This is a genomic window from Ensifer sp. Root127 (assembly GCF_001425225.1).
Classification (GTDB): domain Bacteria; phylum Pseudomonadota; class Alphaproteobacteria; order Rhizobiales; family Rhizobiaceae; genus Ensifer; species Ensifer canadensis.
In genome coordinates this window covers 1,297,956-1,405,000 of record NZ_LMDX01000001.1, presented here as the reverse complement: position 1 = coordinate 1,405,000, position 107,045 = coordinate 1,297,956, and the positions used below count along the sequence as shown (strand labels likewise).

Annotated in this window: 101 protein-coding genes, 2 tRNA genes and 2 rRNA genes (2 of these 105 cut by a window edge); 55 read left to right on the top strand and 50 right to left on the bottom strand. The window is 62.0% G+C overall.

All coding sequences use genetic code 11. The annotated features are described in order from the left end of the window. From ASD03_RS06710 to deoA, 10 genes are all read left to right on the top strand, one after another. A 23S ribosomal RNA gene (locus ASD03_RS06710) occupies positions 1-854 on the top strand (it extends 1,942 nt beyond the left edge of the window). 122 nt (positions 855-976) lie between these two features. Next, positions 977-1,091: ribosomal RNA gene (gene rrf / locus ASD03_RS06705) — 5S ribosomal RNA — on the top strand. 300 nt (positions 1,092-1,391) lie between these two features. Continuing rightward, a tRNA-Met gene (locus ASD03_RS06700) sits at positions 1,392-1,468 on the top strand. A 358-nt stretch (positions 1,469-1,826) separates the two neighbouring features. Continuing rightward, positions 1,827-4,139, top strand: a complete 2,313-nt coding sequence (locus tag ASD03_RS06695) for a heavy metal translocating P-type ATPase (RefSeq protein WP_025425375.1) — start codon at positions 1,827-1,829, stop codon at positions 4,137-4,139. Between the two features lie 249 nt (positions 4,140-4,388). Next, the gene (locus ASD03_RS06690) at positions 4,389-5,924 is read left to right on the top strand and encodes an ABC transporter ATP-binding protein (protein ID WP_025425376.1); all 1,536 of its coding nucleotides are present in this window, start codon (positions 4,389-4,391) and stop codon (positions 5,922-5,924) included. After that, complete coding sequence (locus ASD03_RS06685; protein WP_025425377.1) at positions 5,921-7,054, top strand: ABC transporter permease; 1,134 nt, start codon at positions 5,921-5,923, stop codon at positions 7,052-7,054. The genes ASD03_RS06690 and ASD03_RS06685 overlap by 4 nt, the downstream gene beginning before the upstream one ends. Positions 7,055-7,058: 4 nt before the next feature. Then, on the top strand, positions 7,059-8,030 hold the full coding sequence (locus tag ASD03_RS06680; protein ID WP_057204426.1) for an ABC transporter permease: 972 nt from the start codon (positions 7,059-7,061) through the stop codon (positions 8,028-8,030). 4 nt (positions 8,031-8,034) lie between these two features. After that, positions 8,035-8,427, top strand: a complete 393-nt coding sequence (locus ASD03_RS06675) for a cytidine deaminase (RefSeq protein WP_025425379.1) — start codon at positions 8,035-8,037, stop codon at positions 8,425-8,427. Next, positions 8,424-9,230 carry a purine-nucleoside phosphorylase gene (locus ASD03_RS06670; protein ID WP_025425380.1) on the top strand — a complete coding sequence of 269 codons (807 nt, stop codon included), beginning with the start codon at positions 8,424-8,426 and terminating at the stop codon, positions 9,228-9,230. The genes ASD03_RS06675 and ASD03_RS06670 overlap by 4 nt, the downstream gene beginning before the upstream one ends. After that, a complete protein-coding gene (gene deoA, locus ASD03_RS06665; protein ID WP_025425381.1) occupies positions 9,227-10,543 on the top strand; it encodes a thymidine phosphorylase in 1,317 nt (438 codons plus the stop codon). Before ASD03_RS06670 ends, deoA begins: the two co-directional genes overlap by 4 nt. Here deoA and ASD03_RS06660 read toward each other — a convergent pair. The 7 genes from ASD03_RS06660 to ASD03_RS06630 form a co-directional block, all read right to left on the bottom strand. Continuing rightward, positions 10,536-11,066 carry a TIGR02281 family clan AA aspartic protease gene (locus tag ASD03_RS06660; RefSeq protein ID WP_025425382.1) on the bottom strand — a complete coding sequence of 177 codons (531 nt, stop codon included), beginning with the start codon at positions 11,064-11,066 and terminating at the stop codon, positions 10,536-10,538. The genes deoA and ASD03_RS06660 overlap by 8 nt on opposite strands. Positions 11,067-11,209: 143 nt before the next feature. Further along, the gene (gene upp / locus ASD03_RS06655; protein ID WP_025425383.1) at positions 11,210-11,839 is read right to left on the bottom strand and encodes a uracil phosphoribosyltransferase; all 630 of its coding nucleotides are present in this window, start codon (positions 11,837-11,839) and stop codon (positions 11,210-11,212) included. 234 nt (positions 11,840-12,073) lie between these two features. Then, entirely contained in the window at positions 12,074-13,042 is a 969-nt protein-coding gene (locus ASD03_RS06650) for an adenosine deaminase (RefSeq protein WP_025425384.1), read from the bottom strand. Beyond that, positions 13,039-14,259 (bottom strand): phosphopentomutase, encoded by a 1,221-nt coding sequence (locus ASD03_RS06645; RefSeq protein WP_025425385.1) that lies wholly within the window; start codon positions 14,257-14,259, stop codon positions 13,039-13,041. The genes ASD03_RS06650 and ASD03_RS06645 overlap by 4 nt, the downstream gene beginning before the upstream one ends. Positions 14,260-14,501: 242 nt before the next feature. Beyond that, positions 14,502-15,077 (bottom strand): TadE/TadG family type IV pilus assembly protein, encoded by a 576-nt coding sequence (locus tag ASD03_RS06640; RefSeq protein WP_025425386.1) that lies wholly within the window; start codon positions 15,075-15,077, stop codon positions 14,502-14,504. 23 nt (positions 15,078-15,100) lie between these two features. Continuing rightward, the gene (locus tag ASD03_RS06635) at positions 15,101-15,736 is read right to left on the bottom strand and encodes a TadE/TadG family type IV pilus assembly protein (protein WP_025425387.1); all 636 of its coding nucleotides are present in this window, start codon (positions 15,734-15,736) and stop codon (positions 15,101-15,103) included. Between the two features lie 117 nt (positions 15,737-15,853). Then, positions 15,854-16,276, bottom strand: a complete 423-nt coding sequence (locus tag ASD03_RS06630) for a pilus assembly protein N-terminal domain-containing protein (RefSeq protein WP_025425388.1) — start codon at positions 16,274-16,276, stop codon at positions 15,854-15,856. A 252-nt stretch (positions 16,277-16,528) separates the two neighbouring features. Between ASD03_RS06630 and ASD03_RS06625 the strand changes: the two genes are divergently transcribed. The 9 genes from ASD03_RS06625 to ASD03_RS06585 all read left to right on the top strand — a co-directional run bounded on the left by ASD03_RS06625 (position 16,529) and on the right by ASD03_RS06585 (position 25,639). Then, on the top strand, positions 16,529-16,708 hold the full coding sequence (locus ASD03_RS06625; RefSeq protein ID WP_025425389.1) for a Flp family type IVb pilin: 180 nt from the start codon (positions 16,529-16,531) through the stop codon (positions 16,706-16,708). Positions 16,709-16,914: 206 nt separating this feature from the next. Next, positions 16,915-17,427, top strand: a complete 513-nt coding sequence (locus ASD03_RS06620; RefSeq protein WP_025425390.1) for a prepilin peptidase — start codon at positions 16,915-16,917, stop codon at positions 17,425-17,427. 173 nt (positions 17,428-17,600) lie between these two features. Beyond that, the gene (gene cpaB / locus ASD03_RS06615) at positions 17,601-18,413 is read left to right on the top strand and encodes a Flp pilus assembly protein CpaB (RefSeq protein WP_025425391.1); all 813 of its coding nucleotides are present in this window, start codon (positions 17,601-17,603) and stop codon (positions 18,411-18,413) included. Next, positions 18,410-19,969: a type II and III secretion system protein family protein gene (locus ASD03_RS06610; protein ID WP_051509142.1), complete on the top strand. Its 1,560-nt coding sequence runs from the start codon at positions 18,410-18,412 to the stop codon at positions 19,967-19,969. Before cpaB ends, ASD03_RS06610 begins: the two co-directional genes overlap by 4 nt. A gap of 57 nt (positions 19,970-20,026) precedes the next feature. Then, a complete protein-coding gene (locus ASD03_RS06605) occupies positions 20,027-20,722 on the top strand; it encodes a CpaD family pilus assembly protein (RefSeq protein WP_025425393.1) in 696 nt (231 codons plus the stop codon). A gap of 18 nt (positions 20,723-20,740) precedes the next feature. Then, positions 20,741-22,030 carry a CpaE family protein gene (locus ASD03_RS06600; RefSeq protein ID WP_025425394.1) on the top strand — a complete coding sequence of 430 codons (1,290 nt, stop codon included), beginning with the start codon at positions 20,741-20,743 and terminating at the stop codon, positions 22,028-22,030. A 133-nt stretch (positions 22,031-22,163) separates the two neighbouring features. After that, positions 22,164-23,624 carry a CpaF family protein gene (locus ASD03_RS06595; protein ID WP_025425395.1) on the top strand — a complete coding sequence of 487 codons (1,461 nt, stop codon included), beginning with the start codon at positions 22,164-22,166 and terminating at the stop codon, positions 23,622-23,624. Positions 23,625-23,632: 8 nt separating this feature from the next. After that, complete coding sequence (locus tag ASD03_RS06590) at positions 23,633-24,643, top strand: type II secretion system F family protein (RefSeq protein ID WP_025425396.1); 1,011 nt, start codon at positions 23,633-23,635, stop codon at positions 24,641-24,643. A 9-nt stretch (positions 24,644-24,652) separates the two neighbouring features. After that, positions 24,653-25,639 (top strand): type II secretion system F family protein, encoded by a 987-nt coding sequence (locus tag ASD03_RS06585; protein ID WP_025425397.1) that lies wholly within the window; start codon positions 24,653-24,655, stop codon positions 25,637-25,639. Positions 25,640-25,954: 315 nt separating this feature from the next. On the opposite strand, the gene ASD03_RS06580 is transcribed toward ASD03_RS06585, so the two are convergent. Further along, positions 25,955-26,776 carry a tetratricopeptide repeat protein gene (locus ASD03_RS06580; protein WP_025425398.1) on the bottom strand — a complete coding sequence of 274 codons (822 nt, stop codon included), beginning with the start codon at positions 26,774-26,776 and terminating at the stop codon, positions 25,955-25,957. Between the two features lie 134 nt (positions 26,777-26,910). Here ASD03_RS06580 and ASD03_RS06575 point away from each other — a divergent pair, with 134 nt between their 5' ends. The 3 genes from ASD03_RS06575 to ASD03_RS06565 all read left to right on the top strand — a co-directional run bounded on the left by ASD03_RS06575 (position 26,911) and on the right by ASD03_RS06565 (position 29,722). After that, positions 26,911-28,302, top strand: a complete 1,392-nt coding sequence (locus ASD03_RS06575) for a M17 family metallopeptidase (protein WP_025425399.1) — start codon at positions 26,911-26,913, stop codon at positions 28,300-28,302. A 208-nt stretch (positions 28,303-28,510) separates the two neighbouring features. Further along, positions 28,511-28,861, top strand: a complete 351-nt coding sequence (locus ASD03_RS06570) for a MarR family winged helix-turn-helix transcriptional regulator (RefSeq protein ID WP_025425400.1) — start codon at positions 28,511-28,513, stop codon at positions 28,859-28,861. A 6-nt stretch (positions 28,862-28,867) separates the two neighbouring features. After that, complete coding sequence (locus tag ASD03_RS06565) at positions 28,868-29,722, top strand: NlpC/P60 family protein (protein ID WP_025425401.1); 855 nt, start codon at positions 28,868-28,870, stop codon at positions 29,720-29,722. A 105-nt stretch (positions 29,723-29,827) separates the two neighbouring features. Here the strand turns inward: ASD03_RS06565 and ASD03_RS06560 are convergent, their stop codons facing one another. The 5 genes from ASD03_RS06560 to ASD03_RS06540 all read right to left on the bottom strand — a co-directional run bounded on the left by ASD03_RS06560 (position 29,828) and on the right by ASD03_RS06540 (position 36,702). Next, positions 29,828-30,787 carry a glyoxylate/hydroxypyruvate reductase A gene (locus ASD03_RS06560; RefSeq protein ID WP_025425402.1) on the bottom strand — a complete coding sequence of 320 codons (960 nt, stop codon included), beginning with the start codon at positions 30,785-30,787 and terminating at the stop codon, positions 29,828-29,830. 10 nt (positions 30,788-30,797) lie between these two features. Further along, positions 30,798-32,426: an ABC transporter ATP-binding protein gene (locus ASD03_RS06555; protein ID WP_025425403.1), complete on the bottom strand. Its 1,629-nt coding sequence runs from the start codon at positions 32,424-32,426 to the stop codon at positions 30,798-30,800. Positions 32,427-32,434: 8 nt separating this feature from the next. Then, positions 32,435-33,577: an ABC transporter permease gene (locus ASD03_RS06550; RefSeq protein WP_025425404.1), complete on the bottom strand. Its 1,143-nt coding sequence runs from the start codon at positions 33,575-33,577 to the stop codon at positions 32,435-32,437. Further along, complete coding sequence (locus ASD03_RS06545) at positions 33,577-34,659, bottom strand: microcin C ABC transporter permease YejB (RefSeq protein WP_025425405.1); 1,083 nt, start codon at positions 34,657-34,659, stop codon at positions 33,577-33,579. Before ASD03_RS06545 ends, ASD03_RS06550 begins: the two co-directional genes overlap by 1 nt. 183 nt (positions 34,660-34,842) lie before the next feature. Further along, complete coding sequence (locus tag ASD03_RS06540) at positions 34,843-36,702, bottom strand: extracellular solute-binding protein (protein WP_025425406.1); 1,860 nt, start codon at positions 36,700-36,702, stop codon at positions 34,843-34,845. A 211-nt stretch (positions 36,703-36,913) separates the two neighbouring features. On the opposite strand from ASD03_RS06540, the gene mepA reads away from it, so the two are divergent. From mepA to ASD03_RS06510, 6 genes are all read left to right on the top strand, one after another. Beyond that, the gene (mepA, locus tag ASD03_RS06535; protein WP_057212546.1) at positions 36,914-37,969 is read left to right on the top strand and encodes a penicillin-insensitive murein endopeptidase; all 1,056 of its coding nucleotides are present in this window, start codon (positions 36,914-36,916) and stop codon (positions 37,967-37,969) included. An 85-nt stretch (positions 37,970-38,054) separates the two neighbouring features. Then, positions 38,055-38,435, top strand: coding sequence for a methylglyoxal synthase (locus tag ASD03_RS06530; RefSeq protein ID WP_025425408.1), 381 nt, complete (start codon positions 38,055-38,057; stop codon positions 38,433-38,435). Between the two features lie 144 nt (positions 38,436-38,579). Next, positions 38,580-39,599: a glucokinase gene (locus ASD03_RS06525; protein ID WP_025425409.1), complete on the top strand. Its 1,020-nt coding sequence runs from the start codon at positions 38,580-38,582 to the stop codon at positions 39,597-39,599. A gap of 111 nt (positions 39,600-39,710) precedes the next feature. Beyond that, on the top strand, positions 39,711-41,513 hold the full coding sequence (locus ASD03_RS06520; RefSeq protein ID WP_057204388.1) for an ABC transporter ATP-binding protein: 1,803 nt from the start codon (positions 39,711-39,713) through the stop codon (positions 41,511-41,513). Positions 41,514-41,538: 25 nt separating this feature from the next. Then, positions 41,539-42,357 (top strand): 4-hydroxy-tetrahydrodipicolinate reductase, encoded by an 819-nt coding sequence (gene dapB / locus ASD03_RS06515; protein WP_025425411.1) that lies wholly within the window; start codon positions 41,539-41,541, stop codon positions 42,355-42,357. A 31-nt stretch (positions 42,358-42,388) separates the two neighbouring features. After that, positions 42,389-43,024, top strand: a complete 636-nt coding sequence (locus ASD03_RS06510) for a 2,3-bisphosphoglycerate-dependent phosphoglycerate mutase (protein ID WP_025425412.1) — start codon at positions 42,389-42,391, stop codon at positions 43,022-43,024. A 51-nt stretch (positions 43,025-43,075) separates the two neighbouring features. Here the strand turns inward: ASD03_RS06510 and ASD03_RS06505 are convergent, their stop codons facing one another. Next, positions 43,076-43,948 (bottom strand): bifunctional helix-turn-helix domain-containing protein/methylated-DNA--[protein]-cysteine S-methyltransferase, encoded by an 873-nt coding sequence (locus ASD03_RS06505; RefSeq protein WP_025425413.1) that lies wholly within the window; start codon positions 43,946-43,948, stop codon positions 43,076-43,078. 75 nt (positions 43,949-44,023) lie between these two features. Continuing rightward, the gene (locus ASD03_RS06500) at positions 44,024-44,521 is read right to left on the bottom strand and encodes a DUF2244 domain-containing protein (RefSeq protein WP_025425414.1); all 498 of its coding nucleotides are present in this window, start codon (positions 44,519-44,521) and stop codon (positions 44,024-44,026) included. A 22-nt stretch (positions 44,522-44,543) separates the two neighbouring features. Here ASD03_RS06500 and nth point away from each other — a divergent pair, with 22 nt between their 5' ends. Then, a complete protein-coding gene (gene nth, locus ASD03_RS06495; protein WP_025425415.1) occupies positions 44,544-45,317 on the top strand; it encodes an endonuclease III in 774 nt (257 codons plus the stop codon). Positions 45,318-45,359: 42 nt separating this feature from the next. On the opposite strand, the gene ASD03_RS06490 is transcribed toward nth, so the two are convergent. Further along, complete coding sequence (locus ASD03_RS06490; protein ID WP_025425416.1) at positions 45,360-45,953, bottom strand: TetR/AcrR family transcriptional regulator; 594 nt, start codon at positions 45,951-45,953, stop codon at positions 45,360-45,362. Positions 45,954-46,025: 72 nt separating this feature from the next. Between ASD03_RS06490 and ASD03_RS06485 the strand changes: the two genes are divergently transcribed. Both ASD03_RS06485 and ASD03_RS06480 read left to right on the top strand, forming a co-directional pair. Then, entirely contained in the window at positions 46,026-46,454 is a 429-nt protein-coding gene (locus ASD03_RS06485; RefSeq protein WP_025425417.1) for a VOC family protein, read from the top strand. Positions 46,455-46,539: 85 nt separating this feature from the next. Then, positions 46,540-47,532, top strand: a complete 993-nt coding sequence (locus tag ASD03_RS06480) for an adenosine kinase (RefSeq protein WP_025425418.1) — start codon at positions 46,540-46,542, stop codon at positions 47,530-47,532. 55 nt (positions 47,533-47,587) lie between these two features. Here ASD03_RS06480 and ASD03_RS06475 read toward each other — a convergent pair whose 3' ends face one another. Next, positions 47,588-48,127 (bottom strand): SH3 domain-containing protein, encoded by a 540-nt coding sequence (locus ASD03_RS06475; RefSeq protein ID WP_025425419.1) that lies wholly within the window; start codon positions 48,125-48,127, stop codon positions 47,588-47,590. A 189-nt stretch (positions 48,128-48,316) separates the two neighbouring features. Here ASD03_RS06475 and ASD03_RS06470 point away from each other — a divergent pair, with 189 nt between their 5' ends. Beyond that, positions 48,317-49,321 (top strand): D-glycerate dehydrogenase, encoded by a 1,005-nt coding sequence (locus tag ASD03_RS06470; protein WP_025425420.1) that lies wholly within the window; start codon positions 48,317-48,319, stop codon positions 49,319-49,321. Between the two features lie 11 nt (positions 49,322-49,332). On the opposite strand, the gene ASD03_RS06465 is transcribed toward ASD03_RS06470, so the two are convergent. The 3 genes from ASD03_RS06465 to recF are packed head-to-tail and all read right to left on the bottom strand — an operon-like array spanning position 49,333 to position 51,726. Then, complete coding sequence (locus ASD03_RS06465) at positions 49,333-49,800, bottom strand: GNAT family N-acetyltransferase (protein ID WP_025425421.1); 468 nt, start codon at positions 49,798-49,800, stop codon at positions 49,333-49,335. Beyond that, positions 49,800-50,573: a molybdopterin-synthase adenylyltransferase MoeB gene (locus ASD03_RS06460; RefSeq protein ID WP_025425422.1), complete on the bottom strand. Its 774-nt coding sequence runs from the start codon at positions 50,571-50,573 to the stop codon at positions 49,800-49,802. The genes ASD03_RS06465 and ASD03_RS06460 overlap by 1 nt, the downstream gene beginning before the upstream one ends. Before the next feature lie 28 nt (positions 50,574-50,601). Beyond that, positions 50,602-51,726: a DNA replication/repair protein RecF gene (gene recF, locus ASD03_RS06455; RefSeq protein ID WP_025425423.1), complete on the bottom strand. Its 1,125-nt coding sequence runs from the start codon at positions 51,724-51,726 to the stop codon at positions 50,602-50,604. Between the two features lie 295 nt (positions 51,727-52,021). On the opposite strand from recF, the gene ASD03_RS06450 reads away from it, so the two are divergent. Together ASD03_RS06450 and ASD03_RS06445 are read left to right on the top strand one after the other, a co-directional pair. Beyond that, positions 52,022-52,666: a DUF47 family protein gene (locus ASD03_RS06450; protein ID WP_025425424.1), complete on the top strand. Its 645-nt coding sequence runs from the start codon at positions 52,022-52,024 to the stop codon at positions 52,664-52,666. Further along, positions 52,666-53,670 carry an inorganic phosphate transporter gene (locus ASD03_RS06445; protein ID WP_025425425.1) on the top strand — a complete coding sequence of 335 codons (1,005 nt, stop codon included), beginning with the start codon at positions 52,666-52,668 and terminating at the stop codon, positions 53,668-53,670. Before ASD03_RS06450 ends, ASD03_RS06445 begins: the two co-directional genes overlap by 1 nt. Positions 53,671-53,912: 242 nt before the next feature. Here ASD03_RS06445 and ASD03_RS06440 read toward each other — a convergent pair whose 3' ends face one another. After that, positions 53,913-54,812, bottom strand: a complete 900-nt coding sequence (locus tag ASD03_RS06440) for a LysR family transcriptional regulator (protein WP_025425426.1) — start codon at positions 54,810-54,812, stop codon at positions 53,913-53,915. A gap of 159 nt (positions 54,813-54,971) precedes the next feature. Between ASD03_RS06440 and ASD03_RS06435 the strand changes: the two genes are divergently transcribed. The 3 genes from ASD03_RS06435 (at position 54,972) to ASD03_RS06425 (ending at position 57,427) form a co-directional block, all read left to right on the top strand. After that, positions 54,972-55,721: an SDR family oxidoreductase gene (locus tag ASD03_RS06435; protein WP_025425427.1), complete on the top strand. Its 750-nt coding sequence runs from the start codon at positions 54,972-54,974 to the stop codon at positions 55,719-55,721. 192 nt (positions 55,722-55,913) lie between these two features. After that, a complete protein-coding gene (locus ASD03_RS06430; protein ID WP_025425428.1) occupies positions 55,914-56,549 on the top strand; it encodes a DUF1326 domain-containing protein in 636 nt (211 codons plus the stop codon). 5 nt (positions 56,550-56,554) lie between these two features. Beyond that, positions 56,555-57,427: a DUF2182 domain-containing protein gene (locus ASD03_RS06425; RefSeq protein WP_107026809.1), complete on the top strand. Its 873-nt coding sequence runs from the start codon at positions 56,555-56,557 to the stop codon at positions 57,425-57,427. A gap of 125 nt (positions 57,428-57,552) precedes the next feature. Here ASD03_RS06425 and dnaJ read toward each other — a convergent pair whose 3' ends face one another. The 5 genes from dnaJ to ASD03_RS06400 all read right to left on the bottom strand — a co-directional run bounded on the left by dnaJ (position 57,553) and on the right by ASD03_RS06400 (position 64,484). Next, positions 57,553-58,689: a molecular chaperone DnaJ gene (dnaJ, locus tag ASD03_RS06420; protein ID WP_025425430.1), complete on the bottom strand. Its 1,137-nt coding sequence runs from the start codon at positions 58,687-58,689 to the stop codon at positions 57,553-57,555. A 349-nt stretch (positions 58,690-59,038) separates the two neighbouring features. After that, a complete protein-coding gene (gene dnaK / locus ASD03_RS06415; RefSeq protein ID WP_025425431.1) occupies positions 59,039-60,961 on the bottom strand; it encodes a molecular chaperone DnaK in 1,923 nt (640 codons plus the stop codon). Between the two features lie 261 nt (positions 60,962-61,222). Next, positions 61,223-63,454, bottom strand: a complete 2,232-nt coding sequence (locus tag ASD03_RS06410) for a transglycosylase domain-containing protein (RefSeq protein WP_057212544.1) — start codon at positions 63,452-63,454, stop codon at positions 61,223-61,225. A 349-nt stretch (positions 63,455-63,803) separates the two neighbouring features. Then, positions 63,804-64,034: a hypothetical protein gene (locus ASD03_RS06405; RefSeq protein WP_239637561.1), complete on the bottom strand. Its 231-nt coding sequence runs from the start codon at positions 64,032-64,034 to the stop codon at positions 63,804-63,806. Positions 64,035-64,133: 99 nt separating this feature from the next. Further along, positions 64,134-64,484 carry a hypothetical protein gene (locus ASD03_RS06400; RefSeq protein WP_144239129.1) on the bottom strand — a complete coding sequence of 117 codons (351 nt, stop codon included), beginning with the start codon at positions 64,482-64,484 and terminating at the stop codon, positions 64,134-64,136. A gap of 446 nt (positions 64,485-64,930) precedes the next feature. Between ASD03_RS06400 and ASD03_RS06395 the strand changes: the two genes are divergently transcribed. Then, entirely contained in the window at positions 64,931-65,818 is an 888-nt protein-coding gene (locus tag ASD03_RS06395) for a DMT family transporter (RefSeq protein WP_025425435.1), read from the top strand. A 91-nt stretch (positions 65,819-65,909) separates the two neighbouring features. After that, positions 65,910-66,401, top strand: a complete 492-nt coding sequence (locus ASD03_RS06390; RefSeq protein ID WP_025425436.1) for a hypothetical protein — start codon at positions 65,910-65,912, stop codon at positions 66,399-66,401. A 9-nt stretch (positions 66,402-66,410) separates the two neighbouring features. Here ASD03_RS06390 and ASD03_RS06385 read toward each other — a convergent pair whose 3' ends face one another. Then, positions 66,411-67,358, bottom strand: coding sequence for a YbhN family protein (locus ASD03_RS06385; protein WP_025425437.1), 948 nt, complete (start codon positions 67,356-67,358; stop codon positions 66,411-66,413). 299 nt (positions 67,359-67,657) lie between these two features. Between ASD03_RS06385 and ASD03_RS06380 the strand changes: the two genes are divergently transcribed. After that, on the top strand, positions 67,658-68,005 hold the full coding sequence (locus ASD03_RS06380; protein WP_057212542.1) for a hypothetical protein: 348 nt from the start codon (positions 67,658-67,660) through the stop codon (positions 68,003-68,005). A gap of 22 nt (positions 68,006-68,027) precedes the next feature. On the opposite strand, the gene ASD03_RS06375 is transcribed toward ASD03_RS06380, so the two are convergent. From ASD03_RS06375 to ASD03_RS06365, 3 genes are all read right to left on the bottom strand, one after another. Next, positions 68,028-69,419: a M20/M25/M40 family metallo-hydrolase gene (locus ASD03_RS06375; protein WP_025425439.1), complete on the bottom strand. Its 1,392-nt coding sequence runs from the start codon at positions 69,417-69,419 to the stop codon at positions 68,028-68,030. Positions 69,420-69,624: 205 nt separating this feature from the next. Continuing rightward, a complete protein-coding gene (locus tag ASD03_RS06370) occupies positions 69,625-70,068 on the bottom strand; it encodes a MarR family transcriptional regulator (RefSeq protein WP_025425440.1) in 444 nt (147 codons plus the stop codon). A 352-nt stretch (positions 70,069-70,420) separates the two neighbouring features. Continuing rightward, positions 70,421-70,804 (bottom strand): hypothetical protein, encoded by a 384-nt coding sequence (locus tag ASD03_RS06365; protein ID WP_025425441.1) that lies wholly within the window; start codon positions 70,802-70,804, stop codon positions 70,421-70,423. An 89-nt stretch (positions 70,805-70,893) separates the two neighbouring features. On the opposite strand from ASD03_RS06365, the gene polA reads away from it, so the two are divergent. Further along, the gene (gene polA / locus ASD03_RS06360) at positions 70,894-73,875 is read left to right on the top strand and encodes a DNA polymerase I (protein WP_025425442.1); all 2,982 of its coding nucleotides are present in this window, start codon (positions 70,894-70,896) and stop codon (positions 73,873-73,875) included. Between the two features lie 219 nt (positions 73,876-74,094). After that, positions 74,095-74,949, top strand: a complete 855-nt coding sequence (purU, locus tag ASD03_RS06355) for a formyltetrahydrofolate deformylase (protein ID WP_057212540.1) — start codon at positions 74,095-74,097, stop codon at positions 74,947-74,949. On the opposite strand, the gene ASD03_RS06350 is transcribed toward purU, so the two are convergent. The 9 genes from ASD03_RS06350 to ASD03_RS06310 form a co-directional block, all read right to left on the bottom strand. After that, entirely contained in the window at positions 74,942-75,586 is a 645-nt protein-coding gene (locus ASD03_RS06350; protein WP_025425444.1) for a TetR family transcriptional regulator, read from the bottom strand. The genes purU and ASD03_RS06350 overlap by 8 nt on opposite strands. A gap of 53 nt (positions 75,587-75,639) precedes the next feature. Next, complete coding sequence (locus ASD03_RS06345; protein WP_025425445.1) at positions 75,640-78,780, bottom strand: efflux RND transporter permease subunit; 3,141 nt, start codon at positions 78,778-78,780, stop codon at positions 75,640-75,642. 10 nt (positions 78,781-78,790) lie between these two features. Then, entirely contained in the window at positions 78,791-80,008 is a 1,218-nt protein-coding gene (locus ASD03_RS06340) for an efflux RND transporter periplasmic adaptor subunit (protein ID WP_025425446.1), read from the bottom strand. Positions 80,009-80,267: 259 nt separating this feature from the next. After that, positions 80,268-81,269 (bottom strand): ATP-binding cassette domain-containing protein, encoded by a 1,002-nt coding sequence (locus ASD03_RS06335; protein WP_025425447.1) that lies wholly within the window; start codon positions 81,267-81,269, stop codon positions 80,268-80,270. A gap of 13 nt (positions 81,270-81,282) precedes the next feature. After that, a complete protein-coding gene (locus ASD03_RS06330) occupies positions 81,283-82,347 on the bottom strand; it encodes a Gfo/Idh/MocA family oxidoreductase (protein ID WP_025425448.1) in 1,065 nt (354 codons plus the stop codon). Continuing rightward, positions 82,344-83,183 (bottom strand): carbohydrate ABC transporter permease, encoded by an 840-nt coding sequence (locus tag ASD03_RS06325; RefSeq protein ID WP_025425449.1) that lies wholly within the window; start codon positions 83,181-83,183, stop codon positions 82,344-82,346. Before ASD03_RS06325 ends, ASD03_RS06330 begins: the two co-directional genes overlap by 4 nt. A gap of 11 nt (positions 83,184-83,194) precedes the next feature. Beyond that, a complete protein-coding gene (locus tag ASD03_RS06320) occupies positions 83,195-84,145 on the bottom strand; it encodes a sugar ABC transporter permease (protein ID WP_025425450.1) in 951 nt (316 codons plus the stop codon). 372 nt (positions 84,146-84,517) lie between these two features. After that, positions 84,518-85,777: an ABC transporter substrate-binding protein gene (locus ASD03_RS06315; RefSeq protein ID WP_025425451.1), complete on the bottom strand. Its 1,260-nt coding sequence runs from the start codon at positions 85,775-85,777 to the stop codon at positions 84,518-84,520. 56 nt (positions 85,778-85,833) lie between these two features. Next, positions 85,834-86,730, bottom strand: coding sequence for an N-acetylmuramic acid 6-phosphate etherase (locus ASD03_RS06310; RefSeq protein WP_025425452.1), 897 nt, complete (start codon positions 86,728-86,730; stop codon positions 85,834-85,836). 197 nt (positions 86,731-86,927) lie between these two features. On the opposite strand from ASD03_RS06310, the gene ASD03_RS06305 reads away from it, so the two are divergent. Genes ASD03_RS06305 through nagA form a run of 4 tightly spaced genes read left to right on the top strand, consistent with a single transcriptional unit; the run spans position 86,928 to position 90,781 of the window. Continuing rightward, positions 86,928-87,812 (top strand): N-acetylglucosamine kinase, encoded by an 885-nt coding sequence (locus ASD03_RS06305; protein ID WP_025425453.1) that lies wholly within the window; start codon positions 86,928-86,930, stop codon positions 87,810-87,812. Next, positions 87,809-88,573, top strand: a complete 765-nt coding sequence (locus ASD03_RS06300; RefSeq protein ID WP_025425454.1) for a GntR family transcriptional regulator — start codon at positions 87,809-87,811, stop codon at positions 88,571-88,573. Before ASD03_RS06305 ends, ASD03_RS06300 begins: the two co-directional genes overlap by 4 nt. A gap of 28 nt (positions 88,574-88,601) precedes the next feature. Next, the gene (locus ASD03_RS06295) at positions 88,602-89,624 is read left to right on the top strand and encodes an SIS domain-containing protein (RefSeq protein WP_025425455.1); all 1,023 of its coding nucleotides are present in this window, start codon (positions 88,602-88,604) and stop codon (positions 89,622-89,624) included. Then, a complete protein-coding gene (gene nagA, locus ASD03_RS06290; protein WP_025425456.1) occupies positions 89,621-90,781 on the top strand; it encodes an N-acetylglucosamine-6-phosphate deacetylase in 1,161 nt (386 codons plus the stop codon). The genes ASD03_RS06295 and nagA overlap by 4 nt, the downstream gene beginning before the upstream one ends. A 102-nt stretch (positions 90,782-90,883) precedes the next feature. Here the strand turns inward: nagA and ASD03_RS06285 are convergent, their stop codons facing one another. From ASD03_RS06285 to ASD03_RS06275, 3 genes are read right to left on the bottom strand one after another with little or no spacing between them, the layout of a single operon-like run. After that, entirely contained in the window at positions 90,884-91,609 is a 726-nt protein-coding gene (locus ASD03_RS06285; RefSeq protein ID WP_057204376.1) for a copper homeostasis protein CutC, read from the bottom strand. Next, positions 91,606-92,517 (bottom strand): ROK family protein, encoded by a 912-nt coding sequence (locus tag ASD03_RS06280; protein ID WP_025425458.1) that lies wholly within the window; start codon positions 92,515-92,517, stop codon positions 91,606-91,608. Before ASD03_RS06280 ends, ASD03_RS06285 begins: the two co-directional genes overlap by 4 nt. Next, positions 92,514-93,875 carry an amidase gene (locus ASD03_RS06275; RefSeq protein ID WP_025425459.1) on the bottom strand — a complete coding sequence of 454 codons (1,362 nt, stop codon included), beginning with the start codon at positions 93,873-93,875 and terminating at the stop codon, positions 92,514-92,516. The genes ASD03_RS06280 and ASD03_RS06275 overlap by 4 nt, the downstream gene beginning before the upstream one ends. A 326-nt stretch (positions 93,876-94,201) precedes the next feature. Here ASD03_RS06275 and ASD03_RS06270 point away from each other — a divergent pair, with 326 nt between their 5' ends. Both ASD03_RS06270 and ASD03_RS06265 read left to right on the top strand, forming a co-directional pair. Continuing rightward, the gene (locus ASD03_RS06270; protein WP_057204371.1) at positions 94,202-94,939 is read left to right on the top strand and encodes a sulfate transporter family protein; all 738 of its coding nucleotides are present in this window, start codon (positions 94,202-94,204) and stop codon (positions 94,937-94,939) included. A gap of 200 nt (positions 94,940-95,139) precedes the next feature. Beyond that, complete coding sequence (locus ASD03_RS06265) at positions 95,140-95,349, top strand: SlyX family protein (protein ID WP_025425461.1); 210 nt, start codon at positions 95,140-95,142, stop codon at positions 95,347-95,349. Positions 95,350-95,500: 151 nt separating this feature from the next. Here ASD03_RS06265 and ASD03_RS06260 read toward each other — a convergent pair whose 3' ends face one another. From ASD03_RS06260 to ASD03_RS06250, 3 genes are all read right to left on the bottom strand, one after another. Further along, the gene (locus ASD03_RS06260) at positions 95,501-96,493 is read right to left on the bottom strand and encodes a BMP family ABC transporter substrate-binding protein (protein ID WP_025425462.1); all 993 of its coding nucleotides are present in this window, start codon (positions 96,491-96,493) and stop codon (positions 95,501-95,503) included. A 347-nt stretch (positions 96,494-96,840) separates the two neighbouring features. After that, complete coding sequence (msrA, locus tag ASD03_RS06255) at positions 96,841-97,494, bottom strand: peptide-methionine (S)-S-oxide reductase MsrA (protein WP_025425463.1); 654 nt, start codon at positions 97,492-97,494, stop codon at positions 96,841-96,843. Positions 97,495-97,540: 46 nt separating this feature from the next. Then, positions 97,541-97,858, bottom strand: a complete 318-nt coding sequence (locus ASD03_RS06250) for a hypothetical protein (protein ID WP_025425464.1) — start codon at positions 97,856-97,858, stop codon at positions 97,541-97,543. A gap of 370 nt (positions 97,859-98,228) precedes the next feature. Here ASD03_RS06250 and ASD03_RS06245 point away from each other — a divergent pair. The 4 genes from ASD03_RS06245 to ASD03_RS06230 all read left to right on the top strand — a co-directional run bounded on the left by ASD03_RS06245 (position 98,229) and on the right by ASD03_RS06230 (position 99,944). After that, positions 98,229-98,318: transfer RNA gene (locus ASD03_RS06245), tRNA-Ser, on the top strand. A 171-nt stretch (positions 98,319-98,489) separates the two neighbouring features. Further along, the gene (locus tag ASD03_RS06240) at positions 98,490-98,828 is read left to right on the top strand and encodes a metalloregulator ArsR/SmtB family transcription factor (RefSeq protein ID WP_038576608.1); all 339 of its coding nucleotides are present in this window, start codon (positions 98,490-98,492) and stop codon (positions 98,826-98,828) included. Between the two features lies 1 nt (position 98,829). Next, positions 98,830-99,309, top strand: a complete 480-nt coding sequence (locus ASD03_RS06235; RefSeq protein ID WP_025425466.1) for an SRPBCC family protein — start codon at positions 98,830-98,832, stop codon at positions 99,307-99,309. Positions 99,310-99,320: 11 nt separating this feature from the next. Then, on the top strand, positions 99,321-99,944 hold the full coding sequence (locus ASD03_RS06230) for a dihydrofolate reductase family protein (RefSeq protein WP_057212538.1): 624 nt from the start codon (positions 99,321-99,323) through the stop codon (positions 99,942-99,944). A 56-nt stretch (positions 99,945-100,000) separates the two neighbouring features. Here the strand turns inward: ASD03_RS06230 and ASD03_RS06225 are convergent, their stop codons facing one another. From ASD03_RS06225 to ASD03_RS06210, 4 genes are all read right to left on the bottom strand, one after another. Beyond that, positions 100,001-100,930: a hypothetical protein gene (locus ASD03_RS06225; RefSeq protein WP_025425468.1), complete on the bottom strand. Its 930-nt coding sequence runs from the start codon at positions 100,928-100,930 to the stop codon at positions 100,001-100,003. A 99-nt stretch (positions 100,931-101,029) separates the two neighbouring features. Continuing rightward, a complete protein-coding gene (locus ASD03_RS06220; protein ID WP_025425469.1) occupies positions 101,030-101,842 on the bottom strand; it encodes a MerR family transcriptional regulator in 813 nt (270 codons plus the stop codon). Positions 101,843-102,007: 165 nt separating this feature from the next. After that, positions 102,008-103,210, bottom strand: a complete 1,203-nt coding sequence (cml, locus tag ASD03_RS06215; protein WP_057212536.1) for a CmlA/FloR family chloramphenicol efflux MFS transporter — start codon at positions 103,208-103,210, stop codon at positions 102,008-102,010. Between the two features lie 238 nt (positions 103,211-103,448). Next, entirely contained in the window at positions 103,449-103,721 is a 273-nt protein-coding gene (locus tag ASD03_RS06210; protein WP_025425471.1) for a BON domain-containing protein, read from the bottom strand. Between the two features lie 163 nt (positions 103,722-103,884). Here ASD03_RS06210 and ASD03_RS06205 point away from each other — a divergent pair, with 163 nt between their 5' ends. After that, complete coding sequence (locus ASD03_RS06205) at positions 103,885-104,829, top strand: AEC family transporter (protein ID WP_025425472.1); 945 nt, start codon at positions 103,885-103,887, stop codon at positions 104,827-104,829. An 81-nt stretch (positions 104,830-104,910) separates the two neighbouring features. Here the strand turns inward: ASD03_RS06205 and ASD03_RS06200 are convergent, their stop codons facing one another. Further along, positions 104,911-105,573 (bottom strand): cytochrome c family protein, encoded by a 663-nt coding sequence (locus tag ASD03_RS06200; RefSeq protein ID WP_038575793.1) that lies wholly within the window; start codon positions 105,571-105,573, stop codon positions 104,911-104,913. A gap of 156 nt (positions 105,574-105,729) precedes the next feature. Here ASD03_RS06200 and ASD03_RS06195 point away from each other — a divergent pair, with 156 nt between their 5' ends. Further along, positions 105,730-106,485, top strand: a complete 756-nt coding sequence (locus tag ASD03_RS06195) for a 3-deoxy-manno-octulosonate cytidylyltransferase (protein ID WP_025425473.1) — start codon at positions 105,730-105,732, stop codon at positions 106,483-106,485. A 13-nt stretch (positions 106,486-106,498) separates the two neighbouring features. Further along, positions 106,499-107,045: the 5' portion of a prephenate dehydratase gene (locus ASD03_RS06190; protein WP_025425474.1), read on the top strand. Its footprint extends 308 nt past the window's final position; only the first 547 of its 855 coding nucleotides appear in the window; its start codon is at positions 106,499-106,501; the stop codon falls past the right edge of the window.

The window sequence follows — 107,045 nt, the reverse complement described above, 5'->3', positions numbered from 1 at the left end:
TGCGGGGTTCCTGCGGTCAGACGGAAAGACCCCGTGCACCTTTACTATAGCTTTACACTGGCATTCGTGTCGGCATGTGTAGGATAGGTGGTAGGCTTTGAAGCAGGGACGCCAGTTCTTGTGGAGCCATCCTTGAAATACCACCCTTATCGTCATGGATGTCTAACCGCGGTCCGTTATCCGGATCCGGGACAGTGTATGGTGGGTAGTTTGACTGGGGCGGTCGCCTCCGAAAGAGTAACGGAGGCGCGCGATGGTGGGCTCAGACCGGTCGGAAATCGGTCGTCGAGTGCAATGGCATAAGCCCGCCTGACTGCGAGACTGACAAGTCGAGCAGAGACGAAAGTCGGTCATAGTGATCCGGTGGTCCCGCGTGGAAGGGCCATCGCTCAACGGATAAAAGGTACGCCGGGGATAACAGGCTGATGACCCCCAAGAGTCCATATCGACGGGGTTGTTTGGCACCTCGATGTCGGCTCATCGCATCCTGGGGCTGGAGCAGGTCCCAAGGGTTTGGCTGTTCGCCAATTAAAGCGGTACGTGAGCTGGGTTCAGAACGTCGTGAGACAGTTCGGTCCCTATCTGCCGTGGGTGTAGGAATATTGACAGGATCTGTCCCTAGTACGAGAGGACCGGGATGGACATATCTCTGGTGGACCTGTTGTCCTGCCAAGGGCATAGCAGGGTAGCTATATATGGAATGGATAACCGCTGAAGGCATCTAAGCGGGAAACCAACCTGAAAACGAGTATTCCCTTGAGAACCGTGGAAGACTACCACGTTGATAGGCTGGGTGTGGAAGTGCGGCAACGCATGAAGCTTACCAGTACTAATCGTTCGATTGGCTTGATCGTTCCCATTGCTCATGCTCATCATTGATGAGCGACGTGTTCAAAACAAAACGAGGCGGTTTATCCTCCTCACCAGCTTCTCATTCGGTTTGCCCCAGCTAAGGGCAAATCTTGCGCTTTGCCGACCTGGTGGTTCTGGCGGGGTGGCTGCACCCGTTCCCATTCCGAACACGGCCGTGAAACGCCCCAGCGCCGATGGTACTTCGTCTTAAGACGCGGGAGAGTAGGTCGCTGCCAGGTCTGCAAAACGCAAGATAAAAAAACCGCCGCTCCCCTTCGAGGCATAGCCGAGAAGGACAAGGCAGCGGCGAAAACAAACCGAAAATCTTCTCTGAACAAACGCTCGGCCAAGCCGAAACGCAAGGGCCGCCTACAAGCGGCCTTTTTGCTTRGSTAAAATCAGAACGTCCCTTACGCGAGACAAATCCGTCGGATTTGCTCGGCACAGACCGTAAATCCCAAARGGATTTACCTTATCGCGATAAACCGCACAGCGGTTTACGCACCGGATAANAACCGCATAGCGGTTTACCGAGATGGCGCGGGGTGGAGCAGCCCGGTAGCTCGTCAGGCTCATAACCTGAAGGCCGCAGGTTCAAATCCTGCCCCCGCAACCAAATCAAACAAAAAACCCGCGAGACCGAAAGGTCCGCGGGCTTTTTGGCGTTCAGGGGCAAAGAAAACAAAACCGGCTAACCGCCAAGCGCGCCCAGAACAAAGTCCAGGACCTTCGGTCTAAGAAGACGATGGCCCACGATGGCCCACGGCAGCCTGCAATATGCAACGAAGGCCTACAGTCCGCTATCTCTGGTTTGCCCTCATCCGCCAGAGATAGGCCATGCCCTTTTCAAGCATGCGGAAACGACTCCGCAAGGCAGCATTCGGCGAAAAACTTCGCTTGGTCGTGCAATTTGGCCTTGCAGCTCTAGTCACTAGAGGTCGTAGCCTTGCGTCAAGATATGCAAGGAGCAGGTCATGGCAGCAAATATTCGCGAAAACCGATATCGGGTCGAAGGCATGGATTGTGCTTCCTGCGCATCGAAGATCGACACCGCCGTCAGGCGCATGCCTGGTGTTGAAGATGTCTCGGTTTCCGTTGCCGCGGGCACGATGTCGGTCAAGCATGCCGACGACGGCGATCTTGCCGCGAATATCGTCAGCCGGGTCGGAAAGCTCGGTTACCGGCTGCATCCGATTGCCGCCCACCAGAAGCCCGCGGTTGTCGCCATACACACTTGCTCGGGCGATCACGACCATGACCATCCTCACGATCACGATCACGATCACGATCATGGGCACGGCGACAAGCATGAGAAGCACGCGCATACCAACGACCACGAACATCAGCACAGCCACACCGCGGCCGGGGCAGCTTCATCGCAGCAGCCCAGTTCCCATGCCCATGATCACGGGCCAACGAACGGCCCCTGGTGGCGCTCGGCCAAGGGCCGGCTGACCATCGCCTGTGGTCTGGCTCTGGCCGCCGCCTATGGCCTTGGGCATCTTGTTCCGGCCACCGAGCCCTGGATCTTCACGCTTGCCATGCTGGTCGGCCTGCTGCCGATTGCGCGGCGCGCCTTCGCAGCGGCGACCTCGGGCACGCCGTTCTCGATCGAGATGCTGATGACCATTGCGGCGGTGGGTGCCGTCTTTATCGGCGCGACGGAGGAAGCGGCGATGGTCGTGCTGCTCTTCCTCGTCGGCGAACTGCTGGAAGGCGTCGCCGCCGGCAATGCGCGGGCCAGCATTCAATCGCTGACGGCGCTCGTGCCGAAGTCGGCCTATCTCGAGCGCAGCGGTCGGGTCGATGAGGTCCCGGCGGATAGCCTGGCGGTCGGCGCCGTCATTCTCGTCCGACCCGGCGACCGCGTTCCGGCCGATGGCATCATCCTCTCTGGCGAAAGCGCCGTCGACGAGGCACCGGTCACTGGTGAAAGCACGCCGGTGCACAAGGCAGTGGATGATGCGCTTGTCGCCGGAACGGTGAATGGCGACGGGGCCTTGCGCGTACGCGTCACGGCTGCGGCCTCGGACAATACCATTGCCCGAATCGTGCGGCTCGTCGAGGAGGCGCAGGAGAGCAAGGCGCCGACCGAACGCTTTATCGATCGCTTCTCGCGCTACTATACACCGGCCGTCGTTGTTGTCGCCGCCCTGGTCGCGATCCTTCCGCCACTTCTGGGCAGCGGCGTCTGGAGCGAGTGGGTCTACAAGGGGTTGGCGATCCTGCTGATCGGCTGCCCCTGCGCCTTGGTGATCTCGACTCCGGCTGCGATCGCCGCCAGCCTTTCGGCCGGTGCCCGCCGCGGCCTGCTCCTGAAGGGCGGCGCCGTGCTTGAAAATGTCGGCAAGATCACCGCCGCAGCATTCGACAAGACAGGTACGCTCACCGAAGGCAAACCGCGGGTGACTGATATCGTCGGCTTCGCCCGCGCCGAGAACGAGGTGCTGGGCTTGGCCGCAGCTCTTGAGCAGGGATCGAGCCATCCTCTGGCACGGGCAATCCTGCAGCGCGCCGACGAGCTGAAACTGCAGGTCCCGGGCATCACGACGGTCAAGGCTATCGGCGGCAAGGGTCTTGAAGGCGTCGTTGGCGCCGCCACCCTGTTCCTCGGCTCGCCCCACGCTGCCGATGACCGCGTGCCGATGTCGCCTGATCAGAAGGCGCGCATTGCGGCTCTGAACGACGAGGGCAAGACGGTCTCGGTGCTGATCTCCGGCAATGAGATTATCGGCGCCATCGCCATGCGTGATGAGCCGCGCCCGGATGCGGCAGTCGGCGTCAAGGCGTTGACCGACGCCGGCATTCATGTGGTCATGCTGACTGGCGACAACCGCCGCACGGCGGAGGCGATCGGCCGTCAGTTCGGCATGGAGGTGCGCGCCGAACTGCTGCCGCAGGACAAGCAGCGCATCGTTGGAGAATTGAAGAAATCCGGCTTCAATGTTGCCAAGATCGGAGATGGCATCAATGATGCGCCGGCGCTCGCTGCAGCCGACGTCGGCATCGCCATGGGCGGCGGCACGGACGTGGCGTTGGAGACCGCCGACGCGGCGGTGTTGCACGGCAGGGTCAGCGATGTCGCCGCGATGGTCCGGCTTTCCCGCTCTACAATGCGAAACATTGTCCAGAATATCACTATTGCGCTTGGCCTGAAGGCTGTTTTCCTCGTCACCACGATTGCGGGTATCACCGGTCTGTGGCCGGCCATTCTCGCCGATACCGGCGCCACGGTGCTTGTGACCATGAATGCGCTGCGCCTGCTGCGGCCCGTCCAAACCGCTTGAAGCAAAAGCATAAAACTGAACCGGCGGCATCGAATGCCGCCGGTTTTTTGTTGCGATTACGGCCGATCTGCCTGTGTATATTCACGCTGGACTCTCATCAGCGATCCGGTGAGAGTATAAGGAGATCTCGATTGAGGGCTTCCGTGCCGGGAAATCGATGATAAACTTATACCAAATGGTAAAAAAATCGCCGGCACGGTTTCTGGGAAGAAGACCGAAGCGGGCCAGTTTGGGGATCGTAAGGCCAATATGGACAGTATTGCCATCGAACTGCGTGGGATCGACAAGAGCTTCGGTCCGGTTCACGCCAACAAGAATATCAATCTGAAAGTCCGCAAGGGTACGATCCACGGCGTCATCGGTGAAAACGGTGCGGGAAAATCGACCCTGATGTCGATCCTGTACGGCTTTTACCAGGCCGATAGCGGCGAGATTCACGTCGATGGCAAGCAGGTCTCGATCCGGGATCCGAATGCGGCGATCGCTGCCGGCATCGGCATGGTGCACCAGCACTTCATGCTGGTCGAGAACTTCACCGTTCTCGAAAACGTCATGCTCGGCGCGGAAGAGAGCCAGATCCTCAACAAGGGCATTGCCAAGGCGCGCATCGAGCTGAAGCGGCTGGAGCGCGAATACGCGCTCGAGGTCAATCCGGATGCCGTGATCGAGGAATTGCCTGTCGGCTTGCAGCAGCGCGTCGAGATCCTCAAGGCGCTCTATCGCCGGGCCGATATCCTCATTCTCGATGAGCCCACCGGCGTGTTGACGCCGGCCGAGGCCGATCATCTCTTCCGCGTTCTCGAACAGCTGAAGAGCCAGGGAAAGACCATCATTCTCATTACCCATAAGCTCAGGGAAATCATGGCGATCACCGACGAGGTTTCGGTGATGCGCCGCGGCGAGATGGTGGCAACGCGCACGACGGCGGAAACCTCGGTCGAGGAACTCGCCGAGCTGATGGTCGGCCGCCGCGTGCTGCTGCGCGTCGAAAAGGGCGAGGCCAAGCCCGGCGATGTCAAGCTTTCGGTCAACGGTCTGACCGTCAAGGACGGCCGCGGCGTCACCATGGTCGACAATGTGTCGTTCAACCTTAGGGCCGGCGAGATCGTCGGCATTGCCGGCGTCGCCGGCAATGGCCAGTCGGAACTCCTGGAGGCGATCTCCGGTATCCGCCGTGCCGTTTCCGGCGAGGTGCACCTCAATGGCAAGCCGATCGACGTCACCGGCCATGCCGACCCCAAGGAGCTGCGCGATCGTGGCCTCGCTCATGTGCCGGAAGACCGGCACCACGTCGGCCTAGTGCTGAAATTCGAGGAATGCGAAAACGCCATCCTCGGCTATCACCATGACAAGCGCTACCTCAACGGCGTCTTCCTGAATGTCGACGCCATCCGCAAGGATGCCGAGCAGCGGATCGCCGAATACGACATCCGTCCGCCGAACGCCCGGCTGAAGACCGCGAATTTCTCCGGCGGCAATCAGCAGAAGATCGTTCTCGCCCGCGAGATGGAGCGGGGGCCGGACGTGCTGATCATCGGCCAGCCCACCCGCGGCGTCGATGTCGGCGCCATCGAATTCATCCACAAACGGATCATCGAGATGCGCGACCAGGGCAAGGCTGTCCTGCTTGTTTCCGTCGAACTCGATGAGATCCGCGCCCTGTCGGACCGTATCCTGGTCATGTTTGCCGGCCGTGTCGTCGGCGAGCGCGATCCCGATGCGACCGAGGGCGAGCTGGGCCTGCTGATGGCCGGCGTCGAAGGCCGCAAGGAGGCCGCAGAATGAGCAATCCCTATGCAAAGCTTCCAGGTTGGGTCGAATACGGCCTCGTCCCGCTGGTCAATCTCGCCGTCGCGTTTCTGGTTGCCGGCCTCGTGGTTCTGCTCGTCGGCGAAAATCCGTTCGAGGCGGCCTATCACCTGATCAACGGTGCCTTCGGTCGCGGCGAATATATCGGCTTCACGCTCTACTACGCCACCACCTTCATCTTCACCGGCCTTGCGGTCGCGGTCGCATTCCATGCCGGGCTTTTCAACATCGGCGGCGAGGGCCAGGCCTATGTCGGCGGCATCGGGGTCGCGCTCGCGTGCCTCTGGCTCGACCAGACGATGCCGTGGTTTGTGGTCTTCCCGCTGGCGATCATCGGTTCGGCCGCTTTCGGCGCTGCCTGGGCGTTTCTGCCCGGCTGGCTGCAGGCCAAGCGCGGCAGCCACATCGTCATCACCACGATCATGTTCAATTTCATCGCGTCGAGCCTGATGGTCTATCTGCTGACGCGGGTGTTGAAGCCGCTCGGCTCGATGTCGCCGCAGACGCGCACCTTCGCCGAAGGCGGTCAGTTGCCCAAGCTCGATTGGCTTCTGGGGATCTTCGGGCTCGATATCGGCACGGCGCCATTCAACGTTTCGTTCCTGCTGGCCCTTGTCGCGGCCTTCGGCGTCTGGCTCCTGATCTGGCGCACCAAGCTCGGTTACGAGATGCGCACCATGGGCCACAGTCCGTCGGCCGCGCGATATGCCGGCATGAGCGAGAGCCGCATCACCGTCATCACCATGATGATCTCCGGCGCGCTTGCCGGCATGATGGCGCTCAACCCGATCATGGGTGAGCAGGGCCGCATGCAGCTTGATTTTGTCCAGGGTGCAGGCTTCGTCGGCATCGCCGTCGCCCTCATGGGCCGCTCGCATCCGGCAGGCATCATCCCGGCGGCCGTTCTCTTCGGCGTGCTCTACCAGGGTGGGGCGGAGATCTCGTTCGAAATGCCGTCGATCTCGCGCGACATGATCGTCATCATCCAGGGCCTCGTCATTCTGTTTGCTGGCGCCCTTGAAAACATGTTCCGGCCGGCGATCACCCGGTTGTTTTCCACATCCAGCCGGCGCGCCGCGGTCGTTGCCCAGACCAAGGGAGCTTGAAGCCATGGATTTCTTCCACGTCATCGTGGTGCTCCTCGAGTCCACCATCCGCGTCTCCGTTCCGCTGATCTTCGCAGCCCTCGCCGGTCTCTTCACCGAGCGTGCCGGTATCTTCGATATCGGCCTTGAAGGAAAAATGCTGGGCGCCGCCTTTGCCGCCGGCGCGGTCGCAGCGATCACCCAATCCGTCTGGCTGGGACTGCTTGCGGGCATCCTCATCTCGATCGCCCTGTCCCTTGTCCACGGCTATGCGTCGATCACCCAGCGCGGCAACCAGATCGTCTCCGGCGTTGCCATCAACTTCATCGTCGCGGGTTCCACCGTCATCCTCGGTGAGGCCTGGTTCCGTCAGGGCGGGCGCACGCCGGCACTGGCCGAAGGTGCAAGGTTCCAGACGATCACTTTTCCCTTCGCGGACGCCATTCGCGATGTTCCCTTCATCGGGCCGATCTATGCCGATCTGCTCTCCGGGCATTTCATCCTGACCTATGTGGCCTTCGCCATGGTGCCGCTCAGCTGGTGGATCCTCTACCGCACCCGCTTCGGCCTGCGGCTCCGTGCGGTCGGGGAGAACCCGGGTGCCGTCGACACCGCCGGCATTTCGGTGGTCTGGATGCGGTACCGCGCCGTCATCTGCTGCGGCATCCTGTGTGGCTTTGCCGGCGCCTACCTGTCGCTGGCGATGACCGCCGGCTTCGTCAAGGGCATGACCGCCGGCAAGGGCTACATCGCGCTTGCAGCGCTGATTTTTGCCAAATGGCGGCCATTCAACATCATGCTTGCCTGCCTGCTGTTCGGCTTCCTCGATGCGTTTGCGATCCGCCTGCAGGGCAATCCCCTGCCGCTGATCGGCCAGGTGCCGGTGCAGCTGATGCAGGCATTGCCCTATATTCTCACCGTCATCTTGCTTGCCGGCTTCATCGGCAAGGCAATCCCGCCGAAGGCCGGCGGTGTCCCCTATGTGAAGGAGCGGTAAGGCTATGGAAAACGAACTCTTCGAAGCCGCACGCGAAGCGATGGCCAAGGCGCATGCGCCCTATTCCAAGTTTCCGGTGGGCGCCGCGATCCGTGCGGAAGACGGCCATATCTACACCGGCGCCAACATTGAAAACCTCTCCTTCCCGGAAGGCTGGTGTGCCGAGACCACGGCCATCAGCCACATGGTCATGGCCGGCCAGCGCAAGATCATGGAAGTCGCCGTTATCGCCGAGAAGCTGGCGCTCTGCCCGCCTTGCGGCGGGTGCCGGCAACGGCTTGCGGAGTTTTCCGGCGCCAGCACGCGCATCTACCTCTGCGACGAGACGGGCGTGAAGAAGACGCTCGCCCTGTCCGATCTGCTACCGCACAGCTTCGAGACCGAGATCCTCGGATGAGCAGCGCTGCTGAATTCCTGAGGGGCAGGCTCGGCGGCCTGGCTCCCCGCTATGGTATTGTCCTTGGTTCAGGGCTTGGGACGCTCGTCGAAGCGGTCAGTAACCCGACACGCATTTCCTATGCCGACATCCCGGGTTTTCCCGTCAGCAGCGTTTCTGGCCATGCCGGCGAACTCGTCGCAGGTTTGCTCGGCGCCGTCCCGGTCGTCATGCTGTCCGGCCGGGTGCATTACTACGAGAGCGGCGATGCCAACGCGATGCGCGTGCCGCTGCAGACGCTGAAGAAACTCGGCGTCGAAAATCTCGTGCTCACAAACTCCGCTGGCTCGCTGCGTGATGATCTGCCGCCGGGTTCGGTCATGCGGATCTCGGATCACATCAACTTTTCCGGATTCAATCCACTGATTGGCGTCGAAAGCGACGATCGCTTCGTCGGCATGACCAACGCCTATGACACCGAGCTTGCGACGCGCATGCGGCGCGCGGCCGACCGGATGGGCATTCCGCTGCAGGACGGCGTTTACATGTGGTTCTCCGGGCCGAGCTTTGAAACGCCAGCGGAAATTCGCATGGCGCGCGTGCTCGGCGCCGATGCGGTCGGCATGTCGACCGTGCCGGAAGTCATTCTCGCGCGCTTCCTCGGCCTCAAGGTTGCTGCAGCGTCGGTGATCACCAATTTCGGCGCGGGCATGACGGGCGGCGAACTCAGCCATCACGAGACGAAGGACATGGCGCCGGTCGGCGGCAAACGCCTGGCCGCCATTCTCAAGGAGATGATTTCCACGGACGCGGCGGTTCAGTGACCATGCTTCCCCAGGAGATCATCCGCCGCAAGAGAAACGGCGAGCGCCTCGAGGCGGCAGATATCACGGGCTTCGTCCGCGGCCTTTCCGATGGTTCGATCTCGGAGGGTCAGGTCGCTGCCTTCGCTATGGCTATCTGGTTTTCGGGCATGAGCCGGGACGAGACGGTGGCGCTGACGCTCGCCATGCGCGATTCCGGCGAAACCCTCGACTGGAGCAGCATCGGCCGACCCATTGTCGACAAGCATTCCACCGGAGGCGTCGGCGACAACGTCTCGCTGATGCTTGCCCCGATAGTCGCAGCATGCGGTTTGGCCGTGCCGATGATCTCGGGACGGGGATTGGGGCACACGGGCGGCACGCTCGACAAACTCGAATCCATACCCGGCTATGATATTCAGCCGTCTGCTGCGCTATTCCGAAAGACGGTCGACGAGGTCGGCTGCGCCATCATCGGCCAGACCGCCAATCTGGCGCCCGCCGACAAGCGGCTCTACGCCATCCGTGACGTGACGGCGACCGTCGATTCAGTTCCGCTGATTACCGCATCGATCCTTTCCAAGAAGCTTGCCGCCGGGCTGCAGTCGCTGGTGCTCGACGTCAAGCTCGGCAATGGCTCGTTCATGGGCGATGCTGGCGAAGCCGAGGCACTCGCCCGGTCGCTAGTTGATGTCGCCAATGGTGCCGGCGTTCGCACGTCGGCATTGCTGACGGATATGAACGAGCCCTTGGCCGATGCGGCTGGAAACGCGCTTGAAATCCGGAACTGCGTCGCCTTTCTCAAGGGCGAGAAAAGCGGCACCCGCCTTGAAACCGTGGTCATGGCTTTCGCCGCGGAGATGCTCGTCGCGGCCGGTGTGGCAGTCGACCCGGTAGCCGGCGAAGCATTGGCGCGCACGGCGCTTGCAAACGGTGCAGCGCTTGAGCGTTTCGCCAGGATGGTTTACGCGCTCGGTGGTCCCGCCGATTTCGTCGAGCGTCCCGAACAGCACTTGGCGCCTGCCCCAGTTATCCTTCCGGTGGAAGCAGAAAGAGACGGCTATCTACAATCCTGCCGGACCCGTGACCTTGGCATGGCCGTCATCGCTCTGGGTGGCGGTCGGACACATCCGAACGACAGGATCGATCATCGGGTCGGCTTTGCCGAGCTGAAACCGTTGGGAACGCGAGTTGCCGAGGACGAACCGATCGCCTTCGTCCATGCGGCGGACGAGACCGCGGCCGAACATGCGCGGCAAGAGCTGCTGGCGCTCTATACGATCGCCGACGCTCAGCCTGAGGTGCGCTCGCCAATCCTTTCAAGGATCACCTGACCAGATGCAGCGCGCCGTTTTCGACGCGGTAGGACGATAGTCGGCCGAGGAAGCTCATGCCGACGAGCATGCCGGCAAGCGCCTTGTCGGGCAGCACCAGGGCGTCGACGTCGCGCAACGATATGCCGCCGATTTCGACCCTCGTCAGCTTGGCCCGCGCTGCATCGACATCGCCATTGGCCGTTCGAACGCGTGCGTTGAAAGTAAGCGCTCCGGCAGACAGGCCGAGCCTGCGCGCGGTCGAGACATTGATCGCGATGGTGCTGGCGCCGGTATCGACCATGCCCCGTTCGGTGCGGCCGTTGATGCGGAACGCTCCGAAGAAATGGCCCGAGCGGTCGGCTTCGAGCACCACGCCTTTTCCCGAAGCATATTTCGCCGTCGTTGCCGGAAGGGAGTTGTTCACCGCCGGTTTGTCCGTGGCGGCAGTCTCAGCGTTCGAGAGATAGGAACTCGCGAGGTCAGGAATGACCAGGGCCGCAATAGCGATACCGCCGGCGAATGTCAGCAGACGGACGAACATGGCCTGACCTCCCGCGCATCGGGCCGCAGACGCCCGCGCCGATGAAGTCCAGTAGAGCAGGGGATGGCTAATGCGATACAAAAAAGCCGCCGGTTTGCCGGCGGTTTTTCATCAATTTTGCGCTCTGGTTAAGAAACGGAAAATTACTTGGTTCCATACATGCGGTCGCCGGCATCGCCGAGCCCGGGCATGATGTAGCCGAGTTCGTTCAGGTGGCTATCGATCGACGCCGTGAAGATCGGCACATCGGGGTGGGCGGCCTGGAAATTGCGAATGCCTTCGGGCGCTGCGAGCAGGCAGAGGAAGCGCAGGTTCTTCGCGCCACGTTCCTTCAGCTTGTCGATTGCTGCGATCGAGGAGTTGCCGGTCGCAAGCATTGGATCGACGACGATGATCAGGCGCTCGGACAGGCTTTCGGGCGCCTTGAAATAATACTCTACCGGCTTCAGCGTCTCGTGGTCGCGATAGACGCCGATATGGGAAACGCGGGCCGACGGCACGAGTTCGAGCATGCCTTCAAGCAGGCCGTTGCCGGCGCGCAGGATCGAAGCGAAAACGAGCTTCTTGCCTTCGAGCACCGGTGCGTCGATCGCCTGCATCGGCGTCTCGATGCGCTCCATCGTCAGTTCCAGATCGCGCGTCACCTCGTAGCAGAGCAGCGTCGAGATTTCCCGAAGCAGCCGCCGAAAACCGGCGGTCGAGGTTTCCTTCTTGCGCATGATGGTCAGCTTGTGTTGCACAAGCGGATGATCAATCACTGTAACGCCGTCCATGGCCACCTTCCCCGAAGTTTATGTATCCGCCCTTTTTCCATGGAATGCTCCGCGGCCGCAAGGGCGTTGGGCGGCTCGTTGTGTTCATCCCCAACCGCGACCACCCGCGCTACGGCATAATTCCTTAAATCGGAATCGATTTAAGGAGAAAATTATGCAGCAAGCTTAAAGCGCTACCGCGTCCTTAACGCGTCAAATTTGACGCGCGGCGCTGTAGGTGAACGCAAGGCTCGGTCAGATTAGGGCAAGCAGTTTCTGGCGGGTCGACTCGTCGACGAAAGCCGCCTGGATCGCCGTCCTAGTCATGCTATTGATGTCGTCGTCGCCGAACCCCATCACCGAAGAAGCTATGTCATATTCCTGGGCTAGCGAAGTGTGGAAGAAGGGCGGGTCGTCGGAATTGAGCGTCACCCGCACCCCGGCGCCATGCAGCGTCCGCAAGGGGTGCGAGGCGAAGTCCGGGAAGACCTGCAGGGAAATGTTGGATCCGGGGCAGACCTCCAGAACGACGCCGTCGTCGGCAAGCCGCTTGACGAGATCGGCGTCTTCGATCGCCCGCACGCCGTGGCTGATGCGCGACGGCCTGATATGGTCGAGCGCATCGCGCACACTGAAGGCGCCGGAAAGCTCGCCTGCGTGAATGGTCAAACCCAGGCCGGCGTCACGGGCGATATCGAATGCCCGGGCAAAATCGGCGACGCGGTGCATGCGCTCCTCACCCGCCAGATTGAAGCCGGTGACCAGCGCATGGTCTCTCCTGGCGGCAAATTCGGCCGTCTTGGCGACCGATTCCGGCCCGAGATGACGGATGCCGGTTATCAGCATGCGCGATTCGATCCCGGTCTTTGCCTTGGCGGCCTCCATGCCGGCGGCAAGCCCCTCAAGATAAGCGTCGGCCCCGAGGCCGATCGTGTTGCCGTGATCCGGCGAGACGATGATCTCGCTGTAGATCGTTCCGACCTCCGCCAGTTCCGTCAGATAGGCTTCGGCCAGAAGTGCATAGTCTTCCTGCGTGCGAAACAGCGAGGCGACACTGTCGTAGCACTTCACGAAGCTGGTAAAGTCTGTCCAGACATAGGCTCGGTCGGCGATGATCTCGCTGGTGTCGAGCCCGTACTTCTCCGCCTGCAGCAGCGCCAATTCCGGCGGTGTCGCGCCCTCGATGTGGCAGTGCAGTTCCGCCTTCTTCAGATGTGCGGTCAAATGAGGCTTCTCCCATGTAGGCCGGGTGCGATCCCGAGATGTCTGGCGACCGTTTCGCCGATATGCGCAAAGGTATTGGCAACGCCGAGCGAACGGCTGCGCACAGCCGGGCCGAACATCAGCACCGGCACGCGCTCGCGCGTGTGGTCCGTTCCGCGCCAGGTCGGGTCGCAGCCATGGTCTGCCGTGAGAATGACGATATCGCCGGGTTTCAGCCGCCGGTCGAGATCGGGCAATCGTGCGTCGAAGGCTTCAAGCGCCGCGGCATAGCCGGCGACATCGCGGCGGTGGCCGAAGAGCATGTCGAAGTCGACGAAGTTGGTGAAGACGAGGTCGCCATCCTCCGCCTCGTCGATCGCCGCCAGGCTGGCGTCGAAGAGCGCCATGTTGCCGTCCGCCTTGGTCAGCTTCGTCACGCCCTGATGGGCGAAGATGTCGCCGATCTTGCCGATCGCATGCACGGTGCGCCCCGCTTGCGCCAGCCGGTCGAGGACCGTCGGCTCGGGCGGCAGCACCGAGTAGTCGCGCCGGTTGCCGGTGCGGGCAAAGGTCTGCGCGTTGTGGCCGATGAAGGGACGGGCGATAACGCGGCCGATATTGTAGTCGTCGAGCAGGCGCCGGACGACCTGGCAGAATTCTAGCAGGCGCTCCAGGCCGAAGGTGTGCTCGTGGGCGGCGATCTGAAAGACGCTGTCCGAGGAGGTGTAGCAGATCGGCTTTCCCGTTCGCATATGCTCCTCGCCGAGGCGCGCGATGATATCAGTACCGGAGGCATGGCAGTTGCCGAGAATGCCGGGAATGTCGCCCTCGCGGCAGATCGCTTCGACCAGTTCGGCGGGAAACGCGTCGCCCTCGGCCGAGAAATAGCCCCAATCGAACGTGACCGGCGTTCCGGCGATCTCCCAATGACCGGATGGCGTATCCTTGCCGCGCGAGACTTCGCTGGCAGCGCCATAGGCACCGTAGACCCGGCCCGGAACCGGCATGCCAATAGGCACGCGGCCCGTGGCCAATTTCGCCGCATGCACGAGCCCGAGCGCAGACATGTTGGGAAGGTGCAGCGGGCCTTCGCGCACACCGGCGCGATCTGCGGCGCCCGTCGCGCAAAACTCGGCGATGTGACCAAGCGTGTCGGCACCCAGGTCGCCATAGGTTTCGGCATCCGGCGCACCGCCTATACCGAAGGAATCGAGGACAAAGAGAAACGCGCGCGCCATGAAAGTTCCGGTAAGCCGAAGCGCGGGGCAGGGCCTGCGTTCCGGTGCTGCAACGAGCGCGGACGCAGATGCCGCCAGCGCAATCCCGAAGGAATACCGCCGGCGACGCCGCAATGCAATTGGCCTCGACTACAGCGCTGCGCGTCTTATTAGACGCGCAAAGGTCGCTGTAGTACTTTGAATGGCTGCATGTTTTGATCCTTAAATCGGATAGGATTTAAGGAAACATGCAGTGGCCCCGGTCAGCAATCCGGGCACTTTATGGTTTCGGCCTGGCGTGAGCGGAAATACGCGGTTTTGGACAAATCTACGGTGTTCGTGCTGGATGCAAGGCTCGGCGCGAACAGCAACAGTCCATGCTCCACGATCAGCTCCGTACGGATGACGAAGGCCGTGGTCGCCGTAAACTGGCTCGGAACGGTGGTGGTCGAGTTGACGGCATACGGCACCGCGCCGTTTTGGTCGCGCGACCAGACGACGGTTCCCGTGTTCGTTCCGCTGACCTCGATGCCGGTAATCTTGAGCGTGTATTTTGAACCTTCGTACGGGGCAAGGATGCTTTTCACCACATTCGACATGTTTCCCAAATAGGTCTTGTTGACCTCGCTTTGCTGGGAAACCAGATCGGCAACGGCGCTGGCGGCACGCGCAGCCTTGCCGGCTACGGTAAAGCCGAGCGATAATTCGAATGCGCCGACGTAAATCATGATCAGCAGCGGCGTGACGATGGCAAATTCGACACCGCCAAGCCCGCCCCGGTCTTTGAGCAGCGAGCGGAAGCTTGCGAAGGTCAGGCGGATTGCCGTCATCCAGTGCATCGCTAAAGTCTTCACGACGCGCCTCACTCGTTTTCTGTGCGGAAAGTGGTTGTGGAAACCATGAGATAGTCTTTAGGCATGCTGGATCCGGCCGGGCGCAGGTTGGTCACAAATGGCCTGATGAGATCGGTCATCACACTCCAGCGATAATACGCGCGCATGACGTTGAAGGAGCCGGGTCCGCCCGGCGCAAACTTCAGGTCGGCTGTCTTGAGATCCGACGACGACGACGAGGGGTCCATTCGCGGGATGAGCACCGGGAATTTGGTGAGATCGGTGACACTTCTGACGTCGATATAGAGCTTCGAGGCTTGGGCAGCCTCCGTCGCCGAGCACGTCAACATCACCGAGATTTCCTCGCAGAATGCCTGGCGAAACTTTGTCTCGTCCATATCAGTCGCCGTCTTGCCACGGTTGAAGGTGATCTCGCCGGTCCGGATCTTTCGCGCCATCGTTTCCGTGGCGTTTGCCAGCAGCTGGTCGCCGTAGAAGGCGGCGAATGTTTCGATGGAGGCGAAAATCACCATAAAGAAGGGAAGAGCCAGTATCGCGAACTCAATGCTCGCGGTGCCCTTTCTGTCGCGCCGGAAACGCCTCAATAAGCCCCTTGTGGGCTTTGCGGCCTTTTGGGGCTGCAGTGTTTCCTGCTCGATGCTCATCGCGCCGTCCCATCATGTTACGCCTGACGGAGACACAAAGTAGGGAGTAACTATTGATATTTCGTTGGCGATAATCGCGGGTATTTTAGTGAATTTCCAGTGTTTCTCGCAGTTTGCTCAGCTCCCACCACTTGCGGTTTTGCGCTCCACATGCCGCTCGCAACTTGGCGTACAGGAAAGGACTGTGCGCGACGTCTGTCGATAGACGCGCAGAGTGTTTGCTTCGTCGATCGACACGAGAATTTGCTCGTCGACGATGGCGTTTCCGTCCTGATCGAGGATGACAAGATTCGTCGTGCCGAAGCTGCGGCCGGTAATGACGATCGTGCGGGCGTCGGCCACCGTCGCATCTGCAACTTCCGCGTTGCCGATGATGACTTTGGCGACCGGCCGGTCGAGCTTGAGCACCCGTGCATGGTCCATGTAGACGCGCATCATATCGTCCTGCGCGCTTGCGGCCGACGCCGCCATCAGCGAAAGCATGCCGAGGATCGTGAGTGTCAGCGTGGCGGTCCGGTTGGCCGCGAGGGGCAAAATCATGGCAGGTCCCTGAGATGGCATTCGCCCCATCATCGGCACTCTTGGTGAATGAATCGTTAAGTCGGGTCGGCGCATCCTAAGCCGGCACATTTCCTATTCGCTTACCCAAAAATCAGCGGTGGGCCGTTAATCTTTTGGTAGCTGTCTTCCTTAAGCCGATAGCAATTCGCCAGGACTAGGTTGAGCTCATCCGATCAACGGCAACAGTTGGCGGACGTGCTGAACAACAATCGTGAAGTTAGGAGAATCATCATGAAGAAGATTTTTGCCCGTCTGATGAAGGACGAGTCCGGCGCAACCGCCATCGAATACGGCCTGATCGCCGCTCTGATTTCGGTTGCGCTTATCGGTGGAGCGACGGCGTTGGGCGACAAGCTGAACACGCAGTTCACCAACCTCGGCTCGTACATGAAGGTTACCCCGGCTCCTTGATCACTGCCTCTTTCTCTGAGGGCAAGGCGAGGTTCCGCCGGCGATCAGCTTAAAGTGCGGGGCCGCCCTCCAGTGGGGCGGCCTTATCTTTGCTGCAAGCAGCAAAATGGACTTTTGTGTGCTGGCTGGAAGGCCAGGAAACGTATTCCGCAAACGATGGAACGTCGCAGTGGCGAATTTATGAGTTCCACTCGAGGAGACGACCGGTGATCGTGGCTGCTATCTTCGTAGTTTTTCCGTTTTGTCTGGCGTTGTCCGCTTTCTCCGACGCCTTTACGATGACGATTCCAAATCGGGTGCCGATCGTTCTGATTGCGACCTTCACCATCGTTGCGCCCCTTGCTGGGCTCGGCATCCCGGAAATCGCGCTCCACATTGCCACAGCCCTTACCGTATTCGGCTTATGCTTCTGTCTCTTTGCACTCGGAACCATGGGTGGCGGTGACGCCAAACTTCTGACCGCTTGCGCCCTATGGTTTGGGGCCAACAGTTCGCTATTGGAATTCTTGCTTTCAGTCTCACTGTTTGGCGGCGTGTTGACCGTTGCGATCCTGTTCCTCAGGGCGCATGAAGATTTCATCCTGCCCTCGCGAATTCCGATGCCGCGGCTATTGTTTACGGCCACAAAGATTCCATACGGGATAGCGATCGCGGCCGGCGGTTTTGTTGCCTACCCCTCGTCACCATTGGTGCGAATGGCGTTATCCAGTCTCCATTGAACTGGCGATCCGAGTTTTGACATGTGCCGCCGCAAGTGTTCGCCACGTGCAGTAAGCGGCCTATGCCGACGGTAGGCGATTATTAACCATACCCGTAAGCGGCTTATTAACTATAATTACACCAATTCCTGATCAACCTGACGCCAGCATATCTGCGGGGCTCAGAAACGATCATGAAACCGGTTCGCATCATCATACTGGCGGTGGCCGTCGCCTCGGCGGCGATGGCCGGGTTGTTGGCGATGAAGCTGACCCGTGGTCCCTCGCCACAAATGGCGGAGCCACTGATCGAGCGAGCGCCGACCGTCAATGTCCTTGTTGCGAGCAAGAGCTTGCCCGTCGGGTCGCGCTTAGGTGGCGATGCGGTCCATTGGATGGCATGGCCCAAGGACGGTGTCGTCGAGGGGCTCATCACCGAAGAAAATCGTCCCTCTGCCATTGAAGATCTGACCGGCGCAGTCGTTCGCCTGCCGATCTTTAACGGCGAGCCCGTGCGCAGCGAGAAGGTCGCGGACTCCTCCAGCCGAATCATGTCGTCGCTATTGCCTGCTGGCAAGCGCGCCGTTGCCACAGAGATCACCGTGGCGACCGGCGCCGGCGGCTTCATCCTGCCCAATGACCGCGTCGACGTCATCATGGTCCGTAAATCGGACGGCGATCTCTACCTGACGGAAACCGTGCTCAGCAATGTTCGCGTGCTGGCGATCGATCAGCAGGTCGAGGAGAAGGATGACGGCTCAAAATCCGTTGTCGGTACCACGGCGACGCTGGAACTGACGCCGGATCAATCAAAGGTCATGACTGTCGCGCAGCAAATGGCTGAACGCATCTCACTTGCCCTTCGCAGTGTCGCGGATGCTCAAGAATCCGATACGAACGCTGCGGATTACCTTCTGAGTGGCGATGGCCAGCCCAGCATCCAGGTCATCAAGTCGGGCTCGATCGTCAAGAACGACGGTGCCATCAGCCAAGGCCAGCAACAATGAGCGATCGAGCGGAGCGCAGGGTGAAGCGGAGCGGGAACAAATTTCGGACGTCTGTTGCAGCCGGTCTGTCGTTTTGCCTGACATTCTCGGGCATGGCGCTGCCAACGCTCCCGTTCGCCCATGCGGCCGCCTCGTCGGTCGTCAGGATCGTTGAAAGCGGGCCCGGGGTGAAGAAGAAGATCAGCCTGGGGCTGAACAAGGCCGTCGTCGTCGATCTACCGGCCGATGCCCATGATATTCTCGTCGCCGACCCATCGCTCGCCGATGCCGTCACGCGCACGTCCAGGCGTATCTATCTCTTTGGAAAATCCGTTGGGCAGACCAACATTTTTGTCTTCGGGCCGAATGGCGAAGAGATCGTCAGTCTTGACGTCGAGGTTGAGCGCGACATCGCCAATCTGCAGTCAAACCTGCGTCGTTTCATTCCCGATGCCGAAATCAACGTTGAGATCATCTCCGACAACATCGTGCTGACGGGTACCGTGCGCACACCGCTCGATTCGACGCGAGCCGTCGATCTCGCCAAGGCCTTCCTGCAGGGCGGTGAAGCGACGACACGCAACATCACTGCGCAGGGAAACAATGGTGATGCCGATATCTTTGCCGAGGATCGGCAGGTCTCGCAGATTGTCAACCTGTTGACCATCGAAGGTGACGATCAGGTCACGCTGAAGGTGACGGTTGCCGAAGTGAGCCGCCAGGTCTTGAAGCAATTGGGCTTCAACGGGCGTGTAGGAGACGGCGAGAGCGGTATCGGCTTCCGCAATCCTGCAAACCTCGGTGATGCGATCAGTGTCGGCGCAAACGCGCTGATCAAGGGATCCATCGGCGGAACGACGATCTCGAGCTACATCAATGCGATGGAGCAAGCCGGTGTCATGCGCACACTGGCCGAACCCACCTTGACGGCAATTTCGGGACAAGAGGCCAATTTCTATGTCGGCGGGGAATTTCGGCTCGGCGGCACCCAGGAAGTCAAGGTCGACGACAAAACCGGCGACCCAACGGTTACGCGTGAGATCAACGACGTCGAATATGGAATTCGCCTGAACTTCAAGCCGGTCGTCCTGGGACCGGGCCGTATCAGTCTGCAGATCGAAACCAACGTTTCCGAGCCGACCTATGAGGGCTCGATCGTCACCGGCAACGGCTTCACCTCTGTCCCTGGCAACACCTTCCTCGGCATCCGCAGGCGCGAGGCGTCGACCAGTGTCGAGCTTCCCTCGGGCGGCTCTATCGTCATCGCCGGCCTCGTGCAGGACAATATCCGTCAGGCAATGTCCGGCCTGCCGGGTGCATCGAAAATCCCGGTCCTCGGAACGCTCTTCCGCAGCAAGGATTTCGTGCGCAACGAAACCGAACTTGTCATCATTGCGACGCCCTACCTCGTGCGCCCGGTTGCCAGAAGCGCGATCGCCAGGCCCGACGACAATTTCAACCCTGCCAATGATCTCGACAGCTTCTTCCTTGGTCGCGTGAACCGCATCTACGGGCGCCCGGAAGCATCCGCACCGGCGGGTCAGTACCATGGCAATGTTGGCTTCATCTACAAATAGGGCTGGGTCATGCAAACGCGAAGCAGCTTCCACGAGAATTCTGAAAGGCCGAGTGCCATGTCCCTCAACAGATCCGGAGTTCCCGTCCGTCATTTGCGGCGTGCTGCAATCCTCCTCGTGGCTGCCGGGCTGCTTGTCGGCTGCGGCACCAAGGATAATCTTTCGACGGGCTCTATCCCCGATGATTACCGGACACGGCATCCGATCGTGCTTGCCGAGGGCGAGCGTACGATCGATATCCCCATTGCCTCCGGTGACCGTCGGCTGACGCAAGGCACGCGCGACGTCATCAGCGGCTTTGGTGCCGATTATCGCAATTCATCGACCGGTGTCGTCCAGATCATGCTGCCGCGTGGCTCGGCAAACAGCCACGCCGCGCAGGCCATGCGCAAGGAGATCCGCGGCGTTCTCGTCGCCGCCGGCGTTCCCGCGAAGCGACTGATCGAGGCCGGCTACGAGGCCGGTCCCATGGGTGATGCCGCTCCGGTTCGCTTGAGCTATGTGGCGATCACCGCCCAGACCGGTCCCTGTGGCGAGTGGCCGGAGGACGTTGCACTCAACACGATCCAGAACCGCAACTACTATAATTTCGGCTGCGCGTCGCAATCCAATCTGGCGGCCCAGATCTCCAATCCGACCGATCTGCTCGGCCCGCGCCAGATGTCGCCGATCGATGCGGAGCAGCGCGGCCAGGTCATCACGGACTGGCGCGGAACCGAAAAGAGTGACGGACCCGTCATCATCGTCAATTGATATCGTTGGGATCAGCAGATGAGCACCATTGAGTACAGGATCGAAACGGGGGCCGGGGCGGGCGATTCCGTTTTCGATACGGTTCAACCGGGCGACCTCGAGCAGGTCCGTCCGCTGCCGCGCATTTCTATCCATGCCTTTTGCGAAAGCGAGGCGATGCAGCGGCTGATGGAGCGTTGCGGCCAGGACCGCCGCATGGCGAAGGTCAGCCTGCGCATCAACAGTGGCGGCATCGATGCTGCGGCAAACATGTTTGCGACGGTGTCGACGCCCAATCTGATTATCCTGGAAACGTCGACAGAACCGCGGTCGCTGCTGACGGAACTCGCGCCATTGGCTGCGGTCTGCGACCCCAGCACCAAGGTCGTTCTCATCGGCAAACACAACGATATCGCTCTTTATCGCGATCTCATCCGCAACGGCATTTCCGAGTATATGGTCGCGCCGGTGGCGATGCCGGATATTCTGTCGGCGGTTTCATCGATTTTCGTCGATCCCGACGCCGAGCCGCTGGGGCGCAGCCTGGCCTTTATCGGCGCCAAGGGCGGCAGCGGTTCCTCGGCCATCGCGCACAATTGCGCCTGGGGCATTTCTAACCTTTTTTCGACCGAAACCATTCTTGCCGATCTCGACCTGCCCTACGGCACGGCCAATATCGATTTCGATCAGGACCCGCCAACGGGTATCTCGGAAGCGGTTTTCGCACCGGAGAGGCTCGACGAGGTCTTTCTCGATCGTCTTCTGACCAAATGCTCCGAGCATCTTTCGCTGCTGGCGGCGCCGTCGATGCTGGATCGCGCCTATGACTTCGAGGGTGGCGCCTTTCATCCGATCCTCGAGATCTTGCAACGCAGTGCACCCGTTTCGGTGCTCGACATCCCGCATATGTGGACGGAATGGACGCGCGCGGTTCTCGGCGAAGCCGATGAGATCGTGATCACAGCCGTGCCGGATCTCGCAAGTCTTCGCAACACGAAGAACCTGCTCGATGCCTTGAAGAAGCTTCGGCCGAACGACAAGCAACCTCATCTCATCTTGAATCAGGTGGGCATGCCGAAGCGTCCGGAGATTGCGGTGAGCGAATTCTGCGAGTCGCTGGAAATCGAAGCGGCCGCTATCATCCCGTTCGACGCCGTTCTCTTCGGCAACGCGTCGAACAGCGGCCGCATGATTGCGGAGATAGACAAAAAATCCGCCGCCGCCGAAACCTTCTCCCAACTCGCGCACCTGCTGACCGGCCGTGCGTCGATGAAGAAGGCGCGACGCGGCGGCCTCGGGAAGATGCTCGCGGCGCTGGGCAAGAAATAGACCACGCATACCGCATAATTCCTTAAGTCGGATTCGATTTAAGAAGAAAATTATGCAGCAAATCTAAAGTGTTACAGCGTCCTTAGCGCGTCATGTTTGACACGCGGCGCTGTACAACGGACGGATCAGGAACATGTTCGGCAAACGCGGAAACGAAGGCTTCGGCAAGAGCGGCACGACAGGTGCTGCTCTGCCGCCGATCGTCCCTGCCACGCAAGCGGCCGTCATCGCCCACGTGCCGGTGCTTGGCGATGCTCAAGCACCGGCGTCGCGTCCGCAATCGCCAGCTCCGGCACAAAGAAAGCGACCCGCCCGCAACGAGGACTACTACGATACGAAGTCGCAGGTTTTCTCCGCGCTGATCGATACGATCGATCTGTCGCAGCTGGCCAAGCTAGATACGGAAAGCGCACGCGAAGAAATTCGCGATATCGTCAATGACATCATCACGATCAAGAACTTCGCGATGTCGATCTCCGAGCAGGAGGAACTGCTCGACGATATCTGCAATGACGTCCTTGGCTATGGACCGTTGGAGCCGTTGCTCGCGCGCGATGATATTGCCGATATCATGGTCAATGGTGCCGGTCAGACCTTCATCGAAGTGGGCGGCAAGACGATCGAATCCGAAGTCCGATTCCGTGACAATGCCCAGCTCCTGTCGATTTGCCAGCGGATCGTCGGACAGGTGGGGCGGCGCGTCGACGAATCCAGCCCTATCTGCGACGCGCGTCTTCCTGACGGCTCGCGCGTCAACGTCATTGCGCCGCCGCTCGCCATCGACGGCACCGCACTGACGATCCGCAAATTCAAGAAGGACAAGCTGAAGCTCGATCAGCTGGTGAAATTCGGCGCAATCACGCCCGAGGGGGCAGTCCTTCTCCAGATCATCGGCCGCGTCCGCTGCAACATCGTCATCTCCGGCGGTACCGGTTCGGGCAAGACGACGCTTCTGAACTGCCTGACCGGCTTCATCGACCTCGACGAGCGAGTGATTACCTGCGAAGACACCGCCGAACTGCAATTGCAGCAGCCGCACGTGGTTCGCCTCGAAACCCGACCGCCGAATATCGAAGGCGAGGGTGAGATCACCATGCGGGATCTCATCAAGAACTGCCTGCGTATGCGGCCCGAGCGCATCATCGTCGGCGAAGTGCGCGGACCTGAGGTGTTTGACCTGCTGCAGGCGATGAACACCGGCCATGACGGTTCCATGGGGACGATCCACGCCAATACGCCGCGCGAATGCCTGGCGCGTATGGAATCGATGATCGCCATGGGCGGCTACACCCTGCCGGCCAAGACTGTGCGCGAGATCATCTCCGGATCCATCGACGTCATCATCCAGGCCGCGCGTCTGCGCGACGGTTCGCGCCGCATCACCCACATCACCGAAGTGGTCGGTATGGAAGGCGACGTCATCATCACGCAGGATCTGATGCGCTACGAGATCGAAGGGGAAGATGCCAACGGCCGTATTGTCGGCCGCCACGTATCGACCGGCATCGGTCGCCCGCACTTTTGGGATCGCGCCCGGTACTTCAACGAAGACAAACGCCTGGCGGCGACACTCGACGCTATGGACAAGGGCTAGGAGCCGCGATGTTCGGCATAGGCATCCCCGTCCTGGCGCTGGCCTTCCTCGTCGCAATTTCAGCGGCGGCCCTTGCCTATGTTGTCCTGTATTCGCGGATAGAAACCGAGAAGAAGGCGGAAGGTCGAATTCGCAAAGTCGGCGCCGCCGAAACAGATCGGGTCAAGGTCAAGGCAGCTCGCGATCGTGTCAGCGAAATGTCGAAGCGACGCAAGTCCGTTCAGGACTCGTTGAAGGAACTCGAGAAGAAGCAACAGGAAAAATCGAGCAAGACGGCGCCATCGATGAAGGCCCGCCTGGCACAGGCAAACCTGTCCATTTCCCTGACGCAGTTTTATCTTTTCAGTGCGGCTTTCGGCTTCGTCGCCTTCATCATCACGCTCATGGCTGGCGCCGGTCTCGCGATCTCGGCTGGCATCAGCCTGATCGCCGCCGCTGGCCTGCCACGCTGGTTCATCGGCTTCCTGATCAAGCGTCGCTGCAAGAAATTCCTTGAGGAGTTTCCGAACGCGCTCGACATCATGGTTCGCTCGATCAAATCGGGTCTTCCGTTGAATGATGCCCTGCGCCTCATCGCCGGTGACGGCCAGGAGCCGGTCAAAACCGAATTTCGCCGCGTCGTCGATTCTCAGCAGGTCGGCCTCAGCGTCACCGAGGCATGCGCCCGCATGATCAATAGCATTCCACTGGCAGAGGTGAATTTCTTCGCCATTGTTATTGGTATTCAGGCGCAGGCGGGTGGCAACCTGTCCGAAGCGCTCGGCAACCTGTCGAAGGTGTTGCGTGAACGAAAGAAGATGAAGGCCAAGGTCAGCGCTCTGTCGATGGAGGCAAAGGCTTCGGCTTGCATTATTGGCGCCCTGCCATTCATCGTGTCGTTCCTCGTTTACGTTACCTCACCCGACTACATGATGGTCCTGTTCACTGACCCGCGCGGCCATCTCATCATTGGCGCTGGCTTGGTCTGGATGAGTATCGGCATTCTGGTGATGCGCAACATGATCAATTTCGATATCTGAGGGACGATTATGAGCGAAGGATTGATCAAGACACTGACGGATCCCAATGTCGTCTTTGCCGTTCTTGTCTCATTTGCAGTGCTGGCGACCTTCTATTCTCTCGTGGTGCCGCTCTTGGAGCGCGGAGACCTCGGCAAGCGGATGAAATCGGTGGCGACCGAGCGCGAACAGATCCGCGCACGGGAACGCGCGCGCCTGGCGGCCGAAGTCTCGAGCGGCAAGGCCAATTTGCGCGGTCAGAACAATACGTCCGTTCGCCAGGTGGTCGAGCGGCTGAATCTGCGCAAAGCCCTCGTTGACGACAACACGGTCAACCGTCTCAAGACGGCGGGCTATCGGTCCCAGAACGCGCTCAACACCTTCCTCTTCGCGCGCTTCTGCCTTCCGTTCCTGTTCCTGGTCATCGCGATCATCTATATTTTCGTGCTCGGCAATTTTGCCGAAAAGCCGTTCATGATGCGGTTCGCATTTGCCGTCGGTTTTGCCTATGTCGGCTTCTATGCGCCGAACATCTTTGTCGCCAACGCCATCTCGAAGCGACAGCATTCCATTCGTCGCGCCTGGCCGGATGCGCTCGATCTCCTGCTGATCTGCGTTGAATCCGGCGTCTCGATGGAGCTTGGCATGCGGCGCGTTGCCGATGAAATTGCCTCCCAGTCGCCGGCTCTGGCGGAGGAATTGGTGTTGACGACGGCCGAGCTTTCCTTCCTGCCCGAACGCCGGATCGCGCTCGAAAACCTCGGCCACCGGACGGGCCTCGATGATGTGAAATCGGTGGTTCAGGCGCTGATCCAGGCCGACCGCTACGGCACCCCGATTGCCCAGGCGCTGCGCGTTCTGGCGCAGGAAAGCCGCGATCAGCGCATGAATGCCGCTGAAAAGAAGGCGGCGGCGCTGCCGCCCAAGCTCACAGTGCCGATGATCCTGTTCTTCCTGCCGGTTCTCGTCGCCGTCATCCTCGGTCCGGCCGGCATCCAGGTCGCCGATCGTTTCTGATCCCGCTGCTGCACAATTCTTCAGAGCGGATGCAATTTGGGAGATTGTGCCGAAAAGTCGGGCCGCCCATGGCGCTCGTCGCGTATTCCATTGAACGCGCGAGGCTGTGGAGGCTTGCAAATCAGAGGCGGCTTGAGATCAGCCTAGCGCATGTCACTATCGCAAAACCGCTACGCACTTTTGCGCGACATGCGCAAAAACAAAGGCTTAAAGCGCAGTCAGCGATTCCTACAGCGCAGCACGTCTTATTAGACGCGCAAAGGTCGCTGTAGCGGGCTTGGGGCGTGCGACAGACACCGGTTCCGTTCCGTGATCTCAGTTGGTGTTAGTTTCGTCCGCCTTGGCCAGCTGCGTCCACGCACCTTGCTGCGACAGCATCGAGCGCAGATATTTCACGTTGGCTTCTGCCTGCTCCCCGGAAAGCTCCTGGCGGGCGATCGTTTCGGCCTCTTGAAAGCGTCCCTGCAGCCCGACGGCGAGTGCGAGGTTCTGCCGTACGCTGCTGTCGGCGCCGGGTTGGCTCGCGGCGGACTTGAGATAGGTCTCCGCCGTGCGCAGGTCCTTGGTCAGAAGATAGGACATGCCGAGGTTGGAGAGCACCGAAGGCTCGTTCGGCTTGAGCTCGAGCGCTTCGCGATAGCGCAGGCGCGCCTCCTGGGCACGTCCGAGTTGGTCAAGGATCGCGCCCTCGGCCGATTTCAGCTTCCAGTCCGGCCGATCCGGCGTCTGCGCGCGACTGATCGTGTTCAGTGCCTGATCCAGTTGTCCGGCCGCTGCCTGCGCCTTGCCGTAGGCGCCGAGGACCTCGCGGTCCTGCGGATGGTTGATGGCGACCTGCTGCATGACGGCAAGCGCCTGTTCGTTGCGCCCGGTCATGCGCAGAAGATTGGCGTAGTTGAGCCCCGCCTCGCGATCCCGCGGGTTCTTCTCATAGGCCTGGCCGATGCCTTCGGCTGCCTGGGACAGTTCCGATGCGGTCATCGATTGAACCGACTTCGACGTGCCCGAAATGGAACCGGTCGTCAGCTCCTTCTTCGGCTGGTTGGCACAGCCGGCGACAGACAGGGCGACGATCGCGATCGCGGCGCCTTGCAGCAGACGGTTGGCGTTTAGGGATGAGATCGTGCGTTTGGCCATCGGCGGTGTCCCCAGCATGCATTCGCGCACCAGAACTCCAAACAACATCGGCGCAACTTTCACTCCAGCAATAATCTGTTAACCCTAACAGAGCGTTAAATGCGCGAATCCATCTCTGTCAGCCGAGGACTTCCATGGCCCCCTATCAGTTCATCGAGCGGCCGTCGCCGTTCAACACCAGCGCAGGCAAGACTCTGCCGATCTTCGCGGTCACGCCGGCGCATATCGAAACGGGAGCCATCGATCCGATCGCGCTTGATTGGGCCCGAAAGGCCGGCTTCAAGGCCGAATCGGGCGCGGTCCTTCTGATCCCATCCGCCGATGGCCATCTCGGCGGCGCGCTCTTCGGCCTGGGCGGCAACCCATCCGAGGCGCCGTTCCTGACCGGCAAGCTCGCGCGCGCCCTGCCACCCGGCAAGTGGCATATCGAAACGGCGCCGCTCACAGCCAACCGGCTGGCACTCGGCTATGGTCTCGGCTCCTATCGCTTCGAGCGTTACAAGTCGGCAAAGGGCGAGCCGCCGACCTTGCTCATCCCGACCGATGCCGATGCTGCCGATATCAAGCGTCAGCTCGCCGGCGTCTTCCTTGCCCGCGACCTCATCAACACGCCGACCAACGACATGGGCCCTGAGGCGCTGGAAGCAGCATTCCGCGCACTTGCGACGCACTACAAGGCGGATGTCTCGGTGATATCGGGCGAGGCTCTTCTGACGCAGAACTTCCCGCTTGTTCACACGGTCGGCCGTGCGAGCGCAGAAGCGCCGCGTCTTCTTGAACTGCGCTGGGGCAAGAAGGGCCACAAGAAAGTGACGCTGGTCGGCAAGGGCGTCTGCTTCGACACCGGCGGCCTCGACATCAAGCCCGCTTCCTCAATGCTGCTAATGAAGAAGGACATGGGCGGTGCCGCCAACGTCATGGGCCTCGCGCTGATGATCATGGATGCAAAGCTCAAGGTCGATCTGCGCGTCATCATCCCCGTCGTCGAGAACTCGATCTCCGCCAATGCCTTCCGGCCGGGCGACATCTATCGCAGCCGCAAGGGCCTGACGGTGCAGATCGACAACACCGATGCCGAAGGCCGTCTCATTCTTGCCGATGCGCTCGCCTATGCCGACGAGGAAAAGAACGAGCTGCTTGTCGATATGGCAACGCTGACCGGTGCCGCCCGCGTTGCACTCGGTCCCGACCTGCCGCCGTTCTTCACCGACGACGCCGAGCTGGCGCAGGATCTCTCTGAGGCGAGCCTCAGCGTCGACGATCCGATGTGGCGCATGCCTCTGCACATGGGCTACGACAAGGACGTCTCCGCGCGCATTGCCGACCTGACGAACGCGCCTTCGGGCGGCATGGCAGGTTCGATCACCGCAGCGCTCTTCCTCAAGCGCTTCGTCACCAACACCAAAAGCTGGGTGCATTTCGATATCTTCGGGTGGGCCCAGTCCGAGCGGCCGCATTCGCCTGTTGGCGGTGAGGCTCAGGCTATTCGCGCGCTCTATCAGCATATCGGGCGGATCGCCAAGTAAGTCTCTGATGAAGACGACCGGCGCTGACCCTGCGCCGGTCGTCCGAAAAAGCAACGCTTGCGTAACGGTCCGCCGCTATGGTGGCGGACTACCGCAGCGCCGCGCTTCCCTTGGAAGTGTATTGGTCGCTGTCGTTCGTTGACTGTCTGTTTGAATCCTCGAACCGGAGAGCGATCGAGGGATTCATGCGGTTGCGCAGGAGTTGCCATTGCCGGTCGAGCTTACGCCCTCCCAGGCCCTCGGGCTCTGGCACATGGTATCGTTGGAACAGGTGCGGGTGGACGGTCGCGATCTGACGCTGCGCCAGATGGCGATCCTCTTGCAGATCTATCTCGTGCCGCCGCCCCACACCGTTCGTGGCCTTGCCGCAACCCTTGGCGTCACCAAGCCGGTGATCACGCGAGCACTCGATACCATGGGCGCCCTCGGCCTTGTCGACCGCGCCCGCGACGACCGCGATCGGCGCAACGTGGTCATCAAAAGGACAGTCGACGGTGCTCTCTATCTTGAAAAATTCGGCGATCTGATCATTGATCAGGGCCGCAAACAGCCTAAGTGAGTTGACATGTCGACACTTCCCGATCGCCGCCTGAATGCCTATCGAGCCGACCTCGCCGAAAGCCGCCTTCGCGGTGTCGTGGAGGCCGAGCGCTATGTCGAGGGAAGCGTTGCCCGCGTCTCCGTGCCGGTAACGCCGCTCAGGGCAAAGCCCGATCTTGCCTGCGGTACCGATACCGAACTGCTGCTCGGCGAATCGGTTCGGGTGCTCGATACCAACGAGAGCTGGTGCTGGGTGAAGGCGGATCTCGACGGCTATGTCGGCTACCTTCCGGAATATTGCCTTGCGCCGGTGGTCAAGAGCCCGACGCACATCGTCTCGGCCCCGCGCACCTTCGTCTATTCCGGTCATGACTTGCGTTTTCCGACTGTTTATCCGTTGTCGATGGGCAGCCGTCTCAGCGTTGTCGACGAGCGCGAGACCCGTGGCACGCGCTACTTCCTGCTCGACGGCGGCCAGGCGGTGATCGCCAACCATTGCATCGAGGTCGGCAGCGTCGTGCCCGGAGACTATGTCTCGGTTGCCGCCCGCTTCGTCGAAACTCCCTATCTCTGGGGCGGTCGTTCCGGTTTCGGCATTGATTGTTCCGGCCTTGTGCAGCTGTCGATGATGATGGTCGGCAAGCTCGCCCCGCGCGACTCCGACATGCAGGCTGCAGGCTTGGGAACGCCGATCGCCCGTGAGGAGCTTAGGCGCGGCGACCTCGTCTTCTGGAAGGGCCACGTTGCGCTGATGGAAGACGACGAAACGCTGATCCATGCCAACGGCCATACGATGACCGTTGCCCGCGAGGGACTGGAAGCGTCGATCGAACGCATCGGTTGGCTCTACGACCAGCCGACGGGCTATCGCCGCCCTTAAGCATTTCCAGGAAAAGTGCGAAGCGGTTTTCCGTCAGGTAATGCGCAAAAACAAAGAGATAGAGGGTTTGGGCGGCTCTCTCGAGGCCGGAAGCGTTCTAAGCGCTCAGTAGCCGGCTAATTTATCGACGACGTGCTGCAAAGGTTGCCCGCTTTCGAGGCGGGCGATCTGCTGTTCGACGTGGCGGAACAGCGCCTTGACGTCGGACGAAGCTGCGACATGCGGCGTTACATAGACATTCGGCATCTGCCAGAAGCGGCTTTCTGGCGAAAGCGGCTCCTGCTCGAAAACGTCAAGGGACGCTGCGCCGAGAAGGCCCGAATCGAGTGAGCTCAAGATATCGGTTTCGACCTGGCTGCCGCCGCGGCCGCCATTGATGAAGACCGGGGCGCCAAAGGGGCCGTTGCGGCTCAGCTTGGCAAAAAGTCCGGCATTGAAGATGCCGCGGGTCTCCGGCGTCAGCGGCAACAGGCCAACCAGGAAGTCCGTGCGCGCCAGGAAGGCGTCCAGCTCGTCACCGCCATAGGTCTCGATGCCGTCGATCGCCTTCGTGCTGCGCGACCAGCCGACGACCTTGAAGCCCAAGGCCGAAAGCTTACGGGCCGCATCCTGTCCAAGCACGCCCATGCCCATGATGCCGACGGTAATGTCCGCCGCCTCGGGTTGGGAAAGGTCGCGCCACTCCCGCTTTGCCGCCAGCGCCTCATAGGTGCTGTGCTGGCGCAGATGCATGAGGCATTGCATCACCACCCATTCGCTCATGCGTGTCGTCAGGCTGCGATCGACGAAGCGCACAAGCGGCACATCCGGCAATCCCGGCAGCGTCAGGACATGGTCGACGCCGGCGCCGCCGGAGAACACCACCTTGAGATCCGGCGCTCTCTCGAAAAGGTCCGGTGCCGATTTCCACACCACGGCATAGTCGATATCAGAGAGATCGCGATTGTCGTGGATGGCATCGGCTCGGTTGATCACCTCCCGGTCCGGGAAGGCGCCCTTCAGGGCTGCCGCAACCTCCTCGGGAATGAACTTCAGATCGATGATGACGGAGCTTTTCGAGGGCATTGTTAGGACTCTACTGGCGGATGGCGGACAGGTTGACGGCTTCGAGGTTGAAGGCTGCCGCCATCAGGGCCTTGGTATAATCCTCCTGCGGCGCATTGAAGATGCGCTCCGCCGGGCCCTGCTCGACGACCTTGCCCATGCGCATCACGATCATCTCGTTGGCAAGCGCCCGCACAACCTTGAGGTCGTGGCTGATGAAGAGATAGGCGAGGTCGTGCTTGTGCTGCAGGTCGCGCAGCAGGTCGACCACCTGCGCCTGGACGCTCATGTCGAGCGCCGAGGTCGGCTCATCCAGCATCACGAATTTCGGCTTCAGTACCATCGCACGCGCAATCGCGATGCGCTGCCGTTGGCCGCCGGAGAATTCGTGCGGATAGCGCCAGCGGGTGGCGGGGTCGAGCCCCACTTCCTCGAGCGCTGCGGCGACGCGTTGATCGCGCTCGTTGTCCGACAGCGCGCTCTCGTGGATTTTCAGCCCTTCGGCGATGATGTCGGAAATCGACATGCGCGGGCTCAGAGAACCGTAAGGGTCCTGGAAGACGACCTGCATCCGGTTTCGAAGCGGCCGCATTTCGCGGAAGCTGTAGGCGGCGATGTCCTTGCCGACGAAGGCGATCCGTCCCTTGGACGATATCAGCCGCGTCAGCGCCAGACCGAGCGTCGTCTTGCCGGAACCCGATTCGCCGACGACGCCGAGCGTCTGGCCGGCGCGCAGCTTAAGGTCGATGCCGTCGACCGCCTTCACGTGGTCGACGACCTTGCGCAGGAAGCCGGCCTTGATCGGAAACCAAACCTTCACATCAGCCGCTTCCATGACGACTGGCTTCGAGGCGTCCGAAAGCGGCGGGTTACCCCTTGGCTCGGATGCGAGCAGGTGGCGGGTATAGGCATGCTGTGGATTGGCAAAGATCTCGGCGGTCGGCCCGGTCTCGACGATCTTGCCCTTGGTCATCACGCAGACCCTGTCGGCGATTTTTCGCACGATGCCGAGGTCATGGGTGATGAACAGCATCGACATGCCGTGCTCGTCTTTCAGCGTTTTCAAGAGTTCGAGGATCTGGGCCTGCACCGTGACGTCGAGCGCCGTCGTCGGCTCGTCGGCGATCAAAAGCTCCGGCCGGTTGGCGAGCGCCATGGCGATCATCACGCGCTGGCGCTGGCCACCGGAAAGCTCGTGAGGATAGGCGCCAAGCCGCTTCTCCGGCTCGCGGATGCCGACCTGGTTCAAGAGCTCGAGAATTCTCGTGCGCGCCGCGGCTCCTTCCAGTCCCTGATGCAGCTCCAGGATCTCGCCGATCTGCCGTTCGATCGGATGCAGCGGATTGAGCGATGTCATCGGCTCCTGGAAGATCATCGTGATGTCGTTGCCGCGCACATGGCGCAGCTCCGCATCGCTGGCCTTCAGCAGGTCCTTGCCGTTGAAGTGGATTTCGCCGCTCGGATGGCTTGCCGAAGGGTAGGGCAGGAGCTTCAGAATCGAGTTGGCGGACACGGACTTGCCGGAGCCGGACTCACCGACAAGCGCAACCGTTTCGCCGCGCTTGATGTCGAAGGAAATGCTATCGACCGCAAGCGAGGTGTTACCGCCCTGATGGAAAGCGACCGACAGATCGCGGACGGAGAGAATGGGATCGGTCATCGTCGCGCTCACCGGAATGTCTTTCTCGGGTCGAAGGCATCGCGGGTCGCTTCGCCGACGAAGATCAGCAGCGACAGCATCACCGACATGACGCAGAAGGCCGTCAGCCCGAGCCAGGGCGCCTGCAGATTGGATTTGCCCTGCGCGATCATCTCGCCAAGGGAAGGCGAGCCCGGCGGCATGCCGAAGCCGAGGAAGTCGAGCGAGGTCAGCGTGGTGATCGAGCCAGAAAGGATGAACGGCAGGAAGGTCAGGGTCGCCACCATCGCGTTCGGCAGCAGGTGACGGTACATGATCGTGCCGTTGCCGACGCCAAGCGCGCGCGCTGCATTCACATATTCGAAGTTGCGTGCCCGCAGGAACTCGGCGCGCACGACGCCGACAAAGCCGACCCAGGAAAACAAGAGCATGATGCCGAGCAGGATGAAGAAGCCCGGCGGCAGGATCGCGGCGATGATCAAGAGAATGTAGAGCACCGGCATCGACGACCAGATCTCGATGAAGCGCTGCATCAAGAGGTCGGTCCAGCCGCCGAAATAGCCCTGCACTGCGCCGGCCGTCACGCCGATGATCGCGGAGGCGATGGTGAGTACCAGCCCGAAGAGCACCGAGATGCGGAAGCCGTAGATCATGCGCGCCGTCACGTCGCGCGCCTGGTCGTCGGTGCCGAGCCAGTTGAGGTTGCCGGCAATGCAGTTGCGGTCGGCGGTGCCTTCCGGATAGGCCGAGCAGCGTTCCTCCGTGCTCATCAGCCAGAAGGGCTTTGTCGGCGCCGAATGCGGAATGTTCGAGTTGACCGTCTGGTAGGAGTAGCGGATCGGCGGCCAGATCATCCAGCCGTTGCCCTCGATCTCGTCGCGAATGTAGTCGGAGCGATAGTCGGTCTCGGCAAGGAAGCCGCCGAACTTCTCCTCCGGATAGTTGACCACCGCAGGAAACAGGATCTCGCCCTTGTAGGAGGCGATGATCGGCTTGTCGTTGGCGATGAATTCGGCAAACAGGCTGAGCACGAACAGCAGAAGGAACAGCCAGAGCGACCAGTAGCCGCGCCGGTTCGCCTTGAAGTTCTGCCAGCGCCGCTTGTTGACCGGCGACAGCCAGCCACGCGGCGGGGCGGCAACCTGGGTGGGGGCAGTGGTTACGGTGCTCATCACACGTCCCTCCGCTCGAAATCGATGCGCGGATCGACCCAGGTGTAGATGAGGTCGGAGAGCAGGCTGACGAGCAGCCCCATCAGCGAGAAGATGAACAGCGTCGCAAAGACGATCGGATAGTCGCGCTTGACGACGGAATCATAGCCGAGCCGCCCAAGGCCATCGAGCGAGAAGATATATTCGATCAACAGCGAACCGGTGAAGAAGGCCGAGATGAAGGCGCTCGGGAAACCGGCGATGATGATCAGCATAGCGTTGCGGAAGACGTGGCCGTAGAGCACCTGACGGTCATTCAGGCCCTTGGCGCGCGCCGTCGTCACATACTGCTTCTTGATCTCGTCGATGAACGAATTCTTGGTCAAGAGCGTCGTTGTCGCGAAGGCCGAAAGCAAAAGCGTGATCAGCGGCAGCGTCATGTGCCAGAAGTAGTCGAGGATCTTCTGCCACCAGGGCAGTTGCCAGAAATTGTCGGAAACGATGCCGCGCAGCGGAAACCAGTCGAGGAACGAGCCGCCGGCAAAGACGACGATCAGCAGGATGCCGAAAAGGAAGCTCGGAACGGCATAGCCGACGATGATGATGCCCGAGGTCCAGATGTCGAAGGTCGATCCATCAGACACCGCCTTCTTGATGCCGAGCGGGATCGAGATCGCGTAGGAAAACAGCAGGATCCAGAGCCCCAGCGAGATCGAGACCGGCATCTTCTCCTTGATCAGATCGATGACCGACGTGTTGCGGAAGAAGCTCTCGCCGAAGTCGAAGCGGATATAGTCCCACATCATCGTGCCGAAGCGTTCGAGCGGCGGCTTGTCGAAGCCGAACTGTTTTTCGAGCTTGGCGATGAATTCCGGGTCGAGCCCCTGGGCGCCTCGGTACTGGCCGCCTTGATCGCCACCGGTCTGCATCAGGTCGCCGCTGCTGCCGCTCAGCCGGTCGGAGCCGCCGGCGTTCGTCAGGTCCGAAATCACCTGTTCGACCGGTCCGCCGGGCGCAAACTGAATGACTGTGAAAGAAATCGCCATGATCCCGATGATCGTCGGGATCATCAGCAGCAGGCGTCGCAGGATATAGGCACCCATCAGGCCAGCCTTTCGATCGACGTGTTGCCGGTGGCCCGGACCCGCGAAGCGTCGGCGTGCGCCCTATGGTGTCTCAATCCTCACGTCTCCTTGCGGCTTTCAGGCCCAAGCCGGGCCTATATTCGTTTTCAGTGATTCGTTTTTCTGCATTTGGAATCGAGACGGCATCCAAGTGCAAGGGCTTCATTTGGCCGTGGCGTTTTTCGACCACCAGACATCCGGGAAGCCGGTGCCGTAATAGGGCAGCTCCTGCGGATGGGCGAGGTGGTTCCAATAGGCCACGCGGACCGCCTTGGAATAGAAGAGCGGCACGACATAGTTATGGGAGAGGAGAACGCGGTCGAGCGCCCGTGTCGTCGCAACCAGTTCCTCGCGGTTCGGCGCGAAGATGATCCTTCGGATCAGCTCGTCGATCGCTGGATCGGCAATGCCGGCATAGTTTCTCGATCCCGGCTGGTTGACCGAGCTCGAGCCCCAAATGTCGATCTGTTCGTTTCCTGGCACCAGGGACTGCGCCCAGATGCCATAGATCATGTCATAGTCGAAGCTTCTGACGCGATTGGTGTATTGCGAATCGTCGACGGTGCGGATGCGGGCATCGATGCCGATTTTCTTGACGCTGTTAATGAATGGCGTGACCGTGCGCTCGAAGGACGGGTTGGACAGAAGCAGCTCGAAGCCGAAGGGTTCGCCGGTCTTGACGTTGACCAACCGGTTGCCCTTGAGCTCGTAGCCCGCCTCCTTGAACAGGTCGAGCGCCTTGCGCAAGTTGCCGCGCACCTTCTGCGGGTCGCCGTTGATGGGGTTCACATAGGGCGTGGTGAAGACTTCGGCCGGAACCTTGTCCTTCAGCTCCTCCAGGATTGCCTTTTCGCGGCCCTCGGGAAGCTTGGAGGAGGCAAGCTCGGTGCCCCAGAAATAGCTGTCGACACGCTGATAGGCGTTGTAGGCGAGATTGCGGTTGAGATCCTCGAAGTCGAAGGCGTAGTTCAGCGCCTCGCGCACCCGCTGATCCCTAAACTTCTCGCGGCGCATGTTCGGCACCAGCGCCTGCATGACCCCGGTTGCGCGCAGCGGATTCTCGATCTCCTCGCGGATCACACGGCCGTCCTTCATGGCCGGAAAGTCGTAGGCGGTCGCCCAATGGCTCGCGCTGCTGTCTCGGTAGAAATCGACGTTGCCGGCGCGAAAAGCCTCGAATTCCACGTTTCTGTCGCTAAAGAAGGCATAGGTGATCGTGCTGAAATTGTATTGTCCGACATTGACGTTGAGGTTCTTGCCCCAATAGTCGTCCCTGAGCTCGAAGCGGATCGAGCCACCCGCCTGGAAAGAGGCGATCTTGTAGGGGCCGGAGCCCATCACCGGTTCCAGCGTTGTGCGGGAGATATCGCGCTTGTTGCCCTTGGCGTCCTGCCCCTCCCACCAGTGCTTCGGAACGATCGGGAACTGGCCGAGAATGTTCGGCAGTTCGTGGTTGTTCTTCTCGTCAAAGCGGAAGGTGATATCGCGCTCGCCGGTCTTTTCCGCTGAAACCACGTGGCGGTAATAGTTGGACTGGAGTGGATTGTGCTCCTTCGCCATGTTGAGGGAGAAGATGACATCCTCCGGGGTCACCGGCGTTCCGTCGGCCCACTTGGCCTCCGCACGCAGGCGAAAAGTGGCAGACGAGATATCGTCGGGATAGGAGACGCCCTCGGCAAGCAGGCCGTATGCGGTGGTGATTTCATCCTCGGCGGTTTTCAACAGCGTATCGAAGACCAGGGACGAAACGCCGGTCGCCGCTTCGCCCTTGGCGAGGATGGGGTTGAACGTGTCAAACGTGCCGTTTTCCGAGAGCCGCAGCTCGCCGCCTTTCGGTGCGTCCGGATTGACGTAGTCGAAGCGGGCGAAGCCATCCTTATGTTTTGGCTCACCGATCGACGACGTACCATTGCGCCAGACGGGCTGTTCTTCGGCATTCGATGCAGGGGGAAGGAGAAGAAGCGCTGCTGTCAGAAGCGAGGCCGCGAGGCCAGGTTTCACGGTCCTGCAGAAGTTTGGCATCCAGCCGGTACCCCTATATTCCAATGTTCTTTTTTGAAAGCATAGGCGAAATCGGGGCAATTGACAGGCACCGCCGCAAATCAGGCGAAATTTTTGCGTCACATCCCGGTGATTCACAAGGCTGAGGCAAAGACCGCGCCTTAGGATGGGGGTTCATCGGACACGGCGCGTCGGCGTCGGGGTCTGCGGGACATGAACGGGACGAAATGACATGGTTGCTCCACTTCAACGTTGCGGCTCGGCGCTTCTGGCGCTGTTGCTCGGAACGAGTTTCTTGATCGCCGATGCTGCCAGGGCCGACGACACGCCGGCAAAGACGCTTTTCGGCGCCAAGACGCTGCCGGCTCAGATGGCGCCTTCGTCCTATGGCTTCTATGCGAAGGGCTGCCTTGCCGGCGGCGTCGCGATCCCGACGGATGGTCCCACCTGGCAGGCGATGCGGCTGTCGCGCAACCGGCGCTGGGGCCATCCCCAGATGATCGCACTGATCGAACAATTCTCCCATGATGCCGCCGAAAAGGTCGGCTGGCCGGGTCTGCTTCTCGGCGATATCTCGCAGCCGCGTGGCGGACCGATGATCTCCGGCCACGCCTCGCACCAGATCGGTCTCGATGCCGATATCTGGCTGACGCCGATGCCGCAGAGGACGCTGACGGGCCGGGAGCGGGAAGACATCTCCGCAACGTCGATGCTGCAGAAGAACAAGTTTCTGACCGTCGACCCATCGATCTGGACGCCGGCGCATGCCCGGCTGATCATGCTGGCCGCCAGTTACCCGCAGGTCGAACGGGTCTTCGTCAATCCGGCGATCAAGAAGAAGCTCTGCGACACCTGGAACGGTGACCGTTCTGCGCTCGGCAAGGTCCGGCCGATCTATGGCCACGACTACCATTTCCACATCCGCATCAAATGCCCGGCAGGCTCGAAGACCTGCAAGGACCAGGCGGCCGTCCCGGCCGGCGATGGCTGCGACAAATCGCTGGCCTGGTGGTTTACAGATGAACCATGGGCAAAGCCGAAGAAGAAGCCGGGCGAAAAGCCGGTGAAGCCCCGGTTGACGACCATGGCCGATCTGCCGAAGGCCTGCACCCTGGTGCTGAACGGACCGGCCCCGGCCACCAAGCAGGATGCGACCTTCGGCATGGCCTATCGCGCTGCGTCGCCAGTGCCTGCCGAACAGGGCATCGAGCAGGTGATCGGCAATGCCGCAGCCGATTTGCCGCCAGCCGACATTCCCGTTCCCCTGGCGCGCCCGACGCTGCAGTAGCCGTCTCGGCTTGCGCCTTTTCAATCTTGCCGGGCTCATGTATACGGCCATCAAATCGATTTAAATTTGCTGGCGGGGATACGGCATGGCGGATCGGAAATGCGTTGCCCTGATCGCTCACGATCAGAAGAAGGATGATCTCGCCGCGTTTACCAAGGCAAACGAAGCGGTCTTCGCGCAATGGAAGATCGTTGCCACGGGCACGACTGGCGGCCGCGTTCTCGATGTTTGTCCCAGCCTCGATATCACGCGCCTGAAAAGCGGTCCGCTCGGCGGCGACCAGCAGATCGGCGCGATGATCGCCACCGGCGATATCCAGCTTCTGATCTTCTTCGTCGATCCGCTGACGGCGATGCCGCACGATGTTGACGTCAAGGCGTTGATGCGGCTTGCGATCGTCTACGATATTCCGATGGCGCTCAATCGCGCAACGGCGGAGCAGTTGATCGACTTCAACCACAACTGATACTGCATGAATCCTTAAATCGGATTCGATCTAAGGATTCATGCAGCAAGTTTAAGTGCTACAGCGTCCTTTGCGCGTCATATTTGACGCGCGGCGCTGTAGAGAATTCGAAACCTCACGGCGACGATCAGGATGGACAGTGTGATGCCCGGTGCGAGTGACAACAGTTTTTCCTTTCCGATCCTGATCGGCGACATCGGCGGCACCAATGCCCGCTTCGCTTTGCTGCTCGATGCCTTTGCCGAGCCGAAGCAGCTGCCGCCGATCAAGACCGGCGATTTCGAGACGATCGAGGAAGCGTTGCAGAAGAGCATCCTCGACAAGACCTCGGTCCAGCCGCGGTCGGCGATCCTCGCCGTCGCCGGCCCGATCAAGGGCGACGAGATTCCGCTGACCAATGCCGGCTGGGTGTTACGCCCCAAGGACATGCTGTCGGGCCTCGGCCTTGAGGACGTCCTGATCATCAACGATTTCGAGGCGCAGGCGCTGGCCGTCGCCGCCCCGGCTGCCGAAGATCTGGTGAAGATCGGTGGCGGCAGCGTTCGCCCGCTGACCTCCCGCGTCGTTCTCGGTCCGGGTACCGGACTCGGTGTCGGCGGCCTGGTCTTCGCGCAGCACACCTGGTTTCCGGTGCCCGGCGAAGGCGGTCATGTCGATATCGGCCCGCGAACCGAGCGCGACTTCCAGATCTGGCCTTTCCTGGAGCCGATCGAGGGGCGCATGGCCGGCGAGCAGATCCTCTGCGGTCGCGGCATCATGAATCTTTATCGGGCCGTTTGCGCCGCCAATGGCGAAGAACCGGTCCTGAACGATCCGGCCGAGGTCACCACAGCAGCACTTGCCGACAACAACCCCGCCGCGGTCGAGAGTATATCGCTGTTTTCGACCTATCTCGGTCGCGTGGCCGGCGACATGGCGCTGATTTTCATGGCGCGCGGCGGTGTGTTTCTGGCCGGTGGCATTTCGCAAAAGATCCTGCCGGCGCTGCAAAAACCGGAATTCCGGGCCGCCTTCGAAGACAAGGCGCCGCATTCCGCGCTGATGAAGACCATCCCGACCTTCGCGGTCATTCATCCGATGGCGGCACTGTCGGGTTTGGCAGCTTTCGCGCGCACGCCGAGAGACTTCGGTGTTGCAACGGAGGGACGCCGCTGGCGAAGCTGATGGCGGCGGCGTGCGCAAAGACTCGCCAAAGCGACATCAAAGCACTATAGAGCCCGAGAAAGGTAGTGTCGGCGTCCGACTTACCGCGCAGGCTCAGGGAAGACAGGCTTTTTGAGCGCCAGAGATAGAAAACAGCACGCTGTCGATTCTGACACGATCAGCGGAATCTTGAAGCGGGTCATCGCAGAAAACGGTCGCGATCATATCCGCGGCTACGTCTTTGCCATTGCGTGCCTGGCTGTCGTCGCCGTGACGACCGGCTTTACCGCCTCGATCATGGAGACCGTGATCAACGAGGCTTTTGCCAACAGAAATGCGGGTATCGTGCTGCTGGTGTGCGGTTCGATCTTTGGCGCGTTCGTGTTGCGCGGCTTTGCCACCTACGGCCAGGCGGTCGCCTTGTCGAAGATCGGCAACAATATCGTCGCGCGCTACCAGCGCCGGCTCTATGCGCATCTGATGGCACTGAGCGTCGGTTACTTCAACGAGACACGCTCGGCGCAGCTCGCTGCCCAGATCAGCCAGAATGTCAGCGGCATTCGGGACGTGCTCAATCTGACCGTCACTTCGATCGCCCGTGATCTCCTGACCCTGATCGGGCTCGTCGGCGTGATGTTCGCCAAGGATTGGCTGCTGTCGATCATCGTCTTCGTGGCAGCGCCGCCGTTGCTGCTGGGCCTGCGCTACGTTTCCAGGCGCTTGCGCTCGGCGACGCGTGAATCCATCGAGGTCAACAGCCGTGTCCTCGGTGCCATGCAGGAGACGATCCAGGGCATTTCCATCGTCAAGGCATTCACGATGGAGCGCGAACTGCGCGGCAAGGTCGAAGCGATCATCGAGCGGGCCGAAAACCGGGCCAACCGGATTGCGCGCTTGAGCGAACGCACCGCGCCGATGACCGAAACCTTTGCGGGTCTCGCGATTTCCTGCGTGCTTGCCTATTCCGCGTTCCGCGCGATTTATGCCGGCGTACCGCCGGGAGCCTTCTTCGCCTTCGTCGTCGCTCTGTTGATGGCCTATGACCCGGCCCGACGCCTGGCGCGCCTGCAGGTTTCGCTGGAACGTGCCGCGGTCAACGCCCGCATGGTCTACGAAATCCTCGACACGGTGCCGCATCAGCGTGACAAGCCGGATGCAAAGCAGCTCGAGTTCCACGGTGCAAACGTCGAGCTGCGCGATGTGCGCTTCCGCTACGCCAATGGCGACGAGATTCTGAAGGGCGTCAGCTTTGTCGCCGAAGGCGGCAAGACCACTGCGCTTGTCGGCCCGTCCGGGGCCGGAAAGTCGACGGTCATCAGCCTTGTTCCGCGGTTCTACGATCCGGCCTCCGGCCAGATTCTGATCGACGGGCAGGACATCGCCGACGTCACCAAGCAGTCGCTGCGCAATGGCATCGCCTATGTCTCGCAGCAGCCCTATCTTTTCGAAGGCTCTATCCGCGACAACATCCGCTATGGCCGCCCGGACGCGACCGATGCGGAAATCGAGGAAGCCGCGCGTCTGGCCTATGCGCATGACTTCATCCTCACCCAGCCGCAGGGTTACGACACCCCGGTTGGCGAAAACGGGGTCACGATGTCCGGTGGCCAGAGGCAGCGTCTGTCGATCGCCCGCGCGTTGGTGCGCAATGCACCGATCCTGCTGCTCGACGAGGCAACCTCGGCGCTCGACACCGAGTCGGAGGCCGCGGTGCAGAAGGCGCTCGACGAGGCGATGCACGGACGCACGGTCATCGTCATCGCCCACCGTCTGTCCACGGTCGTCAATGCCGACAAGATCATCGTCATGAAGGACGGTCTCGTCGTCGAGGAAGGCACGCACGAGGATCTTGCGCGCCGCCAGGACGGTCTCTACGCTCGCCTGCACAATCTCCAGGGCAAGGCCCCAGAGGCGTCGGCCGACGCCGAAATCTAAACATGAGCTGGAAGGAATATCGCCGATGAGCACGACGGACATGAAGCTTGTGGTCGTCGGCGCGGCCGGTCGCATGGGCCAGACGCTGATCCGTATGGTTCACGGCATGGACGGCGTCCGCCTGCATGCGGCCGTCGAACGTCCAGGCTCACCCTTCGTCGGCCGTGACGCGGGCGAACTCGCCGGGCTCGGACCGATCGGCATCGCGATCACCGACAAGCCGCTCGAAGCTTTTGTCGAAGCCGAAGGCGTGCTCGATTTCACGTCGCCGGCCGGCACCGTCGAATTTGCCGGCCTCGCCGCACAGGCACGCATCGTGCATGTGATCGGCACCACCGGCTGCGGGGCGGATGACGACGCGAAGATCCGCGCTGCCGCGCGTCATGCCCGCATCGTCAAGTCGGGCAATATGAGTCTCGGCGTCAATCTTCTCGGCGTGCTGACGGAGAAGGCGGCGCGTGCTCTCGGGCCTGCTGCCTGGGACATCGAAATCCTCGAAATGCACCATAAGCACAAGGTGGATGCCCCCTCCGGCACGGCACTGCTCCTTGGCGAAGCGGCGGCGAGGGGGCGCAGCATTGCGCTGTCTGAAAATTCCGTGCGCGTCCGTGACGGCCACACCGGCGCCCGCCCGCAAGGCACGATCGGTTTTGCGACGCTGCGCGGCGGCTCGGTGATCGGCGAACACTCGGTCATTCTCGCCGGAGAAGGCGAACAGGTGACGCTGTCCCACAGCGCCACCGACCGTTCCATCTTCGCGCGGGGCGCCATTACCGCAGCACTCTGGGCACGCGACCAGAAACCCGGCTTCTACTCCATGCTCGATGTTCTCGGGCTCAACTGACACCATCTCTATCGTCTCAAGGGGAAATCATATGAGCGGCACCCTCGTCCTTGTCCGGCATGGCCAGAGCGACTGGAACCTGAAGAACCTGTTCACCGGCTGGCGCGATCCTGACCTGACCGAGCTTGGCGTCGAAGAAGCCAAGGCTGGCGGCAAGGCGCTCGCCGACTACGGCATCAAGTTCGACATCGCCTTCACCTCGTCGCTGATCCGCGCCCAGCGCACCTGCCAGTTCGTGCTCGACGCCGTCGGCCAGCCGTCACTCGAAACCATCCGCGATCAGGCGCTGAATGAGCGCGACTATGGTGACCTCTCCGGCCTCAACAAGGATGATGCCCGCGAGAAGTGGGGCGAAGAGCAGGTGCATATCTGGCGCCGTTCCTACGACATTTCGCCGCCGGGCGGCGAAAGCCTGCGCGACACCGGCGCCCGCGTATGGCCCTACTACCTGACGGATATCCTGCCGCGCGTGCTGGCCGGCGAGAAGGTTCTCGTTGCCGCGCATGGCAACTCGCTGCGCTCGCTCGTCATGGTTCTCGACCGGTTGACGAAGGAAGAGATCCTGAAGCTCAATCTCGCGACCGGTGTGCCGATGGTCTACAAGCTCAACGCCAATTCGACGGTCGCTTCCAAGGAAGTGCTCGGCGATATGTCGGCTGCCCATTAAGGCAAACTGCAGAGCAAACAAAAGGGGCGCCGGTCGCCCCTTTTTTCGTTCTCAGGCCTTGCCGGCTTCCCATCCGAGGATTGCGCGCTTGCGCGTCAGCCCCCAGTGATAGCCCGTGAGATCGCCGCTCTTGCCGAGCGCCCGGTGACAGGGAACGACGAACGAGATCGGGTTACGGCCGACGGCTGCCCCGACGGCGCGTGAGGCGGTCGGCTGGCCGATCTCGCCGGCGATGGTCGAATAGGTCGTGGCGCGGCCGAGCGGGATCTTCAAGAGCGCCTGCCAGACCCGGATCTGAAAATCGGAGCCGATCAGGAAGATGCGCAAGGGCTCTCCGGCGCACCAGCGTTCAGGATCGAAAATGCGCGCCGCATAACGCGCCGTGGCCGCGCTGTCCTCGACATAGGTGGCGTTCGGCCAGCGATGCGCCATATCCTCGAAACTCTCGTGCTCGCCGCCGCCATCGGCGAAGGCAAGGCCGGCAAGACCTCGATCGGTGATCATCACCAGCGCCGTGCCGAAGGGGGAGGGGTGGTAGCCGTAGCGGATGGTGAGGCCCGCGCCGCGCGCCTTCCATTCGCCCGGCGACATCGCCTCATGGGTGACGAAGAGGTCGTGCAGCCGGCTCGGGCCGGAAAGCCCGATCTCGATGCTGGTCTCCAAGAGTGGCATGTCTTCCTGGCGCAGCAAGCGCTTGGCATGGTCGAGCGTGACCGCCTGCAGGAACGCCTTCGGCGACAGCCCGGCCCAGCGGGTAAAGACCTTCTGCAGTTGCGTCGGCGACTGCTTCAGACGCTTCGCGATCGCTTCAAGCGAAGGCTGCTCGCGATACTCTTCGGTGAGCATCTCGATCACATTTCTCACCGTGTCGTAATCGGTGCCATCAGGCGTGATGTCGGTGGGGAGGGTTGTCGCAATGTTCATCGGTCATCTCCTGTCGTGACACAGGTAACCATGCCGCCAGCGTCGTTGCCACCCGAAACTTGATTGGCCCTAGCGTCAGCGGCGGCGCACGGTGGCAAGCGCCCCGGAAAACGCCGTGGCGAAGGTTTCGCGGTCGTCGCGGTTGAGGAAGGAACCGACATCGGTCCTGTGGCCGCCGCCGCTGATGCTCATCGAGACGATGCCGATCTCCTGATGCCGTGCGATGTTGAAGCGCGCCCAGAACGGATTGAAGCGGTGTTCGATCATCCGGCCCGACGGCGTGAACTTGCGCACCGACACGTCGGTTCGCGAGACGCTGACTTCTTCACGGCTACGCGCCGAGCGGTAGTTCAGCCAGAAAGCACCGAACAGCAGCGCGAAATCCAGCCCGAAGAAGAACACGATCGGCCAGGCGCCGATCACCATGAACACGACCGCATGTACCAGGCTGAGCAGCCCGGCGATCAGGAAAAACACCTTGAACCCCTTAAAGCCCAGGGAGCGATAGGGGGTCAGTTCGGCGCTGAACACCGGCTCTTCGCCGTCAAGCGTCTGATCGTTGCCATCAGTCATGACCATTGACTATAGATGCATCATGAAAAACGTGAAGCCGAAATTGCCGGGCGAGCCCGCGAAAACGAAGCCAGCGACGGGCCGCCGCGCCCCGCGTACCTCAGGCGTCTACAGTCGCGAGGAAATCTCCGAGATCTTCCGACGCTTCTCGATCCAGCGGCCGGAGCCGAAGGGGGAACTGGAGCACGTCAATCCCTTTACCCTGGTGGTTGCCGTCGCCCTGTCGGCGCAGGCGACTGATGCCGGCGTCAACCGGGCAACCCGGGCACTTTTCGCCGTTGCCGACACGCCGAAAAAAATGCTGGCCCTCGGCGAGGAGAAGGTCCGCGACTACATCAAGACCATCGGCCTTTTCCGCAACAAGGCCAGGAACGTCATCGCGCTCAGCGAAAAGCTGATCACCGATTTCGGCGGCGAAGTCCCGCGCACGCGGGAGGAGCTGGTAACGCTGCCGGGCGTCGGGCGAAAGACCGCCAACGTCGTGCTGTCGATGGCCTTCGGCCAAGCGACGATCGCCGTCGACACCCATATCCTTCGCATCGCCAACCGCCTCTGTCTGGCACCGGGCAAGACCCCTGATGAGGTCGAGGCGAAGCTCTCGCGCATCATTCCCAACGAATATCTCTACCATGCGCATCACTGGCTGATCCTGCATGGCCGCTATTGCTGCAAGGCGCGCAAGCCGGAATGCGAGCGCTGCGTCATTGCCGATATCTGCAAGGCACCGGAAAAGACCTGCGATATCCCGGCGCCGCTGGTCGAGTTGCCGCAACAAGTTCTTCCGGTCGCCGGCTGACGCGCGTCTTATATCTGTCTGCGCTGTCGGCCCGAGACTGACTCATGCGGAGATCAGTCGGTCGATCAGATGGCCGATGGCGTCGACGTAGACCTCTGTCGGCGCGCCTTCGGCAATCTCCAGCACGGCGCGGTCGAAGGCGGCTGACAGCAGCGTCGCCATTGCCGTCAAGGCGGCCTGATCGTGGACCTGCGGCGCCATCGCCTCCGCCAGGCCCTCTTCCAGCGTTCTCTGGGCGTTGGCCGCGTCGATCGTCGCCATTTCCCGTGTGCCGAGCACGGCCGGGCCGTCGAGCAGTAGAATGCGGATTCTGCCCGGCTCCGCCATGGCGTCGAAGAAGGCGCGCGCGCCTGTTATCAGCGCCTCGCGCGGCGTCAGGCGGTCGAATGTCGCTTCCTCGATCCTCGCCGCCACGGCACTGGATTCCCGCTCGGCGACGGCGCGAAACAGTGCCCTCTTGTCTTCGAAGTGGTGGTAGAGCGCACCGCGCGTCATGCCGGCGGCAGCCACGATGTCCGGCGTCGACGTTTCTGCATATCCCCTCGCGACGAAGAGACCGTGGGCAGCATCGAGGATCGCGGCGCGCGTCGTGTCGGAGCGCTCGCGATTGGAGCGGCGCGAGGATTTTATTTGCATACATTCAGCCTGTATGTTAATTCAAAAATACATGCAGACTGTATGATGATGCGAGCGCGAGGGAAAGCCCCCATGAAATCGACGAGCTACTATCCTGTGATCATGACATCAGACGTTGCAGCAACCGCGGCATTCTACATCGACAACTTTCGCTTCCAGGCGCTGTTCACCAGCGACTGGTACATGCATCTGCAGTCGACGGAATCCGAGACGGTGACGCTCGCCGTCCTCGACTATCGCCATGAAACCATCCCGGAGCGTGCCCGCGCGCCGGTCAGTGGCCTGCTCCTCAACTTCGAAGTCGAGGATCCCGACGCAGTCTATGCCGATTGCCAGGCAGCAGGTCTGCCGATCCTGAAGGCGATCTGCGACGAAGATTTCGGCCAGCGCCACTTCATCACCGCCGATCCCAATGGCGTTCTGATCGACGTCATCAAGCCGATCCCGCCGAGCGCCGAGTTCGCCGCCGCCTATGAGGCAAGCGCATTACCAGCGGAATGATCGCAGCCACGCGTGTTTTGTCTTCCAAATGGCTGGAAAACCGCTATTAACGAACACCGGCCATTAGGGAAACTGGACGGAGTTCATGACAAAATACGACGTGCTGACGATCGGCAATGCGATCGTGGATATCATTGCGCGCTGCGATGACGGCTTTCTGAGTGAAAACGGCATCATCAAGGGCGCAATGAACCTCATCGATGCCGACCGCGCGGAGCTGTTGTACTCGCGCATGGGCCCCGCCGTCGAAGCTTCCGGCGGCAGCGCCGGCAACACGGCGGCCGGCGTTGCCAGCCTTGGCGGACGTGCCGCCTATTTTGGCAAGACGACCAACGACCAGCTTGGCGAGATCTTTGCGCACGACATTCGCGCCCAGGGCGTCTATTTCCAGACCAAGCCGCTCGAAACGGTGCCGCCGACCGCCCGCTCGATGATCTTCGTGACCGAGGACGGCGAGCGCTCGATGAACACCTATCTCGGCGCCTGCGTCGAGCTCGGTCCGGAGGACGTGGAGGCCGATGTCGTCGCTGAGGCCAAGGTCACCTATTTCGAGGGCTACCTGTGGGATCCGCCGCGTGCCAAGGATGCAATCCGCGAGGCCGCCAAGATCGCCCATGAAAACGGCCGCGAAACCGCAATGACCCTGTCGGACAGTTTCTGCGTCCACCGCTATCGCGACGAGTTTCTGGAGCTGATGCGCTCCGGCACCGTCGACATCGTCTTTGCCAACAAACAGGAAGCGCTCGCACTCTACGAGACCGAGGACTTCGATCTGGCGCTGGAAAAGCTCTCGAAGGACTGCAAGCTTGCGGCCGTCACGCTGAGTGAAGAAGGCTCCGTCGTCGTGCGCGGCACCGAACGTGTCCGCGTCGGCGCGACGCCGCTCGCGCAGGTGGTCGATACGACAGGCGCCGGTGATCTCTATGCTGCGGGCTTTCTCCACGGATATACGACCGGTCGGTCGCTCGAGGATTGCAGCAAGCTCGGCAATCTCGCAGCCGGTATCGTCATCGGCCAGATCGGCCCGAGGCCGATGGTATCGCTTGCCGCTGCCGCCAAGCAGGCCGAGCTCGCCTGAGGCGAGCTGCAGCGCCGCGCACCAAATATGACCTATGTCAGAGCGGGCGTAGCCTTTATTTGAAGGCTTCGCCCGGATAGGCGCCCCAGATCTCGCTCTGGACGATCCAGCCTTCGACGCCCTGGGTTTCGATGTGGCACCAGTCGCCATTGCATTCACCCACACGGATGACCACGCCGGGCTCCATGCGCGCAACGATCCCTGCCGTGCTCTGCGGCTCGCGGCGCAGGTTGACGAAGACGCCTTCGCCCTTGCCGCGCATCCATGGCGCGGTGACGGCCGTGCGGTCGCCCGACAGAAGGGCCTGGTTCACCCAGCCTTCCGTGCCGTCGGCGTCGCGGATACGGCGCCAGTTATCGTATTCCTGGATGATTTCCACCGGTACGCCGGGCCTGAGGTAGCGGAACGCCACCGCGTAGTCGACGCTCGGGCCGATGCGCAGGTTGACGCTCTTGGCCTTCAGGCTGACGAAACGCGGCAGCGGCAATCCGCTGGCCCCCTTTGCGGCCTGGGCATGGGCACCCGACGTCGTGATGACCGCGCCGATGCAGGCGGCGATCAACGCTAACGAGAGTTTGGAAATGACGTGACGCATGACGAAGCTCATTTTCCGTGGCAACTTGCAGGCGCAGTTCACCCAGGGCTCTTGGCCGGGGCGTAAATCGCGGGGACGACGCAGCGAGTTTTGTTTGTCTTCCCGACCGGGTCTGGTAGAAATTGCGGCTACAGGGAGAAAGTATCGCCCAACTTGGTTAAGGACCCGTCAACAAGGCCCATCGCAGCAATGACAAGCAAGAAGAAGCCCAAGGTCTACATCACCCGGAAACTGCCGGACATCGTCGAAACCAGAATGCGTGAGCTCTTCGACGCCGAACTGAACATCGATGATACGCCGCGCAGCCAACCAGAGCTTGTGGCGGCGGTGAAGCGCGCCGACGTGCTCGTGCCGACGGTGACCGACCGCATCGATGCGGCGTTGATCGAGCAGGCCGGCCCGCAACTGAAACTGATCGCCAGTTTCTCCAACGGCGTCGACAACATCGATGTCGACGCGGCCGCACGCAAGGGCATTACCGTCACCAACACCCCGAACGTTTTGACCGAGGACACCGCCGACATGGCGATGGCGCTCATTCTCGCCGTGCCGCGCCGGCTCGCCGAGGGTGCGCAGATCCTGACCGATCGCAAGGGCGAATGGGCCGGCTGGTCTCCGACCTGGATGCTCGGCCGGCGCATTGCCGGCAAGCGCATCGGCATCGTCGGCATGGGCCGCATCGGCACCGCGGTCGCGCGCCGTGCCAAGGCCTTTGGCCTGTCGATCCACTATCACAACCGTCACAGGGTCAAGGCCGAGACCGAGGAGATGCTGGAGGCGACCTATTGGGACAGCCTCGACCAGATGCTTGCCCGCGTCGATATCGTCTCGGTCAATTGCCCCTCGACGCCGGCGACCTATCACCTGCTTTCGGCCCGTCGGCTCGCGCTGATGCGCCCGGAAAGCTATATCGTCAACACCGCCCGCGGCGGCATCATCGACGAGACGGCGCTGATCAAGTGCCTGCGCGAAGGCAAGATCGCCGGTGCGGGGCTCGACGTTTTCGAGAATGAACCCGTGGTCAACCCCAAGCTCATCAAGCTCGCCGGCGAGGGCAAGGTCGTGCTGTTGCCGCATATGAGTTCGGCGACGCTCGAGGGTCGCATCGACATGGGCGACAAGGTGGTGATCAATATCCGCACCTTCTTCGACGGTCACCGGCCGCCGGATCGGGTGCTGCCGGGTCGCGATTGATTCGCGACTGATCAAAGCGTCTTGCGCATCTCGATCGAGGTAGGCCGGGTAAAGCCCGGGTGAGCGGTTCTGTCGGTTTCGACGAAGCCCCAGGCCGAAAACGTCCTGTGGTTTTCGGTGAGTTCGATCCGTGTCAGCAGCCTCAGAGCGGCCAAGTGGCGGTCGCGTGCCGCTGCTTCGGCGCTTGCAAGCAACAGTCGGCCGACGCCTTTTCCCCGGCAGGTCGCGGAAACCGCAAGCTTGCCGATATAGAGGCAGTCGGTCTCCGGCTTGCAGAAGATGCAGCCGGCAAGCACTGAGCCGTCGACGGCGACGAAGCCAATTTCTGCCGAAGCCTTCTCGCTCAGCCCCTCAATCGTTAGCGCATGGGCCGAGGATGGCGGATCAATCCGCCCGTCCATATAGGCAAAGGCGTCAAGGATCAGGGCCAGCAATTCCTTGTAGCGATCGAAGGCAGCGTCGATCCTGATGATCTGCATCAGTCTGCGCTCCTGTCCTTGCGCCGGCGATAGCGGATGGTGCTGAATTGCGCCGAGAGAGCGTCATACATCAACAGCCGACCGACGAGTGGCTCGCCGATCCCGGCGATCACCTTGATGGCTTCCATAGCCTGCAATGTTCCGATGACGCCGGTGAGCGCGCCGATGATGCCGGCCTCGGCACAGGAGGGCACGACGCCCGGCGGCGGCGCTTCGGGAAAGAGATCGCGGTAGGACGGGTTCGGTTCGCCATCCGCGCCCGAGCGATAAGGCATCAGCACTGTAAGCGAACCGTCGAAGCGGCCGACTGCACCGGTGACGAGCGGTATGCCGACGGTTGCTGCCGTATCGGCGGCGAGATAGCGCGTGTCGAAATTGTCCGAGCCGTCGATCACCAGATCATATTGGCGCAACAGCGCCTCGGCGTTGTCGGCTGCCAGACGAAGGGGATGCCTCTCGACCACCACATGCGGATTGAGCGCGCCGATCGCTGCCGAGGCGCTCTCGACCTTTGTCTGGCCAATATCGGCCGTGCGGTGGATCACCTGCCGCTGCAGGTTCGACAGCGACACCACGTCATCGTCGACGATGCCCAGCGTGCCGATGCCGGCGGCGGCGAGATATTGAAGAACAGGAGCGCCGAGGCCGCCGGCGCCAATGACGAGAACGCGCGCCGCCTTGAGTTTCTGTTGCCCCCCACCGCCGAGTTCGGGCAGCATGATGTGGCGCGCGTAGCGGGCAATTTCCGATGATTCGAGGCTTGTACTAGTCATGAGCGGACACTTTCCATGATCGGCTCCATCATCCCGATACGCTTCCGTGCTCCACCGTCAGGAACCGGCCGCGATCGCCGAGCGCGTCGAACATCGCACGGTCCGTCCCGGTCATGAAGGCCTGGCCGCCAAGTCCGTCGACGAGATCGAATAGGGCGGCGCGGCGGCCCATGTCGAGATGCGCGGCGATCTCGTCGAGCAGCAGGATAGGAGCGTGACCGGTCATGTCGCCGACGAGGCGCGCATGGGCAAGAACCAGGCCGACGAGCAGCGCCTTTTGCTCGCCGGTCGAGCAGCGCTCGGCTTCCATGTCCTTTTCGCGGTGGCGAATCAGGAGGTCGGTGCGGTGCGGTCCGTCCAGTGTCCGGCCGGCGGCCGCGTCGCGCGCCCGGCCCTCGCGCAGCATGGTGAGATATTGTTCTTCGAGGTCGAAGGCTGGCTTGTGGCTCTCGTCGTCGAGGAAGCCCGCCAGCGCCAGGCGCGCAGATGGAAAGACGCTGTCGCCGGTGTTTCTCTCGACGAGCGCCGTCAGCAGACCCAGCATCTCCTGCCGTGCGAGCGCCATCGACACGCCGAGCCCCGCCATTTCCCGCTCGATGGCAGTCAACCAGGCCGGGTCGGGACGAAAGTCGCTGAGGAGCCGATTGCGGCTACGCATGGCACGGTCGAATTCGCTGGCGCGCTTCCCATGCTCCGGATCGAGCGAAAGCACCAGCCGATCGAGGAAACGGCGGCGATCGGCCGACGGGCCGGTGAAGAGCCCGTCCATGGCCGGCGTCAGCCACAGCACGCGCAGATGGTCGGTCAGCTCATCGACCGTACTCGCTGTCGTGCCGTTCAGCCGCAGGCGTCGTGATTGCCCCTCACTGGTGCCGGCCGTGCCGGTACCGATCTCGACCGGGCCTTCCATGCCCACGACTTCGGCAAAGACCGAGAAGCCGTCGCTTGCGCCGACGCGAGCGACATCGGCATAGGCCGCACGCCTGAGGCCACGGCCTGGCGACAGAAACGACACCGCTTCCATCAGATTGGTCTTGCCGGCGCCGTTCTCGCCGGTCAGCACGACGTGCCTCTGGTCGAGCGCCAGCGACAGCGCCGCATAATTGCGGAACTCGCTCAGCTTCAGGCGATTGAGAAAGACCTTTTGTGGCATTTCGGGTCCGGATTCGACGTCGGCGCCAGTCGCAGCGCCACGCGTCGAACAGGACGTGCAAAGGACGCTGCAACACTTGCTGCATAGCTCCATAAATCGATGCCGATTTAAGGAGCTATGCAGTAGGACGAAAGCGGGCTTTAAGGCAAGACGAAAGGTGACCTGAGTCATTTCCAGGCAAAATTGCGCGATAACGGCGGGGAAAGCCTTATAATCCCAGTCGTTCAGCGCTTTTCTTGATCGCTTGCGTACAATATGACAGCCGCATGACAATCCACGAACGGATATATTTGTGATGCTGGCTTGGTTCCGCAAACTCCTTCCCCGCGAAGACAGCTTTTTCGATCTCTTCGCGCAACATTCGCGTACCGTCGTCGGTGCCGCCGAAGCGCTCGACAAGCTCCTCGCCGGCGGCGACGATCTCGAAAAGCACTGCGACCGGATCGTCGCGCTTGAAGACGAGGCAGACGGTGTCACCCGCGAAGTGCTTCTGGCCGTTCGTCGCTCCTTCATCACGCCGTTCGATCGTGGCGACATCAAGGATCTCATCCAGTCGATGGACGATGCCATCGACATGATGCACAAGACGGTCAAGACCATCCGGCTCTACGAGCAGAAGACCTTCGATCCGGGCATGAAGGAAATGGGCGTCATCGTCGTCCAGGCGGCGCACCTGATCGCCGAGGCCATTCCGCTGCTCAATCGCATCGGCGTCAACCACGGCCGGCTCATCGCCATCGCCGAAGAGGTCACGCGCATCGAAGGCCGGTCCGACGAGCTGCACGACCAGGGCCTGAAGGATCTTTTCCGCCGCTACGGTGCCAACAATGCCATGGCCTACATTATCGGTAGCGAGATCTACGGCGAGCTCGAGAAGGTCGTCGACCGCTTCGAGGACGTCGCCAACGAGATCAGCGGCATCGTGATCGAGAACGTCTGATGGACGCGACGCTCGCCCTGCCGTTGCTCGTCGCCCTCATTGCAATCGCCCTGTTCTTCGACTTTCTCAACGGGCTGCATGACGCCGCCAACTCGATCGCAACCATCGTTTCGACCCGGGTGCTCCGGCCGCAATATGCGGTCATGTGGGCGGCGTTCTTCAATTTCATCGCCTTCCTGTTTTTCGGCCTGCATGTGGCCGAGACGCTCGGACGCGGCATCATCGATCCCGGCATCGTTACGCCGCTGGTGATCTTCTCGGCCCTGATGGGGGCGATCGTCTGGAACATCGCGACCTGGATCTTCGGCATTCCGTCGAGTTCGTCGCATGCGCTGATCGGCGGCCTCGTCGGTGCCGGCCTAGCCCGCACTGGCGGCGATGCCATCGTCTGGACCGGTCTCTTGAAGACGGTCGGCGCCATCGTGATGTCGCCGATGATCGGCTTCTTCCTGGCGCTGCTCCTGATCCTCATCGTTTCCTGGCTGTTCGTGCGCCGGACGCCTTTTGCTGTCGACCGTACCTTTCGGGTGATGCAGTTCGTCTCGGCGTCGCTCTATTCGCTCGGCCACGGCGGCAACGATGCGCAAAAGACCATGGGCATCATCGCCGTGCTCTTGTTCTCGCAGGGCTATCTCGGCTCCGAGTTCTATGTGCCGTTCTGGGTGGTGATCACCTGCCAGGCGGCGATCGCGCTCGGCACGCTGTTGGGCGGCTGGCGCATCGTGCACACCATGGGCTCGAAGATCACCAAGCTCAATCCGATGCAGGGCTTCTGCGCGGAAACCGGCGGCGCCATCACGCTGTTTGCCGCCACCTGGCTCGGCATTCCGGTGTCGACCACCCACACGATCACCGGCGCGATCATCGGCGTGGGTGCCGCCAAGCGTGTCTCGGCGGTGCGCTGGGGCCTTGCCGGCAACATTGTCATCGCCTGGTTCGTGACGATGCCGGCCGCTGCTGCGATTTCGGCGCTCACCTACTTCGCAGTCGATCTGTTCCTGTGACCCTGTCCGCCTCCGGCTGCAATGCCGGGGGCGGGGCTCGCGGTTGGGGAGAGAGCCTCCGCATTGGCGGTGGGACTGAGCGTCATGAGACGATCCAGTTCAGGGAACAGGCGTCCGACTTTCGGTTGCAAGGCTCGTCCGGGATATCCGGCCCGGTCGTGATCGCGACTTGGGCGGCGCCCATCAAGATGTAGCGAATGGGGGTTGCGCATGAACGGTCGCGCCCACAGCCGCGCAGCGGTTCACGGGTCCCAGTGCGGAGGATCGCCAAAGGTCTTCTTCAGATGATCGGTAATTGCCCGGAGCTTGGCCGACGGCCGTCGGCCCTCCGGATGGGCCATGTAGATGAATTCCGGCTCTGGGCGAAAACCGACATCGATCTCGCGAAGCCGACCGTCGCGCACCGCAGGACCGCAGATGAATGTCGGCAGCAGCGCGATGCCGAGCCCGGCGACGGCAGCATCGTGGATCATGTCGCCGTTGTTGATGCGCAGCGCCATGCGGGCGCGGATAACGGTCGAACCGGTCGGCCCCTCGAACCGCCAGTCGGAAGCGCCGCGATTGGTGTAGAAGATACCGCGGTGATCGTTGAGTTCCGCAAGCGAGGCCGGCGTGCCGTTGCGATCGAGATAGTCGGGCGAGGCGACCAGCAGGCGCCTGCTTTTGGCAAGCTTCCACACGACCAGCCGTGAATCGGCGATGATCCCGTGGCGCACGATGGCGTCATAACCCTCCGAGGCGACATCGACCCGGCGATCGTCGAGATCGAGCGTCAATTCGACCTCGGGATGTGCCGCCAGAAAGGGGTAAAGGGCAGGCCCGAGATGCAGATGCCCGAAACTGACCGGGGCGGCGATCCGCAATGGTCCGGTCAGCGTCCCGCGGCGCTCCGCCAGATCGCTGGCGGCGGCCTGCACCTCGCTGACGATCCGCACCGCGCGCTCGCGAAAGGCGATGCCATCTTCGGTGAGAGTCAGCTTGCGCGTCGTGCGATGCAACAGCGTTGCGTTCAGGTGGCGTTCCAGGTCCGAGACCCGTTCGCTGATCACGGATTTCGACAGCCGCAGCCGGCGCGCCGCCTCGCTGATCGAGCCGGCTTCCGCAACTGCGACAAAGGCAGCAATTCCTTCGATCTTCAGCATCGTTCGGCATTTCCGAATTCGAGTTCCATCATTGGCAGACTAATCCGAACGGCAATCTTCGGCCATATCTATTGGCAACGAAGGACGGCGGTCGATGGAAAGAAGACCGGTCCCAAGCCAACCCAACAGCCAGGCCAACCCAAAAGAAGGAATTCCATCATGCCACGTTTGCACAACAAGACCGCGCTCATCACCGGCGGCACCAGCGGCATCGGCCTCGAAACGGCGCGCCAGTTCATCGCCGAGGGTGCCCGGGTCGCCGTTACCGGCACCAATCCGAAGAACATTGCCGAAGCACGCAAGATACTCGGCGAAGGCGCCGTCATCATCCAGGCCGATGCCGGCAACGCCGCCGGACAGGCGGCGGTTGCCGAGCAAGTCAAGGCCGCCTTCGGCCATCTTGACATCCTCTTCGTCAACGCCGGCATCGCCAAGCTTCAGCCGATCGAAAAATGGGACGAAGCCAGCTTCGACCAGTCGCTCGCGATCAACGTCAAGGGCCCGTTCTTCCTGATCCAGGCGCTGCTGCCGATCTTCTCCAACCCCGCCTCGATCGTGCTCAACACCTCGATCAACGCCCATATCGGCATGCCGACCTCCAGCGTCTACGCGCTCAGCAAGGCGGCGCTCCTGTCGCTTGCCAAGACGCTTTCGGGCGAACTGATCGGCCGCGGCATTCGCGTCAATGCGGTCAGCCCCGGCCCGATCAAGACGCCACTGCATGACGGACACGGTGCCACGCCTGCCGAAAACAAGGAGATCGTCGCATCGATCGCCGCGCAGATCCCGCTCGGCCGCTTCGGCGATGCAAGCGAGATTGCCAAGGCAATTGTCTTCCTCGCCTCAGACGAGGCCGCCTTCACGGTGGGCGCCGAACTGATCATCGATGGTGGCATGGCCACGCTCTGATACTCACCTGTCTGTTGCCGCCGCGCGCGTTCGATCGCGCGTGGCGGCAAAGTCCTGTTCGTCATCGACGGCACGCCGCGGGCGGCGTTGGCAGGGCGCCCGGAGGAGAGTATATTCTTGAAACCTAATAAGTCGTCGAACAGTCGAGCGGAATGAAGCAGATCCCACACCGATCAGATCCGGGAGGAGACGATGACGAGTGTCAATTGGACGATCAAGGGTCGAGAATTCATTCATTGCAATTGCGCCTATGGCTGCCCCTGCCAGTTCAATGCGCTGCCGACCCACGGCAATTGCTGCGCCGTCGGTGGATTTGAGATCGAGACGGGCCATCACGGCGACACGCGCCTCGACGGCTTGAGATGCGGGATCATTGCGGCTTGGCCCGGTGCAATTCATGAGGGCAGGGGTGAGGTCGTGCCGATCGTCGACATCCGTGCCACGCCGGCCCAGCGCGAGTCGCTGCTGCGCATCATGAGCGGCCAGGATACCGAGCCGGGAGCAACCTTCTTCCAGGTGTTCGCCACCACCTTCGAAACCTTTCACGACCCGGTCTTTGCCGAGATCGACTTCGACGTCGATGTCGGCGCGCGGACAGCACGGCTGAATGTGCCCGGGTGGATCGTGGCGCGTGGCGAGCCGATCTTGAACCCCGTGACCGGAAACCCGCATCAGGCACGCATCAACCTGCCGCAGGGCTTCGAATACGACGTCTGCGAGGTTGGACGCGGGTGGGCCGACACGAAGGGGCCGCTGACGCTGTCCATTCCGGATTCGCACGCCCATTTCGCCAGCATGCATCTGTCTGAAAGCGGCGTGGTTCACTGACGCCCATGGCCGACACTGCGCTCGAAACGCTTTTAAGGCGCGACCGGCTCATCGTCGTGGTCTCGCTGTTGGCCCTGACCGGAATTACCTGGCTCTATATTCTCTGGCTGGCAGTCGGCATGGAGGCCATGGCGCACGTGCCGGCCTCTGGCGATGGCATGAGCGGCGACATGGCGATGGGCACAGACGAGGGCATGGCCATGGACATGTCGCCGGGTGCCATGGCGTCGATGGCCGACGTCGCCTTCCGTCCCTGGAGTGTGTCGACCTTCGCCTATGCCTTTGTCATGTGGGCGGTGATGATGGTCGGCATGATGACGCCTTCGGCAACGCCGATGATCCTGCTCTTTGCCCGTGTCGGGCGGCAGGCGGCGCTCGACGACAGGCCGTTTGCCGCGACCGGCTTTTTTGCCGGCGGCTATCTCACCGCCTGGGTCCTGTTTGCGGCTCTGGCGACGCTCGGGCAATGGCTGCTGGAGTCTGCTCTGCTGCTGACGCCGATGCTGGCGAGCGGCAGCCGTATTCTCAGCGGCATCATCCTGATTTCGGTCGGACTGTTTCAATGGACGGCGTTGAAGGACGCCTGCCTAAGGCAGTGCCAGGCGCCGCTCATGTTCATCCAGAGCCATGGCGGCTTTCGCCGCGATGCCGGCGGCGCCTACCAGTTCGGTCTTCTTCACGGCCTTTATTGTGTCGGCTGCTGCTGGGCGCTGATGGCGCTCCTGTTCATCGGCGGCGTGATGAACGTCCTGTGGATCGCGGTGATCGCGATTTTCGTGCTCGCCGAAAAGGTGGTGCCCGGCGGCCGGATGCTGTCCCGCGTCGCGGGAGCCGCGGTCGTCATGGCCGGGCTGTGGCAGCTTGCGGCCATGACGTGATCCTACAGCGCCGCGCGTCTTATTGGACGCGCAAAGGTCGCTGTAGCACTTTGAATTGCTGCATGTTTTTATCCTTAGATCGGATAGGATCTAAGGAAACATGCAGTAGGGGCAACCGCTGAGCGTCAGTCGCTCAGCGTGTCGAAGAAATCCTTCATCCGGGCGAAGAAGCCGGCGGATTCCGGATTGTTGTCCTTCGACGAGATCTGCTCGAATTCCTGTAGCAGCTCGCGCTGACGCTTGGTCAGCTTCTGCGGCGTCTCGATCTGCATCTGGATGTAGAGATCGCCGGTCTGGCTGGAACGTAGCACCGGCATGCCCTTGCCCTTCAGGCGGAACTGCTTGCCGGCCTGGGTGCCTTCCGGCACGGTCACGCGCGACTTGGTGCCGTCGAGCGTGGTGACGTCGAACTTGCCGCCAAGCGCCGCCGTCGTCATCGAGATCGGCACGCTGCAATAGAGATCGGCGCCATCGCGCTGGTAGAACTCGTGCGGCTTGACCGAGAGGAAGATGTAGAGATCGCCCGCTGGTCCACCGCGCAGGCCCGCTTCCCCTTCGCCGGAGAGGCGAATGCGAGTGCCGTCTTCGATGCCGGCCGGAATGTTGACGGAGAGCGTGCGCTCCTCGGTGACGCGGCCCTGGCCGTGGCACTTGGTGCAGGGATCGGTGATCGTCTGGCCGCGGCCGCCGCAGGTCGGGCAAGTGCGCTCGATCGAGAAGAATCCCTGGGCGGCGCGTACGCGGCCCGAGCCTTGACAGGTTCCGCAGGTCTTCGGGCTGGTGCCAGGCTTGGCACCGGACCCGGTGCAGACGTCGCAGGTGATCGAGGTCGGCACCCGGATCTGCGCGGTCTTGCCGGAATAGGCCTCTTCCAGCGAGATTTCCATGTTGTAGCGCAGATCGGCGCCGCGCTCGCGGCCACCCGATGAACGCCGCTGGCGCCCGCCACCCATCATCTCGCCGAAGATGTCTTCGAAGATGTCGGAGAAACCGCCTGCGCCACCGGCGCTACCGCCAAAGCCGTTGCCCATGCCGCCCTGCTCGAAGGCTGCGTGGCCGTAACGATCATAGGCCGCGCGCTTCTGCGGGTCCTTGAGCGTCTCGTAGGCTTGGTTGATTTCCTTGAAGGTCTTTTCCGAGGCGGCGTCGCCGGGGTTCTTGTCCGGATGATACTGCATCGCCAGTTTGCGGAAGGCGCTCTTCAGCTCCTTCTCATCCGCGTTCTTGGCAACGCCAAGCGTTTCGTAAAGATCACGTTTCATTCTTCAAAGATTGTCCTGTTGACAAGGCGTGCCAGCGCGGGGGCCCGGCGGCTGCCTGGTTACCTTGCCACAGGATTTAGTAAACCTTGAAGCGCGATACCATAGCCCATCGGGCCGCGGATGCGGTTTTTTGTCGGAAAAATGACGTTTCTGCCGGTCTCGCGCCCGGTAGACCCGCTTTGGGTGGCACTCCTGCCCCCAGGGATGCTCTGTAGCGGCGGTTTCAGCGGCGCGGGCCTCACGGGCCCGACGTCCTTCAGAGGCTGTCTGGCGCAGGCGCCTGAGGGGTAAAAAGGCAACAAAAAAGCCCGGGTCGCCCCGGGCTTTTCCGTCTCTAGGAGAGGGCGACTTAGGCCGACCGCTTGCGATCGTCTTCGTCGTTGACTTCTTCATAGTCCGCGTCGACGACATCGCCGTCGCGCGCGGCGTCAGCGGCGGCATCCGCATGGGCGGCGTCCGTCTGCTGGGCCTCGTAGATCGCCTGACCAAGCTTCATGGAGACTTCCATCAGCGTGTTGGTCTTGGCCTTGATGTCTTCGGCGTCCGGCTCGGAAGCCTCGACGGCGGTCTTCAGCGCGGCAATGGCGTCGGAGATCGCGTTGCGGTCGGTTTCCGAAACCTTGTCGCCGTAGTCCTTCAGCGACTTTTCCGAAGAATGGATCAGGCTTTCTGCCTGGTTCTTCGCTTCCACGCCTTCGCGGCGCTTCTTGTCGGTTTCGGCATTGGCTTCGGCGTCCTTGACCATCTTCTCGATGTCTGCGTCGGACAGGCCACCGGATGCCTGGATGCGGATCTGGTGTTCCTTGCCCGTACCCTTGTCCTTGGCCGATACCTGCACGATGCCGTTGGCGTCGATGTCGAAGGTCACTTCGATCTGCGGCATGCCGCGCGGTGCCGGCGGAATGCCGACGAGGTCGAACTGGCCGAGCAGCTTGTTGTCGGCTGCCATTTCACGTTCGCCCTGGGAGACGCGGATCGTCACGGCCGACTGGTTGTCGTCGGCGGTCGAGAAGGTCTGCGACTTCTTGGTCGGGATCGTCGTGTTGCGTTCGATCAGGCGGGTGAAGACGCCACCGAGCGTTTCGATGCCGAGCGACAGCGGGGTCACGTCGAGCAGCAGAACGTCCTTGACGTCGCCCTGCAGAACGCCGGCCTGGATCGCAGCACCCATGGCCACGACTTCATCCGGGTTCACGCCCTTGTGCGGCTCCTTGCCGAACAGCTGCTTTACGGTTTCCTGGACCTTCGGCATGCGGCTCATGCCACCGACGAGAACGACTTCGTCGATCTCGGCAGCCGAAACGCCGGCATCCTTCAGCGCGGCCTTGCACGGAGCAACGGTGCGCTGGATCAGGTCGTCGACAAGCGCTTCGAACTTGGCGCGGGTCAGCTTCATGGTCAGGTGCTTCGGACCGGAGGCATCCGCCGTGATGAACGGCAGGTTGATTTCGGTCTGCTGCGACGAAGACAGCTCGATCTTGGCCTTTTCGGCCGCTTCCTTGAGGCGCTGAAGAGCGAGCTTGTCGTTCTTCAGGTCGATGCCCTGTTCCTTCTTGAACTCGCCGGCGAGATACTGGACGAGACGCATGTCGAAGTCTTCGCCGCCGAGGAAGGTGTCGCCGTTTGTCGACTTCACTTCGAAGACGCCATCGCCGATTTCGAGAACCGAGATATCGAAGGTGCCGCCGCCAAGGTCGTAGACAGCGATCGTCTTGCCGTCCTTCTTGTCGAGGCCATAGGCGAGCGCGGCAGCGGTCGGCTCGTTAATGATGCGCAGCACTTCGAGGCCCGCGATCTTGCCGGCATCCTTGGTTGCCTGGCGCTGGGCGTCGTTGAAGTAGGCCGGAACGGTGATGACGGCCTTTTCGACCTTTTCACCGAGGTAGGATTCGGCGGTTTCCTTCATTTTCTGAAGGATCATGGCGGAGATCTGCGACGGCGAGTAATCCTTGCCATGCGCTTCGACCCAGGCGTCGCCATTGTCAGCCTTGGTGATCTTGTAAGGAACCATGTCCTTGTCTTTTTGCGTGGTCGGATCCTGGAAGGTCCGGCCGATCAGGCGCTTGATCGCAAAAAGCGTGTTTTCCGGGTTGGTGACGGCCTGGCGCTTTGCCGGCTGGCCAACGAGACGTTCGCCGTCTTCGCTGAACGCCACCATCGAGGGGGTCGTGCGCGCACCCTCGGCATTTTCGATGACCTTCGCATCTTTTCCGTCCATGACGGCGACGCAGGAGTTGGTCGTTCCCAAGTCAATACCAATAACTTTAGCCATGTCGTTCTCTCCTTGCAGCGGACTGTCGGAACCCGGTCAGGCATTCGTGAGACAGTCCCTAACGGGATGGTCTTTGGATTTCTTCGCAGCGGTGGCTGCGCCGATGCGGCGTATATAAGGACCGGCGTTTCGGACTGCAAGGCATTCTGCGGGGCGATTGGGGGCAAAAGCAAGCCTGCGATTGGCGTGCGGCCTACAATAGATGCTCGACCCGCGGCAGGGGCGGCTGCAAACTGCCAGGACGGCGCCGTTTGCGCCGCCTCAGCCGCCCGTCAGGATATCGAAAAGCGTCGTGCGCTTGGTGGCGCCGGTGGTCTCGCCGACGTCTGCCGGCGGCACCATGCCGCCACTGCCCTCAGGCAAAGGCCGGGTCTGCTGCACGGCGGCCGAGCCGTCGACGCCTACAGGCGGCTCAGGAAACGCGTTCGGGTCGCCGGAAAGCATGTCGCCCGCCGCGGCAGGCGCACCTCCGTCATCGAAGACCGGCTGCACCCCGGTTGTGCCGAACAGCGGCGAGGGCGAAAGGCCATCATGTGCGGCCACCATGAAGTCGTGCCAGGCCTTGGCCGGAAGGCCGCCGCCGGTGACCTTCTTCATCGACTTGCCGTCGTCATTGCCGAACCAGACGCCGGTGGTGAGGTTCGAGGTGTAGCCGACAAAAAGCGCATCGCGGAAGGATTGAGTGGTACCGGTCTTGCCGGCCGCCTCCCAGCCCTTCAGACGCGCCTTCTTGCCGGTGCCGTTGGTCAGCACCCGCACCATCATCTGGTTCATTTCGCTGACGATGGCCGGATCGAGCACGCGCGGCGGGTTGTCGTAGGTGTTTTCGTAAAGCACCGTGCCATCGGCCTTCGAAATCCGGCGAATGACATGCGGCGTCGCCTTGAAGCCACCGTTCATGAACGGGGCATAGGCCGAGGTCAGTTCGACCAGGCTCACTTCCGAGGTGCCGAGCGCGATCGAGGCGTTGGCTTGCATCTCGGAATCGATCCCCAGGCGATGCGCCACCTTCACCACGTTCTGTGGGCCGACCTCCATCACCAGCTGCGCGGCGATGGTGTTTAGCGAGTTGGCGAGCGCGTCGGCGAGCGTAACTTCGCCGCGGTATTTCTGGTCGTAATTCTCGGGCGTCCAGTTGCCGATTCTGACCGGGCCGTCGTTGCGGATCGACATCGGCGTGCGGCCGATCTCAAGCGCTGCCGCGTAGACGAAGGGCTTGAAGGCCGAGCCCGGCTGGCGCTTGGCCTTGGAGGCGCGGTCGAACTGGCTCTCGGCGTAGTCCTTGCCACCGACCAGCGCGCGGATGGCGCCGGTGCCGTCGATCGAAACGAGGGCTGCCTGCGAGGCGTCGAGCTTGGCGCCGTCGCCCGCAAGCGTGGCGCTGATCGCCTCCTCCGCCTGCTTTTCCAGATTGAGGTCGATGGTGGTGTCGACGATCAGGTCTTCCTTGACGTCGCCGATCATGCCGGGAAGCTGGTCCATCACCATGTCGGCGACATAGTGTTCGGCACCCGACCAATAGCTCTTGGCCTTGGTCGGCGTCTGCGACATCGCCGTCTTGATCTCGCTGTCGGTAACGAAGCCTTCCTCGCGCATGGCGCCGAGCACGACCTGGGCGCGCTCTTCCGCGGCCTTCGGGTCACGGGCGGGCGACAGGCGGGAAGGCGCCTTCAACAGGCCGGCCAGCAGCGCCGCCTCGCCGAGGTTCACGTCGCGCGCCGATTTGTTGAAGTAGCGCCTCGACGCCGCCTCAACGCCGTAGGCGTTCGAGCCGTAGAACACCCGATTGAGGTACATCGCCAGGATCTGGTCCTTGGAATATTTCTGCTCCAGCCAGAAGGCGAGTAGCACCTCCTGAACCTTTCGTTCCAGGGTCCGCTCCGGCGACAGGAACAGGTTCTTGGCAAGCTGCTGGGTCAGTGTCGAGCCGCCCTGGACCATTCGGCCGGTGGTGACGTTCGTCAGCATGGCGCGCGCCAGGCCCAGAGGGTCGACGCCGAAATGCGAATAGAACCGGCGATCTTCGATGGCGATCACCGCCTGCGGGATATAGGGTGACATGTTTTCGAGCGACAGCGCTTCGCCGCCGGTCGTGCCGCGATTGGCGATGATGTCGCCATTGACGGAGAGAATCTTGACGTTGGGCGGACGCTCGGGGATCGACCAGCTTTCAGCACTCGGCATGCGCGCGCCGTAATAGAGCACCAGGCCGCCGACGCCCATCGCGCCCCAGATGCCGAGCACAATGCACCAGTAAAACAGCGTGCGCACGAGACCGATGAAACCGCCGCCTCCGACCGAGCCGCGGCGCGTTCCGCCGCGCTTGCTGCGCTGAGCCTTCTTCTTGGGCGCAGGAGCCGATTTGCCACGCGCAGGTTTGCGGCTGCCGCCGGTCACGCGATCGCTGGCCTCGATGCGAAAATCGTCATCGTCTTCGGCGTTGCCGCCGAACGAGGGCTCGATCCGTTGTCCTGACTTGCCGCTTGCTGCCATGCCGTTTGGATTTACCCCTCATGCCGCATTGCGGGCGCCCAGTCGTCCGCCCCAGCAGCGAACGCAATCCTAAAGGCGGGGAAAAATTGATCGCTCGACCCGCCATGGCGATGCGGTGAACTTTAAATGCGGCAATTTAAGGGGGGGTTAAAAACCGAATTGTAAAATATGCATGGTCTTCAACAGCTTGCCGGATTTGAAGCCCCAGGCTTTGCCGCTTCGTTCGCGCACGCCTGCCAGCATCAATCGCGCGGAGCCACGCGCACGCGCCATCATCAACAGCGGAGGAATTGGCCGCAGTTGCCGCCGACGTGCACGATCCGGCATTGTGTCTGTGTCGATGCCGGCCCTATTCGGCGGCCTTTTCGTCCTGAACCACGCGATCGGTCTTTTTCAGGAGCACAATTTCTTCGGACGTCGGCTGGCTTTCCGTCGTGATGCTGGCGGTGGTTGTTGTCGTATCGACCGCTGCATTGGTCTTGGCGTGATAGGCGCATTCGGCAAATGCCGCGGAGGCGGACAGGCCGACGGTGGCCACAGTCACCAGAATGATCTTCATGATCTTCTCCTTCTCGCTCACGCGTGAAATCCTAACCTGCAACGCGAGCCGCTCGAAATCACGATTTTGTTCCGGCGGAGGCTGCGCCAGGGTTATGGAGGTAGATCGAACGTCGTTGCTCTACTCGATCGAACTCCTGAGCGGTGTTTCGCCGACGAGCTTCGCCTGCTTGCTGCGGTCTGGTTCGGTGTACTCGTAAAGCCATTGGCTGAAAGGCAGTCGCAGCAGGACGGTCTTTGCCAGCTTGTTGGTAGCCATCGCATCGCAGTCGCGCGCCGGGTAGGCCTGGCGGGTACACATCGCTTGCGGACTGTCGACCAGGCGGTAGCCGTGACCTTGAAAGACCAGTGTGGTCATCGCGGTCAACCGGTACGAACCGGGCGGCACAACAACGAGGCGCAGGCTGGCAAGCCAGGTCGTCAGAATCAGGAGAACGATGATCGCGGTCGGGACCTGGAGCAATAACTTCAAGAAAGAGCCTGCAATTCCTAGGTGCAATGGCATCTAAGGAACCAAAAACGCCCGCATGTCTAGGAAGATGTGCGCCGTCATATCGGCTATCTTCAGTTGTGGTTTGCAACCTTTAACGCCAATCGCCACTCATATACGCAACCGGTAATAGATTGCGGACATGATTTTGGGTGAAAATTGTGCGATGCAACAAATCCGCCCTTGAAAATATTGCGACGCATGATTATTGTAACACTTATCGAAGCGCTGCACCTCCTCCCGCGGCGCCCGATGCGGATCGGTGGCACTCCTCCTCCCAGTCACCGGTCAAGTTTGAGAGCCCCGTGCACCTCCTCCCGCGCGGGGCTCTTTTCATGTCTGGACCCCCGCGCTCGTAACGAAAGCACCTGAACGGCGACGCAGATTTTGCTGGTCCTGTCGGTGTTGCGGGTGTATCGGCGCGGTTCATGGGCTCCAAGGCAAACGGCTATATCTACGCGCTCCTCGCCATCGTTATCTTTGCGATCCAGGACGGCATCTCCAAACATCTGGGCAGTGTCTATCCGCCGGTCTTCGTGGCGATGATCCGCTATTGGGCCTTTGCCCTGTTCGCCGTGGCGCTGGCCGCCCGCGCAACGGGAGGGCTCAAGCTGACGGCGACGACGAAACAGCCATTGCTTCAGGTACTGCGCGGGCTGCTGCTGCCGCTGCAGATCGTCATGATCATTACCTCTTTCACGATGGTTGGGCTGGCGCATTCGCAGGCGATCCTTTCAGCGACACCGCTGTTCGTAGCGCTTCTGTCGATGCCGCTTCTGGGCGAGCGTGTCGGCTGGCGCCGATGGCTGGCAATCTCGGTTGGGCTCATCGGCGTACTTCTGATCCTGAAACCGGCCGAAGGCGCGTTCGAACTCACATTCCTGTTGCCCTTGGCCGCAGCACTTGTCTTTGCCCTCTATGTCATCGTCACGCGGCTGGTCAGCCGCGACGATCCGGCGATGACGAGCTTCTTCTACACCGGCATCGTCGGCGCCGTGGCGATCAGCCTTGTCGGCCCATTCTTCTGGACGACGCTGTCGCCACCCGATTGGGGTTGGATGCTGCTCTTGTGCCTCACGGGAACCACGAGCCATTATTTCCTCATCCGTGCCTATGACGTGCTGGACGCGGTCGCCGTCCAGCCTCTGACCTATCTGCAGCTGGTCTTCGCGTCGATCATGGGCGTCAGCCTCTTCGGTGAGACGCTGACCACCAACATGGTTGCCGGCTCGGTGCTCGTGGTTGCGGCCGGCATCTTCACCGTCTGGCGCGAGCGCGTCGTTGCCCGCCGCAAGGCGGGCCTGCCGTCGACCTGACGCGATATCGATATTTTGGCGAATCTTGCTATGGCTTCGCCTTGATGTTGTGCTCGGTTGGCTGCCCCAAAAGCCGATCAGGAGGAGTGCCATGACGTTTCCGTCCGCCGCCGTGCTGGTGTTTTCGACGCTCGCTGCCGTGAATTCCGAAGCTCTGGCGCAGGACAACGTCGCCTATATCGACGACCGATCGGATGGTGCAGCAGTCGTTCGCTCGCTCTACAACGCCATCAATCGCAAGGAATATGCGCGCGCCTACGGTTATTTCGGCGAATCGAAACCGGTTGGCGGTTACAGGACTTTCACGCGCGGTTACGACCGCACCGTTTCGGTCGAAATAAAGCTCGGCAAGGTGAAGACCGAGGCCGGCGCCGGCAGCATCTATTCGGCTGTTCCGGTGGCGGTGAAGTCGATCGAAAAACGTTCGCGGGTACGCTTCTTCGCCGGCTGCTACGTGACGCGGATCATCAATCCTTCGCTGCAGGTGCCGCCGTTCACGCCCTATCAGATCGAAGCGGCGCGCCTCAAGGAAGTGAAGGGACCGCTGGAGGCGGCCCTTCCGACCGTCTGCAACGCCCCGTGACGACGACCTCTACTGAATAGGTCCGCGCCGCTCCGCAAGGAATCTTGACCGTTCGAACACCAGGATTACGGCGAGCGCCATGATGAACGGGATGACGAGATAGAGGATCCGGAAGATCGCCAGCGCCGCCAGCACGTCGGCCGGATCCATTTCCGGCAGGGCGGCGATGAAGACGAGCTCAAGAACGCCAAGTCCGCCCGGCGCGTGCGACAAGAGTGCTGCCGAAAACGACGCCAGAAAGATCCCGAGAATGACGATGAAACCCGGATTGCCGGCTTCCGGCAGGGCGAAATAGATGATCCCGGCGGCACCGATCAGCTCGACCGGCGCGATCACCAGCTGCCGCAGCACGATCGAGGGCTTGGGATAATGCAGCTGGAACCAGCGTGTGCGGATCGACGGCAGGCCGACGAGGCTGCCGATCACATAGAGCGCGATCACGACCAGGATCAGCACGCCCGTCGTCAGCGACATTTCGACCGGCAGGAACTCGGCGAACCGCTCGATGATCTCCGGTTTGACCAGAAGCACGATCGCCGAGAGCATCAGGGTGCCGAGCGTAAAGGTGAACGAGCAGAAGGCGACGAGCACGCCGACTTCGCCCGGCGTCAGCCCTTTCGATCGGTAGGCCCGGTAGCGCACGACAGCGCCCGAAAAGACGGAGGCGCCAAGATTGTGCGAGAGCGCATAGGTGGTGAACGAGCAGACGGTGATGAACCACAGCGAGATACGATGGCCGAGGTGATCGAGCGCCAGCTTGTCGTAGCCGGCAAGTGCTGCATAGGCGACCAGCGTTGCGCCGATCGCCAGCAGCCAGCTTCTCAGGGAAATCGCCTTGAAGCTGGCGATGAATTCGTCCAGCGAGAGGCCGCTCAGCTCGTGATAGAGCGCATGCACCGAAAAGATGATCGCCGCCAGCCCGACGACGGGCCAGAAATACGCGCGCAGCCTGCTCATACCGGTGTCGCGATCGCTGCAACAATCTTGGCCGAAGGCCCTTTCGACGGCGTCGCCTTTATCTCGGGACGCATCTGTTCATGAAAGCAGCCGCGATCGCGGCTCCAGCCCGTCACAGTTTCGCGTCCGGAACGCGACGTCTCGGTCCTCACACTTGCCAACGATCCAATTTCCCATTCTGATTTGTTTTGCAAAAGGGAAGCATCTGAGGTCGAGCAGGTCAAGGATCGATGCCCCGGCAGGGGCCGGTGTTTGGTCAAGAAATCGCGAACACGACACGGTAAAGCGGAGGCGGGCGGATGCAGAACGATGAGGAAAAGCCGATCGAGCCGGTTTTTCGCAATGGAACGGTGACGGTCGTCGGCGTGGTGCTGTCGTTTTCGCTGGGCTTTCTCACCCAGTGGGCAGCCAATCCGGTGCCATGGAATATGGGCGATCTTCCCGCCGTCATCCTGTTGGCGATCGGCATCCTTTTGCAGATGCATGCGCTCTGGGACTTTCTGCAGCTGCGGTCGCTGCAGCCAAAGGTCTACGGTCAGGCGACGCGCATCTTCTTCATCGGCGTAGTGGTTACCGGCAGCGGCGTGTTTGCAGCGCTTGTCGCCGACTTTGTCGTGATGATCTCGAAAGCGGGGTGGGCGGGCTGACCCGCCACGACGTCGTTCGATATCAGGCGGCAAGCGCGTTCAGGATGCGGATCCAGGAACGAATGCCCTTGTGATAGGATTGCAGCTCGTATTTCTCGTTCGGCGAATGGATGCGGTCGTCCGAAAGGCCGAAGCCGACGAGCAGCGATTCCATGCCGAGCATCTTCTGGAAGTCGCCGACGATCGGGATCGAGCCGCCCATGCCGATGACCACGGCCGGCTTCGGCCATTCGTCGGAAAGGGCGAGCTTTGCCGTGTTGAGCAGGTTCGAATCGTAGGGCAGCTGGATTGCCGGCGAACCGCCATGGGCGTGAAATTCGACCGTGCAGTCCGCCGGCACCTTCGAGCGCACATAGGCGCGGAAAGCTTCGCGGATCTTCTCCGGGTTCTGGTTGCCGACCAGGCGGAAGGAGACCTTGGCGGAAGCCTGCGCGGCAATCACCGTCTTGAAGCCTTCGCCGGTGTAGCCGCCGGTGATGCCGTTGATCTCGGCGGTCGGGCGGGCCCAGGTGAGTTCGAGGACCGAACGGTTCTTTTCACCAGACGGGATCGACAGGCCGATTTCGCCGAGGAATTTTTCCGCGGTCTGGCCAAGCGTCTCCCATGCAGCCTTGATCTGGGCCGGGGTTTCCTCGACGCCTTCGTAGAAGCCTTCGAGCGTCACGCGGCTGTTTTCGTCATGAAGCCCGGCGAGGATGCCGGTCAGGATGCGGATCGGGTTGGCGGCAGCACCACCGAAATAGCCCGAATGCAGGTCGCGGTCGGCCGCCTTGATGATGACTTCCTCGCCGACGAGCCCGCGCAAGCCCGCCGAGATCGCAGGCGTGTCCCGGTCCCACATGCTGGTATCGCAGACAAGTGCATAGTCGGCTTTGAGTTCGGCCGCATTGGCTTCGAGGAAAGGTTTTAGCGACGGCGAGCCGGACTCTTCCTCACCTTCGAACAGGATCGTGACGCGGCAGGGCAGCGAACCGTGGACTTCCTTGTAGGCGCGGGCGGCTTCGACGAAGGTCAAGAGCTGGCCCTTGTCGTCGGCGGTGCCTCGGCCGGTGATGACCTTGCGGCCGGGCTCCAGCTCCTTGACGCCGGGTTCGAACGGATCGGTGTCCCACAGGTTCAGGGGATCGACCGGCTGGACGTCGTAATGCCCGTAGAACAGCACATGCGGGGCATCGGCGGTGGCGCCGGCGTGATGGGCAACTACCATCGGATGTCCGGGAGTGTCGCGGATCGAGGCGTCGAAGCCGAGGCCGTTCAGTTCCGCGACCAGCCATTCGGCGGCCTTGCGGCAATCGGCCTTGAAGGCCGGATCGGTCGAGATCGACTTGATGCGCACGAGGTCGAAAAGCCTGTCCAGGCTCTTCGGCAGGTTTGCGTCTGCGCGCTCGAGAATGGGGGTGATATCTGCCATCATGCATATCCTTGCTTCAAGTTTTGCCGGAACCTACTGCATGACGCCGCAAATCGGAATCGATTTCAGCAGCGAAATCATGCGGCCGTTCGACGGGCGGCAGCGATTTTGGCGTGTCCGAACGAACCCGCTCAGGTTGTTTAGAACCTCATGCGGGTGGATTTAAGCCAAATTTTTTGATGGAACGATTAGGGAGACGTGTTGCCTGTCACGCGGCACCGCCGTCACGCGCGGCATGGGCAAGCGCCATGCGCATGTATTCGAGCATGAGTTCGCGCTCGAATTGCCTGAGGCCTGATAACAGCGACTGATCGGCGGCAAGCGCTGCCTCCTTGGCCGCCGCCTCGATTTCCCTCGCCCTCTCGGTCAGGAAGATTTGCTGCGAACGCTTGTCCTGCGGATGTTTGCGCCTGACGATGAGCCCGTCGCGTTCCATTCTCGCCAGCGTGTTGGCCATGGTCGCCTGTTCGATGTCGAGCCTGTCGAGAAGCTGTTTCTGGGTCAGACCCTCCTCGGCCCATAGTTCCAACAGGACGGGAAACTGCCCGGGCGCGAAGCCGAGCTTCTGACCGCGCTCCTGAAGTGCACGCGAGAAGCTTTTGGCCAGCAGGCTGGCCAGGTAAGTCGCAGATTCCATACGGTTGAAGGCCATGCTCCAATGGGTACGCTCGAAGCGGCGCGAAGACAAGTTACAAAGCAGGCGATGGACTTGAGAAAGCCTTATCTCACAAGGATTTGACAAGGACTTGACCCAACCAACGAGAAACCGCCACGGCGCGGAGGCGGCGCCGTGGCGGTTCTCTGAAAACGGGACAAAGGCCCGGAGAGGGGGATAAGGCCTTTGTCCTCATCTGGTGCGGGCGGGGGACAGGCCAATCACCAGAAGACGGCATCACTCGGTGCCGTTGACTAAGATTTGAGGATTCAAATGTGGCTTTTCAAGGATTGGGCCAATGAATCGCACATTACAAATGCGTAACGTTTCTGTGAAAGCCGGACATTGCTCAAGCGCCCTTCGAGCGCCGGTTCCGCAAGGCAAAAATGACCTCCACGGCGCCGATCGCGATTGCAGTCGCCAACGCTGATTTCGCCACATCGCGGGCCGATTGATCCGGCCTGATGCACATGACGATAATGAAGGCGACGAAAAGTGCGGCCCGAGCGATCGCGTATTCGACCTTCTGCCACAGTGGCCACGGCGCGGCGTCCGCCCGTCTGAAATGGGCATCGAGCCCCGTCGTCGCAAGCAGATAGATCGGCGCAAAGACGGTCTTGATGACGACAAGGAATGCCGGATCGCTCAACAGCCAGGAAATGACGAAACAGACTCCGGCAAACCCTGAAAGAACAAGGTACTGTCTCAGTGCATATTGCACGTCATGCGGCATCGCTTGCTCCTCTGTGACAGCTGGACATTGTAGTGTTCGACGAGAAAACCGCAATGGACGTTTGGCTCACCCCGCGCTATCCATTGCCCATGAAAAACGGTGATCACCTCTTCCTCGTCGACGGCTCCGGATTCATCTTCCGGGCGTTCCACGCCATCCCGCCGCTCAACCGCAAATCCGATGGCCTTCCGGTCAATGCGGTGTCCGGTTTCTGCAACATGTTGTGGAAGTTGCTCACCGATGCGCGCGACACCTCCGTCGGCGTGACGCCGACGCATTTCGCCGTCATTTTCGACTATTCCTCGAAAACGTTCCGAAACGAACTCTACGATCTCTACAAGGCCAATCGCTCGGCGCCGCCTGAGGATCTGATCCCGCAGTTCGGGCTGATCCGCCACGCCACGCGCGCCTTCAACCTGCCTTGCATCGAGAAGGAAGGGTTTGAGGCCGATGACCTGATCGCCACCTATACGCGCCTTGCCGAAAAGGCGGGCGCCAGCGTCACCATCATCTCCTCCGACAAGGACCTGATGCAACTCGTGACGCCGAACGTCTCGATGTACGACAGCATGAAGGACAAGCAGATCTCGATCCCGGAAGTGATCGAGAAATGGGGTGTGCCGCCGGAAAAGATGATCGATCTTCAGGCGATGACCGGCGACTCGACCGACAACGTGCCTGGCATCCCCGGCATCGGCCCCAAGACCGCGGCGCAATTGCTGGAGGAATACGGCGATCTCGATACGCTGCTGGCGCGTGCGGGCGAAATCAAGCAGGCCAAGCGCCGCGAAAACATCATCGCCAATGCCGACCTTGCCCGCCTGTCACGCCAGTTGGTGACGCTGCGCACCGACACGCCGCTCGACGTTCCTCTCGAGGAGCTGCATCTCGAACCGCAGGATGGGCCGCGCCTCGTCGCCTTCCTGAAGGCGATGGAATTCACCACGCTCACCCGTCGCGTGGCCGCCGCCACCGATACGGACGCCGATGTGGTCGAACCGGCCGCGGTGCCGGTCGAGTGGGGCGCGGATGCGCGCGGACCGGATCTCGACAAGGCTGCGGCTGCCCCGGCGTCGTCGAGTGCCGGCGAGGCCGCGCCTGCGGCCGTGAGCCAGGTAGCCTCCACGGGCGAGGCCACTGACGCCACACCAGAGGCGCTCGCACAATCGCGCGCAGCCCTTTTCGCCAGCGCTACCATCGACCACTCGCGGTATGTCGCGATCCGCGATCTGCCGACGCTCGACGCCTGGATTGCCGACGCCAAGGACGCGGGCCTCGTCGCCTTCGACACCGAAACGACGTCGCTCGATGCCATGCAGGCCGAGCTCGTCGGCTTCTCGCTGGCGCTTGCTGACTATGGCAAGGACCCTTCGGGAACGGTGATCCGCGCCGCCTATGTGCCGCTGATCCATAAAACAGGAGTGGGCGATCTTCTCGGCGGCGGCCATGCTGAAAACCAGATTCCGGTGCGCGAGGCGCTCAGCCGGCTGAAGGTGCTGCTTGAAGATCCTTCGGTGTTGAAAGTCGCACAGAACCTCAAATACGACTACCTCCTCATGAAGCGACACGGCATCACCGTCCAGGGCTTCGACGACACCATGCTGATGTCCTACGTCGTTGATGCCGGCAACGGCACGCACGGGATGGATGCGCTGTCGGAGCGCTGGCTCGGTCACAAGCCGCTCGCCTACAAGGACATGACCGGCAGCGGCAAATCGTCGGTGACCTTCGATTATGTCGATATCGACCGCGCCACCGCCTATGCCGCCGAGGATGCCGAAGTCACCCTGCGCCTCTGGCACGTGCTGAAGCCGCGGCTGGTGGCCAAGGGGCTGGTGCGCGTCTATGAGCGGCTGGAGCGCCCGCTCGTGCCGGTGCTGGCCCACATGGAAGAGCGCGGTATCACCATCGATCGCCAGATCCTGTCGCGCCTCTCCGGCGAACTGGCGCAAGGGGCAGCGGCGCTCGAAGACGAGATCTACAAGTTAGCCGGCGAAACATTTACCGTCGGCTCGCCCAAGCAGCTCGGCGATATCCTCTTCGGCAAGATGGGGCTGCCCGGCGGTTCGAAGACCAAGACCGGCCAATGGTCGACCTCGGCGCAGGTGCTCGAGGATCTCGCGGCGGAGGGCCACGAACTGCCGCGCAAGATCGTCGACTGGCGCCAGATGACCAAGTTGAAGTCGACCTATACGGACGCCTTGCCGGGTTTCGTCCATCCGGAAACCAAACGCGTCCACACCTCCTATGCGCTGGCGGCGACGACGACGGGACGCCTGTCCTCGTCCGACCCGAACCTGCAGAACATCCCGGTGCGCACCGCCGAAGGCCGCAAGATCCGCACGGCCTTCATTGCCACATCAGGTCACAAGCTGGTTTCGGCCGACTACAGCCAGATCGAACTGCGCGTGCTTGCCCATGTCGCCGACATCCCGCAGCTTCGCCAGGCCTTTGCCGATGGCGTCGACATTCACGCGATGACGGCTTCGGAGATGTTCGGCGTTCCTGTCGCGGGCATGCCGAGCGAAATCCGCCGGCGGGCGAAGGCCATCAACTTCGGCATCATCTACGGTATCTCCGCTTTCGGCCTTGCCAACCAGTTGTCGATCGAGCGCTCGGAAGCCAGCGACTACATCAAGAAGTATTTCGAGCGTTTCCCCGGCATTCGCGACTACATGGAAAACACCAAGGCCTTTGCCCGCGAGCACGGCTATGTCGAAACGATCTTCGGGCGGCGTGCACATTACCCCGACATTCGCTCGTCGATCCCCTCGCATCGCGCCTTCAACGAGCGCGCTTCGATCAACGCGCCGATCCAGGGGTCCGCAGCTGATATCATCCGTCGTGCCATGGTGAAAATCGAGCCGGCGCTGAGTGAGGCGAAGCTTTCCGCCCGCATGCTGCTGCAGGTGCACGACGAACTGATCTTCGAGGTCGAGGATGCCGACGTCGAGCGGACCATCCCGATCGTCGTGTCGGTGATGGAAAATGCCGCGATGCCGGCGCTCGACATGCGGGTACCGCTCAAGGTCGATGCCCGCGCCGCGATGAACTGGGACGAGGCGCACTGAGGTTTCCCTGAGGGATTCCATCAGCGACCTTGCATCGACAGCTGCGGTTATTCTTGCAGAAGGCGGCCACGACGGCCGCCTTCTGCCTGTCGGCGTATCACGATGATAGAAAGCGCATGCCGCCGCCGTCTCAGCGGTTGCGGTCGTCCTCGTCTCCCCCTAGGCAGCGATCGGGGAGGGCGCTAGCGCGCCCGGCAGAGCCGCCGATCGGAGGAGACCATGGCCACCAACACATTCATCCTTGTGCTGTCCTGTGACGACAAGCCGGGCATCGTTGCCGCAGTGACGACGGAGCTGGCCGGCCTTGGCGCGAATATCGCCGAGAGCAGCCAGTTCTGGGATCGGCACACCAACAGCTTCTTCATGCGCATCGCCTTCCAGGCGCCCGATGGCATGACGCGGGACGACGTCGAGCGGGCGTTGCGGCCGGCGGTCGACCGGTTCCAGATGCGCACCGCGCTGACGGAAGCCGCACGCAAGCCGAAGATCGTCATCCTGGTGTCGAAGTTCGACCATGCGCTCCTGCGTCTGCTCTACCAGATCCGCGTCGGCTGGCTGAACGCCGAGGTCGCCGCCATCGTTTCCAATCACGAGGACAGCCGGCGCACGGCGGAACTCGAGGCGATCCCGTTTCATCATTGGACGGTATCGAAGACCAACAGGGAAGAGCAGGAGGAAAAGCTGTTGCGCCTGACGCAGGAGACCGGCGCCGATCTGGTGATCCTGGCGCGGTACATGCAGGTGTTTTCGGACAATCTGTCAAAGCGCCTCTACGGCAAGGCGATCAACATCCATCACTCGTTCCTGCCGTCGTTCAAGGGGGCCGGGCCCTACCACCAGGCCCACGAACGCGGCGTCAAGCTGATTGGCGCCACGGCCCACTACGTCACCCCGGATCTCGACGAGGGGCCGATCATCGAGCAGGAAACCGAACGTGTCAGCCACGCGCTGACGGCGGAGGACTTCGTCGCCAGCGGCCGTGACATCGAAAGCCGCGTGCTGGCCCGTGCCGTCAAGCTGCACCTGGAACGGCGGGTGATGCTCAACGGCCATAAGACCGTCGTCTTCAGCTGACGGTGGATAGTGCAGAACGGGCGGCGGAGGGCGTGCGGAAGCTCGAAAACAGCCGCCTCAGCCCGTCACGCCCTTCGGCGACGATGTCGAACGGGCGACCAAAGAGCAGCCACTGGGTGCAAAGCCCAAGCATCATCCAGTGAAGCGTGCGGGTCGCCGACGTGGGCGTCCAGCTGTCCTGCATGTAGCCCTTGGCAAGGGCGCGGGAAAAGGCCAGTTCGAGCAGGGCATTATGATGTTCGTCGAGTTCCTTGTGGCGGGTCAGGACCTCGCTCATGTCGCCGTCGTAGTTGGTGCGCAGCATGATGGTGAGAATGCGCTGGCGCTGCTCGTCGGCGGCCAGGATATCGATCCAGGCGCCCATGGCGTCCTCGACGATTGCCAGCGTATCGGCGGCCTCGGCCTCGATTTCCTGGGCGATCATGTCTTCCTGGGGCAGCGGCACGGCATCGTGCAGGGCCAGGAAAAGATCGGTCTTGTTGGCGAAGTGCCAGTAGATGGCGCCGCGGGTCACGCCCGCTTCCTTGGCCACTTCCTCAAGCGTGGTGTTTGAAACACCCTTTTCGTAGAACACACGTTCAGCGGCGCTCAGGATCTTCTGCCGGGTTGCCTCCGCATCGGCTTTCGTTCTGCGCATTCATTCCTCCTTGCAGAACGGCCCGCCGAGAGGGCGGGCCGTCGATAGCAGTGTTATTCGGCGGGTGTTGGGGTCTCGGCTGCAGCCGGTGTGGCTTCTACCTTCTTGCGTCCGAACAGCTTCGTGACGAACACGAAGAACACCGGAACGAAGAAGATCGCCAGCACCGTTGCCGAGATCATACCACCCATCACGCCGGTACCGATGGCGCGCTGGCTGCCAGAGCTTGCGCCGGTGGCAATCGCCAGCGGCAGAACGCCGAGCGTGAAGGCGAGCGACGTCATCAGGATCGGGCGGAAGCGTAAGTGTGCTGCCTCCAGCGTCGCATCGATCAGCGATTTGCCCTGTTCACGCAGTTCCTTGGCGAACTCGATGATCAGGATGGCGTTCTTCGCCGACAGGCCGATGATCGCGATCAGGCCGACCTTGAAGTACACGTCGTTCGGCATCTCGCGCATGGTCACGGCAAGCACCGAACCGATGACGCCGAGCGGAACCACCATGATGACCGCCACCGGGATCGACCAGCTCTCATAGAGCGCAGCCAGGCACAGGAAGACGAGCAGGCACGACAGCGCGATCAAGAGAGGCGCCTGGGTACCCGACTGGATTTCCTGCAGGGACTGGCCGGTCCATTCGTAACCGAAGCCTGCCGACAGTTCGCCCGCAAGCCGCTGCATTTCGTTGATCGCGTCACCGGAGGAGTAACCCGGAGCCGCTTCGCCGCTGATGCGTACCGACGGGTAGCCGTTGTAGCCGATCGTCTGGGTCGAGGCCTTGACCCACTCCACCGTCGCGAAGGCGGAGAGCGGGACCATGCCGCCATTGGCGTTGCGGACGTTGAGGTTCAACAGATCCGCCGTCTGCATGCGCTGACCCTCGTCCGCCTGCACCGTCACGCGCTGCATGCGGCCGGCATTCGGGAAGTCGTTGACATAAGACGAGCCAAGGTTGGTCGAGATCGTCGAGTTGATGTCCGCAAAGGTCACGCCGAAGGTATTGGCCTTTTCGCGGTCGATGGCCACGCTGACCTGAGCCGCATCGGGCATGCCTTCGAAGCGAACCCCGGTCACGATCTTGCTCTGAGCCGCAAGGCCGAGAAGCTGGTCGCGTGCCTGGGACAAAGCCGCTTCGCCGAGACCGCCACGATCCTGCAGGCGGAAGGAGAAGCCCCCGGTGGTGCCGAGGCCCTGGATCGCCGGCGGCGACAGCGCGAAGCTGATCGCATCCTTGATCTGGCTCATGGCCATGGTGGCCCGCATGGCGATCGATTGAGCGGCGTTGTCGGCGTCGCGTTCCTTCCAGTCCTTCAGCGTCACGAAGGCGAGCGCTGCGTTCTGTCCGGTGCCGAAGAAGGAGAAGCCGTTGATCGCGATGATGCGTTCGACAGCCGGCTCCTGGCCGAAGATCTTCTCCGCCTGTTCCACCACCTCGGTCGTACGGTTGCCCGTCGCTTCGGAGGGGAGCTGCATCATGACGATCACGAAGCCCTGGTCTTCGTCCGGAAGGAACGACGACGGCAGCTTCATGAACAGCCAGCCGAGGCCGGCCAAGACGGCGATGTAGACGATCATGTAGCGACCGGTGCGGTGGACCAGGCGCTTCACGATGCCGCTATAGCCGTGCGAGGTCTTGTCGAAGCTGCGGTTGAACCAGCCGAAGAAGCCGCGCTTGGCGTGGTGGTGGCCCTTCGGAACCTGCTTCAGGAAGCTGGCGCACAGCGCCGGCGTCAGCGACAGCGCGAGCAGTGCCGAGAACAGGATCGACACGACCATGGTCAGCGAGAACTGGCGATAGATCACGCCGACGGCGCCCGGGAAGAAGGCCATCGGAATGAACACCGAAGCCAGCACCAGCGTGATGCCGATGACGGCGCCGGTGATCTGCTTCATTGCCTTGCGGGTGGCGTCCTTCGGTGTCAGCCCCTCTTCGGACATGATGCGTTCGACGTTCTCGACGACGATGATCGCATCGTCGACCAGGATGCCGATCGCCAGCACCATGCCGAACATGGTCAGAACGTTGATCGAGAAGCCCATCGCCAGCATCACCGCGCAGGTGCCCAGAAGAGCGACCGGCACGACGAGTGTCGGGATGATGGTGTAGCGGATGTTCTGCAGGAACAGGAACATCACGATGAAGACGAGCGCGACCGCTTCGACCAGCGTCGAAAGCACCTTCTCGATGGAAACGGCAACGAACGGCGAGGTGTCGTAGGGAACCGAATATTCCAGGCCCTCCGGGAAGAACTTCGACAGTTCGTCCATGCGCTCCTTGATCGCCGTCGAGGTCGACATCGCGTTGCCGCTTGGCGACAGCTGTATGGCGATAGCCGCGGACGGCTTGCCGTTCAGGCGGGTCGAAAACGCGTAGCTTTCGCCGCCGATCTCGACGCGGGCAACGTCGCGCAGACGAACGGAGGAGCCGTCCGGATTGGCGCGAAGCACGATCGCTCCGAATTCCTCGGCGCTCGACAGCTGACCCTTGACGACAACAGGAGCACTGATCTGCTGCGTGATCGGGTTCGGCTGTGCGCCGATCGAGCCGGATGCGATCTGGGCGTTCTGGGCCTGGATGGCATTCGTCACGTCGCCGGCGGTCAGGTTGAGGCCGAGCATCTTGTCCGGATCGAGCCAGATGCGCATCGAGCGTTCGGTCGCAAACAGCTGCGCACGGCCGACGCCGGGCACGCGCTGGACTTCGTTCAGCACGTTGCGGCTGAGATAGTCGCCGAGACCGATGGCGTCCATAGAGCCGTCGGTCGAGGTGAGCGCGACGATCATCAGGAAGCCGGAACCGGCTTCGTCGACCTGTACGCCCTGGCGCTTGACCGAATCGGGCAGGCGCGGTTCGACGCGGCGAACGCGGTTCTGAATGTCGACGGCCGCCTGTCCCGGATCTGTACCGGGTGCAAAGGTGGCGCTGATGTCGACCGAGCCGGCAGCGCTGGAGGTCGATTCGAAATAGAGCAGGCCTTCGACGCCGTTCAGCTCGTTTTCGATCAGCCGGGTGACGCTCTGATAGGTGTCCTGCGACGAAGCGCCGGGGTAGCTCGTGTTGATGGAGATCTGCGGCGGCGCAACATCAGGATATTGCGATACCGGCAACAGCGGTATCGCGATGATGCCGGCGAGCATGATGAAGATCGCCACCACCCAGGCAAAAATAGGCCTGTCGATGAAAAAACTAGGCATTAATCAGCACTCACTCTGTGGCTTCAGCGGGCTTTGCGTCGGTCGCCGCGGTCGTCTGGGCTGCTTCGGCCGCCGGCTTTGCATTCGGATCCCAGTCGGTCGGCTCCACCGGCGCGCCGGGGCCGATCTTCTGGAAGCCTTCGACGATGACCTTTTCGCCGGGCTTCAGCCCCGAGGCCACCTGCCAGCGGGTTCCGACCGTGCGTCCAAGTGTGACGTTGCGGAACTCGACCTTCTTGTCGGCGGCCACGACATAGACCTGCGACTGGCCGGCATTGTTGCGCTGGACAGCCTGCTGCGGCACGGTGATCGCGTCCTTCTCGACACCCTGCTGGACCAGCACGCGGACATACATGCCCGGCAATAGGTCGCCGTCGGGATTGGGGAACTCGCCGCGCAGCGTTACCTGGCCGGTCGTCGCGTCAACGGCCGCTTCCGAGAACAGGAGCTTGCCCTTGTGTTCATAAGGCGTGCCGTCGTCGAGGATCAGTTGAACCTCGGCCTCCTGGTCACCGCTCATCATCTGGCCGGCTTCAAGCGCCTTGCGCAGGCGGATGAGATCGGTCGCCGACTGGGTAAAGTCGGCATAGAGCGGATCGAGTTGCTGGATCGTGGCGAGGTTTTCCGAGCTGTTGGCGCTGACGAGCGCACCCTCGGTGATGAGAGCGCGTCCGATCTGGCCGCTGATCGGGGCGGTCACGTTGGCGTATTGCAGGTCGAGCTTGGCAGCGGCCAAGCCCGCCTGGGCGATGGCGACGTCGGCGTTTGCTGCAGCCAGCAGGCCGTTTGCATCGTCGAACTGCTGGGCGGCGACGACGTTTGCCTTCTTCAGAGCTTCCTGTCGGGCAGCCTTCTGTTCGGCCTGGAGATGCACGGCCTGGGCGCGGCGCAGGGTCGCTTCGGCCTTTTCGACCTGGACCTGGAAGGGAGCAGGGTCGATGCGGTAGAGCACGTCACCTTCCTTGACCTTCGAGCCCTGCTGGAAGACGCGTTCGACGACGATGCCGGAAACGCGCGGACGAACTTCGGCGACGCGCGTCGCGGTGATGCGGCCCGGCAGTTCATTGGTGATCGGCAGCGTCTCGGATGCGGTCGTGAAGACAGCGACGGCCGATGGCGGGAAGGCGGGAGCGGCCTGTTCTTCGTCTTTCTGGCAGCCGGAAAGGAGAATCACGGTTGCCAAGGCGGCGGCCAGTGTCGGTCGGTTCATGCGCATAGCGATGTCCATATTCGGTGACCGTGCGCAGCCAGTGCGTATCGCAGGGCTGCGCGGTCCGGAAGTGAAGGGAAGCAATTACCAGTATCGGGATGGGAAAATACCGGAACGCTAATATACAAACACAAATGTATGTTAATTTGCGCCGCAGTGCAACACCGTGATGCAGCGCGTTGAATCGATCAAAAAAATCAGCCGCCGCAGTGCTTTCGGCACCACGGCGGCTTGATATCACTAAGGTGTGATCCGGGTTTGTCGCCGGATTATCGTCTCAGGCGAGGACGCGGTCGTCGGCACCGAAGCGGTGCATGCTGCCGACCATCGGCGTCGCAAAGACAATGTCATCAGGCGCGTAGCGGTGTTCGCCAAACAGCCGAACGGTGATCAGACCGACCTGGTCGGACTCGATATAGACAATCGTGTCGGCGCCCAGATGCTCGACGTGGATGACCTTGCCCTTCCAGTCGCCACTCTCGCGCGACAGACCGATATGTTCCGGCCGGATGCCGATCGTCTTGGCGCCGGGATCGCCGAGGCGGGCGCCGTCGACGAAGTTCATCTGCGGCGAGCCGATGAAGCCACCGACGAAGACATTGGCCGGCCGGTTGTAGAGATCCATCGGCGAGCCGATCTGCTCGATCTGGCCGGCGTTCAGCACCACGATCTTGTCGGCCAGCGTCATCGCTTCGACCTGATCATGGGTCACGTAGATCATCGTGGCCTTCAGGCTGCGATGCAGCCGGGCGATCTCGAGCCGGGTGTTGACGCGCAAGGCCGCATCGAGGTTCGACAAGGGCTCGTCGAACAGGAACAGCTTCGGTTCGCGCACGATGGCGCGGCCGATGGCGACACGCTGGCGCTGGCCGCCGGAAAGTTCCGCCGGGCGCCGGGCGAGATAGGGGTCGAGCGACAGCATGCTGGCGGCCTTGCCGACCTTGTCCTCGATTTCAGCTTTCGGCTTGCCGGCCTGCTTCAGGCCCAGGCCCATATTGTCCTTCACCGTCAGGTGCGGATAGAGCGCATAGGACTGGAATACCATGGCGATGCCGCGCTTGGCGGGGGCCACGTGTCCGACTTCGACGCCGTCGATCTGGACGCTGCCGGAGGTCGCGTCCTCAAGGCCGGCAATGGTGCGCAGCAATGTCGACTTGCCGCAGCCGGAAGGACCCACGAAGATGACGAACTCGCCGTCCTTCACTTCCAGGTCGATGCCCTTGAGAACCTCATGGTTTCCGTAGGCCTTGCGGATGGATTTGAGTTGAAGTGATCCCACCTAATTGCCCCTCTTAAAGTTTGACCGGCTGACCGGTGCGGACGCTTTCATCAGCCGCAAGGCAGATGCGCAGCGACTGGACGGCGTCGTTCATGTGGCGGTCGAGATTGATATCTTCGCGAATGGCCTTCAGCACATAGGCCTGCTCACGATCGCAGAGTTCCTGATGGCCGGGCTCTCCGTCCATTGTCAGGTCCTCGTCCGGCTTGAGAAAGCGACCGTTGGGACCAGTTTCCGCATTGTGCACGCGAATGACCGAGGTCTTGGTGTGTGTGTCGATATCGTCCGACTTGGCATTCGGATCCATGACGATCGACACGGAGCCCTTTGGCGACATGACGTCCTTCACGAAGAAGGCGGTCTCCGAAATCATCGGACCCCAGCCGGCCTCGTACCAGCCGGCCGACCCGTCTTCGAAGATCACCTGCAGGTGGCCGTAATTGTACATGTCCGAAGCGATTTCGTCGGAAAGACGCAGGCCCATGCCGCGCACCTCCACCGGCTTGGCGTCGGTGATCTGGCACATGACGTCGACATAATGCACGCCGCAGTCGACGATCGGCGGGGTCGTCTGCATCAGCGACTTGTGGGTCTCCCAGGTCGGACCGCTCGACTGCTGGTTCAAGTTCATGCGGAAGACGTAAGGACCGCCGAGTTTGCGGGCTTCGGCGATCAGCCGGATCCACGAGGGGTGGTGGCGCAGGATGTAGCCGATGATCAGCTTGCGGCCATGCTTCCTGGCGGCAGCAACGACCCGTTCGGCGTCTGCGACCGTCGTTGCCAGCGGCTTCTCCACGAACACGTCGCAGCCGGCTTCGAAGGCGGCAACCGCATAGTCGGCATGGCTGTCGGAATAGGTACAGACCGAGCAGAGTTCGGGTTTCAGTTCCTCAAGCGCCGTCTTGAAGTCAGGATGGATCTCGTAGCCGCGCAGTTCCTCCGGAAGCTCCACCTTGGAGCGGTTGACCAGCCCGACGATCTCGAAGCCGGGATTGTTGTGATAGGCCAGCGAATGGCTGCGGCCCATATTGCCGAGACCCGCGACGAGGACCCGGACCGGTTTGCTGTTTGAACTCACTTGACTGCTCCTGCGGTGATGCCGCGGATCAGCTGCCGCGAGAAAATGACATAGAGGACGAGAACCGGAAGGATGGCGAGCGACAGGGCCGCAAGCACGGCGTTCCAGTTGGTGACGAACTGGCCGATGAAGATCTGCGAGCCGAGCGTGACCGTCTTGGTTGCTTCTGCCGGCGCCAGGATCAATGGGAACCACAGATCGTTCCAGATCGGGATCATCGTGAACACGGCAACCGTTGCCATCGCCGGCCGGATCAGCGGCAGCACGAGGCGGAAGAAGATCGAGTATTCCGACAGCCCGTCGATGCGGCCGGCATTCTTCAGGTCATCCGAAACCGTGCGCATGAACTCCGACAGGATGAACACCGCGAGCGGTAGCCCCTGTGCGGTATAGACGAGGATCAGCGCCGTCAGCGTGTTGACGAGGTTGGCAGCGACCATGCCCTGAAGGATGGCGACGGTGCCGAGCCGGATCGGGATCATGATGCCGATCGCGAGATAGAGCCCCATCAGCGTATTGCCGCGGAAGCGGTATTCCGACAGCGCGAACGCGGCCATGGCGCCGAACAACAGCACCAGCGCGATCGCGACGACCGTGACGATGAAGCTGTTCTGGAAGTAGGTCGCGAAATCGCCCTGGCCGAGCACCGTCTGGTAGCCGATCAGGCTGAAGGTCTCGGGCGTCGGGACCGTCAACGGCGCCCGGAAGATCGCGTTGCGATCCTTGAACGAGTTGATGATCGTCAGGAACACCGGAAACAGCGAGATGAGCGTATAGGCGATCAGCGCGATGTGGACGAAGCCGGTGCGGAAAATGGAGTGGCGTGCTTGCGACATCTCGGCCTCCCTTAGAACTGATAGCGGCGCATGCGGCGCTGGATGACGAAGAGGTAGAGCGAGACGCCGGCGAGGATGATCAGGAACATCACCGTTGCGATCGTCGCGCCCATCGAGCGGTCGCCCAGCTGCAGCTGGAAGCCGAAGAAGGTGCGGTAGAGCAGCGTGCCGAGAATGTCGGTCGAGCCATCAGGACCGGCAAGCGCGCCCTGCACGGTGTAGACCAAGTCGAAGGCGTTGAAGTTGCCGACGAAGGTCAGGATCGAGATGATGCCGATCGCGGGCAGGATCAGCGGCAGCTTGATCTTCCAGAACTGGCTCCAGCCGGTGACGCCGTCGCATTCGGCGGCTTCGATCACTTCATCGGGAATGTTGAGCAGGGCGGCGTAGATCAGCATCATCGGGATGCCGACATATTGCCAGACCGAGATCAACGACACGGCGATCAGGGCCGAGCCTGGCCTGCCGAGCCAGGGCGCAAACATCGACTTGAGGCCGACGAGATCGAGCATCCAGGGCGCGACACCCCAGATCGGCGACAGGATCAGCTTCCAGATGAAGCCGACGATAACGAAGGAAAGCAGCGTCGGCAGGAAGATCGCCGTGCGGTAGAACGTGACGAAACGCAGCTTCGGAATGGACAGCATGGCCGCCAGCGCAACGCCGATCGGATTCTGCACGCACATGTGAATGATGAAGAAGATGACGTTGTTCTTCAGCGCGTTCCAGAAGTCGTGCGCCCAGCGCTCCTCGCCGAACAGGACCTGGAAGTTTGCGAGACCAACGAAGGTCGGCTGGCCGTCGACCGTGTTGTATAGCGAGAGACGCAGCGTCTCGATCAACGGCAGGATCATCACCGCCGTGTAGACCAGAAGGGCCGGCAGCAGAAAGATGAGGATGTGCCAGCGTTTCGGCCGTCTCACGGTCGGCTGTCCCTCTTGCAGTGAAGTGACGTTGCTCATTGATCGTACCCGCTTGTTCGACCGGTTCCCCAGGGCGTCATGATGCACGTCGACGCCACACGGCCGGTCTTGCCGCATAACGCCTGCCCCGATCCGGGCTCATGACGAAGGTTAAGGCTATCGCGTTCTTTTGCAAACGACTGCGTCGGGGACCTCCCCATCAAGGGGAGGTCGAGGACGCTGCGGCTGGGGGAGTGCCTCCTTGGGCAATGTCCTCCCGCCCGGCCCTTGCTGCATGTTTCCTCAATCCTATCCGATTTGAGGACAAAAACATTCAGCAATTCAAAGTGCTACAGCGACCTTTGTGCGTCCGACAAGACGCGCGGCGCTGTAGGGCCGACCCTCCCCCGAAGGGGAGGGAACCAGTTGCGCTTACTTCGCCGGCTTGTACCAGCCGTCGAGACCCTTCTGCAGCTTTTCGGCCGCAACCTCAGGCGTATCCGTGCCGTTGATGACGTTGGCCGATTCAACCCAGGTTTCGTTCTCGAGGCTCGGCGTACCGCGCGCCAGGATCTGGTAGGTCGAGCGGATCGTCGGCTTGCACTTTTCGCGCCAGGAAACGAATTCCTGAGCGAGCGGATCGGTCATCTTCACCGGGGTCGAATTGAGGCTGAAGAAGCCCGGCAGCGAATTGGCGTAAATCTCGGCGAATTCCGGCGAAGCGACCCAGGTAAGGAAGGTCTTGGCTTGCTCGGCGTGCGCACTCTTGGCGTTCAGACCGACGCCGATGTCGTTGTGGTCGGAGATGTAGCAAGCGTCGCCGGCGTTCTTAACCGGAGGCGGGAAGGCGCCCATCTTGAACTGGGCCTGGGTGTTGAACAGGCCGATTTCCCACGAGCCGGCCGGATAGATCGCGGCGCGGCCGAGCGTGAACAGGTTCTGGCTGTCCGGATAGGTCTGGGCCTCGAAGCCGTCGCCGAGATAGTCCTTCCACTTGGCGAGAACGCGATAGGGCTCGACCCACGGTTCATCGGTCAGCTTCTGCTCGCCCTTGATCAGCGCAGCGCGGCCTTCTTCACCCTTCCAGTAGGTCGGGCCGATGTTCTGGTAGCCCATGGTCGCGGCTTCCCAGAGATCCTTGGTGCCCATCGCCATCGGGATGTAGTTGCCGTCGGCCTTGATCTTGTCGAGAGCTGCGAAGAATTCGGCTTCCGTCGTCGGGATCTGGATGCCGAGCTGGTCGAAGGCGTCCTTGTTGTAGATGAAGCCGTGGATGACCGAAGCCATCGGCACGCAGAAGGTGGCCGAGCCATCGTCTGTCGTCCAGGCGGACTTGGCGACCGGGGAGAAATTTTCCATACCCGGCAGCGCCGTCAGGTCGGCAAGGTGCTTCTTGTTGTAGAGTTCGAGCGAGACATCGAACGGACGGCAGGTGATGAGGTCGCCCGCGGAGCCGGCGTCGAGTTTGGCGTTCAGCGCCGCGTTGTACTCGGTCGGCGCCATCGGGGCGAACTTGACCTTGATGCCGGGGTTCTTGGCTTCGAAAGCCGGGATCAGCTTTTCTTGCCAGATCGCCAGGTCGTCGTTGCGCCAGCTTTCGATCGTCAGCGTGACGTCCTCCGCGTGGGCCAGGCCGGCCGAGCCGAGAATGCTCGACGCAAGCAGCAGGCCCTTGAGTGTCGTACGGGTCATTTAGCTTCTCCCTCTTATATGCGCCGTTTTGGCGCGGTTTGAATCCCAGGTTTATCTCAGGCCGAAACGATATCGATCGCCCGGCGCAGGTTCTGCTTGGTCTGGTTGAGCGCCGCTTCGGCTGCCGCCACGTCCTTCGCGCCCGATGCCAGCAGGATGGCGATCTTGACCGAGCCGGATGCGGCATTGATCAGCCGGCCGGCCTCGGATGCGCCAACACCGGTAATGTCGGTGACGATGCGAACGGCGCGGCCGTGCAGCTTGATGTTGTCGGCGCGCAGATTGACCATGTGGCCGTCGAGCACGTGGCCGAGATGGATGCCGACCAGCGTCGAGAACATGTTGAAGGCGATCTTCTGTGCCGTGCCGGCACCCATGCGCGTCGAGCCGGAAACGACTTCCGGCGGCGTCTGCAGCAGAATGGCGACATCCGCGTCGTTGAAAAGAGCTGCGCCCGGATTGTTGGCAACGGCGATGACTTTTGCGCCGAGCTTGCGCGCTTCGTCGGCTGCGGCCAGCGCATAGGGTGTCGAGCCGCTGGCCGACACTGAAACCAGACAGTCGCCCGCGGTGATGCCGGCCTTGCGGACGTCTTCGCGCGCCAGATCCATGTCGTCTTCGTAGCCGCCGGCGAGGTCATTGAGACTGGCGGCGCCGCCTGCAAGCAGAATGACGATCTGGTCCTGGGGGATGCCGTAGGTGCCGGGAAGTTCCAGCGCATCGGCCATGGCCATCAGGCCTGAGCTGCCGGCGCCGGCATAGGCGAGACGCTTGCCGGAGGCGAGCGTTTCTGCAGCCAGGGACGCAGCAGCGGAAATCTGCTCAATCGCGGCGTCCACGACCTTTGCTGCCGCCTGTTGTCCGGATGCGAGCAGCCGAAGCGCCAGCGCCGGATGCATGACATCCAGGCCTTTGGCGTTGTCGTGACGCTCTTCGGTCTTCACTGAAGGCATAGGTTGTGTCTCCTCTGGGTGAATTAATGCCAAAAAAATACCAATTGTCTAGGAGAAATTACATTTTGGCGTCAAAAAAAACCAATCTCTGAAATTATCCGTTGTTATTCAATGCATTATTTCAAAATTGGATATCGAGACCAATTCGGACTTGGTTATTGGTATTTTTTTGGTATCCTCTATGGGCGGAGGTGCTCATGCCAAACTACCTAATAGGAATCGATGGCGGCGGAACAAGCTGCCGGGCGGCTGTGGCTGCGGGGGATGGACGTATTCTCGGCCGCGGCAAGGCTGGTGCAGCCAACATTCTGACGGATCCTGAAACGGCGCTCGCCCATATTGGCGACGCTGCGCGGGCGGCATTTGAAGAAGCCGGTCTTGATCCCTCTGGTATCGCCGAGGCGCGCGCAATTGTCGGCGTCGCCGGGCACAATGTCGGCGATGCCGTGCATTATGTGAAGCGACGCCTGCCGTTTGCCGCAGCCGATATCGAATCGGATGGTCTGATTGCCCTGCAGGGCGCGCTCGGCGACGAGGACGGCGCCGTCGCCATTCTCGGCACCGGCAGCATCTATATCCTGCGGCAGGCCGACATCGTCAGCTATGTCGGCGGCTGGGGCTTCACGATCGGCGATCATGGCAGTGGCGCACGCATCGGCCATGCGCTTTTGCAGGAAAGCCTGCTTGCCTTCGATGGCATCCATGAGGCGTCGCCGATAACCGATTCCGTCATGGCCGAGTTCAGGAACGATCCGAGTGCTGTCGTCGATTTCGCGCGCCTGGCAAAGCCGGGTGAGTTCGGCCGCTATGCCCCGCGTGTCTTCGAAGCGGCGCAGGCGGGCGATCCCGTCGCCGTGCGTCTGCTCAAGACTGCGGCGATCACGGTCGACGAGGCGCTAGACGTCGTGGTCGCCCGGGGCGGGCGCAAGCTCTGCCTGCTCGGTGGCCTCGCGCCGCTCTATCGTCCCTGGCTTGCCGAGCGCCACCAGCCGTTTTTTGTCGAAGCCGAGGCCGACGCGCTCACCGGCGCCGTCGCACTCGCCGCACAGCGCTTCGGCTCCCGCTCGGAGGTCGGCGCATGACCGATCATCTCGCTGCCATTCTGCCGCTCGAAGGCCTGCAGGCCGGTGGATCCGGTCCGCTCTATCTGAAACTGCGGCAATCGCTGGAAGACGCGATCCAGTCGGGCAAGCTCAATCATGGCGACGCCCTGCCGCCGGAGCGCGATTTGGCCGATTACGCCAATATCAGCCGCGTGACCGTGCGCAAGGCCGTCGACGATCTCGTGCGCGACGGCTTGCTGGTGCGGCGCCACGGCTCCGGCACTTTTGTCGTCAAGCCGGTCTCCAAGGTGCAGCAATCGCTGTCGCGGCTGACCTCGTTTACCGAGGACATGGCGCGCCGTGGTCTCAACACTCATGCCCGCTGGCTGGAGCGAGGCCTGTATCATCCGTCGCCGGATGAGATGATGGCGCTCGGCCTGCCGGCCGACGCGTTGGTGGCCAGGCTCGGGCGTCTGCGCATCGCTGACGACATGCCGCTCGCGATCGAGCGCGCCAGCATCTCGGCCGAATTCCTGCCGGATCCGCAGGCTGTCACCTCGTCGCTCTATACCGCGCTCGACAAGACCCGTTCCCGGCCGGTGCGCGCCGTGCAGCGCATCTCCGCCTGCAACATCAAGGATCCGGACGCCTCCATGCTCGGCGTCGCCGTCGGCTCTGCCGGCCTTTCCATCGAACGCGTCTCCTATCTCGCATCGGGACGCGTCGTCGAATTCACCCGCTCGCTCTATCGGGGCGACGCCTATGATTTTGTCGCGGAACTGACCCTGTCGGAATCCTGACCGTCGCTCCGCAAGAAAGGAATTGACCATGCAGACCAACATGCGCCGAGAAATCGACGAGATCCCCGAAGCGGCGGCCCGACTGCTCGAGCATTCTTCCGAGGCCCTGAAGCAGGCCGGCGCAGCGCTGCGCGCCAAGGACCCGGCTTTCCTGGTGACGATCGCGCGCGGTTCTTCGGACCATGCCGCCCTGTTCCTGAAATATGCGATCGAGCTGCAGGCCGGTCGACCGGTCGCTTCGCTCGGGCCGTCGCTCGCGTCGATCTATGGCGCCAAGCTGAAGCTCGGTGGCGCGGCGGCAATTGCGATTTCGCAATCGGGCAAGAGCCCGGATATCGTCGCGATGGCCCAGGCCGCAACCGATGCCGGCGCCGTATCAATCGCACTTACCAACACCCTGCCGTCACCGATCTCGAAGGCATGCACCCATCCGCTCGACATTCTCGCCGGCCCGGAAATCGCCGTTGCTGCAACCAAGTCCTATGTCAACTCCATCGTCGCCGGCCTTGCCGTTCTCGGCGAATGGACCGGCGACGCGGCGTTGCAGCGCGCCGTGGCCGATCTGCCGAACCAGTTCGCCAAGGCGGTGAAGCTGGATTGGCATGAGTTCGCCGCCGATCTCGGCGAGGCCGAATCGCTCTACGTGCTTGGCCGTGGCCCGGCGCTGGCGATCGCCAGCGAAGCGGCGCTGAAGTTCAAGGAAACTTCGGGCATGCATGCGGAAGCCTATTCGGCCGCCGAAGTGCTGCATGGACCGGTGGCGCTTGTCGGCGCCAAGTTCCCGGTGCTGACGCTTGCGGCGCGCGATGCGGCCGAAGGGTCCGTCGCCGAGATCGCCGACGGCATGGCCGAGAAGGGCGCCGTGGTCCATGTGACGTCGAACCGCGCCGGCAAGGCCAAGCGCCTGCCGTTCGTCGAGACGGGACACCCGATCACCGACGCGCTGACCCTGATCCTGCCGTTCTATGGCTTCGTCGAAGCCTGGTCGCGCTCGCGCGGTCTCAATCCCGACGCACCGGCAAGCCTCAAGAAGGTAACGGAGACGAGATGACCGAGAAGAAGGCAATCATCGGCGCCCGCCTGTTCGATGGTATCGAATGGCATGACGGCGCCGCTCTCTTGATCGAGGCGGGTCGTGTCAAGGCCATCGTGGCAGCCGGCGATCTGCCGGCCGGTGCCACGATCGTCGATGCCCACGGCCTGCTGCTGGTGCCCGGCTTCATCGACCTGCAGGTCAACGGCGGCGGCGGGGCGCTTCTCAACGCGCAGCCGACGCTGGAAAGCATCCGCCAGATCTGTTCGGCCCATGCGAAGTTCGGTACGACCGCACTTCTGCCGACGCTGATCACCGATACGCGCGAAGTCCGCACGGCAACGATCGCCGCCGGCCTTCAGGCCAAGGCGGCCGGCGTGCCCGGCTTCCTCGGCCTGCATCTGGAAGGTCCGCATCTTTCGGTCGCACGAAAGGGCGCGCACGATCCAGCGCTGATCCGACCGATGGATGACGCCGACCTCAAGGAGATGCTCGACTGCGCCAGGGCGCTCGGCACCCTCATGGTCACGGTCGCACCGGAAAATGCGACCAAAGAGCAGGTTCGAGCCCTTGCCGACGCCGGCGCCATCGTCAGCCTCGGCCATACGGATGTCGGCTATGAGACCGCCGTGTCCTATGCCAAGGCAGGGGCGAAGACGGTGACGCATCTGTTCAACGCCATGAGCGGTCTCGGTCATCGCGAGCCTGGCGTCGTCGGTGCAGCCCTTGCGACAGGCACCCTGCACGCGGGCCTGATCGCCGACGGCTACCATGTCGACCCCGCCTCGATGGGTGTGGCGCTGCGGGCCAAGACCGGCCCGGGCCAGATCTTCCTGGTGACCGACGCGATGTCGCCGATTGGAACGGACATGACGAGCTTCGAGCTCAATGGCCGCGAGATCCTGCGCCACGGCGGTCGTCTGACGCTCGCCGACGGCACGCTTGCCGGCGCCGATATCGACATGCTCTCGTCGGTGCGCTTCGTGCACGAAAAGCTCGGCCTACCGGTCGAGGAAGCCCTTCGCATGGCATCGGCCTATCCCGCCGACGCCATGGGCATCTCCTCGCACAAGGGCCGTGTTCTGCCCGGGGCAGATGCGGATTTCGTGCTTCTGACATCAGAACTCGCCATGGGATCGACTTGGATTGGCGGCAACCAGGTCTACGCAGCCTGATCACCGATCTATCGAAAAATTGAGGCCCGACGATCGGAGTGATCGTCGGGCCTTTCTTTAGCGTGAACTGAAAGCGTGGCGAAGATCCGACGCGCGAACGTCCTACCCCGCCGAAAGCCGCGCTTTCATCGCCTGAACGGTCGCCACATCCGTGCGGCGCCGATCCTCGGTCACGAAGCCCATCTCGACCAGTCGCCGATCATGAGCCGGCTCACGGATCGAGCAGGATGAATGCACTTCCGTGACGGGCAGTCGGGCAAGCAGCGCATCGACGGTTTCAAGCGTCACGCCGGAACCAGGCATGATCGAAAGCCGCCCACCTGCCAGCTCGACAAGCTCCGCCAGCTTCTCGATGGCCTGTGGCGCGCTCCTCGCGCCTCCGGATGTCAGGATCCGCTCAAAGCCGAGTTCAACCGCAAGTTCGATTGCGTCCTTGAAATCTGGCACCAGGTCGAAGGCGCGGTGCAAGGTGAGGCCGAGGCCTGCGGCATGGCCCGTCAGTTTTCGGAGCATGGGCGCATCGAGCTGGCCATCGGTAAGCGACGCACCGAGAACGACGCCGGCAAGTCCGGCATCGCGCACCGCATCGATATCGCGGCGCATCATGTCGAGATCGGCGGCGCCAAAGACGAAGTCGCCCGGCCGCGGCCGGACCATGACATAGACGGGTACCCGTGGCGGCCCGGCGAGTGCCATCAACCCGGCGGTCGGCGTCAGCCCGCCGACGGAAAGTGCTGCGCAGAGTTCGATCCGGTCCGCCCCGCCCTCGATCGCCGCGGCAAGCCCGTCGGCGTCGTCGACGCAAACCTCAAGTCCGATGCCATTCATGCCTTTTCTCCTCCAAGGCCGAGCAGGGCTGCGCCGATCAGGCCGGGCTCGACCTGACACTCGCCGCGCACGACGAGCGGCCGTTTGAACTGCCGCAGAATCCGGCTACGAACCGCCAGATCGATCCCCTCAAGCAGCGGTTCAACGTTGGAAAGACCGCCGCCGACAGGTACGATCGTCGCTCCCGTGGTGTTGATGACGAGCGCCAGCGGTGAGCTGACGAGATCGACAAGAATCTCGACGGTGCGTTTCGCTTCCGTGTCGCCCTTGAGCCACGCCTCGATGATCTCATGGCTCGACATGGTCTTGCCGTGCACGGTGTCGTGCAGTCGTTCGAGCCCGCGCGCGCCGCCGACCGTGTCGACGCAGCGCCGCTGGCCGCAGCCGCAGGCATAGGCGGGGATGGCGATCGGCGGTTCACCCGCTTCCGCGGCAAGTGCCGGTCCATGTCCCCATTCGCCGGCAAAGCCGCCGTCGGCGTTGATCAACTGGCCGTCGACCACCAAGCCGCCGCCGACACCGGTGCCGAGGATCGCCCCGAAGACGATGCGGTGACCCCGGCCGGCGCCGGCGCCCGCTTCGGCAAGGGCGAAACAGTCGGCGTCATTGGCGATCTTGATCGGCAGGTGCAGCTCGCGCTCGAGCTCGGCCACCAGTTCGCGGCCGTCGATGCAGGGGATGTTGGCGCATTTGATCCGGCGCGTCTCCGGGTCGATGACGCCGGTAATCGAGATCGCCACGCATTCCGGGTGGCCGCCGGCTTCGTCGAGCACGGATTCGAGCGTTTGGACGAACTGGCGGAAATTGTTGAGCGGCGTCGTGCGGCGCGGCAGCGGAAAGATCCGTTCGCGCGAATGCACGATCGCCCCCTTGATCGCCGATCCGCCGATATCGAAACAGACGATCATGCCTCTCCCCGGATCACGGCTTCGGCGGCAAGTGCGATCGAGAGCAACCGGTCGTCCTGATGGTGCGGTGCAGCCAACTGCAGGCCCACGGGCATTTCGCCGGCACCGGTGCCGCAGGGGATCGAGATGCCGCAGAAATCGAGGAAGTTGCCGATGAGCGTGTTGCGCAGCGTCGTGGCGTTGGTCTTGAAGAACAGCTCGTCGTCGGCCAGCAACGGCGCCAACGGCGGCGCGACATGCGGCAATGTCGGATGGACGATGAGTTCGCCCGGCTTCAGGCTCTCGACCGTTTCATGGATCAGCTGGTCGCGCGCATCGAGAAGCGCGATATAGTCAGGCATGGTGATCTTCTCGCCGAGCCTGGTGCGCGCGACGACACGCGGATCGATGCGTTCGGCCTCGGAGCCTGCCAGGCGCTCCCGGTGAAGTGCGAAGGCTTCGGCGGTGACGAGCGCGCCGTGGCGCGCCATCAGATCGAACACCGCCTTGAACGTCGGAAAGGCGCGGCGGGTGACCGTGGCGCCGGCCTTTTCCAGCCGCTTGACCGCATCCTCGAAGGCTTCGACGACTTCGTTTTCCGCCTCGTCGAAGACGATGGTTTCGGGGATGACGATCGAGAGGCCGGCGATCGCGCCGCGGCGAACCACCGGTGCGGTCAGTCCATGCATGGCGGCGTCGAGCCAGACCGCATCCTGCACCGTATGACAGAGAGGCCCGAGCGAATCGAGGCTTTCGGCGAGCGGGAAGACGCCCTTCATCGAATAGCGGCCGCGCGTCGCTTTGTAGCCGATGATGCCGGTCATGGCCGCCGGGATTCGGACGGAGCCGCCAGTATCGGTACCGATTGCCGCGGGCACGAGACCGGCCGCGACCGCCGCCGCCGCGCCCGACGAGGAGCCGCCGGGGATGCGCTCGACATCGGTCGAGGCCGGGTTGTGCGGCGTGCCGTAATGCGGATTGATGCCGAGGCCGGAGAAGGCGAACTCGCTCATGTTGGTTCGCCCGACGCTGACCATGCCGGCACCGGCAACCGCGCCGACCACGGCGGCGTCACTGCCAGCAGGCGGGGTGTCCCGCAGGACCGCGGAACCCGCGGTCGTCACGCTGCCCTTGACGTCGAAGAGATCCTTCCAGGCGACCGGAAGACCATCGAGCAGGCCGAGCGATCGGCCCGCACGAAGCCGGGCGGAGGCCGCCGAGGCCTCCTTAAGCGCGCGTTCGCGGGTGATGCCGACAAAGATCGACTGATCGCCGTGCGCCGCGATGCCGGCAAGTGTTTGCTCTGCAAGCGTGACCGGGTCGAGCTTGCCTTCCTGGACGAGTACCGAAAGCCCGGCGAGCGTTTTCTGTCTGGTCATGGTCTCCCCTTGTCCGCCTGCCGCCAGCGGCAGCTCGTCCTTCCGTTGGCCCGCGTGGGCAGGCTTTTGATCTAAAGCGTGTCGCGATCTCCAGGATTCGCTGACTGCGCATTAAGTCATTGTTCTTGCGCATGTCGCGCAAAACCCCTGCACAGTTTTGTGCAACAAGCTCTACCATATCGCTCCCCGTGGCGTTTGCCATGGTTCGTCCGTCTTCGCCGCAGGAATTTTGCCGAAAGCAGATGATGCCGGCCGTCCTGCCTTGTCGATACGAAGGCGTTTGCCTACATGCCTCATCGAACCCTGCCCGGCACTGGAGAGATTTGATGATATTGGACGCGGCGCGGCTTTCTTTTGCCAATCTCTTTGCACCGGAGACCCGTTCGGTGTTCTGGAAAGTGCTCGGCCTGACGCTTCTGGCGCTCGCAGCACTGTGGTTCGGCCTGCGCGAACTCTTCATCTGGCTTGCTTTGCCATGGCTCGATGCGTTGATGCCTGGCACGCCCGCCTGGGCGGGTTGGCTCACCTTCGTGCTCGGCATCTTCGCGAGCCTCGGGCTGGCGCTGGCCCTGGCCCTGCTGCTAGCGCCGGTGACGGCGCTGATCGCCGGCTTCTTCCTTGACGATGTCGCGGACGTGGTCGAGGCGCGCGACTATCCGAGCGAGCCGGCGGGCAGGCCCTTGCCGCTCGGAGAGGCGATTGCCGGCTCCGCCAAGTTCCTCGGCGTCGTCATTCTCGGCAACATATTGGCGCTGTTCCTGCTGCTCGTGCCCGGCGTCAACCTGATCGCCTTCTTCCTCGTCAACGGTTACCTGCTGGGGCGGGAGTTCTTCGAGTTTGCCGCCATGCGCTACCGGTCGCCGGCGGAGGCGCGGCTTTTCCGCGCCAAGCACCGCTCGACCGTGTTCCTGGCCGGGTTGATCCTTGCGGCGTTTCTCGCCGTACCGCTGCTCAACCTGCTGACGCCGCTCTTTGCCGCCGGCATGATGGTGCACCTGCACAAGAGGCTGTCGGCAAGCGATCCGGGATTTTCGCTGACGCGAGGGGCCACGGCCAGGCCCTGAGACGCAATCTGCTTGACAGCGGACATCCGCTGGCCAATCTGCCGGCAAATCCCCCGCTGCATGTTTCCTTAATCTTGTTCGATTTAGGAATACCGACATGCAGCTATTCAGAGTGATACAGCGACCTTTGTGCGTCTGAAGACGTACGGCGCTGCAGGCGTCGCCCGCCGGGATGGCCGCGACAGGACGGAGCAGCTGAAATGAACAACGCCGAAGACCGGGTCACCCGCCTTGAAGAGACGGTGGCTCACCAGGCCAAGACGATCGAAGAGCTTTCCGACCAACTTGCCGAGCAATGGAAAGTGGTCGAACAGACCCGAGCAAAGCTCGACCGGCTGACGGAACGCTTCCTCAGCCTCGAGGAGCAATCGATCGATGCGCCTCCGATCACCCGGCCGCCGCATTACTAGAGCTTTTCCAGGAAAAGTGCGAAGCGGCTTTGCGTCAGGAAATGCGCAAAGCCAGGGAGATGGCGCGGCTCAATGGCTCCGCAGGACAGGGAAATAAAAAGGCCGCCGGTTCTAGCGAACGGCGGCCTTTCTCATTTTCAGGCGGAAGCCCTTAGTAGGGGCAGGCTTCGTCGCTCATGTAGTCGTGCACCTGGACCTTGCCGGCGATGATCTCGGCTTTCACCTTCTCGACCGCATCGAGCATTTCCGGGGTGATCAGAGCCTTGTTGTTGTCGTCGAGCGAGTAGCCGACGCCATCTTCCTTGAGGCCGAGATTGGAGATGCCGAACTCGAACTTGTCGTTCTTGGCAGCAGTGAAGGCTTCGTAGACGGCGACGTCGACGCGCTTCAGCATCGAGGTCAGAACCTTGCCCGGCTGCAGTCCGTTCTGGTTGGAGTCGACGCCGATGCCGAGCTTTCCGGCATCTGCAGCGGCCTGCAGGACGCCAACGCCCGTGCCGCCGGCTGCGTGGTAGACCACGTCCGAACCCTGGTCCATCTGCGACTTGGCAATTTCGCCGCCCTTGACCGGGTCGTTCCAGGCGTCCGGTGTCGTGCCGGTGTAGGCTTCGAGAACCTTCACGTCAGCGCCGGTCGACTTCGCGCCGCCGACATAGCCGCAGGCGAACTTGTGGATGAGCGGCACGTCCATGCCACCGACGAAGCTGACGGTCTTCGACTTCGAAGCGAGACCAGCGAGCACGCCGACGAGGTAGGAGCCTTCCTGTTCCTTGAACACGATCGACTTCACGTTCGGCTTGTCGAGCACCATGTCGATGATCGCGAACTTGGTGTCCGGATATTCGCCGGCAATCTTTTCGAGCGGTGCCGCCCAGTTGAAGCCGGCCATGACGATCGGGTTGTTGCCGTCGCTGGCGAAGCGGCGCAGGGCCTGCTCGCGCTGTGCATCGTTGGCGATTTCGAATTCGCGGTATTCGACGCCCGATTCGGTTTTGAACTTTTCGGCGCCGTTATAAGCGGCTTCGTTGAACGATTTGTCGAACTTGCCGCCCAGATCGTAAATGATGGCCGGCTTGATGTCGGCGGCCAGAGCCGTCGCGGACATCATGGAAAAGGCAAAGAGACCGAGAATGGTTTTTTTCATCGTGCAGCCCTGTTGTCGCTATTGATCTTTATCGGGTCCTCCCGCGGGCCCCGGATGGAACCTGTCTGCGGAACCCACCCCTCTCGTGGGGGCTAGGGTGGCCGCATCCTTGCACGGTCACGGCAAAAAAACACTCAAAATTTTTCGGATGGTAAAAATGTCGACCGGCATTCACAAGCAGGGTTAAAATGCCGGTTCGCTTGACCTTTTAGCGCGGGGGGTGGACACCAGCAGCATGTAAAAGGCCAAGAGCATATCGCGCAAGAGTATACAGTGGGTTGTGCGCGACATGCGCAAAAGCGAAAGCCTGAAACGCAGCAGGCGGATCCCGCTGATCGCGATAGGCCCTAGGCGCCGATCGGGCAGCTGACGCCGGTGCCACGCAGGGCGCAATAACCAACAGGGTTCTTCGCCAGATACTGCTGGTGGTAGTCCTCGGCAAAATACAACGGGCCGGCCTTCGCGATCTCGGTGGTGATCTTGCCGGTGTGGCCCGATCTCTTCAGCGCCGCCTGGAAGGCATCGCGCGCGGCCTTCGCTTCCTTCAGCTGCGCGTCGTCATAGACATAGATGGCGGAGCGATAGGTCGTGCCGATATCGTTGCCCTGACGCATGCCCTGGGTCGGGTCGTGTTCCTCGAAAAAGGTCTTGAGCAGGCTCGACAACGGAACCACCTCCGGATCGTAGACCACCAGCACCACCTCGGTGTGGCCGGTCAGTCCCGTGGTGGTTTCCTGGTAGGTCGGGTTCGGCGTCATGCCGCCGGAATAGCCGGCCGCGGTGACATACACGCCCGGCTTATTCCAGAGCAGCCGCTCCGCGCCCCAGAAGCATCCCATGCCGAGCAGGATCTTTTCCATGCCTTCCGGGTAGGGGCCCTTCAGCGGGTGTCCCGAGACGAAATGCGTGGCGGCGGTCGGAATGGCGTCCTCGCGCCCGCGCAGTGCCGTCTGCGCGTCGGGCATGATGGTCTTCTTGTTGAACATGTCGATCAGGAACATCACGAAACTCCTTGTCGGTCGACGCGGGATGAGCACCCCGCGATGATCAGGCAGCGAAACGGCCGGCCGCCGGCCGCTTCTTGTATCCGGCCATCCACAGGAGGAGGGCGAGAAGGGCGAGCACCGCAAACGCCGGCTGCGTAAAGAACCAGTGCAGCACCGTGTGCCAGAGGATCGGCCCGGTATCCGTCCGCTGCGCGAACAGCACCCAGCTAGCGGTGTCGGGGCCAAGCGCTTCGAGATCGTCGCCGAGCGACGTCATCACCAGCTCGGAGGCTGCGACGGACTGGATGGCATCGACAGCCCCCGCAAGGACGGCCGCAAGCAGCACCACAAAGCTCGCCAGTCGCAGCACGAAGCGCATCGGTCCCTCATTTCTCAAACTCTATCGCCCCAGATCGAACCGTCGCTCCCGTCTTACGGCATCAGTTCCCCTGCTTGAGGGCAAAGCCGGCGCGAGGGGAGAACGTGGCAATCCGGGATGGTGCAACGTTCCGGCGGCCTTCGAAAGGAGGCGCCGAACAACTCTGCCGCAAGAGATAGGCCCCGTGTTCGACAAGCGCAATGGCAGCCGTTCGCTGCCAAGTTTCATAAGATGTCAACAATCTGTCAGAAAGCAGTTGATCCCGCGCAAATCATCGGTATATATCCCGCCCGTCCGCCGGTTCGCGCCGGATGACACGAAGGGCCTTGCCCTTCCCATCCAGCCGCATGACCATCGGCTGTTGACGGATGGACAGGTGGCCGAGTGGTTGAAGGCGCACGCCTGGAACGCGTGTATACGTGAAAGCGTATCGAGGGTTCGAATCCCTCTCTGTCCGCCATTTCTTCACCAAGGGTTAATTTTTCATCGTACTCAGCCGTCGCTAGTCGCAACCTTGTGCGCTGACCCAGATCATTGATGTGCGCGGAGCTTGCGCGGGTGTTGGTGCGTCGCCGGCGGAGGGCAAACAGTTAGCCGTTGCGCTAAGTGTTTCGTCATGATACTTAGCCTTATGGAACAGTATTCGAGCCCTTTGGACGGAATTTTTCAGGCCCTGGCCGACCCCACGAGGCGCTCCGTGCTGGCGAGGCTCGGTCGAGGGCCAGCCAGCATCAGCGATCTGGCAGAGCCGTTCGACATGGCGCTACCGTCGTTCATGAAACACATCCATTTTCTCGAAGGCAGCGGCCTGATCCGCACCGAGAAGCAGGGCCGGGTGCGCACCTGCACCATCGAGAAGAGCCGGTTTGCCGCCATCGAAGCGTGGATGTCGGAGCAGCGCGCCCTTTGGGAAGGCCGCACCGATCGGCTTGAACAGTTCGTGATATCAGCTGAGAACAAGGAGAAATGACATGATCCGATCTCACAACCCCGATCTCGACCTGACGATATCGCGCCTGATCAAGGCGCCGCGGCCGACGATCTGGAATGCATGGACCGATCCCGCCAGCTTCGAGCAATGGTGGGTTCCGGCGCCGGCCAGATGCCAGGTGGTCGATATGGGCCTGCGGCCGGGCGGCGCCTTCGTCACAAGGATCAGCGAAGGCGGCGGTGCGTTCACGCCGCATCTGGATGCGTGCTTTCTGGCGGTCGACGACATCCAGCGCATTGTCTTTACCAATTCGCTGGTCGCGGGGTGGCGCCCGGCCGAAAACCCTTTCATGACGGCGATCATCACACTCAAGGATCATCCTGAGGGCACGGACTATGCCGCCCACGTCATGCACAAGAGCAACGCCGACCGAAACATGCACGAGGAGATGGGTTTTCACGATGGCTGGGGCACGGTCATCGCGCAGCTTGCCCGGCTCGTGGAGGGCAGAACCCAGTAGAGGAGGTCGACATGCGCAAGATTGTCCTGCAGATGATGACGACGCTCAACGGTCGCCTCGACGATCCGCTGGCCTGGCTCGGTAGCGTCGGCGACGACCAATATCGGGCGATCGACCGGCTCTACGCCACCTATGACACCGTACTCGTCGGCCGCGTGACCTACGAGGAAATGGCATCCTACTGGCCGGGCGCCCTGTCGGAGGACGTGGGAACCGAAACCAACCGCAAGATGGCGCGGAGGATGCACGACTATCGCAAACTGGTCTTCTGGCGCTCGGGACGCCAGACGCTGACCGAATGGAACAATGTCGAGCAGGTCGTTGCCCACGATGACGAATTGCTGGCAGCCTATCTCCTGGATCTGAAGGCGCGCGCCGGTGGCGATATTCACCTTTCCGGCGGCGCCAGCCTGGCCCAGACGGTCATCGGTCTCGGCCTCGTCGATATCTTCCACTTCTTCGTCTATCCCGTCACGTCCCCGGGTGCCGCCTGGTTCGATGAGCTTCCCGACAGATATGATCTGCGGCTGATGGGCACGGACACCTACGAGAATGGCGTGGTCGGCCTGCACTACGAACCGCTCAAGCGTGAGAACGCGGAACGGGCAAGCAGTTTTTCCGAACTGCTCGTATAACCGCGTGTCCCGCCGCTCCGGCCGCGCCGACGGCCCGAGCGGCGGTCGATCGCAGATCAGCAACCGTGCTCCAGCGCGGTCTTCATCCGGTCATAGGTCGGGGCGAGTGCCCGCAAGGTGGCCGCCGCGACTGCGTCCTTGCGCACCACCAGCGGATACTGCAGCGCTCCGATGAGCCGTGCCTGTTCATCGGCAATGCGGGCCGCCTCGTTGTAACCCGCCCGTGCGAGGCAGGCGGCCGCGTCGGCCGCGCGGCGGGCGCCGGTCCGGATGGCGAAGTGGACCAGATGCGCGCGCAAGTTCTTGTCGCAACCGGTCGCGACGCGCGCGGCGAGCGTTTCGGCTGCTTCGGCATTGCCGAGGGTTCCGGGAGGAACGGGCAGGTCCGTCTCCATCGACAGCCAGTGGATGGCGGCCGGGATCGACGCCCGTATCGTCTCGATTTCCGATATCTCGGCGATACGGACAAAGTCGGTCCGCATGGTGTAGGCGTCACCATAACTCAGCGTGTCTGCGCGCCAGGCGGCCATGAAGTTGGCGAGCGGCAGGCGCGCATAGGGGTAGCCCTGCGGGTCGTGCATCAGCACGCTGTCCTCGTCCATGTCGAGCACCACGACGTAATGGTCGGCGTCGATCGGTCCGTTCATGCCCGGCTGGTGGCGCAGATGCCCCATCTCGATGGGGCCGATCCAGACCGGTCCGTCCTTGAGGGCTGCGCGCAGGCGGGAAAGCGCGTCGTCCGCATCGCCGCCCTTGCTGAGCGTCGATGTCCAGCCGAGCGCCGCAAGCGCGCCTTCAGAGCCGGCTTCCGGATCCCAGCCATAGGGGTCGAAGAACGGCAGGGTGCCGCCGAGCAGTTGCATGCCGAACGGACTGCTGGTGGCAAATTCGATCACCGCGGTGGAGGGGGCCTGCGCGCCGAACATCATTGCGAAAGAGTTGGCGTAGCAATAGGGGCCGGAGCCCGTATAGGCGAAATGCATCATGATCGTCTGTCCTGTTAGAGCATTTCCAGGAAAAGTACGGAGCGGTCTTCCGTCAGGAAATGCGGATAAAACAAAGAGATAGAGTGGTTCTGATTCCGCCTAAGACGGAAACATTATGGGGTAGGCGACATCGAAGGACGCGCCGTTGCTGCCGGGGTAGATTTCGTAGGGGCTGCCGCTGCTGTTGATGTCGGTTCGCGCATCCAGCCAGGTTTCGATGGCGTCGTAGACGCGCAAGATCAGCGGGAAGTTTTCACAAGCCGCCGGCACCGGCAGAAAGACCTCTCGCCGCGCGGCCTGAAGGCGGATGCGCAGGTCGTCGACCGGCTCGATGCCGCCTTCATAGGCGATGGCGACTTCCACCAGTCCCTCGCTGTCGCGGCTAACGGTTTCATGGAAATGCACGGTCATGGCGCCGTCGCTGGCAATCCCGCAATGGCGCAGGTAACCACGGATCTCCGCCTGGGCGGTTGCCAGGAATGCATCAAGCGCCTCGATATCGAGCTGACGTTGGCAGGAGATCAGCTTGCAGGCTGCCACCTCGCGTACGGCAATCGCCGAGATTAGGTCGGCATCACCGCCGTCCGTCTGCCGCGCGATCGCCTCCACCAGCTCGGTCTGCTCGCTCAGCCGCTCGTTTTGAGCGTCCAGCCAGGACCGCAATTCGATAAGGCGGCTCTGCGCATCCAGTTCCACCAATTGCGCGACGCGCGCCACCGACAGGCCAAGGCGTCGAAGGCGCGCGATAAGCCGTGCCCGGGCGGCCTGCTCCGGCGCATAGTAGCGATAGCCCGTCGTCGGATCGGTATAGGCGGGCACCAGCAGGCCCTGCTCGGCATAAAGCCGCAGCGCCTTTGGTGACAGTCGTGTGGCGGCGCCAAAACGGCCCGCAAGGAGATAAGATTCGCTCATGGATCTGACTGTGAGGCTTGCCCCTGGGGCGAGGTCAAGAGGCAATCGTTGTCGATGTGCACGCCTTGTACTCGCATTCGCTTTGCCAGCGCTGTCGGGGGGTAAACAAGGGGTGCCGCAGGGCGTGCCGAGATGGTCGATACGCCCTGTGGCAGGTTCATCGGATCAGGCTTCCGCCGGGCGTTGCCTCGCCAGCACACCGAGCGCGACCAGCGTGACGATCGCCATTGTCATTGAATAGCCGGCTAATGGAAATGCGGTATCTCCACCAAGCAGAACCACAGCCAGGGTGCCGAGCACCCCGACAATCAGGCTCTGAATGCAGAAGTAGAGCGCGACCGCCGTTCCTGCCACATGGCCGAAAGCCTGGAGGGCTCCATTGGGGGTGACCGAACCGGTGAAGACGATGCCGACGGCGATGACCCACATCGGCAGGATGAAGGTCCAGAACGACGGTGCGGCGACGCTCTGGCCGACGACGAGCAGCACCGCGCCGAGGATGAGCAGCGCCATCCCGCGGGCAAGGCTGCCGGTGATGCCCCAGAGCGCCACGAAGCGTTTGGCAAAACGGGTCGTGACGATCATCACAAGGGCCGCCGTCGCAAAGACCAGGCTGAAGGCGAGTTCGGAATAATCAGCTCGATCGATGAGCACGCGTGGTGCTGTCGAGAAGAACACGAAGAACGAGGCCATCGCGGCGCTGAAGCCGAGCGTGTAGGTCCAGAACGCTCCGTTGCGCAGGATCGGGCCGAAGGATCTTCTCTCGCCTTCGGTGCCGGTTGGCCTGGTTTCCCGCCATCGCGGTATCGTATTCGCCATGGCCGCGATGGCGAGTAGGCCGAGTGCCAGGAAGATCGCCCGCCAGCCGAAGCGATCGGCAAGCAGCGCGCCGGCGATCGGGCCGAGGGCCGGCACGAAGGCGAGCATCGCGCTGAAGAGGCCGTAGATGGTCACGCCTTCGGGCCGGTCTGCATAGACATCGCGGACAGTGGCAAAGGTGGCAACGAGCGCTGCCGAGGCGCCGATCGCCTGCAGCAGGCGAAGGGCGAGGAAGGCGGGGGCCGACACGGTGGCGGCCATCAGCAGCGATGCGACCGCAAACAGCAGCGCCCCACAGATGACGACCGGACGCCGACCGATGCGATCGGAGATGGGCCCGAAGACGATCTGGCCGACGCCGAGAATGGTCATGTAGAGGCTTAACGTCAGCTGGATGATCGCTGGCGTCGTGGCGAGAATGCCCGGCATGACAGGCACGACCGGCAGATAGATATCCATCGCCAGGGAGGCGAGAATGTCGAAGGGGGCCATCAGCAACAGCGCTGCCGGCACTGAATAGTTCCAGGTTGATGATTTATGATTGGGCACGATTGAACATCCGCTCAAATGAATGACATTCAGCGGCGCTCTGCCTTCTTATCGGTAGTGTGAAATGACCGGACAGACGCCGCAACAACGATTGGGAGTGTTGTTGCGGCTTACTTGGTTGCTGACTCAGGCGTCCCCATTCCGGTCTCCATAGGAAATCGCGCGCGTTGTGGTTGGCGCCGTCTCCATTTACCAGCCCAAGCTGCCAACAACAACCGCTTGCGGTCAAGCAAGCAGATCATGAATGTTTGCCCGGCTTCACCGTCAGGCGGTTCTCGACGCTGGTGACGCCGATTACCGATCTCGCCGCGTCGCCGGCGCAGGCAACATCGGAATCGCTTGGGACCTGGCCCGACAGCACGACCATTTCGCCGAGCACGATCACTGAGATATCGGTGGTGTCGACGAAGGTGGCGTAGCGGATGAAGCGCAGAACCTTGCCCGCCAGATCGTCATCCTTCAGATGAGGATCGTCGTCCTTATGGGAGTAGATGGGCTTTTCTGTTGGCATGGTCGTTTTCCCACTGCTGTTCGGGAACGCCCCGGACAAGCGAATGTTCCGGTCTTTTTTACCTTGGTCGACGGCTTCGTCAGGGGCGTGGATCCGGTCCTGCAACCTTGCGGCGGTCGCCGGAACGGGTCTATCTCTATCGGACCGTTCCCAAGGCTCACGCATGTCCGATATTTTCCAGAATGTTCTGCCCATCTTCATCCTGATCCTCACCGGTTGGCTGATCGTCAGGCTCGGCTACCTGAAACCGACCGTTGGCGACGCGCTCGGTGATTTCGTTTTCCGCGTCGCGGTGCCTGTTCTCCTGTTTCGCACAATCGCCGAGGCGGATTTCAAGGACGGCTCGCCCTGGCCGCTCTGGGTTGCCTATTTCTCAGGCGTCGCCGTCACCTGGACCATCGGCCATCTGGCGGCGACGCTCGCCTTTGGCCGCGATGCGCGCATGGGCGTGCTGGCCGGTGTTTCCTCGGCCTTCGCCAACACCGTCTTCATCGGCTTGCCGCTGGTCTCCCGCATCGTCGGCGAGGAGGGGATCGTCGCGCTGTCGATCCTGCTGTCGGTGCACCTGCCGGTGATGATGATCGCGGGCACCGTGCTGATGGAGCGCGCCGAACGCAGGGTAAGCGGCAAGCCGGGCCAAAGCCCGCTGAAGCTCCTGGGCGGCGTTGCCCGCAACCTGCTGCGCAATCCGCTGGTCATAGGCCTTGCCTTCGGTGCCGCTTTCCATCTGCTTGGCCAGCCGCTCGACGGTCCGGTCAAGAGCGTCGTCGATCAGCTTGCCGCCATTGCCGCGCCGGCGGCGCTGGTTTCGATCGGCATGGCGCTCGACAAATATGGTCTTGTCGGCAATCTCGGGCTGGCGACGGTGACGAGCCTGTTGAAGCTTGTGGTTCTGCCGGGCGTCGTCTTTGCCGCCTGCCACCTGCTCGGCCTCAACGACAACTGGACGACCGCGCTTGTGCTGACCTCGGCGGTGCCGACCGGCGTCAACGCATGGCTGATCGCCAATCATTTCAACGTCGGCCATGCGCTGGCGTCCTCGACCATCACGCTGACCACAGCGCTGGGTGTCGCCAGCGTTTCGGTCTGGGCCTACATCCTGATGTGACCGGCGGGTCCGGTGAAGACAGCAAAAAGCCCGGCGCGATGGCCGGGCTTTGCGAAATTCGATCGTAACGGAGCTTGGGGCTTATTGAGCCGGCGCAGCCTGGCCTTCGGCCGGCTTGGCTTCCGTTGCGGGCGCTTCGGCCGGCTTCTCGGCAGCACCTTCGGTAGCGGCAGCCGGAGCAGCTTCTGCGGCCGCTGCATCCGGGAGAGCGGCCGGAGCATCGGCCTGTTCGCGGAGATATGCGATCAGGTTGGCGCGTTCGTCAGGCTTCTTCACGCCGGCAAAGCCCATAGCGGTGCCCGGAACGTGCTTCTTCGGCGCTTCGATGAAGAAGCTGAGGTGGTCGTAGTCCCAGACGACCTTGCTGCCTTCGGAGAAGGTCTTCATGCCAGCCGAGTAGCTGAAACCTTCGTGCGAGGCGATCGGGCGGTTGACGACACCCCACAGGTTGGGGCCGACCTTGTTGGCCCCTCCCTTATCCACGGTGTGACAGCTTGCGCATTTCTTGAACACGGTTCCGCCGGCTGCAGCGTCTGCCTTGAGGAGCAAGGGCTTGATGTCGACTTCAGCCGCTTCCTGGGCGCCGCCGCCAGCTTCGGCCGTGCCTTCTTCGGCAACGATCGCGAAGCCTTCCTTCTCGGGAGCCTCGGAATGGAAAATGCCTTCCGACGCAATGGATACGGACATCAGAACGAAAACCGTACCCAGAAAGGCACCCACGCCCATGTTCACATATGAGTTCATCTGCAAACGCTCCCTTTGCCACCGGCGTAAACAAAAACCCGGCCCATCTTGAAATCGCGCGGAACCTATGTCTTTTGGCTCTGCGTTGCAACAGAGATTATGGGCCCCCAACTGAGACTTTTTGACACTTTGGGCGGGGTTTTTGAAGGCCACATCATGAATCGCGAAAATTCAGGCAAAGCCATCGTGCTCATTCCGGCGCGCATGGCCTCCACGCGTCTGCCGGGCAAGCCGCTCGCCGATATCTGCGGCCTGCCGATGATCGTCCAGGTTGCCAAGCGCGCGGCGGAAGCCGATGTCGGACGGGTCGTCGTCGCCGTCGACGACCCGCGTGTTTTCGATGTCGTGCGCGACGCCGGTTTCGAGGCGATCATGACGCGGGTCGACCATCAGTCCGGTTCCGACCGGATCTATGAGGCGCTGTCGAAGGCCGATCCGGACAGTGAGGCGCAGTTCGTCATCAACGTGCAGGGCGATCTGCCGACGATCGAGCCGGCTCCTATCCGTGCCTCGCTGAGGCCGCTTGTCGAAAATGCCTCGACCGATATCGCCACCTTGACGGTGGCGATCACCGACGAGGAAGAGAAGAAGAGCCCCAACATCGTCAAGATCGTCGGCTCGCCGCTGTCGGCGACGCGCCTGCGCGCTCTCTATTTTACCCGCGCGACCGCGCCCTACGGACAGGGCCCGCTCTACCACCACATCGGGCTTTATGCCTACCGCCGCCAGGCGCTCGAAAAATTCGTCGCTCTGAAGCCGTCGACGCTGGAAAAGCGCGAATCGCTTGAGCAATTGCGCGCGCTTGAAGCTGGCATGCGCATCGATGTCGAAATCGTCGACACCGTACCGCTCGGCGTCGACACTCCGGTCGAGCTCGAAAAAGCCCGCCGCATCCTTTCCGAAAAAGCCTGAGAAGGAAGACAGTGTGACCACGAAGACCAACAGGATCTCCTTCCAGGGCGATTACGGCGCCAATTCCGACATGGCCTGCCGCGACATGTTTCCGTCGATGGAGCCGCTTCCCTGCCAGACCTTCGAAGACGCCTTCGTGGCGGTCGAGAATGGCGAGGCGGATCTCGCGATGATCCCGATCGAAAACACCATCGCCGGCCGTGTTGCCGACATCCACCACCTGCTACCCGAATCGCGGCTGCATATCGTCGGCGAATATTTCATGCCGATCCGCTTCCAGCTGATGGTGCTGCCGGGCGTGACGCGCGACGAAATCCGCACCGTTCACAGCCACATCCATGCGCTCGGTCAGTGCCGCAAGATCGTGCGCGCCAATGGCTGGAAGCCGGTGGTTGCCGGCGATACCGCAGGAGCCGCCAAGCTGGTGTCGGAGCAGGGTGATCGCTCGATGGCGGCGCTCGCGCCGCGGCTTGCCGCCGACCTCTACGGCCTCGAGATCGTTGCCGAAAATGTCGAGGACACCGAAAGCAACGTGACTCGCTTCGTCGTGCTGTCGCGTG

Bases quoted from the DNA above. Each gene is read 5' to 3' on its own strand.
- ASD03_RS06695 (WP_025425375.1), top strand. From the start codon at position 1,827: ATGGCAGCAAATATTCGCGAAAACCGATATCGGGTCGAAGGCATGGAT.
- mepA (WP_057212546.1), top strand. From the start codon at position 36,914: ATGGTTGCTCCACTTCAACGTTGCGGCTCGGCGCTTCTGGCGCTGTTG.
- ASD03_RS06395 (WP_025425435.1), top strand. From the start codon at position 64,931: ATGGGCTCCAAGGCAAACGGCTATATCTACGCGCTCCTCGCCATCGTT.
- ASD03_RS06300 (WP_025425454.1), top strand. From the start codon at position 87,809: ATGACCGATCATCTCGCTGCCATTCTGCCGCTCGAAGGCCTGCAGGCC.
- ASD03_RS06450 (WP_025425424.1), top strand. From the start codon at position 52,022: ATGCTGGCTTGGTTCCGCAAACTCCTTCCCCGCGAAGACAGCTTTTTC.
- ASD03_RS06460 (WP_025425422.1), bottom strand. From the start codon at position 50,573: ATGACTAGTACAAGCCTCGAATCATCGGAAATTGCCCGCTACGCGCGC.
- ASD03_RS06305 (WP_025425453.1), top strand. From the start codon at position 86,928: ATGCCAAACTACCTAATAGGAATCGATGGCGGCGGAACAAGCTGCCGG.
- ASD03_RS06640 (WP_025425386.1), bottom strand. From the start codon at position 15,077: ATGCACTGGATGACGGCAATCCGCCTGACCTTCGCAAGCTTCCGCTCG.
- ASD03_RS06440 (WP_025425426.1), bottom strand. From the start codon at position 54,812: ATGCTGAAGATCGAAGGAATTGCTGCCTTTGTCGCAGTTGCGGAAGCC.
- ASD03_RS06610 (WP_051509142.1), top strand. From the start codon at position 18,410: ATGAGCGATCGAGCGGAGCGCAGGGTGAAGCGGAGCGGGAACAAATTT.
- ASD03_RS06510 (WP_025425412.1), top strand. From the start codon at position 42,389: ATGAGCGGCACCCTCGTCCTTGTCCGGCATGGCCAGAGCGACTGGAAC.
- ASD03_RS06200 (WP_038575793.1), bottom strand. From the start codon at position 105,573: ATGAACTCATATGTGAACATGGGCGTGGGTGCCTTTCTGGGTACGGTT.
- ASD03_RS06585 (WP_025425397.1), top strand. From the start codon at position 24,653: ATGAGCGAAGGATTGATCAAGACACTGACGGATCCCAATGTCGTCTTT.
- ASD03_RS06550 (WP_025425404.1), bottom strand. From the start codon at position 33,577: ATGAGCACCGTAACCACTGCCCCCACCCAGGTTGCCGCCCCGCCGCGT.
- ASD03_RS06390 (WP_025425436.1), top strand. From the start codon at position 65,910: ATGACGTTTCCGTCCGCCGCCGTGCTGGTGTTTTCGACGCTCGCTGCC.
- ASD03_RS06235 (WP_025425466.1), top strand. From the start codon at position 98,830: ATGATCCGATCTCACAACCCCGATCTCGACCTGACGATATCGCGCCTG.
- ASD03_RS06225 (WP_025425468.1), bottom strand. From the start codon at position 100,930: ATGATGCATTTCGCCTATACGGGCTCCGGCCCCTATTGCTACGCCAAC.
- ASD03_RS06490 (WP_025425416.1), bottom strand. From the start codon at position 45,953: ATGCAAATAAAATCCTCGCGCCGCTCCAATCGCGAGCGCTCCGACACG.
- ASD03_RS06600 (WP_025425394.1), top strand. From the start codon at position 20,741: ATGAGCACCATTGAGTACAGGATCGAAACGGGGGCCGGGGCGGGCGAT.
- ASD03_RS06525 (WP_025425409.1), top strand. From the start codon at position 38,580: ATGCCCGGTGCGAGTGACAACAGTTTTTCCTTTCCGATCCTGATCGGC.
- ASD03_RS06500 (WP_025425414.1), bottom strand. From the start codon at position 44,521: ATGACTGATGGCAACGATCAGACGCTTGACGGCGAAGAGCCGGTGTTC.
- ASD03_RS06560 (WP_025425402.1), bottom strand. From the start codon at position 30,787: ATGCCCTCGAAAAGCTCCGTCATCATCGATCTGAAGTTCATTCCCGAG.
- ASD03_RS06260 (WP_025425462.1), bottom strand. From the start codon at position 96,493: ATGAAAAAAACCATTCTCGGTCTCTTTGCCTTTTCCATGATGTCCGCG.
- ASD03_RS06445 (WP_025425425.1), top strand. From the start codon at position 52,666: ATGGACGCGACGCTCGCCCTGCCGTTGCTCGTCGCCCTCATTGCAATC.
- ASD03_RS06565 (WP_025425401.1), top strand. From the start codon at position 28,868: ATGTCGACACTTCCCGATCGCCGCCTGAATGCCTATCGAGCCGACCTC.
- ASD03_RS06280 (WP_025425458.1), bottom strand. From the start codon at position 92,517: ATGATCGTCTGTTTCGATATCGGCGGATCGGCGATCAAGGGGGCGATC.
- ASD03_RS06505 (WP_025425413.1), bottom strand. From the start codon at position 43,948: ATGAACATTGCGACAACCCTCCCCACCGACATCACGCCTGATGGCACC.
- ASD03_RS06370 (WP_025425440.1), bottom strand. From the start codon at position 70,068: ATGGCCTTCAACCGTATGGAATCTGCGACTTACCTGGCCAGCCTGCTG.
- ASD03_RS06545 (WP_025425405.1), bottom strand. From the start codon at position 34,659: ATGGGTGCCTATATCCTGCGACGCCTGCTGCTGATGATCCCGACGATC.
- ASD03_RS06485 (WP_025425417.1), top strand. From the start codon at position 46,026: ATGAAATCGACGAGCTACTATCCTGTGATCATGACATCAGACGTTGCA.
- ASD03_RS06380 (WP_057212542.1), top strand. From the start codon at position 67,658: ATGCAGAACGATGAGGAAAAGCCGATCGAGCCGGTTTTTCGCAATGGA.
- ASD03_RS06685 (WP_025425377.1), top strand. From the start codon at position 5,921: ATGAGCAATCCCTATGCAAAGCTTCCAGGTTGGGTCGAATACGGCCTC.
- ASD03_RS06205 (WP_025425472.1), top strand. From the start codon at position 103,885: ATGTCCGATATTTTCCAGAATGTTCTGCCCATCTTCATCCTGATCCTC.
- ASD03_RS06680 (WP_057204426.1), top strand. From the start codon at position 7,059: ATGGATTTCTTCCACGTCATCGTGGTGCTCCTCGAGTCCACCATCCGC.
- ASD03_RS06220 (WP_025425469.1), bottom strand. From the start codon at position 101,842: ATGAGCGAATCTTATCTCCTTGCGGGCCGTTTTGGCGCCGCCACACGA.
- ASD03_RS06315 (WP_025425451.1), bottom strand. From the start codon at position 85,777: ATGACCCGTACGACACTCAAGGGCCTGCTGCTTGCGTCGAGCATTCTC.
- ASD03_RS06410 (WP_057212544.1), bottom strand. From the start codon at position 63,454: ATGGCAGCAAGCGGCAAGTCAGGACAACGGATCGAGCCCTCGTTCGGC.
- ASD03_RS06630 (WP_025425388.1), bottom strand. From the start codon at position 16,276: ATGATTTTGCCCCTCGCGGCCAACCGGACCGCCACGCTGACACTCACG.
- ASD03_RS06625 (WP_025425389.1), top strand. From the start codon at position 16,529: ATGAAGAAGATTTTTGCCCGTCTGATGAAGGACGAGTCCGGCGCAACC.
- ASD03_RS06660 (WP_025425382.1), bottom strand. From the start codon at position 11,066: ATGTTCGTCCGTCTGCTGACATTCGCCGGCGGTATCGCTATTGCGGCC.
- ASD03_RS06195 (WP_025425473.1), top strand. From the start codon at position 105,730: ATGAATCGCGAAAATTCAGGCAAAGCCATCGTGCTCATTCCGGCGCGC.
- ASD03_RS06240 (WP_038576608.1), top strand. From the start codon at position 98,490: ATGGAACAGTATTCGAGCCCTTTGGACGGAATTTTTCAGGCCCTGGCC.
- purU (WP_057212540.1), top strand. From the start codon at position 74,095: ATGGCCACCAACACATTCATCCTTGTGCTGTCCTGTGACGACAAGCCG.
- dapB (WP_025425411.1), top strand. From the start codon at position 41,539: ATGAGCACGACGGACATGAAGCTTGTGGTCGTCGGCGCGGCCGGTCGC.
- ASD03_RS06345 (WP_025425445.1), bottom strand. From the start codon at position 78,780: ATGCCTAGTTTTTTCATCGACAGGCCTATTTTTGCCTGGGTGGTGGCG.
- ASD03_RS06210 (WP_025425471.1), bottom strand. From the start codon at position 103,721: ATGCCAACAGAAAAGCCCATCTACTCCCATAAGGACGACGATCCTCAT.
- ASD03_RS06340 (WP_025425446.1), bottom strand. From the start codon at position 80,008: ATGGACATCGCTATGCGCATGAACCGACCGACACTGGCCGCCGCCTTG.
- nth (WP_025425415.1), top strand. From the start codon at position 44,544: ATGAAAAACGTGAAGCCGAAATTGCCGGGCGAGCCCGCGAAAACGAAG.
- dnaJ (WP_025425430.1), bottom strand. From the start codon at position 58,689: ATGAAACGTGATCTTTACGAAACGCTTGGCGTTGCCAAGAACGCGGAT.
- ASD03_RS06580 (WP_025425398.1), bottom strand. From the start codon at position 26,776: ATGGCCAAACGCACGATCTCATCCCTAAACGCCAACCGTCTGCTGCAA.
- ASD03_RS06470 (WP_025425420.1), top strand. From the start codon at position 48,317: ATGACAAGCAAGAAGAAGCCCAAGGTCTACATCACCCGGAAACTGCCG.
- cpaB (WP_025425391.1), top strand. From the start codon at position 17,601: ATGAAACCGGTTCGCATCATCATACTGGCGGTGGCCGTCGCCTCGGCG.
- ASD03_RS06250 (WP_025425464.1), bottom strand. From the start codon at position 97,858: ATGCGCTTCGTGCTGCGACTGGCGAGCTTTGTGGTGCTGCTTGCGGCC.
- ASD03_RS06555 (WP_025425403.1), bottom strand. From the start codon at position 32,426: ATGACCGATCCCATTCTCTCCGTCCGCGATCTGTCGGTCGCTTTCCAT.
- ASD03_RS06295 (WP_025425455.1), top strand. From the start codon at position 88,602: ATGCAGACCAACATGCGCCGAGAAATCGACGAGATCCCCGAAGCGGCG.
- ASD03_RS06270 (WP_057204371.1), top strand. From the start codon at position 94,202: ATGATATTGGACGCGGCGCGGCTTTCTTTTGCCAATCTCTTTGCACCG.
- ASD03_RS06375 (WP_025425439.1), bottom strand. From the start codon at position 69,419: ATGATGGCAGATATCACCCCCATTCTCGAGCGCGCAGACGCAAACCTG.
- ASD03_RS06350 (WP_025425444.1), bottom strand. From the start codon at position 75,586: ATGCGCAGAACGAAAGCCGATGCGGAGGCAACCCGGCAGAAGATCCTG.
- ASD03_RS06645 (WP_025425385.1), bottom strand. From the start codon at position 14,259: ATGGCGCGCGCGTTTCTCTTTGTCCTCGATTCCTTCGGTATAGGCGGT.
- ASD03_RS06275 (WP_025425459.1), bottom strand. From the start codon at position 93,875: ATGACCAGACAGAAAACGCTCGCCGGGCTTTCGGTACTCGTCCAGGAA.
- dnaK (WP_025425431.1), bottom strand. From the start codon at position 60,961: ATGGCTAAAGTTATTGGTATTGACTTGGGAACGACCAACTCCTGCGTC.
- nagA (WP_025425456.1), top strand. From the start codon at position 89,621: ATGACCGAGAAGAAGGCAATCATCGGCGCCCGCCTGTTCGATGGTATC.
- recF (WP_025425423.1), bottom strand. From the start codon at position 51,726: ATGCCACAAAAGGTCTTTCTCAATCGCCTGAAGCTGAGCGAGTTCCGC.
- ASD03_RS06635 (WP_025425387.1), bottom strand. From the start codon at position 15,736: ATGAGCATCGAGCAGGAAACACTGCAGCCCCAAAAGGCCGCAAAGCCC.
- ASD03_RS06435 (WP_025425427.1), top strand. From the start codon at position 54,972: ATGCCACGTTTGCACAACAAGACCGCGCTCATCACCGGCGGCACCAGC.
- ASD03_RS06320 (WP_025425450.1), bottom strand. From the start codon at position 84,145: ATGAGCAACGTCACTTCACTGCAAGAGGGACAGCCGACCGTGAGACGG.
- ASD03_RS06325 (WP_025425449.1), bottom strand. From the start codon at position 83,183: ATGTCGCAAGCACGCCACTCCATTTTCCGCACCGGCTTCGTCCACATC.
- ASD03_RS06590 (WP_025425396.1), top strand. From the start codon at position 23,633: ATGTTCGGCATAGGCATCCCCGTCCTGGCGCTGGCCTTCCTCGTCGCA.
- ASD03_RS06475 (WP_025425419.1), bottom strand. From the start codon at position 48,127: ATGCGTCACGTCATTTCCAAACTCTCGTTAGCGTTGATCGCCGCCTGC.
- ASD03_RS06230 (WP_057212538.1), top strand. From the start codon at position 99,321: ATGCGCAAGATTGTCCTGCAGATGATGACGACGCTCAACGGTCGCCTC.
- ASD03_RS06670 (WP_025425380.1), top strand. From the start codon at position 8,424: ATGAGCAGCGCTGCTGAATTCCTGAGGGGCAGGCTCGGCGGCCTGGCT.
- ASD03_RS06430 (WP_025425428.1), top strand. From the start codon at position 55,914: ATGACGAGTGTCAATTGGACGATCAAGGGTCGAGAATTCATTCATTGC.
- ASD03_RS06540 (WP_025425406.1), bottom strand. From the start codon at position 36,702: ATGCCAAACTTCTGCAGGACCGTGAAACCTGGCCTCGCGGCCTCGCTT.
- ASD03_RS06465 (WP_025425421.1), bottom strand. From the start codon at position 49,800: ATGCAGATCATCAGGATCGACGCTGCCTTCGATCGCTACAAGGAATTG.
- ASD03_RS06675 (WP_025425379.1), top strand. From the start codon at position 8,035: ATGGAAAACGAACTCTTCGAAGCCGCACGCGAAGCGATGGCCAAGGCG.
- msrA (WP_025425463.1), bottom strand. From the start codon at position 97,494: ATGTTCCTGATCGACATGTTCAACAAGAAGACCATCATGCCCGACGCG.
- ASD03_RS06605 (WP_025425393.1), top strand. From the start codon at position 20,027: ATGTCCCTCAACAGATCCGGAGTTCCCGTCCGTCATTTGCGGCGTGCT.
- upp (WP_025425383.1), bottom strand. From the start codon at position 11,839: ATGGACGGCGTTACAGTGATTGATCATCCGCTTGTGCAACACAAGCTG.
- ASD03_RS06285 (WP_057204376.1), bottom strand. From the start codon at position 91,609: ATGAATGGCATCGGACTTGAGGTTTGCGTCGACGACGCCGACGGGCTT.
- ASD03_RS06530 (WP_025425408.1), top strand. From the start codon at position 38,055: ATGGCGGATCGGAAATGCGTTGCCCTGATCGCTCACGATCAGAAGAAG.
- ASD03_RS06385 (WP_025425437.1), bottom strand. From the start codon at position 67,358: ATGAGCAGGCTGCGCGCGTATTTCTGGCCCGTCGTCGGGCTGGCGGCG.
- ASD03_RS06310 (WP_025425452.1), bottom strand. From the start codon at position 86,730: ATGCCTTCAGTGAAGACCGAAGAGCGTCACGACAACGCCAAAGGCCTG.
- ASD03_RS06480 (WP_025425418.1), top strand. From the start codon at position 46,540: ATGACAAAATACGACGTGCTGACGATCGGCAATGCGATCGTGGATATC.
- ASD03_RS06425 (WP_107026809.1), top strand. From the start codon at position 56,555: ATGGCCGACACTGCGCTCGAAACGCTTTTAAGGCGCGACCGGCTCATC.
- ASD03_RS06595 (WP_025425395.1), top strand. From the start codon at position 22,164: ATGTTCGGCAAACGCGGAAACGAAGGCTTCGGCAAGAGCGGCACGACA.
- ASD03_RS06575 (WP_025425399.1), top strand. From the start codon at position 26,911: ATGGCCCCCTATCAGTTCATCGAGCGGCCGTCGCCGTTCAACACCAGC.
- polA (WP_025425442.1), top strand. From the start codon at position 70,894: ATGAAAAACGGTGATCACCTCTTCCTCGTCGACGGCTCCGGATTCATC.
- ASD03_RS06265 (WP_025425461.1), top strand. From the start codon at position 95,140: ATGAACAACGCCGAAGACCGGGTCACCCGCCTTGAAGAGACGGTGGCT.
- ASD03_RS06690 (WP_025425376.1), top strand. From the start codon at position 4,389: ATGGACAGTATTGCCATCGAACTGCGTGGGATCGACAAGAGCTTCGGT.
- ASD03_RS06365 (WP_025425441.1), bottom strand. From the start codon at position 70,804: ATGCCGCATGACGTGCAATATGCACTGAGACAGTACCTTGTTCTTTCA.